96 protein-coding genes, 2 tRNA genes, 2 pseudogenes and 1 riboswitch (2 of these 101 only partly in view) are annotated in these 113229 nt (G+C 67.0%); of the genes and pseudogenes, 40 read left to right on the top strand and 60 right to left on the bottom strand.

Going from position 1 to position 113229, the window contains the following annotated elements; all coding sequences use genetic code 11:
- From CLV77_RS03100 to CLV77_RS03085, 4 genes are all read right to left on the bottom strand, one after another.
- Positions 1-331, bottom strand: partial view of an ABC transporter permease gene (locus CLV77_RS03100; RefSeq protein ID WP_083707707.1) — the start only. 1298 nt of this gene lie to the left of the window's left edge; the window shows 331 of its 1629 coding nt (coding positions 1-331); the start codon lies at positions 329-331; its stop codon lies beyond the left edge, outside the window.
- Between the two features lie 298 nt (positions 332-629).
- On the bottom strand, positions 630-1745 hold the full coding sequence (locus tag CLV77_RS03095) for an extracellular solute-binding protein (protein WP_076979303.1): 1116 nt from the start codon (positions 1743-1745) through the stop codon (positions 630-632).
- Between the two features lie 137 nt (positions 1746-1882).
- Positions 1883-2983: an ABC transporter ATP-binding protein gene (locus tag CLV77_RS03090; protein ID WP_076979304.1), complete on the bottom strand. Its 1101-nt coding sequence runs from the start codon at positions 2981-2983 to the stop codon at positions 1883-1885.
- Between the two features lie 393 nt (positions 2984-3376).
- Positions 3377-3463: transfer RNA gene (locus tag CLV77_RS03085), tRNA-Leu, on the bottom strand.
- Between the two features lie 225 nt (positions 3464-3688).
- On the opposite strand from CLV77_RS03085, the gene lipB reads away from it, so the two are divergent.
- From lipB to CLV77_RS03070, 3 genes are all read left to right on the top strand, one after another.
- On the top strand, positions 3689-4402 hold the full coding sequence (lipB, locus tag CLV77_RS03080; RefSeq protein WP_076979305.1) for a lipoyl(octanoyl) transferase LipB: 714 nt from the start codon (positions 3689-3691) through the stop codon (positions 4400-4402).
- Positions 4403-4657: 255 nt separating this feature from the next.
- Complete coding sequence (locus CLV77_RS03075; RefSeq protein ID WP_076979306.1) at positions 4658-6325, top strand: cytochrome c oxidase subunit I; 1668 nt, start codon at positions 4658-4660, stop codon at positions 6323-6325.
- A 25-nt stretch (positions 6326-6350) separates the two neighbouring features.
- A complete protein-coding gene (locus CLV77_RS03070) occupies positions 6351-6911 on the top strand; it encodes a DUF2244 domain-containing protein (protein WP_076979307.1) in 561 nt (186 codons plus the stop codon).
- 242 nt (positions 6912-7153) lie between these two features.
- Here the strand turns inward: CLV77_RS03070 and CLV77_RS03065 are convergent, their stop codons facing one another.
- Positions 7154-7612: a GatB/YqeY domain-containing protein gene (locus CLV77_RS03065; protein WP_076979308.1), complete on the bottom strand. Its 459-nt coding sequence runs from the start codon at positions 7610-7612 to the stop codon at positions 7154-7156.
- 194 nt (positions 7613-7806) lie between these two features.
- On the opposite strand from CLV77_RS03065, the gene carA reads away from it, so the two are divergent.
- On the top strand, positions 7807-8964 hold the full coding sequence (gene carA / locus CLV77_RS03060; RefSeq protein WP_076979309.1) for a glutamine-hydrolyzing carbamoyl-phosphate synthase small subunit: 1158 nt from the start codon (positions 7807-7809) through the stop codon (positions 8962-8964).
- A gap of 106 nt (positions 8965-9070) precedes the next feature.
- The gene (locus CLV77_RS03055) at positions 9071-10912 is read left to right on the top strand and encodes a glycosyltransferase family 2 protein (protein ID WP_076979310.1); all 1842 of its coding nucleotides are present in this window, start codon (positions 9071-9073) and stop codon (positions 10910-10912) included.
- Between the two features lie 56 nt (positions 10913-10968).
- Here the strand turns inward: CLV77_RS03055 and CLV77_RS03050 are convergent, their stop codons facing one another.
- Positions 10969-11610, bottom strand: a complete 642-nt coding sequence (locus tag CLV77_RS03050; protein ID WP_076979311.1) for a GntR family transcriptional regulator — start codon at positions 11608-11610, stop codon at positions 10969-10971.
- Positions 11611-11708: 98 nt separating this feature from the next.
- Here CLV77_RS03050 and CLV77_RS03045 point away from each other — a divergent pair, with 98 nt between their 5' ends.
- Together CLV77_RS03045 and CLV77_RS03040 are read left to right on the top strand one after the other, a co-directional pair.
- Positions 11709-12365 carry a pyrimidine 5'-nucleotidase gene (locus CLV77_RS03045; protein WP_076979312.1) on the top strand — a complete coding sequence of 219 codons (657 nt, stop codon included), beginning with the start codon at positions 11709-11711 and terminating at the stop codon, positions 12363-12365.
- A gap of 31 nt (positions 12366-12396) precedes the next feature.
- Positions 12397-13716, top strand: coding sequence for a UbiH/UbiF family hydroxylase (locus CLV77_RS03040; protein ID WP_076979313.1), 1320 nt, complete (start codon positions 12397-12399; stop codon positions 13714-13716).
- 16 nt (positions 13717-13732) lie between these two features.
- Here the strand turns inward: CLV77_RS03040 and CLV77_RS03035 are convergent, their stop codons facing one another.
- From CLV77_RS03035 to CLV77_RS03025, 3 genes and pseudogenes are all read right to left on the bottom strand, one after another.
- Positions 13733-14860: an aminotransferase class V-fold PLP-dependent enzyme gene (locus CLV77_RS03035; RefSeq protein WP_076979314.1), complete on the bottom strand. Its 1128-nt coding sequence runs from the start codon at positions 14858-14860 to the stop codon at positions 13733-13735.
- Positions 14861-15026: 166 nt separating this feature from the next.
- A pseudogene (locus tag CLV77_RS03030) lies at positions 15027-15482 on the bottom strand (Lrp/AsnC family transcriptional regulator); the annotation flags it as partial.
- Positions 15479-15934 (bottom strand): Lrp/AsnC family transcriptional regulator, encoded by a 456-nt coding sequence (locus tag CLV77_RS03025; protein ID WP_076979315.1) that lies wholly within the window; start codon positions 15932-15934, stop codon positions 15479-15481. The gene CLV77_RS03025 and the pseudogene CLV77_RS03030, both read right to left, overlap by 4 nt.
- Before the next feature lie 192 nt (positions 15935-16126).
- Here CLV77_RS03025 and ilvC point away from each other — a divergent pair, with 192 nt between their 5' ends.
- Both ilvC and CLV77_RS03015 read left to right on the top strand, forming a co-directional pair.
- Positions 16127-17149 (top strand): ketol-acid reductoisomerase, encoded by a 1023-nt coding sequence (gene ilvC, locus CLV77_RS03020; RefSeq protein ID WP_076979316.1) that lies wholly within the window; start codon positions 16127-16129, stop codon positions 17147-17149.
- A 162-nt stretch (positions 17150-17311) separates the two neighbouring features.
- Positions 17312-18232, top strand: coding sequence for a DMT family transporter (locus CLV77_RS03015; RefSeq protein ID WP_076979317.1), 921 nt, complete (start codon positions 17312-17314; stop codon positions 18230-18232).
- Here CLV77_RS03015 and glmM read toward each other — a convergent pair.
- From glmM to CLV77_RS02975, 8 genes are all read right to left on the bottom strand, one after another.
- Positions 18195-19559, bottom strand: coding sequence for a phosphoglucosamine mutase (glmM, locus tag CLV77_RS03010; RefSeq protein ID WP_076979318.1), 1365 nt, complete (start codon positions 19557-19559; stop codon positions 18195-18197). The two genes, CLV77_RS03015 and glmM, sit on opposite strands and share 38 nt — an antisense overlap.
- Before the next feature lie 13 nt (positions 19560-19572).
- Entirely contained in the window at positions 19573-20586 is a 1014-nt protein-coding gene (gene folP, locus CLV77_RS03005; protein ID WP_076979319.1) for a dihydropteroate synthase, read from the bottom strand.
- 77 nt (positions 20587-20663) lie between these two features.
- Complete coding sequence (locus CLV77_RS03000; RefSeq protein ID WP_076979320.1) at positions 20664-21668, bottom strand: dihydroneopterin aldolase; 1005 nt, start codon at positions 21666-21668, stop codon at positions 20664-20666.
- A 165-nt stretch (positions 21669-21833) separates the two neighbouring features.
- Positions 21834-22544: a cell wall hydrolase gene (locus tag CLV77_RS02995; RefSeq protein ID WP_076979321.1), complete on the bottom strand. Its 711-nt coding sequence runs from the start codon at positions 22542-22544 to the stop codon at positions 21834-21836.
- 129 nt (positions 22545-22673) lie between these two features.
- Positions 22674-25316: a putative PEP-binding protein gene (locus CLV77_RS02990; RefSeq protein ID WP_083707709.1), complete on the bottom strand. Its 2643-nt coding sequence runs from the start codon at positions 25314-25316 to the stop codon at positions 22674-22676.
- Between the two features lie 90 nt (positions 25317-25406).
- A complete protein-coding gene (gene glyS / locus CLV77_RS02985) occupies positions 25407-27461 on the bottom strand; it encodes a glycine--tRNA ligase subunit beta (RefSeq protein WP_425319786.1) in 2055 nt (684 codons plus the stop codon).
- Positions 27462-27612: 151 nt separating this feature from the next.
- The gene (locus CLV77_RS02980; protein WP_076979324.1) at positions 27613-28083 is read right to left on the bottom strand and encodes a DUF6446 family protein; all 471 of its coding nucleotides are present in this window, start codon (positions 28081-28083) and stop codon (positions 27613-27615) included.
- Positions 28080-29009 carry a glycine--tRNA ligase subunit alpha gene (locus CLV77_RS02975; RefSeq protein ID WP_076979325.1) on the bottom strand — a complete coding sequence of 310 codons (930 nt, stop codon included), beginning with the start codon at positions 29007-29009 and terminating at the stop codon, positions 28080-28082. The genes CLV77_RS02980 and CLV77_RS02975 overlap by 4 nt, the downstream gene beginning before the upstream one ends.
- A gap of 151 nt (positions 29010-29160) precedes the next feature.
- Between CLV77_RS02975 and CLV77_RS02970 the strand changes: the two genes are divergently transcribed.
- Positions 29161-30990: a serine protease gene (locus tag CLV77_RS02970; protein ID WP_076979326.1), complete on the top strand. Its 1830-nt coding sequence runs from the start codon at positions 29161-29163 to the stop codon at positions 30988-30990.
- A gap of 72 nt (positions 30991-31062) precedes the next feature.
- Here CLV77_RS02970 and CLV77_RS02965 read toward each other — a convergent pair whose 3' ends face one another.
- From CLV77_RS02965 to CLV77_RS02945, 5 genes are all read right to left on the bottom strand, one after another.
- Complete coding sequence (locus CLV77_RS02965; RefSeq protein ID WP_076979327.1) at positions 31063-32511, bottom strand: TrkH family potassium uptake protein; 1449 nt, start codon at positions 32509-32511, stop codon at positions 31063-31065.
- A 122-nt stretch (positions 32512-32633) separates the two neighbouring features.
- On the bottom strand, positions 32634-33761 hold the full coding sequence (gene folE2, locus CLV77_RS02960; protein WP_076979328.1) for a GTP cyclohydrolase FolE2: 1128 nt from the start codon (positions 33759-33761) through the stop codon (positions 32634-32636).
- 244 nt (positions 33762-34005) lie between these two features.
- Positions 34006-35223 (bottom strand): O-succinylhomoserine sulfhydrylase, encoded by a 1218-nt coding sequence (gene metZ / locus CLV77_RS02955; protein ID WP_076979329.1) that lies wholly within the window; start codon positions 35221-35223, stop codon positions 34006-34008.
- A 79-nt stretch (positions 35224-35302) separates the two neighbouring features.
- Positions 35303-35379: riboswitch (SAM riboswitch) on the bottom strand.
- A gap of 140 nt (positions 35380-35519) precedes the next feature.
- Positions 35520-36122 (bottom strand): inner membrane-spanning protein YciB, encoded by a 603-nt coding sequence (locus tag CLV77_RS02950; protein WP_076979330.1) that lies wholly within the window; start codon positions 36120-36122, stop codon positions 35520-35522.
- A gap of 2 nt (positions 36123-36124) precedes the next feature.
- Positions 36125-37033 (bottom strand): DMT family transporter, encoded by a 909-nt coding sequence (locus CLV77_RS02945; RefSeq protein WP_076981011.1) that lies wholly within the window; start codon positions 37031-37033, stop codon positions 36125-36127.
- Between the two features lie 84 nt (positions 37034-37117).
- On the opposite strand from CLV77_RS02945, the gene CLV77_RS02940 reads away from it, so the two are divergent.
- Positions 37118-37654, top strand: coding sequence for an MgtC/SapB family protein (locus tag CLV77_RS02940; RefSeq protein ID WP_076981012.1), 537 nt, complete (start codon positions 37118-37120; stop codon positions 37652-37654).
- A gap of 85 nt (positions 37655-37739) precedes the next feature.
- Here CLV77_RS02940 and ftsY read toward each other — a convergent pair whose 3' ends face one another.
- Positions 37740-38903, bottom strand: coding sequence for a signal recognition particle-docking protein FtsY (gene ftsY / locus CLV77_RS02935; protein WP_076979331.1), 1164 nt, complete (start codon positions 38901-38903; stop codon positions 37740-37742).
- A gap of 373 nt (positions 38904-39276) precedes the next feature.
- Here ftsY and CLV77_RS02930 point away from each other — a divergent pair, with 373 nt between their 5' ends.
- The gene (locus CLV77_RS02930) at positions 39277-40344 is read left to right on the top strand and encodes an alkane 1-monooxygenase (protein WP_076979332.1); all 1068 of its coding nucleotides are present in this window, start codon (positions 39277-39279) and stop codon (positions 40342-40344) included.
- 18 nt (positions 40345-40362) lie between these two features.
- Here CLV77_RS02930 and xseA read toward each other — a convergent pair whose 3' ends face one another.
- A complete protein-coding gene (xseA, locus tag CLV77_RS02925; RefSeq protein WP_076979333.1) occupies positions 40363-42009 on the bottom strand; it encodes an exodeoxyribonuclease VII large subunit in 1647 nt (548 codons plus the stop codon).
- Between the two features lie 74 nt (positions 42010-42083).
- On the opposite strand from xseA, the gene purD reads away from it, so the two are divergent.
- Positions 42084-43367: a phosphoribosylamine--glycine ligase gene (gene purD, locus CLV77_RS02920; RefSeq protein ID WP_076979334.1), complete on the top strand. Its 1284-nt coding sequence runs from the start codon at positions 42084-42086 to the stop codon at positions 43365-43367.
- 61 nt (positions 43368-43428) lie between these two features.
- On the opposite strand, the gene CLV77_RS02915 is transcribed toward purD, so the two are convergent.
- The 4 genes from CLV77_RS02915 to CLV77_RS02900 all read right to left on the bottom strand — a co-directional run bounded on the left by CLV77_RS02915 (position 43429) and on the right by CLV77_RS02900 (position 46219).
- A complete protein-coding gene (locus CLV77_RS02915; protein WP_076981013.1) occupies positions 43429-44160 on the bottom strand; it encodes an FG-GAP repeat domain-containing protein in 732 nt (243 codons plus the stop codon).
- A gap of 14 nt (positions 44161-44174) precedes the next feature.
- Entirely contained in the window at positions 44175-44498 is a 324-nt protein-coding gene (locus tag CLV77_RS02910) for a 2Fe-2S iron-sulfur cluster-binding protein (protein WP_076979335.1), read from the bottom strand.
- Positions 44499-44670: 172 nt separating this feature from the next.
- Positions 44671-45714, bottom strand: a complete 1044-nt coding sequence (locus tag CLV77_RS02905; RefSeq protein WP_083707904.1) for a cation diffusion facilitator family transporter — start codon at positions 45712-45714, stop codon at positions 44671-44673.
- The gene (locus CLV77_RS02900) at positions 45704-46219 is read right to left on the bottom strand and encodes a hypothetical protein (RefSeq protein ID WP_076979337.1); all 516 of its coding nucleotides are present in this window, start codon (positions 46217-46219) and stop codon (positions 45704-45706) included. The genes CLV77_RS02905 and CLV77_RS02900 overlap by 11 nt, the downstream gene beginning before the upstream one ends.
- 289 nt (positions 46220-46508) lie before the next feature.
- Here CLV77_RS02900 and CLV77_RS02895 point away from each other — a divergent pair, with 289 nt between their 5' ends.
- On the top strand, positions 46509-47087 hold the full coding sequence (locus CLV77_RS02895) for a peptidoglycan-binding domain-containing protein (protein WP_076981014.1): 579 nt from the start codon (positions 46509-46511) through the stop codon (positions 47085-47087).
- 102 nt (positions 47088-47189) lie between these two features.
- On the opposite strand, the gene CLV77_RS02890 is transcribed toward CLV77_RS02895, so the two are convergent.
- From CLV77_RS02890 to rpiA, 6 genes are all read right to left on the bottom strand, one after another.
- Positions 47190-48629, bottom strand: coding sequence for a Do family serine endopeptidase (locus tag CLV77_RS02890; RefSeq protein ID WP_076979338.1), 1440 nt, complete (start codon positions 48627-48629; stop codon positions 47190-47192).
- Positions 48630-48952: 323 nt separating this feature from the next.
- A complete protein-coding gene (locus tag CLV77_RS02885; RefSeq protein ID WP_076979339.1) occupies positions 48953-49144 on the bottom strand; it encodes a DUF2065 domain-containing protein in 192 nt (63 codons plus the stop codon).
- Between the two features lie 15 nt (positions 49145-49159).
- Positions 49160-50317: a protease modulator HflC gene (gene hflC, locus CLV77_RS02880; protein WP_083707710.1), complete on the bottom strand. Its 1158-nt coding sequence runs from the start codon at positions 50315-50317 to the stop codon at positions 49160-49162.
- Entirely contained in the window at positions 50317-51522 is a 1206-nt protein-coding gene (gene hflK / locus CLV77_RS02875) for an FtsH protease activity modulator HflK (RefSeq protein WP_076979340.1), read from the bottom strand. Before hflK ends, hflC begins: the two co-directional genes overlap by 1 nt.
- A gap of 160 nt (positions 51523-51682) precedes the next feature.
- A complete protein-coding gene (gorA, locus tag CLV77_RS02870) occupies positions 51683-53044 on the bottom strand; it encodes a glutathione-disulfide reductase (RefSeq protein WP_076979341.1) in 1362 nt (453 codons plus the stop codon).
- An 11-nt stretch (positions 53045-53055) separates the two neighbouring features.
- On the bottom strand, positions 53056-53844 hold the full coding sequence (gene rpiA, locus CLV77_RS02865; protein ID WP_076979342.1) for a ribose-5-phosphate isomerase RpiA: 789 nt from the start codon (positions 53842-53844) through the stop codon (positions 53056-53058).
- A gap of 283 nt (positions 53845-54127) precedes the next feature.
- On the opposite strand from rpiA, the gene CLV77_RS02860 reads away from it, so the two are divergent.
- Positions 54128-55513, top strand: coding sequence for an L-serine ammonia-lyase (locus CLV77_RS02860; RefSeq protein ID WP_076979343.1), 1386 nt, complete (start codon positions 54128-54130; stop codon positions 55511-55513).
- A gap of 48 nt (positions 55514-55561) precedes the next feature.
- Positions 55562-56632 (top strand): cation diffusion facilitator family transporter, encoded by a 1071-nt coding sequence (locus CLV77_RS02855; protein ID WP_076979344.1) that lies wholly within the window; start codon positions 55562-55564, stop codon positions 56630-56632.
- A gap of 7 nt (positions 56633-56639) precedes the next feature.
- Here the strand turns inward: CLV77_RS02855 and CLV77_RS02850 are convergent, their stop codons facing one another.
- Entirely contained in the window at positions 56640-57308 is a 669-nt protein-coding gene (locus CLV77_RS02850) for a thiamine diphosphokinase (RefSeq protein WP_170043944.1), read from the bottom strand.
- 255 nt (positions 57309-57563) lie between these two features.
- Between CLV77_RS02850 and CLV77_RS02845 the strand changes: the two genes are divergently transcribed.
- Positions 57564-59927 carry a midas domain-containing protein gene (locus tag CLV77_RS02845; protein ID WP_076979345.1) on the top strand — a complete coding sequence of 788 codons (2364 nt, stop codon included), beginning with the start codon at positions 57564-57566 and terminating at the stop codon, positions 59925-59927.
- Positions 59928-60054: 127 nt separating this feature from the next.
- Here the strand turns inward: CLV77_RS02845 and CLV77_RS02840 are convergent, their stop codons facing one another.
- Both CLV77_RS02840 and CLV77_RS02835 read right to left on the bottom strand, forming a co-directional pair.
- The gene (locus CLV77_RS02840) at positions 60055-60270 is read right to left on the bottom strand and encodes a DUF2842 domain-containing protein (protein ID WP_076979346.1); all 216 of its coding nucleotides are present in this window, start codon (positions 60268-60270) and stop codon (positions 60055-60057) included.
- Positions 60270-61562: an adenylosuccinate synthase gene (locus CLV77_RS02835; RefSeq protein WP_076979347.1), complete on the bottom strand. Its 1293-nt coding sequence runs from the start codon at positions 61560-61562 to the stop codon at positions 60270-60272. Before CLV77_RS02835 ends, CLV77_RS02840 begins: the two co-directional genes overlap by 1 nt.
- A 375-nt stretch (positions 61563-61937) precedes the next feature.
- On the opposite strand from CLV77_RS02835, the gene secG reads away from it, so the two are divergent.
- The 5 genes from secG (at position 61938) to CLV77_RS02810 (ending at position 69177) form a co-directional block, all read left to right on the top strand.
- On the top strand, positions 61938-62318 hold the full coding sequence (gene secG / locus CLV77_RS02830) for a preprotein translocase subunit SecG (RefSeq protein ID WP_076979348.1): 381 nt from the start codon (positions 61938-61940) through the stop codon (positions 62316-62318).
- A gap of 175 nt (positions 62319-62493) precedes the next feature.
- Entirely contained in the window at positions 62494-64137 is a 1644-nt protein-coding gene (locus CLV77_RS02825; protein WP_076979349.1) for a CTP synthase, read from the top strand.
- A 119-nt stretch (positions 64138-64256) separates the two neighbouring features.
- Entirely contained in the window at positions 64257-64703 is a 447-nt protein-coding gene (locus CLV77_RS02820) for a tellurite resistance TerB family protein (protein WP_076979350.1), read from the top strand.
- A gap of 176 nt (positions 64704-64879) precedes the next feature.
- The gene (locus CLV77_RS02815) at positions 64880-67978 is read left to right on the top strand and encodes a valine--tRNA ligase (protein WP_076979351.1); all 3099 of its coding nucleotides are present in this window, start codon (positions 64880-64882) and stop codon (positions 67976-67978) included.
- 47 nt (positions 67979-68025) lie between these two features.
- Positions 68026-69177, top strand: coding sequence for a pyridoxal phosphate-dependent aminotransferase (locus CLV77_RS02810; protein ID WP_076979352.1), 1152 nt, complete (start codon positions 68026-68028; stop codon positions 69175-69177).
- Between the two features lie 172 nt (positions 69178-69349).
- Here CLV77_RS02810 and CLV77_RS02805 read toward each other — a convergent pair whose 3' ends face one another.
- Positions 69350-70546, bottom strand: a complete 1197-nt coding sequence (locus CLV77_RS02805; protein ID WP_076979353.1) for a pyridoxal-phosphate-dependent aminotransferase family protein — start codon at positions 70544-70546, stop codon at positions 69350-69352.
- A 183-nt stretch (positions 70547-70729) separates the two neighbouring features.
- On the opposite strand from CLV77_RS02805, the gene CLV77_RS02800 reads away from it, so the two are divergent.
- Positions 70730-71416, top strand: a complete 687-nt coding sequence (locus CLV77_RS02800) for a fused DSP-PTPase phosphatase/NAD kinase-like protein (protein WP_100053112.1) — start codon at positions 70730-70732, stop codon at positions 71414-71416.
- A gap of 65 nt (positions 71417-71481) precedes the next feature.
- A complete protein-coding gene (locus tag CLV77_RS02795; RefSeq protein WP_076981016.1) occupies positions 71482-73221 on the top strand; it encodes an ABC transporter ATP-binding protein in 1740 nt (579 codons plus the stop codon).
- 29 nt (positions 73222-73250) lie between these two features.
- On the opposite strand, the gene CLV77_RS02790 is transcribed toward CLV77_RS02795, so the two are convergent.
- Entirely contained in the window at positions 73251-73946 is a 696-nt protein-coding gene (locus CLV77_RS02790) for a TIGR04283 family arsenosugar biosynthesis glycosyltransferase (protein ID WP_076979355.1), read from the bottom strand.
- A gap of 68 nt (positions 73947-74014) precedes the next feature.
- Between CLV77_RS02790 and ygfZ the strand changes: the two genes are divergently transcribed.
- Positions 74015-74818 (top strand): CAF17-like 4Fe-4S cluster assembly/insertion protein YgfZ, encoded by an 804-nt coding sequence (gene ygfZ / locus CLV77_RS02785; protein ID WP_076979356.1) that lies wholly within the window; start codon positions 74015-74017, stop codon positions 74816-74818.
- A gap of 114 nt (positions 74819-74932) precedes the next feature.
- On the opposite strand, the gene efp is transcribed toward ygfZ, so the two are convergent.
- Positions 74933-75496 carry an elongation factor P gene (gene efp / locus CLV77_RS02780; protein WP_076979357.1) on the bottom strand — a complete coding sequence of 188 codons (564 nt, stop codon included), beginning with the start codon at positions 75494-75496 and terminating at the stop codon, positions 74933-74935.
- 216 nt (positions 75497-75712) lie between these two features.
- Between efp and CLV77_RS02775 the strand changes: the two genes are divergently transcribed.
- Positions 75713-76027 (top strand): DUF6280 family protein, encoded by a 315-nt coding sequence (locus CLV77_RS02775; RefSeq protein ID WP_076979358.1) that lies wholly within the window; start codon positions 75713-75715, stop codon positions 76025-76027.
- 127 nt (positions 76028-76154) lie between these two features.
- Here the strand turns inward: CLV77_RS02775 and CLV77_RS02770 are convergent, their stop codons facing one another.
- From CLV77_RS02770 to CLV77_RS02760, 3 genes are all read right to left on the bottom strand, one after another.
- Positions 76155-77918, bottom strand: a complete 1764-nt coding sequence (locus CLV77_RS02770; protein WP_076979359.1) for a prolipoprotein diacylglyceryl transferase — start codon at positions 77916-77918, stop codon at positions 76155-76157.
- A 75-nt stretch (positions 77919-77993) separates the two neighbouring features.
- Complete coding sequence (locus CLV77_RS02765) at positions 77994-79292, bottom strand: TolC family outer membrane protein (RefSeq protein WP_335625435.1); 1299 nt, start codon at positions 79290-79292, stop codon at positions 77994-77996.
- 127 nt (positions 79293-79419) lie between these two features.
- Positions 79420-80073 carry a protein-L-isoaspartate O-methyltransferase family protein gene (locus tag CLV77_RS02760; protein WP_076979361.1) on the bottom strand — a complete coding sequence of 218 codons (654 nt, stop codon included), beginning with the start codon at positions 80071-80073 and terminating at the stop codon, positions 79420-79422.
- A gap of 401 nt (positions 80074-80474) precedes the next feature.
- Between CLV77_RS02760 and CLV77_RS02755 the strand changes: the two genes are divergently transcribed.
- Positions 80475-80548: transfer RNA gene (locus CLV77_RS02755), tRNA-Cys, on the top strand.
- A gap of 485 nt (positions 80549-81033) precedes the next feature.
- Here CLV77_RS02755 and CLV77_RS02750 read toward each other — a convergent pair.
- A complete protein-coding gene (locus CLV77_RS02750) occupies positions 81034-81576 on the bottom strand; it encodes a very short patch repair endonuclease (protein WP_076979362.1) in 543 nt (180 codons plus the stop codon).
- Between the two features lie 87 nt (positions 81577-81663).
- Here CLV77_RS02750 and CLV77_RS02745 point away from each other — a divergent pair, with 87 nt between their 5' ends.
- Positions 81664-83157, top strand: a complete 1494-nt coding sequence (locus CLV77_RS02745; RefSeq protein ID WP_076979363.1) for a DNA cytosine methyltransferase — start codon at positions 81664-81666, stop codon at positions 83155-83157.
- 1 nt (position 83158) lies between these two features.
- Here CLV77_RS02745 and CLV77_RS02740 read toward each other — a convergent pair whose 3' ends face one another.
- The 4 genes from CLV77_RS02740 to CLV77_RS02725 form a co-directional block, all read right to left on the bottom strand.
- Positions 83159-85264 (bottom strand): AIPR family protein, encoded by a 2106-nt coding sequence (locus CLV77_RS02740; RefSeq protein WP_076979364.1) that lies wholly within the window; start codon positions 85262-85264, stop codon positions 83159-83161.
- Positions 85257-86231: a PD-(D/E)XK motif protein gene (locus CLV77_RS02735; protein WP_197685765.1), complete on the bottom strand. Its 975-nt coding sequence runs from the start codon at positions 86229-86231 to the stop codon at positions 85257-85259. Before CLV77_RS02735 ends, CLV77_RS02740 begins: the two co-directional genes overlap by 8 nt.
- Positions 86206-88872 carry a Z1 domain-containing protein gene (locus CLV77_RS02730; RefSeq protein ID WP_170043943.1) on the bottom strand — a complete coding sequence of 889 codons (2667 nt, stop codon included), beginning with the start codon at positions 88870-88872 and terminating at the stop codon, positions 86206-86208. The genes CLV77_RS02735 and CLV77_RS02730 overlap by 26 nt, the downstream gene beginning before the upstream one ends.
- A gap of 83 nt (positions 88873-88955) precedes the next feature.
- Positions 88956-90467 (bottom strand): ATP-binding protein, encoded by a 1512-nt coding sequence (locus tag CLV77_RS02725; protein WP_197685766.1) that lies wholly within the window; start codon positions 90465-90467, stop codon positions 88956-88958.
- A 459-nt stretch (positions 90468-90926) separates the two neighbouring features.
- Here CLV77_RS02725 and CLV77_RS16930 point away from each other — a divergent pair.
- Positions 90927-91046, top strand: a pseudogene (locus CLV77_RS16930) (protein NO VEIN domain-containing protein); the annotation flags it as partial.
- A 3-nt stretch (positions 91047-91049) separates the two neighbouring features.
- On the opposite strand, the gene CLV77_RS02720 reads toward CLV77_RS16930, so the two are convergent.
- Positions 91050-91817 (bottom strand): IclR family transcriptional regulator, encoded by a 768-nt coding sequence (locus CLV77_RS02720; protein WP_076979367.1) that lies wholly within the window; start codon positions 91815-91817, stop codon positions 91050-91052.
- A 105-nt stretch (positions 91818-91922) separates the two neighbouring features.
- Here CLV77_RS02720 and CLV77_RS02715 point away from each other — a divergent pair, with 105 nt between their 5' ends.
- Genes CLV77_RS02715 through CLV77_RS02700 form a run of 4 tightly spaced genes read left to right on the top strand, consistent with a single transcriptional unit; the run spans position 91923 to position 96640 of the window.
- Complete coding sequence (locus tag CLV77_RS02715; RefSeq protein ID WP_076979368.1) at positions 91923-93527, top strand: GMC family oxidoreductase; 1605 nt, start codon at positions 91923-91925, stop codon at positions 93525-93527.
- A gap of 41 nt (positions 93528-93568) precedes the next feature.
- Positions 93569-94876, top strand: a complete 1308-nt coding sequence (gene hisD / locus CLV77_RS02710) for a histidinol dehydrogenase (RefSeq protein ID WP_076979369.1) — start codon at positions 93569-93571, stop codon at positions 94874-94876.
- Positions 94869-95639 (top strand): SDR family NAD(P)-dependent oxidoreductase, encoded by a 771-nt coding sequence (locus CLV77_RS02705; protein ID WP_076979370.1) that lies wholly within the window; start codon positions 94869-94871, stop codon positions 95637-95639. The genes hisD and CLV77_RS02705 overlap by 8 nt, the downstream gene beginning before the upstream one ends.
- A complete protein-coding gene (locus tag CLV77_RS02700; RefSeq protein ID WP_076979371.1) occupies positions 95636-96640 on the top strand; it encodes a zinc-dependent alcohol dehydrogenase in 1005 nt (334 codons plus the stop codon). The genes CLV77_RS02705 and CLV77_RS02700 overlap by 4 nt, the downstream gene beginning before the upstream one ends.
- A gap of 90 nt (positions 96641-96730) precedes the next feature.
- On the opposite strand, the gene CLV77_RS02695 is transcribed toward CLV77_RS02700, so the two are convergent.
- A complete protein-coding gene (locus tag CLV77_RS02695) occupies positions 96731-97192 on the bottom strand; it encodes a hypothetical protein (RefSeq protein WP_143815116.1) in 462 nt (153 codons plus the stop codon).
- Between the two features lie 327 nt (positions 97193-97519).
- Here CLV77_RS02695 and CLV77_RS02690 point away from each other — a divergent pair, with 327 nt between their 5' ends.
- The 4 genes from CLV77_RS02690 (at position 97520) to ptsP (ending at position 102340) form a co-directional block, all read left to right on the top strand.
- Positions 97520-97993: an NUDIX hydrolase gene (locus CLV77_RS02690; RefSeq protein ID WP_076979373.1), complete on the top strand. Its 474-nt coding sequence runs from the start codon at positions 97520-97522 to the stop codon at positions 97991-97993.
- Between the two features lie 237 nt (positions 97994-98230).
- Positions 98231-98740 (top strand): DUF1178 family protein, encoded by a 510-nt coding sequence (locus tag CLV77_RS02685; protein ID WP_321174950.1) that lies wholly within the window; start codon positions 98231-98233, stop codon positions 98738-98740.
- A gap of 105 nt (positions 98741-98845) precedes the next feature.
- Complete coding sequence (locus CLV77_RS02680; protein ID WP_076979374.1) at positions 98846-100084, top strand: aspartate kinase; 1239 nt, start codon at positions 98846-98848, stop codon at positions 100082-100084.
- A 6-nt stretch (positions 100085-100090) separates the two neighbouring features.
- On the top strand, positions 100091-102340 hold the full coding sequence (gene ptsP / locus CLV77_RS02675) for a phosphoenolpyruvate--protein phosphotransferase (protein WP_076979375.1): 2250 nt from the start codon (positions 100091-100093) through the stop codon (positions 102338-102340).
- A 41-nt stretch (positions 102341-102381) separates the two neighbouring features.
- Here ptsP and CLV77_RS02670 read toward each other — a convergent pair whose 3' ends face one another.
- Positions 102382-102909: a GNAT family N-acetyltransferase gene (locus CLV77_RS02670; protein ID WP_076979376.1), complete on the bottom strand. Its 528-nt coding sequence runs from the start codon at positions 102907-102909 to the stop codon at positions 102382-102384.
- Positions 102910-102995: 86 nt separating this feature from the next.
- On the opposite strand from CLV77_RS02670, the gene CLV77_RS02665 reads away from it, so the two are divergent.
- From CLV77_RS02665 to CLV77_RS02655, 3 genes are read left to right on the top strand one after another with little or no spacing between them, the layout of a single operon-like run.
- A complete protein-coding gene (locus CLV77_RS02665; RefSeq protein WP_076979377.1) occupies positions 102996-103601 on the top strand; it encodes a flavin reductase family protein in 606 nt (201 codons plus the stop codon).
- A complete protein-coding gene (locus CLV77_RS02660; RefSeq protein ID WP_085047188.1) occupies positions 103594-104490 on the top strand; it encodes an S-methyl-5'-thioadenosine phosphorylase in 897 nt (298 codons plus the stop codon). The genes CLV77_RS02665 and CLV77_RS02660 overlap by 8 nt, the downstream gene beginning before the upstream one ends.
- Positions 104491-104495: 5 nt before the next feature.
- Complete coding sequence (locus tag CLV77_RS02655; RefSeq protein ID WP_076979379.1) at positions 104496-105041, top strand: adenine phosphoribosyltransferase; 546 nt, start codon at positions 104496-104498, stop codon at positions 105039-105041.
- 122 nt (positions 105042-105163) lie between these two features.
- Here the strand turns inward: CLV77_RS02655 and CLV77_RS02650 are convergent, their stop codons facing one another.
- The 9 genes from CLV77_RS02650 to CLV77_RS02610 all read right to left on the bottom strand — a co-directional run.
- Positions 105164-106588: an FAD-binding oxidoreductase gene (locus CLV77_RS02650; RefSeq protein WP_076979380.1), complete on the bottom strand. Its 1425-nt coding sequence runs from the start codon at positions 106586-106588 to the stop codon at positions 105164-105166.
- A gap of 97 nt (positions 106589-106685) precedes the next feature.
- Positions 106686-107633 (bottom strand): MBL fold metallo-hydrolase, encoded by a 948-nt coding sequence (locus CLV77_RS02645; RefSeq protein WP_083707713.1) that lies wholly within the window; start codon positions 107631-107633, stop codon positions 106686-106688.
- Positions 107634-107706: 73 nt separating this feature from the next.
- The gene (locus CLV77_RS02640; protein WP_076979381.1) at positions 107707-108294 is read right to left on the bottom strand and encodes a GNAT family N-acetyltransferase; all 588 of its coding nucleotides are present in this window, start codon (positions 108292-108294) and stop codon (positions 107707-107709) included.
- Positions 108294-109562, bottom strand: coding sequence for a M16 family metallopeptidase (locus CLV77_RS02635; RefSeq protein ID WP_076979382.1), 1269 nt, complete (start codon positions 109560-109562; stop codon positions 108294-108296). The genes CLV77_RS02640 and CLV77_RS02635 overlap by 1 nt, the downstream gene beginning before the upstream one ends.
- Positions 109559-110950 (bottom strand): threonine synthase, encoded by a 1392-nt coding sequence (thrC, locus tag CLV77_RS02630; RefSeq protein WP_076979383.1) that lies wholly within the window; start codon positions 110948-110950, stop codon positions 109559-109561. The genes CLV77_RS02635 and thrC overlap by 4 nt, the downstream gene beginning before the upstream one ends.
- 21 nt (positions 110951-110971) lie before the next feature.
- On the bottom strand, positions 110972-111637 hold the full coding sequence (locus CLV77_RS02625; protein WP_076979384.1) for an SURF1 family protein: 666 nt from the start codon (positions 111635-111637) through the stop codon (positions 110972-110974).
- A gap of 107 nt (positions 111638-111744) precedes the next feature.
- Entirely contained in the window at positions 111745-112536 is a 792-nt protein-coding gene (locus tag CLV77_RS02620) for a cytochrome c oxidase subunit 3 (RefSeq protein ID WP_076979385.1), read from the bottom strand.
- Positions 112524-113162 (bottom strand): cytochrome c oxidase assembly protein, encoded by a 639-nt coding sequence (locus CLV77_RS02615; RefSeq protein ID WP_076979386.1) that lies wholly within the window; start codon positions 113160-113162, stop codon positions 112524-112526. Before CLV77_RS02615 ends, CLV77_RS02620 begins: the two co-directional genes overlap by 13 nt.
- On the bottom strand, positions 113159-113229 hold the 3' end of the coding sequence (locus CLV77_RS02610) for a hypothetical protein (protein WP_076979387.1). The gene runs 115 nt beyond the window's last position; only the last 71 of its 186 coding nucleotides appear in the window; the start codon falls outside the window, past its right edge; it ends in the stop codon at positions 113159-113161. The genes CLV77_RS02615 and CLV77_RS02610 overlap by 4 nt, the downstream gene beginning before the upstream one ends.

Genomic DNA, 113229 nt, shown 5'->3' with positions numbered 1-113229 from the left:
GAATCTCGGCATCGTGCTCGTCCCAGTCCTCGAGGGCCATCACGGTCTCGGGCAGGGTCTCGGAGACGATCTGGTTCTCGACCGAGCGGAACAGCATGTCCGCGATCGGCGCGATGAAGGTCACGAGAACAAAAATCAGCAGGGGCGCAATCAGCATCAGGGCGCGCATCTTCTGCATGCGCAGGGCGCGGCTGAGGCTGCGTTTCAGCGGGGTGCCGTCGGCGGCCAGCACCGGACCGGCGTCGGCGCGGGCCTCGGCGTCGGCGATACGCAGGCCGTCATCGGGCGTCGGTGCTTGGCTGGCGGTGGTGGCGTCGGTCGCGTCGCTCATGGAAGCCCTCGTCGGCAGTGTCGTTTTCAATATGTCCGGACCGATCGGTCACGGCTGGCGGGGTTCGTGTCGGTTCGCATCGGGTCGCGCTGGCGGGTCCCCTGGCCGATCCGCTTGCGGATGGCGCCGGTTTCCGGGTGGCGTCGCATCGCCCTGCGCCTGCCCTGCGGTGACGTTCCGCCTGCCGGGGGGCGGGCCTTCGGCCGCGTGCCCCGTCGGAACGGTGGCGGCCGCCCCGGCGGACCGGGATGGCCTGGGATCGTGCCCGCCCCGGCGAACCGGGGCGGGAAGCGATCGATTACTGGGCCAGCCAGGCCTGGAACTTCGCGTCGATGTCGTCGCGATAGTCAGCCCAGAACTCGTAGTTGTAGAGGAACGTGTTCTTGGCGTTGGCCGGGTCGGTCGGCATGTGCGGCGCCATGTCGATGCCCAGGTCGGCGTGCTGACCAACCAGCGGTGCCGAGGAGGCACGGGCCGGACCGTAGGAGATGTACTTGGCCTGGTCCGCAAGACGCTGGGTGTCGGTGGCGAACTTGATGAAGTGCATCGCACGGGCCTTGCGCTCGTCGGTCAGGCCGGTCGGAACGATCCAACCGTCAAGGTCGAACACCTGCGCGTCCCACAGCATGCCGACGGGCTGCTTCTGCTCCTCGATGACCGAGAAGAGACGACCGTTGTAGGTCGAGCCCATGACGATCTCGCCATCGGCGAGCAGCTGGGGCGTGTCGGCGCCTGCCGACCACCAGATCACGTCATCCTTGATGGTGCCGAGCTTGGCGAGGGCCTTTTCCTGGCCTTCCTCGGTCGCCAGCACGTCATAGACCTCGTCCTTGGCGACGCCGTCGCAGAGCAGGGCCCATTCCATGTTGTTGATCGGGCGCTTTTCAAGCGCGCGTTTGCCGGGATAGGTCTCGGTATCGAAGATCGCGCAGATGTCGGCGGGCGGCGTGTCGCCGACCTTGTCGGTGCGATAGCCGAAGGTGGTCGAGTAGACGATCTGGGGAATGAAGCACTCGGAGACCAGCAGGTCGCCGAAGTCATCCTCTGCCGAGGAGCCGTCATCGCCCTTGGCCAGGTCCACCTCGGGGTCGATCTCGGCCGCGAGGCCCTCGTCGCACAGGCGGATGCCGTCCGATGCCACCACGTCGACCACGTCCCAGGTCACGTTGCCGGCCTCGTTCATGGCACGCAGCTTCGCGACGGCCTCGGCCGAGCTCTCGTCCCAGATGACCTTCACGTCGGGGTTGGCTTCCAGGTAAGGCTCCACATAGGCCTTCAGCTGGCTTTTCTGATAAGCGCCACCCCAGGAGACGATGGTCATCTCGTTGGCCATCTTCATGTGGGCTTCGGCAAAGGCTGCGGCCGTGGAAACGGCAAGCGCCCCCGAGGCCAGCAGAGCAGTTGTCAGTTTCATCTCTAACTCCCAATCTTACCCGTGATTTACAAGGGCTCCGGACACGGGATTCTCTCCCAGAGCCCCTTACTCTCGCGCGCTGCGCGAAACTGGTGCCGCGGCCTGGCGGACAGGGGTCCGCGGCCGCCGCTCTGGCGTCAGGCGTCCAGGGCCCGGCAGTCCGAAGGCTCCCAGCCGATCTTGATCCGCTCGCCGGGCTTCAGGCGCACCTGGTCGGGTGCGTTGCGGCTCTTCATGATGAAGTCGTCGCGGCCGGCAACCCGTAGGCGGGTGCGGAAGATGTCGCCCATGTAGATGAATTCCAGCACCTCGGCGTCGAGGGTATGGGCATCGGGCGACAGCCGGTCGGGCAGGAACTCCACCCGTTCGGGCCGGATCGAGACGCGGGTGCGCTCGCCCGGTTCACTAACGTTGACAGGAACCGCGTCGACCAGCTCGCCGCCATCGAGGCGCACGAGGGCCACGCCATTGTTGATCTCCTGGACCGTGCCCTCCAGCGTGTTGTTCTCGCCGATGAACTGGGCCACGAAGCTATTCTGCGGGCTTTCGTAAAGCTCGTCGGGCGGCGCCAGCTGCTGGATGCGGCCGTCGTCGAACACGGCGACCCGGTCGGACATGGTCAGCGCCTCGGTCTGGTCGTGGGTCACGTAGACCACGGTAATCCCGAGATTGTCCGAGATGTGCTTGATCTCGAACTGCATATGCTCGCGCAGCTGCTTGTCGAGGGCGCCCAGCGGCTCGTCCATCAGGACCAGCTCGGGCTCGAACACCAGGGCGCGCGCCAGGGCGATCCGCTGCTGCTGACCGCCCGAAAGCTGAGCCGGGCGGCGATTGCCGAACTCGCCCATCTGCACCATGTCGAGGGCGCGCCGCACCTTGGCCTCGCGCTCGGACTTGCCCATCTTGCGCACCTCAAGCGGGAAGGCCAGGTTCTCGGCCACGCTCATGTGCGGGAAAAGTGCATAGTTCTGGAACACCATGCCGATCCCACGCTTGTGCGGCGGGATGTTGTTGATCGGCTGACCGTCCAGGCGGATCTCGCCATGGGTGGCGGTCTCGAAGCCGGCCAGCATCATCAGGCAGGTGGTCTTGCCGGACCCCGAGGGGCCGAGCATGGTGAGGAATTCACCCTTGGGGATCGACAGGTTCAGGTCCTTCACGACGAGGGTCTCGCCGTCGTAGCTTTTCTGAACGTGATCGAACTCTACAAACGCGTCGCTTCTGTCGGCTGAGGTCAACCTCGGCTCCTGTTGTTTGGCAAACTTTTTACATCCCTTGATCAACAACTAGAACAAGGCGGCCGCTTTTTTACAACCAGAAACCTGCATCTAGCGCCGAATCCTCATTTCGCCAGATAACACGTGCCGAAATATTGAACGTTTAGGCACGGATGGAATTCTTTTGATTTTTAATGACATCGCGCCGCGATCGGGCCAGGGACATTTTCCAACGTGATCGCGCGTTAAGCGGGGCCGCGAAAACCTGCGTCAAGCCCTATCAACCCAAGGTTGCGCCGCCATTTCCGCGATCTCCGCGCCGACGGGGATGTCCCCCATTGGCCCGAAACGGCAACAGGCACCGCACTCCCGGCGACGGGAGATCAAATTGTGCCTGCTGAAGGGGAAAAGATCTGGTGCGGTCGAGAAGACTCGAACTTCCACGGGTGTTACCCCACAGCGACCTCAACGCTGCGCGTCTACCAATTCCGCCACGACCGCACTGTCCTGACTTGGTGGCGGGGTTCTAACGGCAGGCCGAACGGTTGTGAAGCGGTTTTTTCGCCCTCGGACGGATTTCCCTCCCGCCCCTCGCCGCACCCCGATCTGGCGCATACTTCCCGGCCTTTCCCTTCCCCTGCCCGACTTGGCTGCGCCCCCGCGATACCGTATCACGGGGGCCATAACCCACGCCTTGCCCCCGCCCCGCACCCGAAAGGCCCGCCCATGGTCGAATGGATCACCAGCCCCCGGCCCGTGGATTACGAAGAGGCCCTGCGCGTGATGGAAGACCGCGTCGACCGAATCGCACAAGGCACCGCGGACGAGGCGATCTGGCTGCTTGAGCACCCGCCGCTCTACACCGCAGGCTCCAGCGCCCGGCCCGCCGACCTGGTCGACCCCGACCGCTTCCCGGTGTTCGAGGCTCGGCGCGGCGGACAATACACCTACCACGGGCCTGGGCAGCGGGTCGTCTACGTGATGCTCGATGTCGGATCCCGGGGCCGCGACGTGCGCCGCTTCGTCCGCCAGCTCGAGGCCTGGGTGATCGAGACCCTGGCCCGCTTCGGCGTCACGGGCCACCTGCATCCCGGCCGCGTCGGTGTCTGGGTCAACCGCCCCGAGCGTCCCGCCGCGCCCGACGGCAGCCCGGCCGAGGAAAAGATCGCCGCCATCGGCATCCGCCTGCGCCGCTGGATCAGCTTCCACGGCATCTCCATCAACGTCGAACCGGATCTCGAGCATTTTTCCGGCATCGTCCCCTGCGGCATCGCCGACCGGGGCGTGACCAGTCTCGTCGATCTCGGCCTGCCGGTGACGATGGAGGACCTGGACCTCGCCCTGCGCGCCAACTTCGACAGAACGATGGGACCGCGCGCCGCCCCGGCCCCGGCCGCCGCCAGCGGCACCGCCCCGCCCCCCGACCCCGCCCCGCGCTGATCCGCAGGGATCGCCGCCCTGCCTTCGTTGTCGCCAAAATATCCCCGCCGGAGGCTCCCGCCCGGGGGCACGGGCACAGGCCCCGGGGGCGCGCCGCACGGCCCGGGCGATCACTGCGTCATTTTTTCACCTGCGACCGTCTTGATCATTGCCGTAGGCGGAGTGTCGCACTAAAACGGCCAAAACCTCCGGCCCCCCCTTATACAGCATGTATGTCCGGGGGTCCGGGGATCCCACCAAACCAGGAGGCACCGCATGGCTGATTCCGCCATTCACGGTCATGAACATGAGGACAACCGGGGGTTCTTCACCCGCTGGTTCATGTCAACCAATCACAAGGACATCGGCGTCCTCTACCTCGTGGTAGGCGGGCTTGCCGGTTTCATCTCGGTCACGTTCACCGTCTACATGCGCCTCGAGCTCATGGAGCCGGGCGTGCAGTACATGTGCCTTGAAGGTGCGCGCCTGCTTGCATCCGCCGAGGAATGCACCCCCAACGGACATCTCTGGAACGTGCTGATCACCGGCCACGGCATCCTGATGATGTTCTTCGTCGTGATCCCGGCCCTCTTCGGTGGCTTCGGCAACTACTTCATGCCGCTGCACATCGGTGCGCCGGACATGGCCTTCCCGCGGTTGAACAACCTCAGCTTCTGGCTCTACGTCGCAGGCACCTCGCTGGCCGTCGCATCGGTCATGGCGCCGGGCGGTAACGACCAGCTGGGTTCGGGCGTGGGCTGGGTGCTCTACCCGCCGCTGTCGACCACCGAGGGCGGCATGTCGATGGACCTGGCCATCTTCGCGGTGCACGTCTCGGGCGCCTCGTCGATCCTGGGCGCGATCAACATCATCACGACCTTCCTGAACATGCGCGCGCCGGGGATGACCCTGCACAAGGTGCCGCTCTTCGCCTGGTCGATCTTCGTGACCGCATGGCTGATCCTCCTGGCCCTGCCGGTCCTGGCCGGCGCCATCACCATGCTGCTGACCGACCGTAACTTCGGCACCACCTTCTTCGACCCCTCGGGCGGCGGTGACCCGATCCTCTACCAGCACATCCTGTGGTTCTTCGGCCACCCGGAAGTGTACATCGTGATCGTGCCCGCCTTCGGCATCATCAGCCACGTGATCTCGACCTTCTCGCGCAAGCCCATCTTCGGCTACCTGCCGATGGTCTACGCGATGGTGGCGATCGGTGGTCTGGGCTTCGTCGTCTGGGCGCACCACATGTACACCGTCGGCATGTCCCTGACCCAGCAGTCCTACTTCATGCTGGCCACCATGGTCATCGCGGTGCCCACGGGCGTGAAGATCTTCAGCTGGATCGCAACCATGTGGGGCGGCTCGGTCACCTTCGAGACCCCGATGCTCTGGGCCTTCGGCTTCCTGTTCCTGTTCACTGTCGGTGGCGTCACCGGCATCGTGCTCAGCCAGGCCGGCGTCGACCGTGTCTACCACGACACCTACTACGTCGTTGCGCACTTCCACTACGTGATGAGCCTGGGCGCCGTCTTCGGCATCTTCGCGGGGATCTACTACTGGTTCACCAAGATGACCGGGCGCGCCTACCCCGAGTGGGCCGGCAAGCTGCACTTCTGGACCTTCTTCATCGGTGCCAACATCACCTTCTTCCCGCAGCACTTCCTGGGCCGCCAGGGCATGCCGCGCCGCTACATCGACTACCCGGAGGCCTTCGCCACCTGGAACTACGTCTCGTCGATCGGCGCGTTCATCTCCTTCGCCTCGTTCCTGTTCTTCATCGGCATGATCGCCTACTCGCTGAAGTTCGGGCGCAAGGTCACCACCCCGGCCTACTGGGGCGACGAGCAGACCCTCGAGTGGACCCTGCCCAACCCGCCGCCCGAGCACACGTTCGAGATCCTGCCGACGCAGGACCAGTGGGACAAGCAGCCCCACCACTAGGCTGCCCTCTGCGAGGAACACCACCATGCCCGTCGAACGGGACATCGACAGAACAGGGGCCCCGGGTAAAACCGGGGCCCTTTCGCGGTCGGCGGGGGACGGCGGTCCCGACGCCCCGCTCTACCAGGTGCGGCTGCGGCCGCACCGGTCCCTGTCGCGCCGCGGCTTTGCCACCTTCATCGTCATCACCTGTCTGCTGCTGACCCTGCCGCTCATGGCGCTGCTGGGCAGTGCGGCCCTGTGGGTGCTGCTGCCCTTCCTGTGGATCGCCGTGGCGGGTGTCTGGTTCGCGATCCACCGCAGCTGGGACGACGGGCGGCTGACCGAGGTGCTGACCCTGTGGCCCGACCGCATCCGCCTGCACCGCGAAAACCCCCGCGGCGCCCCGCAGGAATGGGAGGCCAACCCCTACTGGACCCGCCTCGAGCTGCATGCCGAGGGCGGGCCGGTGGAGAATTACATCACCCTCAACGGCGGCGGACGCTGCGTCGAGCTGGGCGCCTTTCTCAGTCCCGAGGAGCGGCTGGACCTGCACGGGGAACTGGCCCGGATCCTGGCGGGGCTGGACATCAACGCGCGCCGCTGAGGCAGGCGGAGGGTTGGCCGGGCCTGGTGGCGGCCGCGCGCCTTGCCGGGATGCCTGGCCCTGTTGGGCGTGAAGGAGCCTCCGGCGGGGATATTTCGGCGACAATGAAGGCGGGGGGCGCGTGCCCGGGTGACGTGAATCTTGCGCGGGCGGTCACGCAAGGGCGCACTCGCCCAAGGCGCGGGCCCCGGCGTAGGTGTTCATGATCGGTGAAAAGAGGGCGGCGCCGGGGCGCGAGGGTCTTAGCCCAGGCGGTCGCGGACCCGGGGGCCGACGGCGCCGAAATCCATCTGGCCGGTGTAGCGCGACTTCAACTCGCCCATCACCTTGCCCATGTCGCGGATCGAGTCGGCGCCGGTCTCGGAAATGGCGGCGGCGATGGCGGCGTCGATCTCGCTGTCGCTCAGTTGTCGGGGAAGGAATTCGCCGATGATCTCGATCTCGGCGCGCTCGCGCTCGGCCAGGTCGACGCGGCCGGCCTCCTCATAGGAGCGGGCGCTTTCCTGGCGCTGCTTGACCATCTTGCCCAGGATTGCCAGCACCTCGGCCTCGTCGACGCCCTCGGGGCGGCCCTCGCCGCGCAGGGCGATGTCACGGTCCTTGATCGCCGCGTTGATCAGGCGCAAGGTCGACAGGCGGTCCGTCTCGCGGTTTTTCATCGCCGATTTCAAGGCATCGGTGATGCGTGTCCTCAGGTCCATGCTGCATATCCTGTCGCAAGTTGCATATCGGTCGCCCACAATAGCCTGCCCCTGCGGTCGGAGCAACCTTGCCGGTAATTGGCAAGATACTGATAATATTGAGTTTTCTATTTGGCCGCCCCCCTTGACCGTGACTGGCCCAGTCAATAGGTTCCGGCCAGTTTGAGCATTGGAGCTGCCCCATGCCTGCCGGAATGTCCGACAAGTCGACCAATCACCCCACCGCCTGCCTGGCCCTGGCCGATGGCACCCTGTTCTTTGGCAAGGGTTTCGGCGCCACTGGCGAAACCACGGCCGAGCTGTGTTTCAACACCGCAATGACCGGCTACCAAGAGATCATGACCGATCCGTCCTATGCCGGCCAGGTCGTCACCTTCACCTTCCCCCATGTGGGCAACGTCGGGGTCAATCCCGACGATGACGAGAGCGGCGAGCCGGTCGCGGCCGGCATCGTCGTGAAATGGGATCCGACCGAACCCTCAAGCTGGCGCGCCGCCGAGGATCTCTCGGACTGGATGGCCAAGCGCGGTCGTATCGGCATCGGCGGCATCGACACCCGGCGCCTGACCCGCGCCATCCGCCAGCAGGGCGCGCCCCATGTGGCGCTGATCCATGCGCCCGACGGCAATTTCGACATCGAGGCGCTGGTCGCCGCCGCCCGCGGCTTTCCCGGGTTGGTGGGGCTGGATCTGGCCAAAGAGGTCACCTGCGCCCAGACCTACCAGTGGAACGAGATGCGTTGGGCCTGGCCCGACGGGTTCCAGCCGCGCACAGAGCCGGGCCACCGGGTCGTGGCGATCGACTACGGCGCCAAACGCAACATCCTGCGCAGCCTGGCCTCGGCCGGTTGCGATGTGACCGTGCTGCCCGCCACCGCCACCGCCGAGGAGATCCTGGCCCATGATCCGCAGGGCCTGTTCCTGTCGAACGGCCCGGGCGATCCGGCGGCGACCGGCGAATACGCCGTGCCGACGGTGCAGGAAGTGCTGGCCAAGTCGCAGATCCCCGTCTTCGGCATCTGCCTCGGCCACCAGATCCTGGCCCGCGCCCTGGGCGCCCGCACGGTCAAGATGAACCACGGCCATCACGGCGCAAACCACCCGGTCAAGAACGTCGAGACCGGCAAGGTCGAGATCACGTCGATGAACCACGGCTTCACCGTCGACAGCCAGTCGCTGCCCGAGGGTGTGATGGAGACGCATGTGTCGCTTTTCGACGGTTCGAACTGCGGCATCCGCATGACCGACCGGCCCGTCTACTCGGTCCAGTACCACCCCGAGGCCAGCCCCGGGCCGCAGGACAGCCTTTACCTGTTCGAGCGTTTCAGCGACGCGATCCGCGAACAGGCCTGATCCATCGGGCGGGGGCGGCACCATGCGCCGCCCCGCCTGAGCACTTCCGTTAATCGCAGCTTAACCTAGGGGCGGTTTCATCAAGAGACTCTTGAGGAGTTTCGCGATGGGATCGCTCTTGTCGGATATGGGTGCTGCCGCACCGCCGCTTGCGGCTGCGCCGCATCCGGTTACCGCCGCGCCGGCGGCCAAGGCGCCGGCGCCCGGTTCCGTTCATCCCCTTCCCCCAGCCGATCCCCGATTGCTGGACCGCGCCGGCGCGCGGCTTTGCCTGCGGCTGTCGGTGCTGCCCCTGCGCGACGTGGGCGGCGCGGTGCTGCTGGCCTCGGCCGCCCCTCTTTCACCCACCGCGCGGCGCAGGCTGGTCCAGCGTCTGGGGCCGGTCGTGACCTGCACCGCCCCGCGCCGAGAGATCCAGGATGAGATCCTGCGCCTGCGCCGGGGCGATCTGGTGCGCGAGGCCGAGCGGGGGTTGCCGGCGGCCCATAGCTGTCGCGACCTGGCCGGGCCGGGGCGGGGGCAATTGATGTCGGGCGGGTTGCTGGCGCTGACCGGGTTGTCGCTGGGCAGCCCGTCACAGGTTTTCACGCTGGTCTTCATCCTGGCCGCTTGCGTGCTGGCGCTGAACACCTTCCTGAAGGTCGCGGCCGCGCTGCGGGCCTGGCGACGCCCGCAACCTGTCCCGGAGGCGGTGGTGGTGCCCTTGACGACGGCTGTCGCGCCGGCCCGACGGCCCGTCTTGGCGGAGACGGAGGCAAGCGCCGGGAGCGGCAACGCGGGGGCCGATGTCGCCCAGGCGCGGTTGCCGATGGTTTCGGTCCTCGTGCCCCTGCTGCGCGAGGAGCGGATCACCGAGCGGTTGATGCAACGGCTGGGGCGGCTGGACTATCCCTCCGACCGGCTGGAAATCTGCCTGATCGTCGAGGAGCGGGACCGCCCCACCCGCGCCGGGTTGAGCTGCGCCAGCCTGCCCGACCACGTCCGGGTGATCGTCGTGCCCCACGGTCCGCTGCGCACCAAGCCACGGGCGCTGAACTTCGCCCTGCCATTCTGTCGCGGCAGCATCATCGGCATCTATGACGCCGAGGACGCGCCCGAACCCGACCAGATCCGCAAGGTGGTGCAGCACCTGTTCCAGGCCGGATCGCGCGTGGCCTGTGTGCAATGCGTGCTGGATTACTACAACACCGACACCAACTGGCTGTCGCGCTGTTTCACCATCGAATACGCGACCTGGTTCCGGGTCGTCCTGCCGGGGTTCGAGGGGCTGGGCCTGCCGATCCCGCTGGGCGGCACCTCGCTTTTCATCCGCCGGGCCGTGCTGGAGGAGCTGGGCGGTTGGGACGCCCACAACGTCACCGAGGATGCAGATCTGGGCATCCGGCTTGCGCGGTTCGGCTACCGGACCGAGCTTGCCGCCTCGGTCACGCGCGAGGAGGCGACCTGCCGGATCATGCCGTGGGTGCGTCAGCGATCGCGTTGGCTGAAGGGCTATGCCATGACCTACATGGTCCACATGCACAGACCAGGGGCCCTTTTGCGTGACCTGGGGTTGCGGCGCTTCTTGGCCTTGCAGGTCCTGTTTCTGGGCACGTTGATCGGCTTTGCCCTGGCCCCGGTGCTGCTGTCCTTCTGGCTTTTGAGTTTCGGGCTCCTGCACCCGGCCGCGCTGCACCTGTCGCCCGAGGCGGTGCGCGCCTTCCAGGTCGGGTTCCTGCTGGCCGAGATCGCGGCGATGGCAGTGGCGCTGCTGGCGGTGGCGCGGCGGGGAACGCCCCCGCTGATGCCGTGGATCCTGTCGATGCACCTTTATTTTCCCCTGGCCTCGCTGGCGATGACCAAGGCGGCGGGGGAATTGCTGTTCCTGCCCTTCTACTGGGACAAGACCCCCCACGGGGTCGATCCGGCCGCGCGCGAGGCCGGCGGCGCGGGGCGTCCCCCGGCCTAAGGCAGGGGCGGCCACCGGCGCGGCGGATCAGGGGGGACGCGACGCGACCGGGGGCGTCAGAACTCGCTGGCGTCGTTCTTCAACCGGGTCTCGAAGGCCATCGAGATATGTTCGCGCAGCGCCGCATAGGCGGCGTCCCCGTCGCGCGACCGGATGGCGTCGACGATGCTCTGATGCTCGGCCAGGGCGATGTGGCCCCGCCCCTCGACGGCCAGCGAGGTCGTCGCCATCAGCGTCATCGAGCGGTAGACCAGGTCCAGCTGCTGCACCAGGAAACGGTTGTGCGAGGCCAGGTGGATCTGACGGTGGAACCGGCGGTTGGCCCGCGCCAGCGCCGAGGGGTCGCCCAGCAGCTCCCGGTCCTCGTCGATGAAGGATTGCAGAACGCGGCCCTCGGCCTCGGTGGCGTGGCGGGCGGCCAGCCGCGCGGCCAGGCCCTCAAGCTCGATGCGCACCTCGTAAAGCTCGGCCATCTGGTTGTGATCCAGCGAGGCGACCATCAGGCTGCGCCCGTCCCGGGACAGCAGCGACTGGGTCTCAAGCCGCTGCAGCGCCTCGCGGATCGGGGTCCGCGACACGCCGAACCGCTCGGCCAGCTCGCTTTCGACCAGCCGGTCGCCAGGGCGATAGATCCCCACGTCGATCGCATCGAGAATCAGGGAATACGCGTCTTTCTGCTGGGGTCTGTCTTCGCTCATGTTTCCTTGCCTTTGGTCGGACGCGGCACGCTATCCGAAACATGCAAAACAACGCAAGTGACGTTGAAGCCGCACGCGCGCCGCGCTAGCTTCGGCCCATGGCGCACCCGCAGATCACCGACCAGTTTTCCCATGTCTCGACCTGGGTCTTCGACTTGGACAATACGCTATACCCGCCCTCGGTGCGCCTATTCGACCAGATCGAGCGGCGGATGACCGATTGGGTGGCCCGCAGCCTGAGCGTTTCGGAGGCCGAGGCCAGCCGCCTGCGCGCCCTTTACTGGCGCGATTACGGCACGACGCTGGCCGGGCTGATGGAGGTTCACGGCGCCGATCCGCACGAATATCTGGTCGAGGTGCACGAGATCGATTTCTCGGCGCTGGAGCCCGATCCGGCGCTGGCCGCCGCAATCTCGGCGCTGCCGGGGCGGCGGATCGTCTACACCAACGGCTCTGCCCCCTATGCGCGGCGGGTGCTGGAAGGGCGCGGCCTGGCCGGCTGTTTCGACGCGGTCTACGGGGTGGAGGATGCGGGGTTTCACCCCAAGCCTCGCCGCCAGGCCTTCGAGGCGATCTTTGCCCGCGACGGCTGCCGACCCGAGGTGGCCTCGATGTTCGAGGATGACGCCCGCAATCTGCTGGCCCCCCACGAGATGGGAATGCGCACGGTCCACGTCGCCCCCGACGCAAGCCCCGCGCCCCATATCCATCATCACACCGACGACCTGTGTGCCTTTCTCGGACGTTGCACATGAAGGCCGCCCCCGCCGCGAAGGATCCGCACCGATGACCGACAGCCAGTATCAGGGCCGATCAGCCCGCCGGGACGGAAGGCCGGAGCGGCCGCGCCAGACCGATGTGCTGATCTCGGGCGGCGGCATCGCGGGGCTGACGGCGGCCGCGGCCTTCGGCAGCGCGGGCTACGCGGTCATCTGTGTCGACCCCGCCCCCCAGGTGACCGAGGCCGAGGCCCCCGGCGCCGACCTGCGCACCACCGCCCTGCTGCAACCGGCGCGCGCGCTGCTGCGGCGTGCGGGCGTCTGGGACAGGCTGCTGCCCCACGCCTCGGCGCTGCGGGTGATGCGGATCGTCGATGCCGGCGGCGAGGAGGCTGCGCCCCGCGCCACCTGCGATTTCGAAAGCCGGGATCTGTCCGAGGACACACCCTTCGGCTGGAACTTTCCCAACTGGCTGTTGCGGCGCGAGCTGCTGGCACGGCTGAACGAGCTGCCGCACGTCACCCTGCTGCCGGGCACTGCCACCCGCGACGTGCTGACCCGCGAGGCCCATGCCCATGTCACCCTGAGCCAGGGCGCGCCGGTCCGCGCGCGGCTTCTGATCGCGGCCGACGGGCGCGAATCCCGCGTGCGCGAGGCGCTTGGCATTACGGCCCGTGTCACCCGCTACGGGCAGAAGGCGCTGACCTTCGCGGTGGGCCACGACCGGCCCCATGACAATGTCTCGACCGAGGTTCACCGCACCGGCGGCCCCTTCACCCTCGTCCCCCTGCCCGATCACGAGGGGCGGCCGCGCTCGGCCGTGGTGTGGATGGAAAGCGGCCCCGAGGCGCAGCGACTGGCCAGCCTGGATGTGGCCGAGTTCGAGGCGCTGATGACCGAACGGTCGGCGGGCGTGCTGGGTCCGCTGCGGCTGATCGGACCCCGGGGCCTCTGGCCAATCGTCAGCCAGATCGCCGAGCGGCTGACCGCCCAGCGCAGCGCCCTCATCGCAGAGGCCGCCCATGTGGTGCCCCCGATCGGCGCACAAGGCCTGAACATGAGCATCGGGGACATCGCGCTGTTGCTGGACCTGGCGCTTGAGTCGGGGGGCGATCCGGGGTCCGACGACGTGCTGGATGCCTACCAGCGCCGCCGCTGGCCCGAACTGCGGGCGCGGGTCGCGGGTGTGGACCTGTTGAACCGGGCGTCGATGGCCGGGGCCCCGATCCTGCGCGACGGGCGGCTGAAGGGGCTGGAGCTGATCCACGGCCTGGCGCCGGTGCGCACGGGCCTGATGCGGCTGGGCCTGGGCGCCGGGGCCGAAGCGCCCGGCGGCGAGGCGACCGACAGCTCCGCGAAGAAGGAAGGGGGCGCGCCGGTCGGCTGACCCGCGCGCCCCGGGATCAGAGCACCGCGTCCAGCACCTTGGTCAGGCGCGCGACGGTGGCGTCGACATCGTAAAGCTTGTCCAGCCCGAAGAGGCCCAGGCGGAAGGTGCGAAAATCCTCGGGCTCGTCGCATTGCAGCGGCACGCCGGCCGCGATCTGCATGCCCCGCGCGGCGAAGGCGCTGCCGTTCTGCACGTCCGGGTCGTCGGTGTAGCTGACGACCACGCCCGGCGCGCCAAACCCTTCGGCCGCGACCGACTGCACCCCACGCTCCTGCAGCAGGGCACGCACGCGGCGGCCCAGCTCCCACTGGCGCTCGCACAGCTTGTCGAAACCGTATTCGCGGGTCTCCAGCATTGTGTCGCGGAAATCGTGCAGCGCGTCGGTGGGCATGGTCGCGTGATAGGCGTGACCGCCCTGTTCATAGGCGACCATGATCGAGCGCCACTTGGCCAGGTCCATCGCGAAGCTGTCAGATTTCGTCTCCTCCAGCCGGGCCAGAGCCCGCTCGCTCATCATCACCAGCCCGGCCGAGGGCGAGGCCGACCAGCCCTTCTGCGGCGCCGAGATCAGCACATCGACGCCGGTGGCCTTCATGTCGATCCAGGCACACCCGCTGGCGATGCAGTCCAGCACCAGCAGCGCGCCCACCTCGTGGGCAGCGGAGGCCAGGGCGGTGACATAGGCCTCGGGCAGGATAAGCCCGGCCGAGGTTTCCACGTGGGGGGCGAAGACCACGTCGGGACGGGCCTCGCGGATGGCGCGGGTCACCTCTTCGATCGGAGCGGGGGCATAGGGGGCGCGGCTGTCGTTGCCGATCTGGCGCGCCTTGAAGACAGTGGTTTCCCGGGCCATGCCGCCGGCTTCGAAGATCTGGCTCCAGCGATAGGAGAACCAGCCGTTGCGCACGATCATCGCGTGGGCACCGGCGCCGAACTGGCGGGCGACCGCCTCCATCGCGTAGGTGCCGCCGCCGGGCACAAGCGCCACGCCGTCGGAGTTGTAGACCTCGCCCAGCATGCCCGAGATGTCGCGCATCACCTGCTGAAACGCCTTGCTCATGTGGTTGAGCGAGCGGTCGGTGAATACCACCGAAAATTCGAGCAATCCGTCGGGATCGACTGTATCGAGCAGCGCGGCCATCGTAGGTCTCCTTCAAAGCTGGGCGAGTCCTAGGGCGGCAACATGGCGCAGGGCAAGGCGTTTCTGCCCATAGCTGCTATTCGCCGGGTGAATTGCCCGTCGTTTCGGGCCCGCCTTCCCCGTCTCCATCGCCTCCGTCGCGTCCGCCCCGGGCGGCTGCGCGCACGCCCAGCGGCCCCGGCAGACGCTCTTCCGACAGCAGCACGTTCGCCTCGACCTCGCCCACGCCGGGCAGGGTCATCAGGCGGCGGCGGAGGACACGCTCAAAATCGCTGAGGTCGCGGGCGACGATGCGCAGCCGGTAATCATAAAGACCCAGCACATGCTGGACGGTCTGCACCTCGGGGATGGCCGAGACCGCGCGCTCGAAATCCTCGAGGCTGACGCGCCCCTTGGTGGCCAGCTTCACGCCCAGGAACACGGTCACGCCGAAGCCCAGCCGCTCGGTATCCAGATCCAGGCGGCGCCCGGCGATGATACCGGCCTCCTCCAACCTGCGCACCCGGCGCCAGGCGGCGGGCTGCGAAAGGCCAAGTCGGCGACCGAGCGCCCCCGACGACAGGGTCGCATCCTCTGCCAGGGCCAGCAGCAGCCGGCGGTCGATGTCATCCAGCGCGATCATAGCGGCAGCGCCAGGTCGGATTTGACGGTGGCCACCAGCATCAGCGCCTCGATATCGGCGATATGGGGCAGCGCCAGAATGCGTCGGCGGTAGATCTCCTGGTAGTGGGGCATGTCGCGGGCCAGGATGTTCAGGCGCACGTCGACCTTGCCAAGGAACGTTTGGATCTCGTGGACCTCGGGGACCTCACGGGCGGCGGCCATGAACTCGTCGAAGGCGCCGCGCTGTGTCTTGTCCAGGGTGAAGCGCAGCGAAACTTCCACCCCGTAGCCCAGCGCGCGCCAGTCGATGATCGCGCGCTGGCCACGGATCACCCCCTCCTCGGTCAGGCGGGTGACGCGTCGCCAGCAGGTGGCTGCGGTCAGGCCGACCTCGCGGGCAAGCTCTGCCGTGGGCAGGTCGGGGCGGGCCTGAAGGATCCGCAAGAGGCGGCGGTCTGTGTCGTCCAGCACTGGTTGCCTGTCCTCTCCGGGCCTCGGAATGTTGCGATGCGGCATGGATGCACATCGTTATTTCATCCATGTGGAATACCGCGAATTGAAATTCACGAAAACCCGCAAATGAATTGAATTTCGACTTCCGCATGCCGTGGCTTGGGCCTAGGTTGCCGCCAGAATGACAACCAGTAAGGAAGGAACGCCGTCATGCGCGTTTATTATGATCGCGATTGCGACATCAACCTGATCAAGGACAAGAAGGTCGCGATCCTGGGCTACGGCAGCCAGGGCCACGCCCACGCGCTGAACCTGCGCGATTCCGGTGCCAAGAACCTCGTCGTCGCCCTGCGCGAAGGCTCGCCCAGCGCCAAGAAGGCCGAAGGCGAGGGCCTGAAGGTCATGGGCATCGCCGAGGCCGCCGCCTGGTGCGACCTGATGATGTTCACCATGCCCGACGAACTGCAGGCCGAGACCTACAAGAAATACGTCCACGACAACCTGCGCGAAGGTTCGGCCATCGCGTTCGCCCACGGCCTGAACGTGCATTTCGGCCTGATCGAGCCCAAGCCCGGCGTCGACGTGATCATGATGGCCCCCAAGGGCCCCGGCCACACCGTGCGCAGCGAATACACCAAAGGCGGCGGCGTGCCCTGCCTGGTGGCTGTTGACCAGGACGCTTCGGGCAAGGCGCTGGAAACCGCGCTCAGCTATTGCTCGGCCATTGGTGGCGGCCGCTCGGGCATCATCGAGACCAACTTCAAGGAAGAGTGCGAGACCGACCTCTTCGGCGAGCAGGCGGTTCTGTGTGGCGGCCTGGTCGAGCTGATCCGCATGGGCTTCGAGACGCTGGTCGAGGCGGGCTATGCCCCCGAGATGGCCTATTTCGAGTGTCTGCATGAGGTGAAGCTGATCGTGGACCTGATCTACGAAGGCGGCATCGCCAACATGAACTACTCGATCTCGAACACCGCCGAGTATGGCGAGTATGTCTCGGGCCCGCGGGTTCTGCCCTACGACGAGACCAAGGCCCGGATGAAAGGCATTCTGCGCGACATCCAGACCGGCGCATTCGTGCGTGACTTCATGCAGGAAAACCAGGCAGGTCAGCCCTTCTTCAAGGGCACCCGCCGCATGAACGACGCCCACCAGATCGAAGAGGTTGGCGAGAAGCTTCGCGGCATGATGCCTTGGATCTCGGCCGGCAAGATGGTCGACAAGGCAAAGAACTGAGGAAACGCGGTCCCGCCGCGGCCCTTAGAACGAAGAAAACGGAAAAGGCAGCCCCCGGGGTTGCCTTTTTCTTGTTGGGCCGCAGGTCTTCGGGCTTGTGGCCCTGTCCCTGCCCACCGCTGCCTGCCCGACCGATACCGATGACCTGCGAACGGAACGCCCATGCCCGCCCTGCCGACGCTGCCGCCCACCCGCGCCAACTGGCTAGCCATCATCAGTCTGGGCGTGATCTGGGGGGCGGCCTTCATGGGCATGAACCTGGCGCTGCGCGGCTTTGGCCCGGTAACGGTGGCCGCCGGGCGGCTGGGGGTGGCGGCGCTGACGCTGCTGCTGATCCTTTGGCTGCGCGGCGGCCTTGGCACTGCCCTGCCCCGTGATGGGCAGCGGCGGCTGCCCTACCTAGTGGCGATCGCCATCCTGGGCGCGGCGCTGCCCTTCTTCCTGCTGAGCTGGGGACAGCAATACGTGACCTCCGGCTTTGCCGGGATCACCATGGCGGCGATCGCGCTGTTTGTTCTGCCGCTGGCCCATGTCTTCATCCCCGGCGACCGGCTGAACGGGCGCAAGCTGTTGGGCTTTGCGCTGGGATTTGCGGGGGTGGTGGTTCTTATCGGCCCTGCGGCCCTGTTTGCCGGCGGCGGGATGGAGAAATGGGGCGCGCTGGCCTGCCTGGGCGCCGCCTTCTGCTATGCCTCGTCGTCGATCGTGACCCGGCTTTGCCCGCCCATGGACAGCCTGGCCCTGGCAACGGCACAGACGGTGCTGGCCGCCTGCCTGATGGGGCCGCTGGCCTGGGCGACCGAGGGGGCGCCCGCCACCCTGGCAACGCCCGCCGGGCTGGCCCTGTTGCTGCTGGGCATCGGCCCCACGGCGCTCGCCAACCTGCTGCGGGTCAGCGTGGTACGCAGTGCGGGCCCCAGTTTCCTGGCGCTGACCAACTACCAGGTGCCGATCTGGTCGGTGATCTTCTCGGCGCTATTCCTGGCCGAACCGCTGCCGCTGCGCCTTCTGGGGGCGCTGGCGCTGATCCTGGCCGGGATGGCGATCAGCCAGCGGCTGTGGCGGCTGTGGTCGCCTCGGTGACCGTGCCGGCGACGCTGTCGACCACCTCGCGCAGGATCTGCTGATCCTCGCACTCGGCCATCACGCGGATCAGCGGCTCTGTCCCCGACTTGCGGATCAGCAACCGGCCGCGCCCTTCCAGCCGAGCCTCGGCATCAGCGATGGCGCGGACCACCGAGGGATCCGACAGCGGATCCTGCCCGGCGGCGTAGCGGACATTTTCCAGAATCTGCGGGCAGCGCTCGAACTGGCGGGCCAGGGCGCTGGCAGGCTGGCCGGTCTCGACCATGGCGGCCAGGAACTGCAGCGCGGCCATCAGACCGTCGCCGGTGGTGGCATGGTCGGTCATCACGATGTGGCCCGACTGTTCGCCGCCCAGGTTGAACCCCTTCTCGCGCATGGCCTCGACCACGTAGCGGTCGCCGACGGGGGTGCGGTGCAGGGCAATCCCCTCCTCGGCCAGCATCCGCTCCAGCCCCAGGTTCGACATGACAGTCGCCACCAGCGTGTTGCCCGCCAGCCGCCCCTCGGCGGCGAAACGGCGGGCGAACAGCCCCATGATCTGGTCGCCGTCGGCAACGGCGCCGGTCTCGTCGATGATGATCAGGCGGTCGGCGTCGCCATCAAGGCAGATGCCCAGGTCGGCGCCGCTTTCGCGCACCAGCCGGGCCGCCGCCTCGGGCGCGGTCGAGCCGCAGCCGTCGTTGATGTTGAACCCGTTGGGCGAGACGCCCAGCGGCACCACCTCGGCGCCCAGTTCCCACAGCACCTCGGGTGCTGCGCGGTAGGCGGCACCGTTGGCACAGTCGACAACCACCTTCAGCCCGTCGAGGCGGCGCTTGGCCGGAAACGAGGATTTCACCCGCTCCACATACCGGAACCGGCCGTCGTCGATGCGCTTCGCGCGGCCGATGTTGCCGGCCTCGGCGGGGCGGATCTCGTTGGCGGCCAGGGCCTCGATCTCGGCCTCGTCGTCATCCGACAGCTTGAAGCCGTCGGGGCCGAAGAACTTGATGCCGTTGTCATGGGCGGGATTGTGGCTGGCCGAGATCATGACGCCCACGTCGGCGCGCATGGAATGGGTCAGAAGCCCCACCGCCGGCGTCGGCACAGGCCCCAGCAGCAGCACGTTGAGCCCGGTGGAGGTGAAGCCCGCCGTCAGCGCACTTTCGAACATGTAGCCCGACAGGCGCGTGTCCTTGCCGATCACCACCCGGTGCGCGGCCGAGCCGTCGCGGCGGAAATACCGCCCCGCCGCCGCGCCGATGCGCAGGGCCATCTCGGCGGTCATGGGATGGACATTCGCGCGTCCCCGCACCCCGTCCGTTCCGAAAAGCTTGCGTGTCATGTGTCGCTCCCGCTCAATCAATCGTTGCGCCGAGCGCCTGCCAGAGGCGGATGGCCTGTATGGTCTGGGGGGTATCATGGACCCGGACGATCTGCACGCCCTGCATGATCCCGTGCAATGCCACGGCCAACGAGCCGGGCAGCCTGTCCCGGGCCTCGGGGGCCCGGCCGATGGTTCCGATGAATCGCTTGCGCGACACCCCCAGCAGAACGGGGCAGCCCAGCCCGTGGAACAGGCTCAGGTGGGTCAGCAGACGCAGGTTGTGTTCCTTGGTCTTGCCGAAGCCGATGCCGGGATCGACGATGATCCGCTCGCGGCGGATGCCAGCGGCCACCGCCGCGTCGACCCGCGCGGACAGGTGGTCATAAACGTCGAACAGCACGTCGTCATACCGGGGATCGTCCTGCATGACCGCCGGGTCACCCTGGGCGTGCATCAGGCAGACCGGTGCGCCCTCCCGCGCGGCCAGGGTGGCAAGGGCCGGGTCATGGCTCAGGGCCGAGACGTCGTTGATGAGGTCCGCCCCGGCCTCCAGCGCGGCCTCGGCCACGGGCGCCTTGCGCGTGTCGATCGAAATGGGCAGCGTCACGCCGCCCCCGCGCAGGGCGCGGATCAGCGGGGCCGTGCGGGCGATTTCGGTCTTGTCGGGGACGGTCTCGGCGCCGGGGCGGGTGCTTTCGCCGCCGATGTCCAGGATATCGGCCCCCGCCTCGGCAATGGCGCGGGCCTGGGCCAGCGCCGCGTCGGGCGCGTCGAAATCGCCGCCGTCCGAAAAGCTGTCGGGCGTGACATTGAGGATCCCCATCACGTGGGGCTGGCCCCATTGCATACCCGCGATCGGCGGGCGCGCACCGGTCAGCCGGTCCAGGATGTCCGACGGCACCTCGCCCACTGGCAGGCGATGGCCCCTGCGCCCGCGCTCCATGACCTCGACGGTCTTGAACCAGCTCCAGCCGCCGGCCACCGGCAGGGCCGACGAGGGGCGGCAGGGATCAGTCTGGGCGAGGGGTCGGTAGTATGTGCTCATTGCGGTCTTTCGCGGTTCCGGCTTTGCGGGACGGGGCGGCGGATCGGGCCAGTCACCCCGGGCAGCGCCAAGGTAGATCAGCCCCTTTCGGAGTCCAGTTCGCGCAAGCTGCGGTATTCGAACCTCGGGTCTGCATTTTCGCCCCCGGCCGATGGGTGCCCGTCGGCGGTCAGCCACAGCAGACGCCGGGCGCCCAACTGCTCGGCCAGCCAGGCCGCCAGGTCCGCCGGACCCGCGCCGGGCGCGGGCGGGCTGGCGCTGTCGAGGACCAGCCGCGGCGGCGCCCAGACGGTCAGGGGCGCGTTCTTGATGGCCCAGTCCAGCTCGGTCCGACTGTCGGCGACGGCGGCGTCGGGGTAGCGGGCGCTGAGGGCCCAGGCGTTCTGTTCAATCGCCAGCAGCTCGATCCGGCGGGCGGCGCGGGCGTCGGCCACAGCCGGAGCGCCTGCGGCAGGCCCGAGGGTCAGCACCACGGGCGCATCCATGCGCACCAGCCTGTCGAGGGCGGCGGGAAGCGCCGGGTCGTCAAGCGCCCCCTCGTCCAGGTGGACGATGAGAGGGGCGATATCCTGCGCGGCCGGGGTCGCAGCGGCCTCGGGCGTGCCCCCGGCACGCATGATCTCGACCCCCAGGGCGCCGGGCACGCGGTCAAGCTTCTCGATGCGCACGAAGACCCGCGCGGCCAGCGGGTGGCGCAGGATCGCGGCGGCAATACGCTCGGCCAGGGTTTCAAGAAGGTTCAGCCGCTCGGCCGCCAGCTCGGCGTGGATCGCCTCGATCAACGTGTCATAGCTGAGGATGCGGTCGACATCGTCCGAAAGGGGGGCGTCGGGGTCGCGGACCTCGACGACGACATTGAAACGGACGCGCTGGGTGGTGTCACGCTCGGCCTGGAAGGCGCCGATCTCGACCTCGACCACGTAGTCGCGCAGCGAGATGCGGTCGGCAACGGGCGTGGGGTCCCCGGCACTGGCGGCGGCGCGGGCCTCGGGATGGGCAAAGGCCAGGCCCGTCTCGTCGCCGGGATCGGCGGCACCGGGCCCTTCAGGCAGGATTTGTTCGGGGTGGCGGCGGTCGGACATCTGGGGTTCCCCGGCGGCGATGGAGGTATTCGGGCCAAGGGATAGACGATCGCGCGGGAATTTCCCAGCCGCCAGACGGCCCCCCGGAAACGGGGGCCGGAATTTGCCGGGATCCACCTCCGGCGGGGACGTTCGCCGGCGCGATGGCACCGGCCTCAGGGATCTTCAGCGCTTTGCGAAGCGCTGCGGCACGGCCTGACGGTAGAAGATGTGGCTGCCGATCTTGGCCGTCTTGGGGAAGGCCTTGTTCCACTTCGGGTTCACAGCGGTGGTGTGGTAGTGGGTGGCGCCCTTGGTCAGGCGACGCTCGGATCCGTCGATCATCAGCTTGGCGATCTTGGCACCGCGGTCATAGGCGCGACGTTCACGGATCACCTCGGCCAGGCCGTCGCAGGTGTAGGTGAACTGGCACTGCCACTTGCGGCCGGTGCCCTGGTTGACCACACCGCAGACGCTGTCGGGGTAAAGCGGGTGATCGACGCGGTTCAGGATAACCTCGGCCACCGCGAACTGGCCCTTCACGCTTTCGCCGCGCGCCTCGAAGTAAAGCGCCTCGGCCAGGCAGCGCAGGTCGGCACCGCCGGTTGCCTTGGGCAACTTGGACAAGAACTTGCGGCTGTAGGTGACGGGGCGCGGCTCGGGACGGATGCGGGCGATGGCGCCGCTCTTGTCGATGAAGGGCTCGGCCACCTTGCCCAGGTGCTCGGCACCGACGCTGCCGACGAATTTCCGCTCAGCCCCGAGGAGCGAGGAAACCCGTGGTGCGATACGCGCGTTCGGATCGGTAGCCGTGCTGGCAGTCACATCGGCCATGGCGACACCACAGGTCGCCGCGATTGCGGAAAAGCTCGTAAAGAGAACCACTCGAAGATTCATCGATTACCCCGTCTGACACACTGGCGGACCGCAGCTTGGCGGCCCGAAACTCGACGAAGGGGTAAAGGAGAATGCAAAAAGGGTCCAGCCCGCCGGAAGCACCGGCGGTTTCTTGCGCGTGCGATGGGATCAAACCTCGTTGGGTCGATCCCCCTGCCTCAGTCTCAGGCGACGTGCAATCCATTGGGAAAGCGTCGCTTTTTGCCGCTCGGGCGCTTCTGATATCACCAGCTGCGCCGCCGCGAGGCGGGCGCCGGGAACCCGGAACGGAGAGCAGGACACATAGTCCATTCCCGCCGTCCTGCAGAACGCAATCGATTCGGCATTCCCTCCATGCTCCCCACAGATGGATAGGGTCAAGCCGCGCTTGGAACCCCGCGCACGTTCTGCCGCGATCAGTAGCAATTCGCCCACACCCTCGATGTCGAGGATGTGGAACGGGTCCTCTGGATAGACCCCGCTTTGCACGTACGTGCCCATGAAGCGGCCCGCGTCGTCGCGCGACAGCCCATAGGTCATCTGGGTCAGATCGTTGGTGCCAAAGCTCATGAAGTCGACGTGATCGGCGATCTCGCCGGCCCGCAGGGCGGCGCGCGGGGTCTCGACGATGACGCCGATCTGATAGCCGAAATCGACGCCGGATTCGGCCCGGACCGCGGCCGCGACACTGTCGATACGGCCTTTCACCAGCTCGACCTCGCGCTTGGCCGAAACGAGCGGGATCATGATCTCGGGCTCGATCGGGGCGCCCCGACGGCCGGCCTCGACCGTGGCCTCGAAGATGGCGCGGGCCTGCATGTCGTAGATCTCGGGGACCGTAATGCCCAAGCGCACGCCGCGCATGCCCAGCATCGGGTTGAATTCGCGCAGGGCCTCGATGCGCTGGTTCACGCGGCTGACCGACAGGTCCATCGCCTCGGCCAGCTGGCGCACGCCTTCACGGTTCTGGGGCAGGAACTCATGCAGGGGCGGGTCGAACAGACGGATGCAGACCGGCTTGCCTTCCATGATCTCGAAAAGCGCCAGCAGATCCTCGCGCTGCATGGGCAGCAGCCGTTCCAGCGCGGCGCGGCGATCCTCGGCGTCGTCGGCGAAGATCATCTCGCGCATGACCGTCAGGCGGTCATCCTCGAAGAACATGTGTTCGGTCCGGCACAGGCCGATGCCGTCGGCATGAAAGCGCAGCGAGGTTTCGGCGTCCTGGGGCGTGTCGGCATTGGCGCGAACGCCCAGGTCGCTGAACTCCTCGGCCCAGGTCATGAAGGTTGCGAAGCCGTCGTCGAGGGTGGCGGGCAGCATCGCGGCCGCACCGGCCAGCGCCTCCCCGCGCGAGCCATCAATGGAGATGATGTCGCCTTCGCGGAAGACCCGGCCGTCGGCGGTGGTCATGGTGCGTTCCCGGGACGAAATCGCCAGCCCCGAAGCACCCACCACACACGGCACGCCCAGCCCGCGTGCGATCACGGCCGCATGGCTGGTGACGCCCCCCCGCTCGGTCAGCACGCCGCGGGCGGCATGCATGCCGCGGATATCCTCGGGCGAGGTTTCGTGGCGCACCAGCACGCAGGCTTCTCCCTGGGCGGCGCAGGCCTGGGCGGCATGGGCGGAAAAGACGATCCGGCCCATGGCGGCGCCGGGGCTGGCGGCGATGCCGGTTGCGAAGACGTCGCGCTCCCCCTCGGGGTCGACCTGGGGGTGCAGAAGCTCGCCCAGCGCCTGCGGCTCGACCCGCATCAGCGCCTCTTCGCGGGGGATCACCCCGTCGTTGGCCAGATCGACGGCGACCCGGACCCCGGCCCGCGCGCTGCGCGGCACGCGCACCGCGTCCAGGATGCGCAGGGCGCCATCCTCGACCGTGAATTCGATCTGCATCTCCTCGCGCAGGCCGATCCGGCCGCGCGCGCCATGGGCCAGAAGCTCGGCGAAAAGCTCGGGACAGCGTTCCTCAAGGGATTCGCCGCGCGGATCGCGGGTCAGGTAAAGCGCGCCCGCGTCGGCGGTCAGCGCCTCGCGGCCCTGGGCCTGGCTCTTGTATCGGCCCTTGATCTGCTGGGCGCCGGTGGCCTGGTCGATGAACTGGATCACACCCGATCCGCATTCCCCCTGCCCCAGTCCCAGCGCCATGCGCTGGACGACAAGGCCCAGGCCGGCCTCGGCCGGGGCGCCCTTGGCCTGGCGCAGAAGCCGCGCGGTCGTGCCCTCCCATGCCCGCGCCATCGAGCGCAGCACCTCGAGAAGCTGGATCGCCGGATCGTCGGGAAAGGGCTCGTCCATCTCGGCCTCGTAGGCGGCAAGCGCGCCTTCCAGGCTCTGCCCGGGGGGGAAGGCCTCGGCGTCCAGCCGCGCGACCTCGACCGAGAAGGATTGGACGAAGCGCCGGTAAAGTTTCTCGGCCGGCTCCTTGCCGATGGTGGCGGCCAGGTGGGCGGTCGTGGCCGCGTTCATCCCGATGTTCAGGATCGTGCCCGGCCCGCCCCAGTCGGCGGTCTCGGCACTGGGCCGAACCGAGATCAGGGGGTATTTGCCGAAGGCCTCCAGCAGGGCGCGGGTATCGGGCCGGTGGCCGGAGGCGATGGCGCGCACCTCGATGAAGGGCAGTGCCACGCTGAGGGGCACGGGCATGTCCAGCCGGATCAGCCTCTGCAGGCATTTGGACCGCGCGCCATAGGCGCCCGACGAGATGTCGGCGGTCGGGGTGATCTCGGTGAATTCGGGTAAATTCTGCACTGCGGCATCCCTTGTTGGAAACGCAGAATAGCGGCTTGGCGCCATCTGGCAACCCGTGCCGTCGCCCGGGATGCCAAGGATTTCGCGGGGTTCGCCCCCGTTTGGGCGCAGATGGCGCGCGGAGCGCCGCGCGCCCTAGCCTTCCAGCCGCGTCAGGTCGGCCACGCCCGAGCAGACGGCGCGGATGCGGTGCAGCAGGTTCAGCCGGTTGCGCCGGATGATGGCGCTGTCGGCGTTGACCTGAACGGCCTCGAAGAAGGCATCGACCGGGGCGCGCAGGGCGGCCATGGCGCCCATCGCGGCGGCGAAATCCTCGGCCTGCATGGCGTCGCGGATCTGCGGCTCGGCTTGGTCCAGCGCGACGAACAGCGCCTTTTCCTCGGGCCCTTCGGCCAGCTTGAGATCGGCGCCGTAGCTGTATTCGACGCCGTCCTTCTCCTCGGCCTGGGTCAGGATGTTGTTGGCCCGCTTGAAGCCCTGCAAGAGGTTGGTGCCATCCTCGGTGCCCAGGAAATCCGACAGGGCCTGGGCGCGCTTGACCAGCAGCGTCAGGTCGTCCGAGCCGGGCATCGCCAGGCTGGCATCGATCACGTCGTGGCGGATGCCCCGGTCGCGCAGATAGACCTTCAGCCGGTCGTGGATGAAGGACAGCAAGTCATTGATGTCAGCCGATTGCTCGCCGTTGTCGGTCTTGCGGGCGCCAACCCCGTCCGCCGCCAGACGCAGCAGTCCGTCGTTTCCGGTCAGGGACACCCGCAGGTCGTTCTCCAGCACCAGCCGGATCACCCCCAGCGCCGCGCGGCGCAGGGCGAAGGGGTCTTTCGACCCGGTGGGCTTTTCGTCGATGGCCCAGAAGCCGGCCAGCGTGTCCAGCTTGTCGGCCAGCGCCACAGCGACCGAGACGGGGGCCGAGGGCACGTCGTCCGAGGGGCCCAGCGGCGCGTAATGTTCCTGCGTGGCGGCGGCCACTTCGGGCGCAAGCCCGGCCTGAGCGGCGTAGTAGCGGGCCATGACGCCCTGCAGCTCGGGGAATTCATAGACCATCTCGCTGGCCAGATCCGCCTTGGCGACCTGCGCCGCGCGTTCAGCGAGATCAGGCTCGGCCCCCACCAGCGGCGCGATCTCACGGGCAAGGGCCGCGATGCGCGAAATCCGCTGGGCCTGGCTTCCCAGCTTGTTGTGGAAGGTGACGTTGGCAAGGCTTTCCAGCCAGTCGCCCATGCCCGCGCGGGCCACGCGCAGGTCGTTTTCCCAGAAGAACTTGGCGTCCGACAGGCGGGCCGCCAGCACCTTCTGGTTGCCGGCAAGGATGGTGGCCCCCTGATCGGCGGTCTCGCGGTTGGCGACGGTCACGAATTTCTCGATCCGGCCGCTGGACGGATTGCGCACCGAGAAGAATTTCTGATGCTCTTTCATCGAGGTCTGCAGAACCTCGGGCGGCAGGTCCAAAAAGTCGGCGCCGATGTCGCCCATCAGAACCACGGGCCATTCGACAAGGCCCGCGACCTCGGCCAGAAGGCCCTTGTCCTCGACCAATTCCAACCCTTGGGCAAAGGCCGCGTTCTCGGCATCGGCGCGGATATGGTCGGCCCGTTCCGCCGGGTCCAGCACCACGTGCGCCTTCTTCAGCTTGACGGCATAATCCTCGAACGAGGACACGGTGAAGCGGGCCGGCGCCATGAAGCGGTGCCCGGCGGTGCTGTCACCCGCCGGAACGTCGGCGATCTGCGGGTCGACCACCCGCGCGCCGCCCTCGTCATGCAGGATGCACAGGATCGAATGCAGCGGCCGCACCCAGCGCAGGCTGCCGCTACCCCAGCGCATGGACTTGGGCCAGGGGAAGTTGTGGATGGCGGCGGCCACGACCTCGGCCACGATCTCCTCGGCGGGGCGGCCGGGCTTTTCGATCACGGCAAAGAACACCTCGCCCTTCTTGTCGGCGCGGGTCTCCAGATCCTCGCGCGACAGCCCGGTCGACCGCAGGAACCCCTCCAGCGCCTTTTCGGGGGCGTCGGTGCGCGGGCCCTTGCGCTCTTCGCGCAAGGTGGGGCTCTTGTCGGTCAGGCCCTCGATCGTCAGCGCCAGCCGCCGGGGGGTGGAGAAGGACGCGGCCGAGCCATAGGTCAGCCCCGCCTCGACCAGGCCGTCGGCCACCAGCTTCCGAAGATCCTCGGAGGCGCGCTGCTGCATGCGGGCGGGGATTTCCTCGGAAAAGAGTTCGAGCAGAAGATCGGGCATCGGGGTCTTGTCCTAGTCGCTTGTCCGGGGCGGCGGCTGTGCCTGCCGGGTCCGGGAAGGGGCGGGTCGGGGCCGAGGGCCGGCCCGTCGCGTTATCGTCGTATCAGTCCTGGTACTTGTCGTTGAGCTGGTGCCAGACATATCCGCGGCCGTCGGGATAGATGGCGATCACCCGGTCAACTCCGTCGGCGATGGCCTTCTCGCCCAGGAAGGCGACGGCGGCGCCACTTTCCAGATCGTCGCCCACCGTGTTGGCGTCGTAGCACTCGAACCAGCCGGGGCCGACCAGGGGCGTGGGATCCGGCATCACCGTGTATTCGCGGCGCAGGGTCTCAAGGCTTTCGCGAACCCGGAAGCAACCGCGCATCCGCAGGGGTGAGCTGGTGGCGTCGATCCCCTCGAACTCCGAGATCTCAAGCGGGCGCGGCGCGCCGCCGTCGGATGGGGTCAGCCGGATCTCGACCTGCTCAGGGTCGATGGTGTCGTAGTAGTAGTAAAGCTGCAGGTACCACACGGAGATACCCGTGAGGAAAGCGGCGATCACGATGCTGGCGGCAGCGGTTTTTCCGGTCATGCCGCGACCCCGCCGGCGGGCGTCTGCACGAAGGCGTCGGCACAGGCCTTGGCCAGCGCACGCACCCGGCCGATATAGGCCTGGCGCTCGGTCACCGAGATGACGCCGCGCGCATCCAGCAGGTTGAAGAGATGGCTGGCCTTGATCGCCTGGTCATAGGCGGGATGGGCCATGATGATGGTGCGGCCCGTCTTGGGATCCTCGGCGGGGCTGGCCAGGATGCGCTGGCACTCGGCCTCGGCATCCTCGAAATGGCGGCGCAGGGTCTCGGTGTCGGCTACATCGAAATTCCAGCGCGAATACTCGGCCTCGGTCTGGCGGAAGACGTCGCCATAGCTCAGCGGGATCGGCGCGTCGGGGTCGTTGTAGGGCATGTCCATCACGTGATCGACGCCCAGCACGTACATCGCCAGCCGCTCCAGCCCGTAGGTGAGCTCGCCCGAGACGGGCTTGCAGTCATGGCCGCCGACCTGCTGGAAATAGGTGAACTGCGACACTTCCATACCGTCGCACCAGACTTCCCAGCCCAGGCCCCAGGCGCCCAGGGTCGGGCTTTCCCAGTCATCCTCGACAAAGCGGATGTCGTGCATGGCCATGTCGATGCCGATGGCGGCAAGGGAGCCGAGATAGAGCTCCTGCAGATCGGGCGGGCTGGGTTTGATCAGCACCTGGTACTGGTAGTAATGCTGCAACCGGTTGGGGTTCTCGCCATAGCGCCCGTCGGTGGGCCGGCGCGAGGGCTGCACATAGGCCGCGGCCCAGGGCCGGTCGCCCAAAGCGCGCAGGGTCGTCGCGGGGTGAAAGGTGCCGGCGCCCACCTCCATGTCATAGGGTTGCAGCATGGCGCAGCCCTTCGACGCCCAGTAGGCCTGCAGCCGCAGAATGATTTCCTGGAAGCTGCGGGGCGTGCTCTGGCTGGCGGACATTGAAACCTCTCGTGGGAAAGCGCGTTCTCCATAGGCAAAGGCACAGCCACGGTCAATTGATAGCGGCAAGAATTGACCTCCCGTGCCGCTTGCGGTTGAGTACCGGCGCGAAGTGGCGCGACCACTGATAGAGATTTGCAGGGATACGAGTATGACGCGATGGATAGCGGCCTATTTTTTCGTAATGATGGCCTGGACCGGCGCCGCGCTGGCGCAGACGGGGTCCTGGATCCAGATCGAGGCCCGTCCGACCCTGCGCCAGGCCGAGGACCGTGCCCGCGCCTTCTCGTCGCGGTTGCAGGATGTCACCGGCCACGCCCTCAGCACCGGCTGGTACGCAATCGCGCTTGGACCCTACACCGCCGCCGAGGCCCGCGTTCGCCTGCGCACCCTGCGCAACCAGGGCGCCGTGCCCCGTGACGCCTTCATCGCCGATGGCGGCAATTTCCGGCAACAGTTCTGGCCCGCCGGTCGTGATGCCACCACCACCGCCGAGGCCAGCACCGGTGCCAGCACCGAAGGCCAGGTCGTGATCGAGCCCGCCATCCCCGAGGCGACGGAGACCCCGGGCGTCACACCCGAGGCGACGACCGAGGCGGCCCCTGGCACCGCCACCGCCGAAGTCACCCCCGAGGCCACCCCCGACCCCGAGCCGGTCGAAGAGACCCCCGCCCAGGCCCGCGCCTCCGAGCGTCTGCTGACCGAGGCGGAGCGCAAGGACCTTCAGCGCGCGCTGGAATGGGAGGGCCATTACAGCGCCGCCATCGATGGCGATTTCGGCGCCGGCACCCGCGCCGCCATGTCCTCATACCAGCAAGCCCAGGGCGACGAGGTCACGGGCATTCTGACCATCCGCCAGCGCACGCGCCTGATGGATGGCTACACCTCGGTTCTGGCCGAGCTGGACCTGGCCACCGTGGTTGACGAACGTGCGGGCGTCGAGGTGATGATGCCCACCGCCCTGGTCAAGTTCGACCGGGTCGAGCCGCCCTTCGTTCATTACAGCGCCGCCACCGACCGCGACGTGCGCGTCCTGCTCATCAGCCAGCCCGGCACGCGCCAGACGCTCTACGGGCTTTTCGACATCATGCAGACCCTCGCCATCGTCCCGATCGAGGGGGAGCGCTCCAAGAGCGGCGACAGCTTCGTGCTGACCGGTCAGGGAACGAACCTGCATTCCTATACCTGGGCCCGTCATGACAACGGCCAGATCAAGGGCTTCGCCCTGGTCTTCCCGCCCGAGGATGCCCGCGTGATGAACCGCGTGGCGTCGATGATGCGCGACAGCTTCGCCTCGACCGGAGAGACGGTGCTGGCCCCCGCCGCCGCTGCCGACGCGCCGTCCCAGATCGACCTGGTCTCGGGCCTCGAGGTGCGCCGGCCCACGGTCTCGCGCTCGGGCTTCTATGTGGACGGCAAGGGCACGGTCGTGACCACCGCCGACGCGGTTGCACAATGTTCGCGCGTGACCATCGACGACAGCTTCGAGGCCGATGTGACCCGCCGCGACGAGACCTCGGGCCTGGCGGTGCTGAAGCCCCGTCAAAGCCTGGCCCCCCTGGCCCACGCCACTTTCACCGCCGGCACCCCGGTCGTGGATTCCCAAGTCGCGGTCTCGGGCTTTTCCTACGAGGGCGCGCTTGGCGCCCCCACCCTGACCTACGGACAGCTTTCGGAGCTGCGCGGTCTGGCCGGGGAGGAGAATATCCAGCGCCTCGAGGTTGCCGCACGCTCTGGCGACGCGGGCGGGCCGGTGTTCGACCGTTCGGGCACCGTTCTGGGCATGCTTCTGGCCCGCGGCGAGGCCGAGCGTCAGCTTCCCGAAGACGTGCATTTCGCGGTCAAGCCCGCGGCGCTTGGCAAGGTGCTGACCGACCTGGGCATCACCACCAGCAGCGACAGCACCAACGGCGTCATGGCGCCCGAGGATCTGGCGCTCCTGGCCTCGGACATGACCGTCCTGGTCAGCTGCTGGGAATAAGCACGGCAGAAGAAAAGGGTTCGCGGGGCGGCACCGGTTGCGGGGGCCGCCCCGCCCCCACGATGCGGCGCCTCAGCCGCGCCAGAACTTGACTGTCAGCAGCACATAAACCGCCATCAGCTCCAGCCGGCCCACCAGCATGCCAGCGGTCAGCAACCACTTCGCCGTGTCGCTGAGCCCGCCGAAATTGCCCGCCGGTCCGATCTTGTCGCCCAGACCCGGCCCGACATTGGCCAGCGCCGTCGCCGCCCCCGACAGGGCGGTGGTCGAATCCAGCCCCGTCATCGCCAGCAGCACGGTCAGGATCCCCAGCGTCACCACGAACAGCACGAAGAAGGCCATCACCGAGGACAGGACATCCTCGGCCACGGGTCGGCCGTTGTATCGGGGCTGGAAAATGCCGTGGGGCGAGTGGATCTTGCGGATCTGCGCCCGGACCGAGGCGAAAAGAAGCTGGTAGCGGAAGACCTTGATCGAACAGCTGGTCGAGCCGGCGCAGCCGCCGATCAGCCCGGCAAAGAACAGCACCGCCACCGGGAACGCCCCCCAAAGCATGTAATCCGCGCTGGCGTATCCTGTCCCTGTCAGGATCGACACCCCGTTGAACAGCGCATAGCGCAACGCATCCCCCGGCGGCAGGTTCGATGTCACCGCCAGCCACAGGATCAGCACCGCGCTGACCGCCAGCGTCAGGATCAGGAAGACGCGGATCTGGGAATCCAGCACCAGCGGCTGCGCCAACCCGTTCAGCAGCTGCACGTAGCGCACGAAGGGCAGCGCCGCGAGGATCATGAACAGCACGGCCGTGAACTGGATCGCGGCCCCGTAGCCGCCGAAGGAAGCGTCGGAATTGGCAAAGCCCCCGGTCGCCACGGTCGTCATTGCATGGACCACCGAATCAAATGGCTCCATGCCCAGCGAGAGGTAGGTCAGCGCGCAGACCCCCGTCAGGGCCACGTAGATCACCGAGATCCGCGAGGCGATCTGACCGGCGCGGGGAAGGATCTTGCCGAAGGTATCGAACCCTTCCGAGCGGAAGATCTGCATGCCCCCGACCCGAAGCTCGGGCAGGAAGGCCATGGCGACGACAATGATCCCGATGCCGCCGAACCACTGCATCAACCCGCGCCACAGCAACAGCCCCCGGGGCAGGTCCTGAAGGCCGGAAAACACCGTCGAGCCGGTGGTCGTCAGCCCCGACATCGCCTCGAAGAAGCCGTCGACGAAACGCGCCTCGGTCGCGCCCAGCAGGAAGGGCAGCGCCCCGAAGACCGGCAGCGCGAACCACACCCCGGTGGTGATGAGGAATGTCTGCTGGATGTTCAGCCGTTCGCGCACGCCATTGGCACAGGACAGCGACAAGAGCCCCCCCACCAGGCTGGTCAGTAGGGCCGAGGTCAGGAACACGGTCCAGTGCTCATCCTCCTGCAGAAGGTCGATGAACATGGGCATCAGCATCGACGCGCCAAGCGCGGCGATCAGCAGACCGATCACATATCCCACGGGGCGAAGATCAAACATGACGGACAGGCTTGGCGTCGGCGCGGCAAACTGTCAAGCGGTCGCGCATCTGCACCCGCCGGGCGCGGTCCGCCCCGGCGCCACGACGGCGCGCCGGACCGGCAGGCCCCGCCGGGGCGGGATCAGCCGTGGCGGCCTAGCGTGTGGAACAGGCGCGGATCCAGGCTCTCGGTCTCGAAGGTCGCGCCCTCGACCAGGACGCTGACGGCATCGTGGCTGTGCAGGCTTTCCTGATGGCTCGCGATGATCCGGAAATCGCCAATCCGGGGATCCGAACGCAGCCGCTCGCAAAAGAGCCGTGCCGCATCCTCGACGAAGATCGGGTTGGCGGCGTTCAACTCTGCAAAGGCCTGTTCGTCCTCGCGCTTGACCATGACCTGGGTCTCGGTCGGCACGGCTTCGCGGCACATCTCGATCAGGTCCTCGAACCACAGGCAGGGCATGTGGGGCAAGAGTTCGACCGAGACCCGGGCGATGGATCGCTGGGAATGGGGCGTGGCCAGCTGACCGCGGAACTGACGCGCATGCTCCGACAGCTCCAGCGAGCAGGGACAGGTGGAGGAGTAGACATAATCCAGGTGCAGCATCTTCTTGCGCACACCGTTGCTCTCGTTCAGCTCCAGCGCGATGTCATAATACTGATACCCCTGAAGGCCCGAGCGCAGGCTGTCGACCTTCATCGGGAAGGAAAAGCGCATCTGAATACGCGCATCCAAGCTTTCCAGATCGGCCTTGTAATCGTCCAGCGCCGCCTCGATCACCTCGAAGCTGAAGGTCTCCTCGGCGCGGCGGTAGAAGGTCCGCATCAGCCGGGACATGTTGATGCCCTTCTTGCCCGCCTCAAGGCTGACCGTGCCGGTGACCGAGGTCTCCAGATGCAGGTCGCTGCCCGGCCCCTCGCCCCGCTCGTGCCCCTCGCGGGTATGGTACCGGATGGGCAGGCGGAAATCCGAAATGCCCACATGCTGGATTTGCCGCTGCGCGCCGCGGATCAGCGATGCCGGACCGTTCTGAAGGTCGGGCAGCGTGCGGCGGTAATCGGCATCGGCCTGGAACGCGTCGGGGTAGTGGCGCGACAGCGGTGGGTAATTCGACAGCGAATCACTCGGCAACAGCCGTGAAACCCGGGGATCAAGCTGCGCCACCTCTTCGGGCGCCGCGCTTGCGGCCCAGTTCCTGAGAGTTTCAAGGGCGCGTTCGGCCTCCTCGCGGTCCGGGGCCAGCGCGACCTTGGGCGTATGGACATTCATCTTGTCACCTCGCGCATCGACGCCGCCTATATGTGGGCAAACTCGGGCAAATGTCCAACCCCCGAGGGTCGCCAACCCGCAATCCCACACAAAATCAGGGCCGCGTTTCATCTGCCGGAACGGGTTTCCCGCCTATTCGGGCATGAAATTCCGGCCCGCGGGGCCGAAACGGCCCGCTGAAACGACACGGGCGGCGCCATCCCCGGCGCCGCCCGTCCCCGAACCCTGTGGCGTATTGCACGCCTCAGACGGCCGCCAACGCCGCCTGGATATCCTCCAGCAGATCGTCCGTGTCCTCCAGCCCGATGCTCACCCGCACCAGCCCGTCGGTGATACCGAGGGTCGCGCGCTGCTCTTCGCTCAGCCGCTGGTGGGTGGTGGTGGCCGGATGGGTCACCAGCGACTTCGCGTCACCCAGATTGTTGGAGATGATGATGATCTCCAGCGCGTCGAGGAACCGGAACGCCGCCTCCTTGCCGCCCTTCAGATCCAGCGCAAGAACCGTGCCCCCGCGGCTCATCTGCTGCCGGGCAAGGTCGAACTGGGGGTGGGACTCCACCAGCGGGTAAAGCGCCTTGTTCAGCTTCTCGTGCCCCTGCAGCGCCGTCGCGATGGTCAGGGCGCTGTCGGCCTGGGCGTTGCAGCGCAGGTGCAGCGTCTCCAGCCCCTTCAGCATCACCCAGGCGTTGAACGGGCTCATCGCCCCGCCGGTATGCTTGAGATAGGGCTCGGCCGTCTTGCGGATGAACTCCTCGGTGCCCAGGATCACCCCTCCCAGACAGCGGCCCTGCCCGTCGATATGCTTGGTGGCCGAGTAGATCACCACATCGGCCCCCATCTCGATCACCGGCTGGAAGATCGGGGTGGCAAAGACATTGTCCACCACGACCGTCGCGCCCACGGCATGGGCCATGTCGCAGACCGCGCGCAGATCGACCACCTCAAGCGTCGGGTTGGAGACCGTCTCAAGGAAGACTGCCCGCGTGTCGGGGCGCAGCGCCGCGCGCCACTGCTCGTTGTCGGCGCCGTCGACGAATGTCACCTCGACCCCGTAGCGGGTCAGGATCTCTTCCAGGATGTAAAGACACGAGCCGAAAAGCGCCCGGGATGAAACCACATGATCGCCCGCCTTCAGCATCGAACACAGCGCGCCATTCACGGCCGCCATGCCCGAGGCGGTGGCAAAGGCGGCCTCCGCCCCCTCGATGGCGGCGATCCGGTCCTCGAACATGCGGGTCGTCGGGTTGCCGTAGCGGGCATAGATGAACTCGTCATCGCCCAGCTCGACAAAGCGCTGTTCGGCCTGCGAGGCGCTGTCGTAGACGAAGCCCTGGGTCAGGAAGATCGCCTCCGAGGTCTCGCCATAGCCGCTGCGGCGGCTGCCGGAATGGACGGCACGGGTGCGCGGGCGCCAGGCAGAGCCCGCCCCTGCCGCGGGTTTGCTGGATTCGGTATCGGACATTTCAATCCCTCCTTGATCGGTTCCGCCTGCCCCGCCTCGGGCGCAAACAAAAACCCCCACACCGGAAAAGGCGTCGGGGGTCTGGGGAACCTCGACCTCTTTAGCGGGATGTTTAACGTGGCCCGCAATCCGGTACAAATCGCCACGCCCCGCTGCTAGCCAAAACCCCCTCGCAGGTCAAGCGGCAGCCGCATCCGCAAAGGGCCCGACCTGCGCTTCATTGTCGTCCAAATATCCCCGCCGGAGGCAACCCGCCCCCTCGGGGCGGGTTTTCCCTGCGCGCAGGCTTCAGCCTGTCACTCGTCGTCGCGCGGCACTGCGTAGCGCGCGAAAAGCCCGCTCTGGGTCAGGAAGAAGGCAAAGACCGCCAGCGACAGGCCGAAGGTCTTGAAATTGACCCAGGCGTCGGTGCTCATGGTGCGCCAGATCACCTCGTTCAGCACGGCAAGCCCCGCGAAGAACAGCGTCAGCCGCTTGGTCAGGATCATCCAGCCCTCGTCGCGCAGGGGCATCATCTCGTCCATCAGATCCTTGAGGTAGCTGCGCCCGCGCAGCAGGCCAAAGCCAAGCACCGCGGCGAACAGCAGGTAGATCATCGTCGGCTTCATCTTGAAGAACCGGTCATCGTTCAGCCAGACGCTCAGCCCGCCGAAGACCACCACCAGGACCGCCGTCACCAGCTGCATCCGCGACAGCTTGCCGGTCAGCGCCCACAGCAGCCCGGTCGAGACCAGGATCAGCGGGATGAACATCGCCGTGGCCAGGATGAAGCCGTCGTATTCGGTCCCGCCGATCAGGTAGGTTTCATCCTTCAGCTTGACGTAGCCGATGAAGAAGATTGCCACCGGCCCGATCTCGAGCGCCAGTTTCACCAGCGGGTTCAGTTTGCGTTCGGCCAAGGTCAGCCCCCCATTTCGACGATCACGGCACCCGCCGCGATCAGTGCCATCAGGCCCAACCTGCGTGGTCCGACCGTTTCTTTCAATACAAGCCAGCCGATCAGCGCGGCAAAGACCGTCGAGGTCTCGCGCAGTACCGCCGCCTCGCCCACCTTGTCCAGCCGCGTCGCCATCATTACCGAGCCGAAGCTGAAGAAGGCCACGATCGCCCCCACCAGCCCGCGTTGCATCAGCGGGGCGGGCTCGGGGCGGTCGATCGGCGCCATCGCCCGCCAGCGCCGCCAGGCGATCACCGGCATCACGAAGCTGTCGACCAGGAAGAACCACGCCAAAAAGGTCATCGGATTGGCCGTGGCGCGGATCCCGTAGGCGTCGAAGGTGGTATAGGCCGCAACGAACAGCCCCGTTGCCACCGCCAGCCACAGGGCCGGCACCAGCGTGTCGCGGGCGACGCTGACGTGGCGCAGGTTATACGCCGCCAGACCGAAGATCCCCGACAGCAGCACCGCCACCCCCATCCACTGGGTCAGGGTGAAGGTCTCGTTGAACAGCAGGTAGGCCCCGAACACCGTGAAAAGCGGCCCCGTGCCGCGCACCACCGGGTAGACCACCGTGTAGGCGCCCTTGGTATAGGCCCAGCCCATCAGCAGCTTGTAAAGCGTGTGGATCACCCAGGCGATGGCGAAGATGCGCCACATGTGCGGCTCGGGAAAAGGGACCATCCACAGGGCCACCGGCGCCGCGATCGCCCCGTAGCAAATGTCGATCGCGCCCCGGGTCAGCCAGGGATCGTGCCGCCCCTTCTGAAGCGCCCCGAAGATCGCATGCAGCAAGGCTGCCGACAGGGCCAGGACCATGGCCAGGTGCCGCCCGTCGGGCGTGCCCTCCAGCGAAAGAAGCCATTCCATCAGACGGCGCACCCCGCCGGGCGGCGCCGGGGAACCCGCGCCGGCACACGGGTGTTTTGCCCCGAAAGACAGCGAGCGCCCATGAAGATTTTCGACGCCATCCTAGACGATATGACCGGGTCCTTCGCTGCGGTGGAGCCCGAGGTCGCCGGCGCGCGGCTGCTGGTCGCCCTGGTCCTCGGCGGCGCCATCGGCTGGGAGCGCGAGCAGCGGGTCAAGCCCGCCGGGCTGCGCACCCACATGCTGATCGCCATGGCCGCGGCCCTGTTCATCCTGATCTCGCAGGAGCTGGTGACGATGGATTTCGGCGGCGCGGGCGAGATGCGCCCTGACCCGCTGCGGCTGATCGAGGCGGTCACCGCCGGCGTCGCCTTCCTGGCGGCGGGGGCCATCTTCACCGCCGGGGGCAAGGTGCGCAACCTGACCACCGGGGCCGGGATGTGGATGGCGGGCGCCATCGGCGTCGCCTGCGGCGCGGGCCGCCTGCCATTGGCAATCATGGCCACGGTCATCGTCGTGGCGGTGATGACGATCATCGGCTGGCTGGAACGGCGCATGGGCACCAAGGAGCGCCCGGCGCAACACACAGGCGACAGGCCAGACGCGGCCGACGCGCCCGAATAGTCTTCCGGATCTGACATCGCCGGGCCATGGGGCGACCATGGCCAAGGGCGCGCCCGCCGGGCGCCGGCCTGGGCGGGAGGCAGGATCAAACCTCCAGGCCCGTCAGGGCACAGGCGTAATCCTCGGGATCGAAGGGCGCCAGGTCGTCGATCTGCTCGCCCACGCCGATGGCGTGGATTGGCAGGCCGAAGCGGTCGGCCAGCGCCACCAGCACGCCGCCCCGGGCGGTGCCGTCCAGCTTGGTCATCACCAGACCCGAGACATCCGCCAGCTTGCGGAAGGTCTCGACCTGGCTCAGGGCGTTCTGGCCGGTGGTGGCGTCCAGCACCAGCAGGGTGTTGTGAGGGGCCTCGGGATCGCGCTTGCGGATGACGCGGACGATCTTGGCCAGTTCTTCCATCAGGTCGGCGCGGTTCTGCAACCGTCCCGCGGTGTCGATCAGCAGCAGGTCGGCGCCCTCGGCCTCGGCCTTAAGCATCGCGTCGAAGGCCAGGCTGGCGGGGTCGCTGCCCTCGGGGGCGGTCAGCACCGGCACGCCGGCCCGTTCGCCCCAGACCTGAAGCTGCTCGACCGCGGCGGCGCGAAACGTGTCGCCCGCCGCGATGATGACCGACTTGCCGACGGCGCGGAACTGGCTGGCCAGCTTGCCGATAGTCGTGGTCTTGCCCGAGCCGTTGACCCCGACCACCAGCACGACCTGGGGCTTTTTGGAGTAGATCGGCATCGGCTGGGCCACCGGCTCCATGATGCGGGCGATCTCCTCGGCCATCAGCCGCTTGACCTCTTCGGCCGAGACACGCTTGCCGAAATGGCTCTCGGCGATGTTGGCGGTGACGCGCAGGGCGGTATCGACGCCCATGTCGGCGGTGATCAGCAGTTCCTCAAGCTGTTCCAGCATGGGATCGTCCAGGGTGCGCCGGGCAACCTCCTGGCCGCCGCGCCCCATCAGCCGGTCGATCAGGCCGCCCTTGCTTTCGGGCTCTGGGGAGACGGGAGTTTGGGCCTCGGGGGTTTGGGGGGCCGCAGGGACGGGCGCCCCGGACGGCGCCGTCGCGGGGCTTTCCGCCGGATCAGCCGGAGGCACCGGGGCCGGCGCCGGTGCGGCGTCCGAGGGCGGCGCGGCATCCGGGGCCTGTGGCACCTCTGCGCCCGAAGGCTCCTGCCCCTCCTCGACGATCGCGTCCAGCCCCGCCTCGAGCCGCGAGGAGGATTTCAGCATCCGGTCTTTGAGTTTCTTGAAGAAAGACATGATGACTGCCCATTGCTCCGTTTCCTTGTGACCTATTCGCAAATGGGCTGCATGAAAAGGGGCATGGGCCCCGCACGCGCCTGCCGCATGCCGCCCGCACATGTTGCCGCGCACCACAGGCGGGTGCAGAGGGCCCCGGCAGGCAAGGACAGGGACCGCCGATCCCACCCGCCGGGCCGGATTTTCCTTGCCCGTGCCCTCCGGGCGTCGGAAACTCGACACCAGGCACCGGCCATGCATCTACGGGGCGTTCGCGGGCCATCGGCGGCCCGGCAACCGAAGGTCGCGCCACCGGTTGCGGCCGGAAGATTTCACATTCCCGTCTCAATCCGATGGTAATTTCGGAGGGCGGCACGGAAGGACCTGGGTGACCATGCAACGGACCATCGCGAATTTCGCCATCGCCACGCTGGCGCCCGGCTTCCTGCTGGCGCTTGCGGCGTTGTGGGGCGGGGCCTGGCCCTGGCTTGCGCTGTTCTCGGTCACACTGATGGGGCTGACGCTGGACGCCTTCGCGCGGGTGGACGACCCGGTTCAGACCCCCTCGCCCAAGGCGGCGGCAACCCTGCCGGTGGTCCTGGCGCTGGCGCATTTCGTGCTGTTGTTCCTGACCGTCGCCGCCCTTTCCGACGTGGTCCCCCCGGCCAAGGAGTTTGGCACCGGCGCCAATGTCGCCCTGTTCCTGGCGGCGGGGATCTACATGGGCCAGGTCTCGAACGCCAATGCACATGAGCTGATCCACCGCCCCGGCTTCCTGTCGCGCAAGCTGGGCACGCTGCTCTATATCTCGCTGCTGTTCGGGCATCACGCCTCGGCCCACCCGGCGGTGCATCATCGCCACGTGGCCACCCGGCGCGATCCCAACACTTCGCGCCTGAACGAAAGTTTCTATCGCTTCCTGCCGCGTGCCTGGATCGGGTCGTTCCGGGCAGGCCTCGCGGTCGAGAAGAAGCGCCTGCTGCGCCGTCAGCGTCGGGCCTGGAGTGCGGCCAACCCCTATTGGAGTTACAGCCTGGGCGCGCTGGCCTTCACCCTGCTTTTCGCGGGCATCGGCGGCTGGCGCGGGGCGCTGATCTATGTCGGCCTTGCCGCCTACGCCACGACCCAGCTTTTGCTGAGCGATTATGTCCAGCATTACGGCCTGCGCCGCCGGCGCATGGCCAACGGCCGGTGGGAGCCGGTGGGCCCGCAGCATTCGTGGAACGCGCCGCACTGGTTCTCGTCGATGATGATGATGAACGCGCCGCGCCATTCCGACCACCACGCCCACCCCGGCAAGGCGTTCCAGCACCTGTCGATGCCCGACGAGGGCGAGGCACCGCAGCTTCCCTTCAGCCTGCCGGTGATGGGGGCCTTGGCTCTGCTGCCGCGAAAATGGCGGCAGGTGATGAACCCGCGCGTCAAGGTCTGGCACGACCGGGCACAGCTTCAGCGGGCATAGGCCCCCCGACATCCGAATTCAGTCGAAAAGGCTGCCCTGCCCCGGCGGCGGGGCCTTGGGTTTGCGCGCGGGCGCGGGCGCGGGTTTCGCGGCCCGCTCCGCCTGCGCCGGGGCGGGTTCGGGCCGGGACGGGCCCTTGCCCCCCTGGCCGCTTCCGGTCCCGGGGGCGCCGGAGGTGACCGCCACGTCCAGGCGACCGTCGCGGAACTCGACCTCGAACCGGCCTGCGGCGGCGGCGGCGGCGCGGTCGGTCAGCACATGCTCGCCGCTGCGGATCACGGCATAGCCCCGACCCAGCGTCTCGACATAACCCAGGGTCTGGCGCAGGCGCTCGGTCGCCTCCAGCCGGTCCCGGCGGCGCCCCTGCGCCTGCTCAAAGGCCGCCCGCATGCGGTCATCCAGCCGGGCCAGCGCCTCGGCACGGTTGGCGATGTCGCGCCGCAGCTCGCGCGGGCGCAGCCCCGCCGACAGCTTGGCCAGGGCCGAGCGACGTTCGCGCAAGCCGGTGTCCAGGCACGGTCTCAGCCGCTCGGCAGCCTTGGAAAGCCGCTCTCCCTCTGCCCGCATCGCCCGGCGCAGGAGGCCAGGGCGCAGCGGCCCCGCGATCCCCTCCAGCCGGGTGCGCTTGTGCTGGGTGGCATGGCGCAGGGCGGATTTCAGGCGTTCCTCGGCCCCGTCGTTGCGTTGCCGGGCGCTGTCCAGCAGGCTTTCCAGCCGGGGCATGGCGCGGGCCAGATCGCCGGCCCGCTGGCGCCGCGTCGCGACCGCCTGGGCGACACAGCGCGACAGCCGCGCGCCCATCTGGTCCAGCCCGGCCATCAGCTCCAGCCGCACCGGGACGGCCAGTTCGGCCGCCGCCGTCGGCGTCGGCGCCCGGCGGTCGGCCACGTGGTCGATCAGCGTGGTGTCGGTCTCGTGCCCCACGGCCGAGATCACGGGGATCCGGCTGGCCGCGACGGCGCGCACGACCTCTTCTTCGTTGAACCCCCACAGATCCTCGATCGAGCCGCCGCCACGCGCCACGATCAAGAGGTCCGGCCGGGGCAGCGCGCCGCCCGGGGTCAGCGCGTTGAACCCTGCCAGGGCGCGGGCCACCTCGGGGGCGCAGCTTTTGCCCTGCACGGCCACGGGCCAGATCAGAACCTTGCGCGGGAAGCGGTCGCGCAGACGATGCAGGATGTCGCGGATCACCGCCCCCGAGGGCGAGGTCACGACGCCGATCACCTCGGGCAGGAAGGGCAATGCCCGCTTGCGCCCGGCATCGAACAGCCCCTCGGCCTGGAACATCTGGCGGCGCTTTTCCAGCAATGCCATCAGCGCGCCGACCCCGGCGGGGGCGATCTCTTCGATGACCATCTGGTATTTGGATTGGCCGGGGAAGGTGGTCAGCCGGCCGGTGGCGACGACCTCCATCCCCTCTTCGGGCTGGGTGGCCAGGCGGGAACAGACCCCTTTCCAGATGACCCCGGCAAGAACCGAACGGTCATCCTTCAGATCCAGATAGACATGCCCCGACCGGGGCCGCGAGACGCGCCCCACCTCGCCGCGCACGCGGACGCGGGCAAACTCCCCCTCGATCGAGCGTTTGACCGCGCCCGACAGTTCCGAGACGGTGAATTCCGGCGCGTTCTGCCCCGGTTCGGGATCGTCGATCAGATCGGACATCCGCCCTCGCTTGCTCTTGGCTCGGGGGCACCTTAGAACGCGGCAGATCCAAGGCCAAGACGAAGGGGCACGCCATGAACATCCTTATCCTCGGAGGCGGAGGGCGTGAGCACAGCCTTGCCTGGGCGATCCAGCAGAACCCGAAATGCGACCGGCTGATCGTGGCCCCCGGCAACGCCGGCATCGCCGAGATCGCGGAATGCGCCCGGCTGGACATCGAGGACGGCGGCGCGGTCTGCACCTTCGCCGAGGAGAACGCGGTCGATTTCGTCGTCATCGGCCCCGAGGCGCCGCTGGTTTCGGGCGTGGCCGATGCACTGCGCGCGGCAGGCATCCTGTGCTTCGGCCCCGACCGCGAGGCCGCGCGGCTTGAAGGCTCGAAGAGCTTCATGAAAGAGGTCTGCACCGCCGCCGGCGCCCCCACCGCCGATTACGCCCGCTTCACCGAGGCCGAGCCCGCACGCGCCCACATCCGCGAACAGGGCGCCCCGATCGTCATCAAGGCCGACGGGCTTGCCGCCGGCAAGGGCGTCATCGTCGCCATGACCGAGGACGAGGCGCTGGCAGCCGTCGACGAGATCTTCGGCGGTGCCTTCGGTTCTGCCGGCGCCGTCGTCGTGATCGAGGAGTTCATGGAGGGCGAGGAAGCGTCGTTCTTCGTGCTGTGCGACGGCACCGACGTGCTGCCCATCGGCACCGCCCAGGACCACAAGCGCGTCCACGAGGGCGACGAGGGCCCCAACACCGGCGGCATGGGCGCCTATTCCCCCGCGCCGGTCCTGTCTCCCGAGGTCGAGCAGCGCGCCCTTGACGAGATCATCCGCCCCACCGTGGCCGAGATGGCGCGGCGTGGCACCCCCTACTCGGGCGTGCTTTACGCCGGGTTGATGATCAAGGACGGCGCCCCCCGTCTGGTGGAATACAACGCCCGTTTCGGCGACCCCGAGTGCCAGGTGCTGATGATGCGCCTGGGCGCGCAGGTGCTGGACCTGCTGCTGGCCTGCGCCAGGGAGAAACTGTCGGATGCCCGGGTCAACTGGGCCGAGGATCACGCGATCACCGTCGTCATGGCGGCCCGGGGCTATCCCGGAAGCTATGCCAAGGGCGAGGTGATCGGCGGGCTGGAAGACCTGCCCGAGGACAGCATGCGCATGGTCTTTCACGCCGGAACCGTTCGCGAGGATGCCGCCAACGGGCGCGGCGCGCTGCTGTCCAACGGCGGGCGGGTCCTGAACGTCACCGCCCGGGGCGCCAGCCTGAAAGAAGCGCAGGCGCGGGCCTACGAGACCGTCGCGGGTATCGACTGGCCCGGCGGTTTCTATCGTCGTGACATCGGCTGGCGTGCGCTGACAGACTGAGGCGAAGGGCGGGGCCGCCGTTGCCCTGCCCGAACAGGCCCCCGCGGCACCTGGCGCCCCCTCAGGGGCAAGTCATCGCGGCCTTGAAATCGCCTGTCTGCTTGAGCGGACCAAGCCGGCGGTCCGTCACCTTCTGCCCGTCAAAGCGCAGGGCATGCAGGTTGCGCCACCCGGCGTCGGCGACGATCATCTCGGGCGGCTGGTCACCACACTGACGGATACCGCCCCAGATCTCGGCATCCCCGATGCGGTGGTTGGTGAAATCCTCGCGGATCGCGACCCGGGTCAATGCCTGGTGCTGGTAACGCCAGATCATCACGATCTTGGCTAGGTGGGGCCGGTCGACATAGGCAATCTCGACATGACCGTCGCCATCCAGATCCGCCGCCCCGATCGGCGACAGCCAACGGTTTGAGCGACCGATATGCGGGGTCGCGGCAATCTTGCCCTCGGCCCCGTAAACGGCAAGCTGTGCGCCCAGCGTGACCTCGGTCTCGACGACGATCACCTCGGGGGCGCCGTCGCCGTCCAGATCGGCCAGGCGGGGGGCGACATCCTCGAACACGCGCTCTTGCGGCAGGCGGATGCGGCGGGCGGTGCCGTCCGACATCTCCAGCACCAGCGCGCCCCACTCCTCGTCATCGCCCAGGATGCCGTGGGTGTAGCGCGTGGTCGGCTCTTCGTACCGGGCGGCGGTGACGGTGGGTTCGACCGGGTTCGAGATGACGCGGGGGGCGCTTTCGCCAGCGCCGGGCGCGCCCAGCAGCACAGCCCCCAGCAGGGCGGGGAGCATGTGCCGCATCCCCATCAGATCTGCTTCTCGGGCAGTTGCACGACAAGGCCGTCCAGCGCGTCGGTCACCTTGAGTTGGCAGGTCAGGCGCGATCGCTGGGTGTCGGGCTCGTAGGCGAAGTCCAGCATGTCCTCTTCCATCGAATCCTTGCCGGGCAGCCGGTCGACCCAGTCGGGGTGGACGTAGACGTGGCAGGTCGAACAGGCGCAGGCACCGCCGCAATCGGCCTCGATCCCCGGGATGGAATTGTCGCGCGCGCCTTCCATCACGGTCATGCCGTTGGCGACCTCAACCACGTGTTCGGTGCCGTTGTGTTCGATATAGGTGATTTTGGCCATCCAGTCCTCCGGGCGCGTCTTTCTTGGGGTTCGGTCTGATGTAGCGAGTGGGGGGGCCACCTTCCAGTGCGATTTGTGCACGATTCCGCAGTAAACGGTCACGAAATGGACCTGAGCGGTGCGGCGGATGGCGTGGACGGGTGTCGCGAGGCCCCGGGCGCGGGCCCAGGGGTCATCCGTCCCGGTCGCTGTCGGCCTGCCGTGCGTCCCCGCCCTGCGCCACTCCGCGCAGCGGGTCGCGGTCGGGATCCAGCACACCTGGGATGGCGCGGCACAGGTCCTCGGCCCCCGGGGCGGTAACGGCGACCAGTCGCCAATGCTCTTCATCCAGCAGGGCGCGCGACAGCTCTTCGCCGGGATCGACGCTTTGGTCTTGCGTCACCTCGATGCGGATGTAGCGGCCGGTTTCGCGGGCACGCAGGTGATACCCCTCGGGCAGGGCCGCGCGGATCCGCTCCACGTCGGGGTGGATATCGGCGCTGTCGAGGCAGCGCGGCGCCCCGTCCAGCAGCGTCGCGGTCGAGATGCGCAGGTTGCGCAGACCGTCGCGCAGCACGTCCGCCCCGATGATGCCGGCGGCCACCGCGTCGGCCCACCAGAACCCCAGCGCGATCCCGGCAAGCCCGGCCATCCCCGCCAGACCGGTCATCCAGTCGGCGGCGTTCATGTTTGCATCGGTATGCAGGACCTTGTCCTGAAGCTTGGCCGCAAGCTTCTTTTTCTTGTGGCCCAGGATCACCGGCGGGATCACCGAGTAGAGCAGCGCCGCCATCATGATCCAGCCCATCCAGACCTCCTGCCCCATCAGCGGGATGGAGGAGATTGTGGGATGCTCCTGCTTGATGAGGGTCAGGATGGCGTCATAGACCAGATAGCCGCCCATCGCGGCCAATGCCGCCGCCGACAGGAAGAACGCCAGCGATCCGGCCCGCTGGAACCCGTAGGGAAAGCGCCTTGTCGGCGCCCGCCGTTCCCAGCGCTGGGCCAGCAGGAACATGGCCGGGGGCGCCATGGACAGAAGATCCTCGATCCAGGCGGCCTTCATGGCCTGGCTGGAGCCCATCACCAGCCCCATGACGATCACGATGGTGCCCAGCCAGAACAGCGTCCACCATTCCAGCCGGCTGGCGCGGTCGAGATCGGCGCGCACCTCGTCAGGAAGGGGCGGGTTGTGCGAGGTGTCGCGGCCGTTGCCGCCCTGGTCATCACCGTGCATCTGCTGCCCCCCCGGCCGGTTGCGCCGCATCCTGCCGATCCGTCCGATCCAGCGTCTGCTGACCGGCGGTGGCCGCCCTGGTGCGGATGGCGGGGGTGCCCAGGGCGATATTCACCCGCTTGAGAAAACCGTTCTCGCCCGTGCGCACCAGGGCGATGCGCTTGTGGGAGTCCTCGCCGATGCGGACCGAGCCGAAGTCGCGGGTCGCGGCGGCATGGGTGGCAAGGGCGGTGTTGGAGGGCACGTCGCCGATCAGCAGGTGGACCGAGCCGCTTTCCAGCTCGGCCATCAGCACGTCTGGGGCGGCGTTCATCAGGCGGGGGGAGGCATCGAATTCCTGCGCGACGGCGGCAACGGCGGCGCGGTCGGTCTCGCCCAGGCGCGCGGTCAGCAGGCCGACGACCAGCTCGGCGCCCTGCACCCGGTCGGTGGTGCCTTCGGGGTCCAGAGGAAGCTGGCAGGCCGCAAGCAGGCCGAAGACCAGGAGTGCCACGACCTTCCGCATTCTCGTTCCACTCCACCCGTTGCTGATCGTGGCCTCAACGCCGCCAGTTGCACCCGGTTCCGCCCCTCCCGTCATGTCGCACGGGCCACAGCGGCGGACCGCCGGGCGATGCCCCTGCGCCCGGCCTATCGCGGCAAGGGTAAAGCGGGTATCATCGGCCCGCCCCGCCGTGGCCCCTGTCGCGGCATGGGCCAACAAGACGGCGACACCGGCGCGCCCCGCCCGCACTAGCGGCACGCGGGCAAGGCCGTGGGCGACCGGTAACGGGACGGCAGGCAAGACGCAGATGATGACGCATGCAAGCAAGACGGGGCTGTTTCTGGCCCTTGGCCTGGCGGCCGGCTGCGACGGGCCGGGCCGAACCACTGCCTTTGTCGAGGGGATCGCCCCCATTGTCAGCCGGTCGCGCGACAGCGTCGGCGAGGCGGGCCTGATCCTGCGCCCCGAGGGGGCCGCGCCCGACAGCTGCTGGACCCGCGACGTCGAACCCGCGATCATCGAGTCGGTGACCGAGCAGGTCGTCGTGCAGCCGCCCGAGATCGGCAGCGATGGCGGCGTCCGCGCCCCCGGCATCTACCACACAGAAACCCACCAGCGGATCGTGCGCCCGCGCCGCGAAAGCTGGTTCCAGATCCCCTGCCCCGACCAGATGACGCCGGCCTTCGTCGCCTCGCTTCAGCGGGCCTTGCAGGCGCGCGGCCTCTATACCGGGGCGGTCACGGGCCAGATGGACGTCGAGACGAGGCGCGCCGTGCGCCGCTTCCAGACCCAGCGCGGGGCCGAGACGGCCGAGATTACCCTGGACGGCGCCCGCGCCCTGGGCCTGTCGCCCGATGATTTCGGACCGCGCCCGGGCGCCGAGGGCTGACCCCCAAATTCCTGCCGGTCACCATGAAAAGACCCGCCGCGCGACATCTCGCACGGCGGGTCATGTTCGTTGGTCGTGGCGGCCGGGGATCCCGGCCCCCGGTCACTCGCCCAGGGCAAGCGCCACGAAGCGCGGCTCACCATCGCGGCGGACCAGAAGCAGGATCGTCTTGCGGCCAGCCTCGCGGGCGGCGTCGATCTGATCTTCAAGATCAGCGACCTCGGACACCTTCTGCTGGCCGGCCTCGGAGATCAGGTCACCCGCGCGCAGGCCCTTCTCGTAGGCTTCGCTTTCCGGGTCGACATCGCGCACGACCAGGCCCTGGGCCGATTTCGGCAGCTCCAGGTCGGCACGCAGCGGGTCCGTCAGGGGCGAAAGGCTGAGTCCCAGCACCTCGGCGACCTCGGGCTCGGCGGGCGTGTCGGCGTCGGGGCCGTCACCGGCCACCGGGATCGCCTCGGCATCCTCGCGGCGGCCCAGCGTGACCTTCAGGGTCTGGGTCTTGCCACCCCGGAAGACAACAACGCGGACGGCCTTGCCGACCTCGGTATTGCCGACGACGCGCACCAGTTCGCGGGTGTCCGCGACATCCTTGCCGTCGAAGGACTGGATGACGTCACCGGCGGCCATGCCTGCATCCTTGGCCGGGCCGTCGGGCACATCCGTCACCAGCGCACCGGCGGCCTTGGCGAGGCCCATCGCCTCGGCCACGTCGTCGGTCACGTCCTGGATGCGCACGCCCAGCCAGCCGCGCCGGGTCTCGCCAAACTCCTTGAGCTGGTTGACCACTTTGGTCACCACCGCCGAGGACATGGCAAAGCCGATCCCGATCGAGCCGCCGTTGGGCGACAGGATCGCGGTGTTCACGCCGATCACCTCGCCGTTCATGTCGAACAGCGGCCCGCCCGAGTTGCCCCGGTTGATCGCGGCGTCGGTCTGGATGAAATCGTCATAGGTGCCCGAAAGCGCCCGGTTACGGGCCGAGACGATGCCCGCCGAAACCGAGAAGCCCTGGCCCAGCGGGTTCCCCACGGCCATCACCCAGTCGCCCACGCGGGCCACATCCGAGTCGCCGAAGCTGACGAAGGGCAGAGGCGCGTCGGCCTCGACCTTCAGCAGAGCGATATCGGTTTTGGGGTCGGTGCCGATCACCTTGGCCTCAAGCTCACGACCGTTGAAGAACTCGATCGTGATCTGGTCGGCCTTGTCGATGACGTGGTTGTTGGTGACGATGAAGCCGTCCTCGGAAATGACAAAGCCCGAGCCCAGCGCCTGACTGCGGCGGGGCCGCTGGCCGTCACCGCGATTCTGGCGGTCCATGAAGTCGCGGAAGAAATCCTCAAGCGGGGAGCCTTCGGGAACCATCGGCGCGGGGCCGGGGCCGGTGGTGGCCACCGTGGTCGAGGTGGTGATGTTGACCACCGCCGCGCTGACCTTCTCGGCCAGGTCGGCGAAGCTTTCGGGCGCGGCGCGGGCCTTTGCCTCCATCACCTGGAACAGGGCCAGCGCCAGTCCCAGAACCAGTGCCAGAAACAGCCGCATGGGCTGGGTTGTGGGTCGTGTCCGGGTGATGACTTTTGCTTCCACGCCTTGATCCTCCTCATTCAAGTCTGTGCCGGCAGATCGCGGGCGCCTGCCTGCCGGCCAATAATTCCACTTGCTGCCGAAAGGGCAAGCAAAGACCGGGGCGCCGGGGACGCCGCGGGATGAATTCCCCGTGAGAGGAACGTCGTGCGGCGGCCCGCGTGGGGTCCAGGTGGCGCGCCCCGCCCCTCCTGGCGCGGCGATGTCCCTCTCCGCTTTCGCGGCGCGGCCCGGTGGGAGCCCCGTGCGCCGCGTTCCGCGCGGCAGCCGTTGTCCGTTATCTAGGCACCCATTCCGATCCAGACAATGACCAGCCCCGTCAGCATCGCCGAAATCCCCAGCAGGCGCCGGGTCTCGCGCGGCATTTGCGCGATGAGGCGCACCAGCTCCTCCATACGCGAAGGGGCCAGTGCGAACACCAGCCCCTCGAAGAAGATCGCGATGCCCAGGGCGGTGACGAAGGTCTCGGCCATCCGTCGCCCCCCGGCCTATTGTGCCGGTGTGCCGGGCACCAGCGGCCGGGTCTCGGTCCCGCCCGTGGTGTTTCCGGTGTCCCCGGCCGGATCACCGGCCTGGGTGCCCGTATCAGTGCCCGTGCCCGTATCAGCGCCCGTGCCCGTATCAGCGCCCGTATCGGTGCCGGCATCAGCGGCAGGCGCCGCGTCCTGGTTGGCCGGCTCTTCGCCCGCCGCCTCTTCCGAGGGGGCGGCATCCTGCGCCGCAGGCTCAACCACCGCCGCCCGACCCGAGGCCGAGGGGCGTTCGCTGCCGGTCGCCGACCGGCCGCTGTCCGAGCGCAGGTAGTCGAAGAACTCGCTGTCGGGCGACAGGACCATGGTCGAGTTCTGCCCCTGAAGCGCCTTCTTGTAGGCGTTCAGCGAACGATAGAACTCGAAGAACTCGGGATCGCTGCCGAAGGCCTCGCCGAAGATCGCGTTGCGGCGGCCGTCAGCCTCACCACGGGCGATCTCGGCCTCGCGCCGGGCGTCCGAGACCAGCTCGACCACGGTGCGGTCGGCCTGGGCGCGGACCCGCTGGGCGGCTTCTTCGCCGCGGGCGATCTCGTCGGCGGCCTCGCGCTCGCGCTCGGCGCGCATCCGGGCGAAGGTGGCCTCGAGGTTCTGCTCGGGCAGGTCGGTGCGCTTGAGGCGGACGTCGATGATGTCGATACCCAGCGCGCGCGCTTCGGCGATGGCCGCGTTGCGGATGCGCAGCATCAGCGCCGCCCGGTCCGAGGACAGGATGTCGTTGGACGAAACCGAACCCAGAACTTCGCGGGTTTCGGCCCGCAGGATCCGGTCCAGACGGTCTTCGGCCGCACGGATGCCGCCGCCGCCGACAGCCTGACGGAACTGTTCGACATCGACGATGCGGAAGCGTGCGAAGGCGTCGACCACCAGGCGGCGGTCGTCCAGCGGCGTCACTTCCAGCGGGTCGATGTCGCGGCTGAGGATCCGGTCGTCATAGCGCACGACTTCCTGGATGAGGGGGATCTTGAACGCCAGGCCCGGCTCGGCCTTGACGTCGACCACCCGCCCGAACTGGAGCACCAGCGCGCGCTCGCGCTCGTCCACGATGAAGACCGATGACAGCAGCGCGATCAGCGCAACCACCGCGACGGGCAGAATGAAGGCAGTGCGGCGCATCAGTTGGCCCCTTCCGTGTTACGCGGCGTGCGCGGGGTTGCGGACTCGGTGTTGGCACCGGTGCGGCCGCGGCCAAGCTCGTTCAGCGGCAGGTAGGGCACGACGCCCGATCCCTTGCCGGCCCCGGTGTCGTCGAGGATGATCTTGTCCACGTCGCCCAGCACCTCTTCCATCGTCTCCAGGTAGAGACGCTTGCGCGTGACCTCGGGGGCGCGGCGATACTCGGTCAGGACCGCGCTGAAGCGCGACGCCTCACCCTCGGCCTCGTTGACGACGCGGGCGCGATAGGCCTCGGCCTCTTCGAGAACCTGCGCGGCCTCACCCCGTGCGCCGGCGAGGACGCGGTTGGCATAGGCATCGGCCTGCTTCTCAAGACGGTCGCGGACCTGCTCGGCGGCCTGGACCTCGCGGAAGCTGTCGATGACCTCGCGCGGGGGGTCGGCCTTGTCGAAGTTGACGCGGACGACATTGATGCCGCTGTCATAGCTTTCCAGCGTCGCCTGGATCAGGTCCTGCAGCCGGTTGGCGATAGCACCACGGTCACGGTTCAGGATCGGCGCCAGTTCGGACTGGGCGATGATCTCGCGCATGGCCGATTCGGAGACCGCACGGATCGTCTGCTGCGGGTCGCGCAGGTTGAACAGGTACTTGGCCGGGTCGTTGATGTTCCAGACGACCTGGAAGTCGATGTCGACGATATTCTCGTCGCCGGTCAGCATCAGGCCCTGGTCCAGACGGTTGCCGCGGCCGACACCGATATCCTCGGTCTGTTCGCGGGTGACCGAAACCACCTCGTAGGTGACCACGGGCCAGGGGGCGAAGTTCAGACCCGGCGTGCCGGTGGAGCTGTATTCACCAAGGAAAAGTTCGACCGACTGCTCTTCGGGGCGCACCGTGTAGAACGAGGCGAACAACCAGGCGGCCACTGCCGCCAGCGCGATCATCCCGATGGTGCCGCGACCCATGGTCGGGCCGCCGCCGCCCTGGGGGGTGCCGCCATTGCCGCCGCCCTTGCCGCCCATGAGGACGCGCAGCTGTTCCTGTCCCTTTTTCATGATCTGGTCGATCTCGGGGATCTGGGGGCCCTCGCCGCGCGGCGGGCGTCCGCCGCCGCGATTGCCGCCACCCTGTCCGCCGCGGTTACCGCCCGAGCCACCGCTGCCCGATCCGCCGCCGCCCCAGGGGCCGCCGTTATTGCTAGCCATACGGGTTGGTCCTCTCTTCACTCGAAGCGTTCATCTTCTTTTCAATCGTCGTCACTTGCAACCTATGCGGCTTCTGCCGGTGGCCGCAACAGCCCGACGGTGCGGAACCCGCTGACATTTCGGTCAGCGACCCGCCCCGCCGGGGAAATTCGCCCACCCGTCAGATCGTGCGGGTCGGGGCCTTCATCGTGACCAGCTCCTCGGCCATTGTGGGGTGGACGGCACAGGTGCGGTCGAACTCCTCCTTGGTGGCCCCCATCTTCACCGCGATGCCGACAAGCTGGATCATCTCGCCGGCCTGATCGGCCACGATGTGACAGCCCAGCACCTTGCGCGTGTCCTTCTGCACCAGAAGCTTCATCAGCACCCGGTCGGAACGCCCGGCGAAGGCGCGGTGCATCGGCTTGAAGCGGGTGGTGTAGACCTCGACGGGGCCATGCTCGGCGGCCTCTTCCTCGGTCAGGCCCACGGTGCCCATCTCGGGCTGGGTGAAGACGGCGCTGGGAACCAGCGCGTGATCCACCGGGGTCGGGCGGCCGTGGAAGACCGTCTCGACGAAGGCCGCGCCCTCGCGGATCGCGACCGGGGTCAGGTCGATCCGGCCGGTGACATCGCCCACCGCGTAGACCGAGGGCACCCCGGTCTGCGAAAACTCGTCAACCAGGATCTCGCCGCGCTTGCCCAGCGCGACGCCCAGTTCCTCCAGTCCCATGTTCTCGGTATTGGGGTGACGCCCGGTGGCGAAGAAAACCTGATCGTATTCCTCGGCGGTGCCGTCGGTGGCATGGGCGCGCACGCGACCGTCGTCCAGCTTTTCCAGCCGGGTGACATTGGTGTTGAGCCGCAGGTTCACGCCCCGCTCGACGATCTGTTCCTGCACGAAGAGGGCGGTTTCGGTGTCGAAGCCGCGCAGGATCTGCTCGCCGCGGTAGAACTGGGTCACCTCGGTGCCAAGCCCGTTCATGATGCAGGCGAACTCGCTGGCGATGTAGCCGCCGCCCACGATCAGCATCCGTTTGGGCATGTGCGGCATCAGGAAGATGTCGTTCGAGGTGATGCCATATTCGGCCCCCTCGATCGGCGGCAGCACGGGGCGACCACCGGTACAGACCAGGATGTGCCGGGCACTGAAACGCTCGCCCGTGGACAGGCGCACGGTATGGGCGTCCTCCAGCACGGCGCGGGCGTCGAAGACCTCGACCCCGGCCTTGGCCAGCGTGTTGCGATAGGCCGCCTCGAGGCGGTCGAGCTCGCGGTTCATGTGGCCGGCGAAGGTCTCCCACTGGAAAGGTCCGGTGCTGAGTTCCCAGCCGAAGTTGCGCGCATCATCCACCACGCTCGAATAGCCCGACGCGAAGACCATCAGCTTCTTGGGCACGCAGCCGCGGATGACGCAGGTCCCGCCCATGCGGTATTCCTCGGCCAGCCCGACCCGCGCGCCGGCTTCGGAGGAGGCCAGGCGTGCGGCACGGACGCCACCGGAGCCGCCGCCGATGACAAACAGATCGTAGTCGAAAGTCATGGAAGTCCTTCTCAGTCAGATAGGTCCTGGAACAGGTTGTCCTCTTCCAGGATGTCGATGCGTTCGTTCTCGACCGTCCCGTTGTTGATGTCCCGCACCTCGACACGGCCGTCCTGATGGCCGATCACCAGCACGTCGCAGATGTCGATGAACAGGCCGTTCTCCACCACCCCGGGGATCTGGTTCAGCACCAGGCTCAGCTGGCTGGGCTTGGCGATCCGGCGCAGGTGTAGATCCAGGATATAGTTGCCCTCGTCCGTGATGTAAGGCTCGTCGACATTCATGCGCAGGGAGCATTCGCGCCCCATCACGTCCATGTTGATCAGCGTCTCCTCGATCAACAGCTTGGTGGTCTGCCAGCCGAACTTGATGACCTCGACCGGCAGGGGGAAGGCGCCCAGCGTCTCGACCTGCTTGGTGATGTCGGCGATCACGATCATCTGGTCCGAGGCGGTGGCGACGATCTTCTCCTGCAACAGCGCGCCGCCGCCGCCCTTGATCAGGTTGAGCTGCGAATCATACTCGTCGGCGCCGTCGATGGTCAGGTCCAGCCAGCGCGTCTCTTCCAGGGTCGCGACGGGCACGCCCACCTGCTGGGCCAGGTCGTAGGTCCGGCGCGAGGTCGGAACCCCGGTGATCTTCAGCCCCTCCTCGCGGATACGCTCCCCCAGGCAACGCACCATCCACGCCGCGGTGGAGCCGGTGCCAAGCCCGACCCGCATCCCGTCCTTGACGTAGTCGACGGCGCGCTTCGCGGCCAGGAACTTGGCCTTGTCGGAAGGGGAAAGATCTGCGGGCATGGAACACCTCCGGATTTGTTTGGCGCACTATAGGCCCAAGCCGCCGGGGCTGCGAGGTCGGATTTCGCGTCAGAACGCCCCGGCCGTTCCGCGCCCTCACATCCGTCCGACAGGGGCCTGCGGCATTTGCGGGCACTCCCCCTGCCGCCCCGCCCCGAAAAGGGTCGCTTTCGGACAAGCCCGCGCCGTCGCGCCCCGCCATTTGGTAACGAACACCGCCGCCCCTCTAGTGGTGCGAACGCATCCCCGGGCCCCCCGGCCCCGCAAGTCCGAAAGCCCGTCCATGTTCCTGAGCGTCTTCGACATCTTCAAACGCGGCATCGGCCCCTCGTCCTCGCACACGATGGGTCCGATGGTGGCGGCGGCGCGTTTCTTGGCGGACCTGCGCGACTGTCCCTTCACCATCGCGGGGGTGGGTGCGTCGCTGCATGGCTCGCTGGCCTTCACCGGGCGCGGTCATGCCACCGACAGGGCGGTAATCCTGGGCCTTTCGGGCCTGACCCCCGTCACTTGCGATCCCGAGACCGCCGAACCGCTTCTGGCCGAGGTCACGGCCCGGCGTCAGGTCACCCCCGAAGGACTGCCGCCGCTGGCCTTCGACCCTGCAAACGATCTGGTCTTCGACTACGGCCCGCCCCTGCCCGGCCATTCCAACGGCCTGCGTTTCTGGGCGCTGGACGGCCAGGGCGACCGGGTGTTGCAACGGACCTACTACAGCATCGGCGGCGGTTTCGTGCTGTCGGAAGACGAGCTGGAGGGCGCCCGCGCCGACGAGGACGCAGCCACAAGCCCCGCCGCCGTGCCCCACCCCTTCACCTCGGCCGAAGAGATGCTGAGCATGGCCGCAAGTTCCGGCCTGACCATCGCGCAGATGAAGCGCGCCAACGAGCTGGCGTCGATGTCCGCCGGCGAGCTGGATCGCGGCCTTGAGGAGCTTGCCCGTTCCATGCACGACTGCATCGACCGCGGGCTTGCGGCCGAGGGCATCCTGCCCGGCGGGCTGGGGGTGCGGCGCCGGGCCGGCACCATCCACCGCGCCCTGCTGGCCGAGCAGGGGCGCAACCTGACCGCGCCGCACACGGTCAACGACTGGATCGCCACCTACGCCATGGCGGTGAACGAGGAAAACGCAGCCGGCGGTCAGGTTGTCACCGCCCCCACCAACGGGGCGGCGGGCGTGCTGCCGGCGGTGCTGCGCTACTGGCTGGATTTCGTGCCCCAGGCGACGCCTGCGCGCAGCGCGGAATTCCTGCTGACGGCGGCGGCCATCGGCGGGATCATCAAGACCAACGCCTCGATCTCGGGGGCCGAATGCGGCTGCCAGGCCGAGGTGGGATCGGCCGCGGCCATGGCGGCGGCGGGGCTTTGCGCCGTCCTGGGAGGCAGCGCGGCCCAGGTCGAGAACGCCGCCGAGATCGCGCTGGAGCATCACCTGGGCATGACCTGTGACCCGGTGCGCGGCCTGGTGCAGGTCCCCTGCATCGAGCGCAACGGCCTGGGCGCGATCAAGGCCGTCTCGGCGGCCTCGCTGTCCCTGCGGGGCGACGGGGCGCATCTGGTGCCCCTGGATGCGGCGATCGAGACCATGCGCCAGACTGGCCGGGACATGAGCGAAAAATACAAGGAAACCTCTTTGGGGGGGTTGGCCGTTAACGTACCGAACTGCTGATCCCGATCCGATGACGGAGCGCCGGACAGCACCCATGCCGGAGGCCCCATGACGGATCACCCCACCCCCCGGGCGCAGGCCCCGGACACGCCCGCCGCTGGCAAAGACGCGCACCGGCATGACGACGACCGGGGGCACGGCAAAGGCAAGGGGCACGACCACGCGCCGGGCCATTCCCATGACCACGCCAAGATCGACAGCCCCGCCCGCGAACGCGCCGTGGCGTGGGCAGCACTTCTGACAGGCGGCTTCATGCTGGCCGAGGTGGCCGGGGGACTTGTCTCGGGCTCGCTGGCGCTTCTGGCCGATGCCGGGCACATGCTGACCGACTTTGCCTCGCTCATCCTTGCGTGGCTGGCCTTCCGTATCGCCCGCCGCCCGGCCGACTGGAAACGCACCTTCGGGTTTGATCGCTTCTCGGTGCTGGCGGCCTTCGTCAACGGCATATCGCTCTTCGCCATCGCCCTGTGGATCCTGATCGAGGCGATCCGCCGCTTCCGCGATCCCGTCGAGGTGATGGGCGGTCTGATGCTTTGGGTCGCGCTGGGCGGGCTGGTGGTCAACCTGCTGGCCTTCTGGGTGCTGACCCGCAGCGACGACAGCGACAACCTCAACGTCCGGGCGGCGGCGCTGCATGTGGCGGGGGACCTTCTGGGCTCTGTCGGGGCGCTGGTGGCCTCGATCGTCATCATCTTCACCGGCTGGACCCCGATCGACCCGATCCTTTCGGTGCTGGTGGCGGCGATCATCCTGCGCTCGGCCTGGCGGGTGGTGCGCGAAAGCGGTCACATCCTGCTGGAGGGCACCCCCAACGGCACAGACCCCCGCGCCATCGCCCGCACCGTCCAGGAGGCCATCCCCGAGCTGGTCCGCCTGCACCATATGCACGCCTGGTCGATCACCCAGGAACGGCCCATGTTCACCGCCCAGGCCCAGATCGACCCCGGGGCACACCCCGAGGAGGTCCGCGACCGCATCCGCGCGATCCTCAAAGAGAAATTCGGCTTCGACCACGTGACGATCGAGGTGGAGCGGCTGGCGCCCGGAACCGGCGCCGGCGCGCCGCAGGGCGAACCGGGGGCGCCGACCACCGGCACACCCCCTGGCCACGCCGCCTGAGGGGCGTTCACCAGCCCGTGGGCGCGGCCATGACCGCCATCGCCTGGCGCAGGGCGTTCTCCCCCCGCCAGGCGCCGTCCCCCGCCCCGCGCTCCAGCAGCACGACCAATCCGGGGTCCGAGACGCTCAGGCTGACGGGCCCGGTGACCCTGTTCGAGGTGCCGATACGCCCGTTGGGCGACAGGTCCAGCCCGTCCAGCGGCCATTCCAGTCCCCGGCTTTCGGCCCGAAGCGGCACCATCGGGAAAAGCGACAGGCGGCTGCCGGGCGCAAGCTCCATCCGCATCTGCCGGGGCGCGAGGAAGACGATATCATCCTCGGCGATCACCACGATGCGGCGGGCCGGGTTCCGCACCAGCGTGCTGATCGTTGCGAGCGTGTGGTCCAGCCGCGCGCCGCTGACGCCCAGGCAAAGCAGAAGCGCGTCGGGCAGAACCTCAAGCGCCTTGTCCAGGTCGGTGCTGTCCTGATCGGGCGTGCACAGGATCCTCCCTTCGCCCAAATGCGCGCGCGCCTCGGCACCCAGGCTGTCGAGGTCGCCGGTGACCAGCGCAGGGGTATGTCCCAGTTTAATCGCCTGGTCCCCGCCCCCGTCCAAACCGACCAGAATCGGAGCTTCCAGTAGGGCGCGGTTAAGGTCGGCCGGACTAGCCTTCCCTGCGCCCAATAGTGTCATCTGTGTGACGTCGCGAACAATTCGGGGTATCATGCCGGAATTGATGACAAGCCCCGCAACAAAGCACAATCAAACCGTGCCGAATCGAGTCGAATTTTCGCAAAACCTTTGGGTCGCCCCCGACAAAAGGACTAAACTGACCATGCTGGGTAGCGAGGAAGCGAGCAAACGATGGTTAGTGTGAGTAAAATTCTAACGGTTTCCTACGGAACATTCTCCTGCACACTGGAGGGTTTCGACGAACCGTTCACGACAATGAAGGCGATTGCCGAATATTTCAGGGATCTGGCCGCGGAGGACCGTTATTTCGGTGCCGAACCGCCCGTGCCGGATGCCGACATGCTGCACCGGATCGCCGAGAACGCGATCCAGAAGCGGGTCAGCGCCCAGCTTGGCGACAATTCCGTCACCCTCCGCCCCAGCCAGGAGGATGATGGAGAGGGTGCCCAGGCCGCGCCCGCCGCGCAAGCCGCCAGCGACACCCCCGCCACCGCAGAGGCACCTGCCAAGACGGCAGAGGCCACCGTCGCCAAGGCGTCCGACGCCGACAACCTGAACACCGCCGCCGCGGTCGACCCGTCCATCACCGCCCGCGAGGCGCTGGCCGACGATGCGTCCGATGGCGAAAGCGACAGCATCAGCGGCGACGAGATCGAGGATGCGCTGGCCGCACGCCGCGCCGACCGGACGACGCCCGAGGCCGAAACCGCCGCCACCCCCGCCACCGACATCCCCGCCGAAGCCAGCGATGAAGGCTACGAGGAGGAAGAAGTGGACGCCGCCGATCCGGTCAATGCGCCGATCGTCGAAAGCGTGGCCGAAAAGCTGGCGCGCATCCGCGCCTCCGTCGCGTCAGACCGCGCCGCGCGCAGCCGCCCCGCCGAAGAACCCCAGCCGACCGAAACCCCGGCCTCTGACGCGACGCCCGAGCAGGCCGCCGCCGAGGACACGCCCGAGGAGGTCGTCACCGAGTCGGTGATCGAAGAGACCGAGATCACCGTTTCCGAGACGGTCGAGACCTTCCATATCGACGCTGACGCCCAGGACGAGGACGAAGGCGAAGACGAGATTGCCGCCTGGGCCGATGCCGAAGAGACGGCCTCCGAAGAGGACGTTGCGGCTCAGGACGATGTGCAGGACGAGGCGGAGGGCGGCGATGCCGACGACGCGGCCATCCTGGCGGCGCTGGGCTCGCTGGAAAGCGACGCGGCGCCCGAAGTCGAGGCCGAAGCAGAGGCCGAGGAAGTGGTCGCTGAGGACACAGCCGAGGAGCTGCCCGCCGAAGAAATCGCCGAGGAGACTGCCCCCGAGGTTGCTCTGACCGATGGGCAGACCAGCGACGAGGCCGATCTATCGGACGTGATCGGCGCCGCCATGGGCGACACCACCGAGGTCGAGGAAACCGAGGAAGTCGCCGCGTCTGACGCCGAAGAAGAGGTTGCGGCCGAGGACGACACCCCCGCCACGGCCGGGCACGAGTTCGAAGATGCTCTGGCCGCCGCGCTGGACGACGAGATCGCCGGCGCCGAGCAGCCCGAGATCGTTGCGCAGGATGACACCGCCACCGAAGCAGAGGTGACCGAGGTTGCGGCCAAGACCACGGCCGAGGCAGCGGATGAGGCATCGGACGAGGGCACCGAAGACGCCGCCGAGAAAGGTACCGAAGTGTCCGAGGCCGCGATCACGCCCAGCGCCTCGGACCTGGTGCAGATGCGCCGGGTGCGGGTTCTGAAGGTGCGCCGCTCGGTTGTCGAAGGTGCCGAGGCCAAGGCCGAGGCACGCGCGCTGACCGGCGAGGAGGATGACCGCGAAGGCGACCGCGTCGCCCTGCCCCTGCGCGAACAGTCGGGCCGCGCCCGCCTGGCCCAGATCGGCATCGCCCATGACGGCCCCGCGGTGGAGCGTATCATCGCCGCCACCAACGACCGCCTGCAGGAGGATGACAACCGCCGCCGCGTGAACGCGATCTCGCATCTCAAGGCCGCCGTCGCCGCCACCAATGCCGAGCGCAAGGCGCGCGGCGGTGCCGCCGTCGCCGCCGACGAGGCCGCCGACTACCGTCAGGACCTCCAGCAGGTCGTGCGCCCCGACCGCGCCGCCCGCGCCGCGATCCGCGCCATGGCACCGGCCGAGAAACAGGCCGTCGCATCGACCGCCGAAGAGATGCAGGCCGAGCCCGAGGCGCCGCGCGAACGTCCCGCACCCCTGGTGCTGGTGTCCGAGCAGCGTATCGACCAGCCCAGCAACCACGCGCTGGAGTTGCTTCAGAAGCGCCGGATCATGACCGGCGGCGCTGAGCGCGCGACCCACGAAGAGCTGGCCAATGCGCAAAGCTTCACCGAGTTCGCCGAGGAACTGGGCGCCTCCGAGCTGACCGACCTGCTGGAAGCCGCCGCCGCCTACGTCTCCTTCGTCGAGGGGCGGCCGCATTTCACGCGCCCCCACATCATGGGCCACGTGGCACAGGTTCAGGCCGATCGCGGATATTCGCGCGAAGATGGGCTGCGGTCCTTCGGCACCCTTCTGCGCAATGGCGCGATCCGCAAGCTCAAGCGCGGTCAGTTCGTCATCGCGGAAGACAGCAAGTTTGCTCCCGAGGCCCGCTACGCCGGGGAGTGACGGGGAACCCGGGGACCGTTGTGGGTTGCTCGCACATGGCAGGCCCCGGGAACGGGAAAGGCGACCGGGGATCCGGTCGCCTTTTTCATTTCCAGCAGGGTGTGTTGCGGTCGGTCCCGGCCCGCGCTCAGGCGTCGGGGGGCGGTTTTCCGATCCCCCGGAACACCGCCCGGAAGGGCAGCGCCCAGACGATTCCCAGCACCACGTAGACCAGAAGCTCCAGCCACAGCGGCGGGCGGTCCAGCAGCGACAGCACGGTGACGGCCACCACCACATAGGCCGGTAGGCCCAGCAACAGTATAAGCAGCGCCAGGCGCCGCCGTGCCTTGTATCCCAGCGCCATCAGTCGGCGAAGGGGTCGGTGACCAGAATCGTATCCTCGCGCTCGGGCGAGGTCGACAGCAGCGCCACCGGGCAATCGATCAGCTCTTCGACGCGACGCACGTATTTGATCGCGTTGGCGGGCAGATCGGCCCACGACCGCGCACCTTCGGTGCTTTCGCTCCAGCCGGGCATGGTTTCGTAGACCGGGGTGCAGCGGGCCTGCTGATCGGCGGCGATGGGCAGGTGGTCCAGCCGCTCTCCGTCCAGCTCGTAGGCGACGCAGATCTTCAGCTCGTCGAAGCCGTCCAGCACGTCGAGCTTGGTGAAGGCAATGCCGTTGACGCCGCTGGTGGCGCAGGTCTGGCGCACCAGCACCGCGTCGAACCAGCCACAGCGGCGCTGGCGGCCGGTGACGGTGCCGAACTCGTGGCCCCGCTCGCCCAGACGCTGGCCGTTGGCGTCGTTCAGCTCGGCCGGGAAAGGACCCTCGCCGACGCGGGTGGTGTAGGCCTTGACGATGCCAAGCACGAAATCGATCGAGCCGGGGCCGATGCCGGTGCCGGTGGCCGCCTGTCCCGCGATCACGTTCGACGAGGTGACGAAGGGATAGGTGCCGAAATCGATGTCCAGAAGCGCGCCCTGCGCACCTTCGAACAGGATCCGCTTGCCGGCCTTGCGCTTCTCATTAAGCACCTTCCACACCGGGGCGGCATAGCGCAGCACTTCGGGCGCGATCTCGCGCAGGGAGGCCAGCAGCGCATCGCGGTCCACCGGCTCAAGGCCCAGACCGCGGCGCAGGGCGTCGTGATGCACCAGCGCGCGGTCGACGCGCAACTCCAGCGTGGCGGCGTCGGCCAGATCGGCGACCCGGACCGAGCGGCGCCCGACCTTGTCTTCGTAGGCCGGGCCGATGCCGCGGCCGGTGGTGCCGATCTTGGCGACCGAGGCCTGGGATTCGCGGGCGCGGTCCAGCTCTCCGTGGATGGGCAGGATCAGCGGCGCGTTCTCGGCCACCATCAGCGTCTCGGGGCTGATCTCGACGCCCTGCTCGCGCAGCTTGGCGATCTCGGACACCAGATGCCAGGGATCCAGCACCACGCCGTTGCCGATGACGCTCAGCTTGCCCTGGCGCACGATGCCCGAGGGAAGCAGGCTCAGCTTGTAGACCTCGCCGTCGATGACCAGCGTATGGCCGGCGTTGTGCCCACCCTGGAACCGCGCGATCACGTCGGCCCGCTCGCTGAGCCAGTCCACGATCTTACCCTTGCCCTCGTCGCCCCATTGCGCGCCGACAACCACCACGTTGGCCATATCTCAATCTCCTGGGGGATGAAAAACCCGCGCCCGTATAACGCCCCCCGCAGCGGGGGGAAACAGCGAATCCGTCCGATTCCGGCGCGCGCGGGCCGCAATATGCCGCGCCCCGCCCCTCCACGCCCCCGCGCCGGCCAAGATTGGCGATGTCCGGGGCGGCGCAGGCACCGGCGTATTCCTTGCCCATACGCGCGGCGCGCGCCCATGCACGGGCGAGGAGTTGGGCGCGGGCACAGGTCGCCGCCCGTTCAGGGGCGCGCGCCGGGACGCCCCACCGCCGCCGATCACCGCCGATCAACGGCCCGATCGGGGGTTGCGATATGGGCCGCAAGCTTCTAGACACCGCCTGTTGCAACGCAAAGGGTTCGCCCCATGGAAAACGTGGTTCTCGTCATTCATCTGCTTCTGGCCATGGCCCTGATCGGGGTCGTGCTGCTGCAACGGTCCGAGGGCGGCGGCCTGGGGATCGGCGGCGGGGGCGGCGGTGTCGTGTCGGGCCGCTCGGCTGCGACGGCGCTGGGCAAGATCACCTGGTTCCTGGCGGCGGGCTTCATCGCGACATCCATCACGCTGACAATCTTTGCGGCACAGAATTCGGCAGGTCAGTCGGTCATCGACCGGCTGGGCGCCCCGGCCCCCGCGGCCGAGTCGGGCGCCACCGACGGCGCGCTGCCGCCGGCATCGGATCTGCTTCCGCCCTCCAGCGGCAGCTCGGGCTCGGCCACGCCGCTGACGCCGCCGCGCGCCGAGTAGGTAGGGCGAAATCACCACTATGGTTTGTTGGCCGGGACCTTGGTCCCGCCAACATGTTGCGGTTCGCTTGCGGGGGCGCCGCGAATCCCATATGATTCAAATCCCGTGATACTGTCGTTTCCGCCCTGGCGGTTCGGCCGGTCGGAAATCTGGATTCACGGGGGTAACCGAGCATATGGCACGGTTCGTTTTCATCACGGGTGGGGTTGTTTCGTCGTTGGGCAAAGGCCTGGCATCGGCGGCGCTTGGATCGCTTCTGCAGGCGCGCGGCTTCTCGGTCCGTCTGCGCAAGCTTGACCCCTATCTCAACGTGGACCCGGGCACGATGTCGCCCTTCGAGCATGGCGAGGTCTTCGTCACCGACGATGGTGCCGAGACCGACCTCGACCTTGGCCATTACGAGCGTTTCACCGGCGTCGCCGCCCGCAAGACCGACAGCGTCTCCTCGGGCCGGATCTATTCCAACGTGCTGGAGAAGGAGCGTCGCGGCGACTACCTGGGCAAGACGATCCAGGTCATTCCCCACGTCACCAACGAGATCAAGGACTTCATCTCCATCGGGGAGGACGAGGTCGATTTCATGCTGTGCGAGATCGGCGGCACCGTCGGCGACATCGAAGGCCTGCCCTTCTTCGAGGCGATCCGTCAGTTCGCCCAGGACAAGCCGCGCGGGCAATGCATCTTCATGCATCTCACGCTGCTGCCCTGGATCGGTGCCTCGGGCGAGCTGAAGACAAAGCCCACCCAGCACTCGGTCAAGGAGCTGCGTTCGATCGGGATCGCGCCGGACATCCTGGTCTGTCGCTCGGACAAGCCCATCCCCGAGAAGGAGCGCGAGAAGATCGCCCTCTTCTGCAACGTCCGCAAGGAGGACGTGATCGCCGCGCCCGACCTGCGCTCGATCTACGAGGCGCCTCTGGCCTATCACCGCGAGGGGCTGGACCAGGCGGTTCTGGACGCCTTCGGCATCCACCCCGCGCCAGCGCCCAACTTGTCGATCTGGGAAGACGTGGCCGACCGGGTCTTCAACCCCGAGGGCGAGGTCCGCGTCGCCATCGTCGGCAAGTACACCCAGCTTGAGGATGCCTATAAATCCATCGCCGAGGCGCTGACCCACGGCGGCATGGCCAACCGGGTCCGCGTCAAGATCGAGTGGATCGACGCCGAGATCTTCGAGCGCGAGGATCCCGCCCCCCACCTGGAACGGTTCCACGCCATCCTGGTGCCCGGCGGCTTTGGCGAACGGGGCACCGAGGGCAAGATCAAGGCCGTAGAGTTCGCCCGCACCCGCAAGGTCCCCTACCTGGGGATCTGCCTGGGCATGCAGATGGCCGTGATCGAGGCCGCCCGCAACGTCGCCGGCATGACCACCGCCGGGTCCGAGGAGTTCGACCACGAGGCGGGCGAGAAGCGGTTCGAGCCGGTGATCTTCCACCTCAAGGAATGGATCAAGGACAACGAGACGATTGCCCGCACCGTGCTGGACGACAAGGGCGGCACCATGCGCCTGGGCGAATACGACGCCACGCTGACCGAAGGCTCGAACGTGGCCTCGGTTTACGGCACCCGCCACATCAAGGAACGCCACCGCCACCGCTACGAGGTCGACATCAAGTACCGCGAAGCGCTGGAGAAGGTCGGGCTGTGCTTCTCGGGCCTGTCGCCCGACGGCCGCCTGCCCGAAATCGTCGAGTGGAAGGACCATCCGTGGTTCATCGGCGTGCAGTTCCACCCCGAGCTGAAGTCCAAGCCCTTCGCGCCCCATCCCCTGTTCCGCGACTTCATCCGCGCGGCCAAGGATACCTCGCGCCTGGTCTGACTTGCGAATGGGCGCGAAATTGCGCGCCTGTTCCTCCCTTCTGTTCCGCCGCGAAAATGGGGCGGGCCAAGGTGGGATCGCCCCCTTTCCCTTGGCTCGGGCCGCGCTATAGTCCCGCCATGTTCGCAGATCTTCTCAGCCGCCTGGCAGGCTCCGGCGACCGCCCCCTGCCCCGCCCAGACGCCCGGCTTGCGCTCGCCGCGCTGCTGGTCCGCATCGCCCGTTCGGACGGCCAATACGACACCGCCGAGGTCGAGCGTATCGGTCGCATCCTGGCCGAACGCTATGGCCTGTCGGATGCCGAGGCCGCCGAGCTTCGCACCCAGGCCGAATGCCTCGAAGCCGAGGCCCCTGACACCGTCCGCTTCACCCGCGAGATCAAGGATCACGTCCAGCTTGAGGACCGCGCCGCCGTGATCGAGGCGCTGTGGGACGTGGTGCTGGCCGATGGCACCCGCGACCATGAGGAGGACGCGCTTCTGCGGCTGGTGGTGAACCTGCTGGGCATCTCGGACCGCGACAGCGCCATCGCCCGCCAGAAGGTGCAATCGCGCCTCGACGGCTGACCACCGCCCCCGGGGCTGCCACCCCCCCCCCGCGGGACGGCCCCCTTGGGGACAGTGGCGCCTGCGCCGCGACCATCGCCCGCGCCCCCTGTCTTTCCCCAGCCGCGCCCTTCCCCTTGCCCCCGGGGTTCGCTAAGGAACGGCAAACCGTCCACCCCAGTTCACGAGGCCCGCCGATGCCAATGGAAAAGACCTTCGACTCTGCCGAGGCCGAGGCCCGCCTTTACGACAAATGGGAAAGCGGCGGGGCTTTCGCCGCCGGTGCCAACGCCAAGCCCGGCGCCGAGGCCTTCTCGATCGTCATTCCGCCCCCCAACGTGACCGGCAGCCTGCACATGGGTCACGCCTTCAACAACACGTTGCAGGATATTCTGGTGCGCTGGCACCGGATGCGGGGGTTCGACACCCTCTGGCAGCCCGGACAGGACCACGCCGGCATCGCCACCCAGATGGTGGTCGAGCGCAAGCTGGCCGCCGAAGGCCAGCCCCCCCGCCGGGAGCTGGGCCGCGAGGCGTTTCTGGACAAGGTCTGGGAATGGAAGGACGAATCCGGCGGCACCATCATCAACCAGCTGAAGCGTCTGGGGGCCTCCTGCGACTGGTCGCGCAACGCCTTCACGATGGACGAGCATTTCCAGAAGGCCGTGATCAAGGTCTTCGTCGACATGTACGACAAGGGACTGATCTATCGCGGCAAGCGGCTGGTGAACTGGGACCCGCACTTTGAAACCGCGATCTCGGATCTGGAGGTCGAGAACATCGAGACCCCCGGCCACATGTGGCATTTCAAGTATCCGCTGGCCAGTGGCGAGACCTATGAATATGTCGAGCGGGACGAGGACGGCAACGTCACCCTGCGCGAGACGCGGGACTACATCTCGATCGCCACGACCCGCCCCGAGACCATGCTGGGCGACGGCGCGGTCGCAGTGCATCCCAGCGACGAGCGTTACGCGGCAATCGTCGGCAAGCTATGCGAGATCCCCGTCGGCCCCAAAGAATACCGCCGCCTGATCCCGATCATCACCGACGAATATCCCGACAAGAATTTCGGCTCGGGCGCGGTCAAGATCACCGGCGCCCATGATTTCAACGACTATCAGGTCGCCCGGCGCAACAATATTCCCATGTACGCGCTGATGGATACCAAGGGGGCCATGCGCGCCGACGGCCGCCCCTATTCCGACGAGGCCGAGACCGCCCAGCGCATCGCCCGCGGCGAGGAAGAGTTCGACGAGAACAAGATCGCCGCCATGAACCTTGTCCCCGACGAGCTGCGCGGGCTGGACCGGTTCGAAGCCCGTGAAAAGGTGATCGAGGCGATCACCGCCGAGGGGCTGGCCGTGATGGTCCCCCTCAACGATCCGCGCCTTGGCAAGGCCGCCAAGAAACCCGTCGCACCCGAAGAGGGCGGCGAGGCCCGCGAGGATCAGCTTGTTCCCTTCGTCGAGGCCAAGGCGATCATGCAGCCCTTCGGCGACCGCTCGAAAGTGGTGATCGAGCCGATGCTGACCGACCAGTGGTTCGTGGACACCGACAAGATCGTCGGCCCCGCGCTGGACGCGGTGCGCACCGGCATGGACCGCCCCGCCGGATCGACCGAGGGCACCAAGATCCTGCCCGAGCGCGACGCCAAGACCTATTTCCACTGGCTCGAGAACATCGAGCCGTGGTGCATCAGCCGCCAGCTTTGGTGGGGGCACCAGATCCCGGTGTGGTATGGGCCGCAACTGATCGACGGCCATGTCGATGCCGAGGCCGAGTGGCGCCCCTTCTGTGCCGCCACCCCCGAAGAGGCGCTGTCGCAGATGGCCGCCTATTACGGCCATGACGACGTCCGCCTGGTCGAGGATCGCACCGAGGCGCTGTCGCTGCTGGCGGGCCTTGCCCCCGACACCCGCAACGAAGGCGTGATCCGCAGCCCTCAGGGCCCCGTCGCCATCCCGGCCTACCGCGACCCCGACGTGCTGGACACCTGGTTCTCCTCGGGCCTCTGGCCCATCGGCACACTGGGCTGGCCCGAGCAGACGCCCGAGCTTGCGAAATACTTCCCCACCTCGGTTCTGGTCACGGGCTTTGACATCATCTTCTTCTGGGTCGCCCGGATGATGATGATGCAATACGCTGTGGTCGACGAAAAACCCTTCCACACCGTCTATGTCCACGCGCTGGTCCGCGACGAGAAGGGCAAGAAGATGTCCAAGTCGTTGGGCAACGTGCTGGACCCGCTGGAACTGATCGACGAATACGGCGCCGACGCGGTTCGCTTCACCCTGACGGCGATGGCCGCGATGGGCCGCGACCTGAAGCTTTCGACCCAGCGCATCGCGGGCTACCGCAACTTCGGCACCAAGCTGTGGAACGCCGCCCGCTATGCCGAGATGAACGGCGTCTTCGGCGATGACGTGCCGGCACCGGGGGCCATGCCGCCCGCCGCCAGCCAGACCCTCAACCGCTGGATCATCGGCGAGACCGCCCGCGTCCGCGAAGAGGTCGACGCCGCCTTGGGCAACTATCGCTTCAACGATGCGGCGACCGCGCTTTACGCCTTTGTCTGGGGCAAGGTCTGCGACTGGTATGTGGAATTCTCCAAGCCCCTGCTGCTGGGCGAGGATGCCGCCGCCGCCGCAGAGACCCGGGCCACCATGCGCTGGGTCATCGACCAGTGCCTTGTGTTGCTGCACCCGATCATGCCCTTCATCACCGAAGAGCTGTGGGACACGCTGGCCAGCCGCGACACCATGCTGGTCCACGCCGACTGGCCGACCTATGGCACCGAGGCGCTGCTGGACCCCGAGGCCGACCGCGAGATGAACTGGGTGATCTCGCTGATCGAGGCCATCCGCTCGATCCGTGGCGAGATGCACGTGCCCGTGGGCGCCAAGCTCGAGATGATCCAGCTTGATCTGGACGCCGCCGGCCAGGCCGCATGGGACCGCAACGCGGGGCTGATCCAGCGTCTGGCGCGGATCGAAAGCCTCAGCAAGGCCGAGGCCGCCCCCAAGGGGGCCGTCACCGTCGCGGTCGAGGGCGGAACCTTCTGCCTGCCGCTGGCCGATGTCATCGACATCGCCGCCGAGCGTGAGCGGCTGGAAAAGACCCTGGGCAAGCTGGCCAAGGAAAAGGGCGGCCTTGCCGGCCGTCTGAAGAACCCCAAGTTCGTGGACAGCGCCCCCGCCGAGGTGGTCGCCGAAACCCGCGAGCTTCTGGCCCAGAAGGACGAAGAGGAAAGCCGCCTGCGCGCCGCCCTGGACCGGCTGGCAGCCCTGGGCTGACCGCCGGCCCGGCCCGGCCCAGCCGCACCACCGCAAAGGAGAGACCCATGCCGGACAAGCGCCCCACCCCCGGACCCCGCTTCACCGCGCTGGTGCAGGCCCTTCCCGCGGCGGTCCCCTTCGTCGGGCCCGACACGATGGAGCGTCAGGCGGGCAAGCCCTTCCGGGTGAGACTTGGGGCCAACGAGAACTCCTTCGGCCCCTCGCCGCTGGCGGTGCGGGCCATGCAGGACGCGGTGTCCGGGGTCTGGAAATACGGTGACGGCGAAAGCCACGACCTGCGCGCGGCCCTGTCGGACCATCTGGACGTGCCGATGGAGAACCTGCTGGTCGGCGAAGGGATCGACGGGTTGCTGGGCGTTTTGGTACGCATGATGATCGAGCCGGGCGACCGGGTGGTGACCTCGGCCGGGGCCTACCCCACCTTCAACTACCACGTCACCGGCCACGGCGGAGAGCTTGTCACCTGCGCTTACGTCGAGGATCGCGAAGACCCCGCCGCGCTCTTTGCCGCCGCCCGCGAAAGCGGCGCCAAGCTGGTCTATCTGGCCAATCCCGACAACCCGATGGGCACATGGCACGACGGCCCCGCGCTGGAAGCGGCATTGAACGACCTGCCTGCGGGCGCGACCCTGGTGCTGGACGAGGCCTATATCGAATTCGCGCCCAAGGGCACCGCCCCCCGGATCGACCCCGAGGACGGCCGCGTCATCCGCATGCGCACCTTCTCGAAGACCTACGGGCTTGCGGGCGCGCGCATCGGCTATGCCATCGCGCCGGCCCATGTCATCGCGGCCTTCCACAAGCTACGCAACCATTTCGGCGTCAACCGTCTGGCGCAGGCCGGGGCGCTGGCGGCGCTGAAGGATCAGGCGCATCTGGACTGGGTCGTGGATCAGGTCGCCCGCGCCCGCGACCGGCTGGCCGCCATCGCCGCCGACGAGGGGCTGCGCGCCCTGCCCTCGGCGGCCAATTTCGTCGCCATCGACTGCGGTGGCGAGCGCGGCTCCGACGGCAAGATGCTGGCCCACCGGGTGCTGGCGGCGCTGAACCGGCGCGGGGTCTTCGTGCGGATGCCCTTCGTCGCCCCCCAGGACCGGTGCATCCGCGTCACCTGCGGCGCGCCCGAGGACCTGGACCTTTTCGCGCGCGAACTGACCCCGGCCCTGGCCGAGGCGCGGGCCGAGCACGGGGCCTAGGCCCGGCGTCCTGCCCGCAGGGCGGGTTGGCGGGTCGGGTACGGCCTGGATATTTTCACGACAATGAAGCCGTGGCGGGCGCCTGCCTGCCGACGGGGGTGCCCAGGGGTGGCCGGCGTCGGCTGGGCACCCCTGCTGCGGGATGGTGCGACGCGTGGGGATGGCTTGCCGGTCAGACCTGGGCCACGACGCGGGCCGCGGCTTCGAGCGCGCCAGGGCCGTGGGGCAGGCTCAGGGCCTTCAGGCCCGCGTCGATGGAGGCCAGCGTGCCCAGCACCATGTGGGCATTGACGTGGCCCATATGGCCGATGCGGAAGAAACGGTGCCACTCGGGATCCTCGGGGGCGACCATGCCGATGCCGATGCCCAGGGTAACGCCCGCGTTGGCGGTCAGCCATTCGCGCAGCTCGGTGCCATGGGGGGCGGTCAGGCGCATGCTGGTCACGGCGTGGCTGCGCCGGGCGCGGTCGGCGATGTTGAATTCCATCGGGCCCTCGCTGCCCCAGGCCTCGCAGGCCTCCCAGACCGCGTGGGCGAGGATCTGGTGACGAGTCCAGACGTTCTGAAGCCCCTCCTCGGCGATCATGTCCAGCGACTCGCGCAGGCCGAAAAGCATGTGGGTGGGGGGCGTGCCGCAGAAATACTGGTAGTAGATCTCGGGGTTGGTACGCGCCCGCCAGTCCCAGTAGGCGGTGACACAATTGGCCCGGTCTCGGGCGCGATCCGCGCGCTCGTTGTAGAAGACAAAGCCCAGCCCCGGGGGCAGCATCAGGCCCTTCTGGCTGCCGGTGACGGCGACATCGACGCCCCAGGCGTCCATCTCGAAGCGTTCGACCCCCATCGAGGCGATGCAGTCGACCATCAGGAGGGCCGGATGTTCGGCCTCGTCCATGGCGCGGCGCAGGGCGCGGATGTCGTTGCGCACGCCGCTGGCGGTGTCGACCTGGACCACCAGCACGGCCCGGATCGCGTGGTCGCGGTCGGCGGCCAGCGCCTCGGTCAGGGCCTGGGGGTCGGCGGCGGCGCGCAGGCCGAATTCGAGGGTTTCGACCTCGACGCCCATGCCGGTGGCGATCTGGCCCCAGCCGGCGGCGAAGCGCCCTGTTCCCACGACCAGCACCCGGTCGCCCCGGCTGAGGGTGTTTGCCAGCGCGGCCTCCCACGCGCCGTGGCCGTTGGCGATGTAGATCACCGGCTCATGGCGGGTGCCGGCAAGCTGCCGCAGGTCGGGAAAGAGGCTGTGGGTCAGTTCCAGAAGCTCGCCGGTATAGATGTTCGGCGCCGGGCGATGCATGGCGGCGAGCACCCGGTCCGGCACCACCGAGGGGCCCGGAATTGCAAGATAATGACGACCCTGAGCCAGCGACATCCCGTGCCCCCCTTGGAGATTTTCCCCTCAACGATTAGGTGCCACCACGAACGGCGTCAATCACGGCGCCCGCCTTTGCGCCCCATGCCCCGACGGCGGCACCATACGGGGGACCGGCCCCGATCTTGCCTCGGGGGACGGTTTGCGACTAAACCCCCGGGAACCGGACAGATGGACAAGACAATGACCTTCAGCCCTGCGGCCACCCTGAAGAATATCGAACGGCGGCTGCGCACCTCGTTCGGCGACGATATCTCGACGCCGCGGGCCCGCTTTCAGGCGAAGCTGCATTACCACCTGTTCGACCACGCCTTCCTGCGCGTGCCCTGGAGCAATTTCGACAAGGTCTCCGAAGGGGTCTACCGCTCCAACCAGCCCGACCACAAGCGGCTGGAACGCTACCGGGACATGGGGATCCGCACGGTTCTGAACCTGCGCGGTTCCAACCCCTACAGCCCCTACCTGTTCGAGGCCGAAAGCTGCGAGAAGCTGGGGCTGGAGCTGGTTTCGACCCAACTGCACGCGCGCCAGTCGGCCAGCCCCGAGGAACTTTTGCACCTGATCGGGCTGTTTCGCAGCCTCGACAAGCCGTTCGTGATGCATTGCAAGTCGGGGGCGGACCGGGCCGGGCTGGCCTCGGCGCTTTACCAGATGGTTATCGACGGCAAGAGCGTCGAGGAGGCGCGCAAGCAACTCAGCCTGCGCTACATCCATCTGAAGTGGACCCGCACAGGCATCTGCGACCATCTTTTCGACGTCTACGAGAAGCGCAACGCGGAAAGCCCCATCGGCATCGAGGAATGGATCGCCACCGAGTATGACCACGAGGCGCTGACACGCAGCTTCCTTGACCGCAAGGCGCGGACGTGAGCGAGGCCGCCGGCGCGCCCCCCGCCTCGCGGGTCTCGACCGGCGAGCGCCGGGACCGCGAGCTGATGAGCTGGCTGTGGCACGGCTACCTCAAGCGGCACAGCGGCTGGATGTTCGTGGCGCTGGTGCTGATGGCGATCGAGGGCTCGATGCTGGGTGCGCTCAGCTACATGCTCAAGCCCATGTTCGACACCGTCTTCATCGGCGGCAACGGCGATGCGATCTGGTGGGTCGGCATGGCGATCTTCTCGATCTTCATGCTTCGCGCCGCCACCTCGGTCGGCCAGCGGGTCCTGATGACCCGGATCAGCCAGGAAACGATGGAGGATATCCAGAACGACCTGCTGCGCCACCTGATGACGCTGGACACGCTTTTCCACCAGAAAAACCCGCCGGGCTACCTGATCTCGCGGGTGCAGACGGATGTGATGTCCGTGGCCGGGGTGTGGAACGCACTGATCACCGGGGCGGGGCGCGACGTGATCTCGCTGATCTCGCTCTTCGGGGTGGCCCTCTGGATCGACTGGCGCTGGACGCTGATCGCCCTGGTGGGGGCACCCTTGATCATGGCGCCGGCCCTGCTGGCGCAACGTTTCGTGCGCGGCAACGCCCGAAACGTGCAGGAGTTGGGCGCGCGCATGTCGACCCGCCTGGACGAGGTGTTCCACGGCATCAACCCGATCAAGCTGAACCTGCTGGAATCCTACCAGGCCGAGCGGTTTGCCCTGCTCAACCGCGACCGGGTCCGCAACGAGGTCCGCGCGAGTTTCTGGCGCGCCATGGTGCCGGGGCTGATCGACGTGGCGACCGCCGTCGGTTTCCTGGGTGTGCTGATCTATGGCGGCGCCGAGATCGTGGCGGGCGAGAAGACGGTGGGTGAGTTCATGTCCTTCTTCACGGCCATGGCCCTGACCTTCGAGCCGCTGCGCCGGTTGGGTAATGTCAGCGGCCTGTGGCAGGCCGCCGCCGCCGGGATCGAGCGGATTGTCGCGATCTTCGACACCCACCCGACCCTGAAAGGCCCGGGCGCGACGCCAGCCGTGGCGGCCGCACCTATGGAGGACGGGCCGGCCGTGCCTGCCCCGCCCCGGATCGAGGCCTCGGATCTGCGCATGGCCTATGGCGACCTGCCGGTGCTGAACGGCGCCAGCTTCGTTGCCGAGGCCGGGCGCACCACCGCCTTGGTGGGCCCCTCGGGCGCGGGCAAAAGTTCGGTCTTCAACCTGCTGACGCGCCTGGTCGATGCCGATGGCGGCAGCCTGACCATCGACGGCAGGTCGGTGAAGGATTTCGATCTTGGCCGCCTGCGCGGGCTGTTCTCGGTCGTCAGCCAGGATGCGCTGCTGTTCGACGAGACGATCCGCGACAACATCTTGCTGGGCCGCGAGGACGTGGACGAGGCGCGCCTTGCCGAAGTGCTGGAGGCCGCCCATGTCAGCGATTTCCTGTCCAAGATGCCCGACGGGCTGGACAGCCTGGCGGGGCCGCGCGGCTCGAACCTGTCGGGCGGGCAGCGCCAGCGCGTCGCCATTGCCCGCGCGCTGCTGCGCGACACGCCGATCCTGCTGCTGGACGAGGCGACATCGGCCCTCGACGCCCGGTCAGAGGCCGTGGTGCAGGAGGCGCTGGACCGGCTGAGCGCCGGGCGCACGACGCTGGTGATCGCCCACCGGCTGTCGACCGTGCGCAACGCCGACCGCATCGTGGTGATGGACCGCGGCCGGGTCATGGACCAGGGCCGGCACGAGGAGCTTCTGGAACGGGGCGGCATCTATGCCGACCTGCACAAGCTACAGATCGACTGAGATCTTCTGAATGTGTCCGGTCTGGCCCCTCAGCGCGACTTGGGGGCGCGGTAGGCCCGGGCCAGCCGCGCCGGATCGGCCCCCGCCAGGTAACGGGCCTGCAGCGCCAGGTTGCGCCCGCCACGGCGCATCCAGCCCTCTTCCCGGTAGCGGGCCGCCGAGGTGACGATCATGGCCTCCAGCGGCCGCAGGTGGCCGCGCAGGGCGCGCGCGATGGACACGTCCTCCATCAACGGAATCTCGGGGTAGCCACCCACACGGTCCAGGAGCGCGCGGGGCAGCAACAGCCCCTGGTCACCAAAGGGCAGGCCCAGCGCCCGGGCCCGCAGGTTGGCCCAGCCGGCGACCAGCCGGGGCGCGGCCCCGTCGGCGTCGAATGACAGGCGGAAATGGCCCGCGCAGTCGGGCGCGGTGCCCAGGTGATCCAGCACGGCCCGGGACCAGCCTGGTTGCAGGAGGCTGTCGGCATGCAGCACCAGGAACCAGTCGCCCCCGGCCGCCGCGACCCCCCGTGCAATCTGTCCGCCCCGCCCGGCGGGGCCCTTGATGAACGTGGCGCCCGCCTGCTCGGCGATGGTGCCCGTTGCATCGCCCGATCCGCCATCGCTCAGGATCACCTCGCGGATCAGGCCGGCCGACAGCCCTTCGCCCAAGGCACCGAGCGTCGCGGGCAAGGTCGGGGCGGCGTTCAGGGTGGGCAGGATCACGGAAACGGGGGCGCGCATGGGGCTCCGGGCTGTTGCAAAGGGCGATGCTCCCTATATGACGGAGAGGAACCGGAAGGACAGGAAAAATGCCCCAAAGCCTCGACGCCCCCCGCACGATCCTGGCAATCACCGGCGGCGACCGGATCGATTTCCTTCAGAACCTGGTCACCAACAACGTCACCGGCGCGCCCGGGCTGGTCTATGCCGCGCTGCTGTCGCCCCAGGGAAAATACCTGTGCGAATTCTTCCTGAAGACCGAGGAGGATCGCGTGCTGCTGGACGCCCCGGCCCTGGCCGCGCCCGATCTTTTCAGGCGGCTGTCGCTCTACAAGCTGCGGGCGGACGTGCAGATCTCTGAAAGCGAATTGCATCTGCATCGGGGCACCGGCCCCGCCCCCGACGACGCCCAGCCCGACCCTCGTCACCCCGCGATGGGATGGCGCGCCTATCGTGAGGCGGCGCCCGAAGCCCCCGGCTTCGTGGACTGGGACGCGCTGCGCGTTGAGCATGGCATTCCCGCCCATGGGGCGGAGTTGCTGCCCGACGAAAGCTTCATCCTCGAGATGGGGTTCGAGCGGCTGAACGGGGTCGATTTCCGCAAGGGCTGCTATGTCGGCCAGGAGGTCACCGCGCGGATGAAGCACAAGACCGAGCTTCGCAAGGGACTGGTGCGCGTCGCCGTCGAACCCGGAGCCGAGAATGGGCCCGAAAGCGGGATCGAGACGGGTGCCGAGATCCTGGCCCTGACCGATGCTGGCACAAGGCCCGCCGGCCACCTTGGGACCGTGGCGGGGGACCGGGCGCTGGCCTACCTGCGCCACGACCGGGCGGGCGGCGAGATGCGCGCCGGCGAGGCGAAGGTGTCGATGCTGGAACGCCTGGGCGGCTGACCCCCGGACCACCCGCTCCCCGCCTAGGCCCAGAAATGCAAAAGGGCCCCCGCGGCGGGAGGCCCTTTCGAAAGATCCTGGCGGCCCGTTCCGGGGCGGCCAGCCGATGCGGCGTCAGGCGCGCTCGGCGTATTCCATGGTCTCGGTGTTGACGACGATCTCCTCGTCCTGCCCGACGAAGGGCGGCACCATGACCTTGATCCCGTTGTCCAGGATCGCCGGCTTGAACGAGTTGGCGGCGGTCTGACCCTTCACCACAGGCTCGGTCTCGACGATCTTGCAGGTGACTTTCTGGGGCAGGGTCGCGCTCAGCGCCTCGTTCTCGTGGTATTCGATGTGGATCGTCATGCCGTCCTGAAGAAAGGGGCGACGCTCGCCCAGGATCTCGGCCGGCAGCTCGATCTGCTCGAAGGTCTCGGAATCCATGAACACGAGCATACCGTCGGTTTCATAGAGGAATTGCTGGTCCTTCTGCTCAAGGCGGACGCGCTCGACCTTGTCGGCCGACCGAAAACGTTCGTTGAGCTTGGACCCGTTCCGCAGGTTGCGCAGTTCTACCTGTGCAAAGGCCCCGCCTTTGCCCGGTTTCACGTGATCGACCTTCACCGCGGCCCAGAGGCCGCCGTTATGCTCCAGCACGTTGCCGGGGCGAATTTCGTTTCCGTTGATTTTGGGCATAGGTTCAAACCATGGCAAAAGGTTGATTGAAGTCGGGGGGCACCTATATATGGCCTCGACCAACGTGACAAGACGACTAGATAGAGTAAGACGAAAGGCTCCGATATGCGCGGGGCGCATGGCAGCCATTCCCAAAGAGCGGAGCCGAATCGCCGCGATTAGGGTCATAAGGGGCGCCACGCCCGGATCGCAAGAGCAAAAATAAAGGACGTCCACATGAGAGACTTCGTTGACGGCACCGCGTTCAACTACGAGCAAGGCCAGCGCTCGCGCAAACTTTTTGCCGCGGTCGTGCTTGCTGCTCTGGACGACGCTATTGCCGATGACAAGAAATATGGCAACGGCCCTGACCAGATTGCCCGCTGGGCCCGTTCGCGCGATGGCCGCGAAGTGCTGTCCTGTGCCGGCATCGACCCGAACGAGCGTGTCGTGATCGGCCTGATGGAATTCGTGCGCAACGGCGTGCGCACCTCGGTCGCCCTTTCCCGCGAGGAAAGCGAGCGCCGCAATCAGCAGGCCGAAGCCGCCTGATCCAACCAACCGGGGCGCCCTTCCAAGGTGCCGCGATCAAAAAAACGCGCCGCTAGCCGGCGCGTTTTTTTGTGTTCTGAAGATGGGTGGTTTGCTCCTGCCGGGGCCTGCCCGGCAGGACGACGTCTCAGTCGAAGTCCTGGGCCGCCAGCATCTGGTGGATCTCGCGGCGTACCAGCTTGCGCACGTTGCGCGTGATCCGTTCCCCCAACGCGCCCTGAAGCTCGGCCCGGACCATCTCGGCCACCAGCTCGCGCAGGGCCTCCTCATCCATCACCGGCTCGGACGCGGCGCCAAAACGTTCGGAGGGGGCAACCTCGTCCAGCTCCTCGGCCTCTGAGGGGGCGGGGCCGGTCGTGGCCAGCGGCGCCTCCTTTTCGGCCCAGACGACGCGGCGCAGGCGATTGGGGGCCAGCGGTTCGACCTCGGGCTCGTCGGATTGGAAATCGGCGACCTCGTCCAGCTTGGCGGCACGGTGGCTTTCGAAAAGATCGGCATCGGCAGGCGGGGCCTGGGGGCCGTCATCGGGCCGCGCGGCGCGGGCCTCGGCAAACATGCGGTCGATATTCTCGGACGTGTCCTTGAGGGGCTTGGCCTTCTTGGCGACCGGTTCCTCAGGGGCTTTGTCGCTCTCCTTGGCATGGGCCTCCGAGAGGGGAGCCTCCACCTTCCGGGCGGCTTCTTCCCAGGCCTGGGCGTTGCGGGCATCGCTGTCCTGCTCATCCGCCTTGGCCTCAGTGGCGCCTGCGTCGATTTCCTCGCCTTCGTCTGACGCCTCCGCCTCGGTCGCGGCGCGCTCGAGCGCCTCTCGGGCGGCCTCCTGGCTCATGGCCTTGACGACATCGGCCAGGGCATCCCGGGTCGCCTCATGGGCGGTCCGGCGATCCAGCCCGCGCAGGGCCTCGAACGAGGGGATACGCGGCGGGCTGTCTTCTTGGGCGTGCTCGTCCTCGTAGAACGTGTCGACCGGTGGCGTGGCCTCGGCCTGCTCGGCGGGCTCTGTGGTCCCGGCGGCGGGGGCATCATCGGCGCGGCGGCTGTGGCGGAACCACGGCAGGCCCTTTTCCTCGGCGGCAGGCTTGGGCGCGGCGGGGGCGGCGTCGTCGTCTGCGACCTCGGGGGCGCCTTTCTTGCTGTCGTGAACCCGGCCGCGACGGTTGGCCAGGAACTCGGGGATCGAGATGGCGCTGAGGGGCGGGCCGCGCCGGGCCGCAGCCTTCGCATCGTCATCGGCGGACCTTTCGCGGCCGCTGCCGGCGGTATCCTCAGTCTTTGCCTCGACCTTGGACGCGGGGGCGGATCCCTCGTCAGCGCGCGCCTCTGCCGAACGGTCCTCGCCTTTGCCTTCCGCGCCGTCTTCCGCGCCATCTTCCTGCGCGGCGGCCTCCGGGCGGATCCGGAATGCCGGGGTCAGGACAAGCGCCTCGGGGCGATCCCGGGCCGGGTCCATCACGCGCGACGCCGTGGCATCTGTGGATGCTCCGGTGGCGTCTTCGCGGGCGGCATCGCGCCTGCGTGAGCCTGTGAACGTGGGCTCACGGCGGACGGGCTCGGCCCCCTTGCGCCCCATCAACATGTCGAGGGAATCCAGCAGGCCCTGCTTGGCCTCTTCGGAATAGGGGTCAGAGGCGGCGACCTTGTCGGCCCTGTCGGCCTTGTCCGCATCAGCCGCGGCAACGCGATCAGCCTCTGCATCAGAAGCATCGACCACCGCGTCCACGGGGGCATCGGCGGGCTTCTCCTGCGGGGCGTGCGCGGCCTCGGCGGCCTCTTCGGCGCGGACATCCACACGGGGCCGGCGGCGCGACGGATCACCCGTCTCTTCGCGGACGAGGCGGCGGATGGAGGACAGCACATCCTCGAAAGGTGCCTGCTTTACCGGATCTGACATTTGCGGAACCCTCTTTCACGGGATTCGGAATATTATTGGCTCGATCTTAGCACACCACAAGTAGTGTGTGCCGCCTTACTTTTGACCAATTGCACGCAAGACCTTGTCCAGACGATCCCCGCGTCCGGTCTGGAGCGGGGCGGTCTTGACCGCATTGTAATAGGCAGCCGGATCATAGGTCTTAACGCCCAGGCGCAGATGCTCCACGGTCAGAAGCCCCATGGCCGACAAAAGCTCGTAAACGGCGACATATTCCTGGCTTTCGGCGGTCACGCGACTGGTGCGGGCGTCAAGCAGCTCCTGCTCGGCATCCAGCACATCAAGGGTCGTGCGCGCGCCGAGGGCGGCCTCCTCGCGGATGCCGCGATAGGCGACCTGAGCGGCGCGGATCCGCTGATCCGACGCCTCGATGCTGGCGCGGGCGACCTGCACGGCCGTCCAGGCCTCGGCAACACCCTGGCGCACGGTGCGCGTGGCCTGGCGGAGTTCGGCCCTGGCGGCCTCGGCATTGGCGAAGGCCGCACGGTAGAGCGAGCTTTGCGCGCCCCCCTGATAGAGGGTCGCCGACATCTCGACCCCAGCGGATTTCGACAGCCCGCCGGTCACGTTGTTGCGCGAGACGGTGCCCGACAAGTTCACCTTGGGCTTGCGGTTGGCCTCGGCCTCGGCGACCGACAGCTCGGCGGCGGAAACCTGGTGCTGGGCCTGGAGGATGGAGGGATGCCGGCGCAGGCCGACGGCGACAGCCGCGTCCAGCGACCCGGCAGTCTTGGGTGCACGCGGCGGCGCGGCCAGGCTGCCCGGCAGTCGGCCGACGGCAAAACGATAGAACTCGCGCGCGTCGGCGACCTGGCCCTGGGCCTCGACCAGGGCCGAGCGGGCGGTCGCAAGCCGCGACTGGGCCAGGGCGACGTCGGTGCGGGTGATCTCGCCCACCTCGAACCGGTCGTTGGCGGCGCGCAGCTCGCGGGTGATGAGCGTCACGTTGTTGGAGCTGAGCGAAGCGGTCTCGATCGCCCGGCGCAGGTTCATGTAGGCCGACACCGCATTCAGAAGCACGTTCTGCTCGATATCGCGCAGGGCCTCGCGGGTACCAAGGACCGTCTCCTTCAACGCCTCGGTGCGATAGGCGGTGGCGCCGAAATCATAGACCAGCCATTGGGCCGTCAGCCCCTGGGTCAGCACGATCGTCTTCGAGGAGGTCTTGGGAAACTGGGTCTTGGCCGAGGCGACATAGCGTAGCACCGGCCGCAGGCTGGCGACCGCCTGTGCCACCCGCTCGTCGGCGGCACGCAGCAGGGCACGGTTCTGCTCTAGAAGTTGGGAGTTGCTGTAGGCGCCGGCAAGCGCATCGGCCAGGGTATCGGCCCGCACCGGGAGGGAGGACAGGCCAAGGCCAATTCCCATAACTGCCGCAACAAGGGTTGCGACCCCGCGTCCTGATCGAATCATGCCCGTGCCTTTCGTGCCCCGCCTTGGCGGCGTCTTGGCCTTTGGCCGATCATAGCACGAAATCGTGCTGCTTTTCGAATCCATTCATTACGGGTGCGGTGGCATTGAAGACCGCCCGCCACGAAATCCGGCCATCCAGCCGGTAGCCGACCCGGGCGGTGCCGACGGCGCCTTCCATGAAGATGCAGCCGATGCGCCCGCCCTCGCGAAGCTGGTCGAGCAGCGGCGCGGGGACATCCTCCACCGCGCCCTGGACCATGATGACATCATAGGGACCGTGGCGTGCGGCGCCCTCGGCAGGTGCACCCTCGATCACGGCGGCGTTGTCGACGCCGGTCTCCGACAATGTGCGCTGAGCGTCGGCGGCCATCTGCGGATCGGATTCCACCGCCACCACCGATTCGGCCAGCCGCGCCAGAATCGCGGTCGAGTAGCCATAGCCACAGCCCAGGTCCAGGACGACCTCGTGGGGCTGAATGTCCAGCGCGTCCAGCATCTTGCCCATGGTCCGCGGCTCCAGCATGACGCGGTCGCCCCCCAGCTCAAGGTTGCCGCCCATATAGGCAACCTCCCGCTGGGCGTCGGGCACGAAAACTTCGCGCGGGACAGAAAGCATGGCATCGATGATCGGAAACTTGGTCACGTCCGAGGGGCGGACCTGGGTGTCCACCATCATGGTGCGGCGAGCGGTGTAATCGGTCATCGAGGCGGGTCACCATGTCTGTTGATGTTGCCCAATCACATGCCACAGACGGCCGTGCGGGGCAACGGCCAAGGCCCTTGGCAGAGCGGCGTGCGGCGCGGCAAGGCGCCCCAAGCCCGCCGCCCGGCCCGGCTTCCCCGCGCCTCCTTGGCCCCAGCGGTGCGCGGCCCGGTCCAAGTCAGGCGCCTGCCCGACCCGCCAGCCAGCCCCGCCAAACCTCCGGCCCGGCCCCCGTCCCTGCACCCGCGCCCAGGCCACGAACCCGCCGCCGGCTGCCCCTCCCGCCCGCGCGGCAAGGCCAAAAAATCCGCACCCTCCCCCTTGCGGCGGGGCCGAAAACCAAGCAAGAAAGCGCGGCAGACTGCGCGGCGGACCACCCACCGGGCCCGCAGTCCCCGGTTGGCGAGTTGGCGGAGTGGTTACGCAGCGGATTGCAAATCCGTGTACACCGGTTCGATTCCGGTACTCGCCTCCATCATTTCAATGACTTAGCGGATTTTTGACCAACGGTGAATCGCGCGCCTAAACATTTGTCTAAACATTCTGATTTTGTTCCGTTCTGTTTTGCGCCGCTCGACCCGACTCTGGCAGGTAGGAACGGCGCACCCCTTCGGGCGCCTACAGCCACCAAAATTGAAGGGAAATATACGGTTAGTGTATCGAGCGGGCGGCGCAGCGCACGCCGTACCGAAGTCAAGACAGCGGCTTGAGACTGGTGCGCTTTTGCTGCGCTTAAATGGCCCTGATCTTCTGCCGAACCTTTGGGCCGAGCGCAAGCGGATTGCCATCCTCGTGCACGGCCGACTCAAGCCCCGCGAGCGCTACGCGCTCCCGCTTCGGGAAATGCTTCGTCGAATTGGGAAAACCGCGGCCGAGCGACACTCTCAAAGGGAAGGGAATGCCTTGGCAGGGTCCCTGCCATTTCACTCGGGCAATTCACGACCTGCAAATGCTGGCAAGTCAGGGTGATCGACGCGGAATATCGGCAAGGCCATTACTCCCCACATAAAATGAACCCGGCGCCGTGTCCCGACTGATTATTTCACCGTGCAGGACCGATTTATCATTGCATGACCCCGCTGGATCCCGAGCATATAAAAATGCGGCGATCTCCTCTATCAAGTTGCGTTGAACCACTCTTCCGATCGCGCACTCCCAGATCGTCAAGGTTCGCCAGCCACGCTCATCGAGCTTCAGGAGCGCCCGTCCGTCTCGCTCGACGTTGGCGGCGAACTTGTTTTGCCAGAACAAGGTATTCGACGAGGGCGTGGTTGCCTTTGAGCAATCAGGATGCCTGTGCCAGAAGCAGCCATGGACCAGAATGGCCGTATTCCATTTCGGCAAGACGATATCTGGTGTTCCGGGAAGGCGCCTTACATTTATGCGGAACCGAAATCCCTCTGCATGAAGCGCCTTCCGAAGAAGAATCTCCGGCTTGGTGTTGGACCCGCGGATCCCTGACATCATTCGCGAACGCGTCTTGTGATCGACAATATCGGCCATGGACTGAATGTAGTCATTCTCGGATGCATTTTCGACCTGGCGGGATTACGCAGACCTGGTAGAAGACACATATCCCGGAGGTGTCCTTTGCCAAGAAACTTCGCCATCATCGATCTGTTCGCCGGCCCTGGAGGGCTTGGCGAAGGATTTTCCCGAGCCGGCCGAAACCCGGCAACACCCATGGATATCCATCTGTCCGTGGAGATGGATGATTATGCAGTGCAGACGCTTAGGCTGCGATCGTTTCTACGCAGCTTCGACAGCTTCCCGCCGGAGTACTACGAGGCGCTGAATACAGGAACGGTGCTGCCCTCGTGGTCCGAGCTCTATCCGTCGAACTGGAAGCTGGCGCAGGGCGAAGTGCGCCGCAGAGTTCTTGGTGCACACGGCGTGTTCGAGGAGATCGCGGTCGAACTGGACAAGGCGCGCGAGGCGAACCACGGAGATACGATCCTGATCGGCGGCCCCCCCTGTCAGGCATACTCGCTGGCTGGTCGATCCCGGAATAAGGGGAAAACGGGGTATGTGGCTGAGGAGGATGACCGGCACTACCTCTATCGCGAATACGTGCGCATCCTTGATAGGCTTCGTCCGGCCGCCTTCGTTATGGAGAATGTGAAGGGCATGCTCTCCTCAAGGGTGGATGGTGGAGGGATATTCAGTCGGGTTCTCGACGATCTGGAGGGCGCTGGCGGCACCGGCTACCGACTGCTGCCATTGGCCGCCGTTCCGCCTGCAGACGGGCAACGTGCGGACGGCAGAGACTTCCTGATCAGGGCCGAACAACACGGGGTCCCTCAAGCACGGCACCGGGTAATAGTCCTCGGCATTCGCAAGGACATGGCGGTTCCTGACGTCAATTCTCCCCTGCTGGGTGACCCCGCAGACCCTGTTACCGTGGCCGAGGTGATCGAAGACCTCTGGAAGCTGCGAAGCGGGCTCAGCAGGCAAGACGAAACGAGCGCGTGGCAGAGTACGGTCAAGGCACAAGCGGAGGCGATCGCGAGTCATGGAAGTATTGACCCCGGGGTCCGAGATATCGCCCTGCATCTGGCTCGCGACGAAGCATTGCCGAGCAAGCGCCTATCACGAAGGGTTCTCGACGCGGATCGCCTACCTGATCACCTCAAGGACTGGATCAGAGACGATCGCCTCTCAGCCGCTCTTCAGCACGAAACCCGTGGCCACATCCCCGACGATCTCGGTCGTTACCTGTTCTCCGCTGCCTACGCCCGGGTTCACGACCGTGCGCCGAAGCTCTCGGAATTCCCCGACTTTCTGCAACCCCGGCATCGCAACCGCGCTTCAGGAGACTTTGCCGACCGTTTCCGAACGCAGGTCGCGACCAGACCGTCCACGACCGTTACGAGCCACATCTCGAAGGATGGTCACTACTTTATCCATCCCGATCCGGCGCAATGCCGTTCTCTTACCGTTCGCGAGGCCGCCCGGCTTCAGACATTCCCTGACGACTACTTCTTCTGCGGTCCGCGCACGCAGCAGTATCATCAGGTCGGCAACGCCGTGCCGCCGTATCTGGCCTTCCAGATCGCGAAGGCAGTGCGACGCCTGATAGACTGAACTACTCGGCTACCTCAGCAGCCCCGAAGCCCTCGGCCTCAAGTCTTGCAAGGATCTCCAAAGCAAATTCGGTCTGCCGCTCAGTCGGCAGGCGAGTAGGTATCTTCGCACAGATTTCGAGGGTGTTATATTCGGCCGGTGAAAGCAGCCGATGACTCCGGCCCCACATCTTGGCTTCGGCCCAGAATGCCGCCCCCAGTTCGAAGACGCGCGTCTGGGCTTCGACACTCTTTGTCAGGTTTTCGTCGTCCGTGACCTCGTCCTCCTCGGACTTCGCATCATCCTCGTCCACGAGAACCTGCTGAAATGCGTTGTCATAGCAGAGCTTTCGTTCAGAGAAAGCTTTCCAGCAGGCCTGCGTCTTCGCCCACTCGGACATGTTGCGGACGCCATCCGGCGGATTGGTTATGATGTCCTGGGCTTCCGCAGCTGCTACAAGCAACGCCTCCTCCAAGGAGCTCGGCACCGCCTGTGCCCGCCAGATCCGGGAGAGATCAATGACCTTCTCCATCTCCCGAGCATCGTGGGCGACCTTCGCGATGGCATATGTGACAATGTTGGCCCGGTATCCGCCCTCATACCACTCCTGAGCCGACACGAGCTTCTCCAAGCGCCGGAAGATGATCGCCTTTGTGACTAAGTTGCGGTACCAGACCTCATTGATCTTCGCTCCACTGCGTCCCCAGACCCTCTCGATCGTTTTCGCGAATTCGGCAAAGTTCTTCTGGGCGCCTTTCGACACCCATTCCGGACGCCCTGACCATGAATTCTCGAACTTGGCCAGATCTGTCTTGGTGAAGAACTGGTTCTTCGGGAACTCCGCATCCCATTTCTTCTTCTCGGCATCAGTCTTGCGGCTCCGTTCGTCCGCATACTGCCCACGCGCCCGTTCGTAGAACCACTTGGTCTCGCGATAGCCAGCCTCCCCGGCGGGCGCGAGGATCTTTCGGGAAAGCTCCTCAATCCGGATATGAAAGGGATGGTTGGCAAAGAAGTCGGCTGCGGCGACCTTGTTCTGACTGTTGGCAAATTCAGATATCCTCGGCACCACGGAATCCGCGGAGATGGTCGGAATGACGTTTAGCTTCATCTGGACATAGATGTCCTTCATTCCGTCGCCAGCCTTCTTCCTTGCGGCGTGAAGTGATGCAGTGGTCTGCCCGCCGTTGACGATCTGGAGGTTTTCGGCAGTCACCATCAGCAGGCCGTCCGCGGTCTGCTCGAGTTCCACCCCTTCAGCCGTGGCAGCGAGACCGTTATTGTAGGCTAGGAACATCTGGGGCTCTTCCATGATGGTCTTCCGGATCCCCTTGTTCACATTGCCCCGCGCCTGGAGAAAGGATCGCACGTTCGATTCGAGAAGCCGCGCGCCCCAGCGATCGTAGATCTCCGCCAGTTGCGCCCCTGGTATGACAGCAATGTAGCTTTCGAAAGCGGTGTCGGAACCCGATGCCTTCAGGACCGGAACTCCACCGCCGAAGTCCTCGGCAAATCGCACGGTCATGTCTGCTCTCGCCCTCCCCTGCTCGACGAAGGCCTGTAGGCGTTTCAGATCCCAGACGCTGTAGGTAACCGGCTTTTCGCCGATACTGCCTGCGGGGCGCGCATCGACGACGGCGCGGTTGTCCGAGTTCGTGACATAGATCAGCTTGATCTTTTCGATGCTCTTCCAGCGGGTTTGAATCAGGTCCGACAACTGGGCCGCGTGGCTCGTCTCCTCGAGTTCGTCCGAAAAATCGGAAGTCCTGGCATGGCGCAGGAATTCCACAAGCCGATTGAACTGGGCTTTCAGAAATTTTCCATCGGTCCTGCGTACTTCGGCGTTTACCTGAAAGTCGCACAGGATTAGCGAAAGCACGTCTCCGGCGTCGGCCGGATCGCCGCCATGTCCCGAAACAGCAAGAGACAATCGACGCCTCTTGCCCTCCCGGACAGACTGCCGCTGTCCTTCGAAGTGGCAATAGTCAGATTGATCGATCTCACCGGCCTCGGTCAGGATTTCGCCGATCTTCTCGAAGAAGGCTTCCTGCGTGTAGAGGCCTAACGCATCGGCATCACCCTGAATATCGGCGATCAGGCTGTGATGGAATTCTTCCAGATCAGACATTGCACTTACTCTCGAAAAATAGCTGCTTTAGATTGCCGCTGGCCTGAAAGTCGGCGCAATCGGACAGGCGAATGCCGTACTCGACGGCTTCGACGCCCGCTGGTAGAGGCGGCACAATTCGAGGAAACCCGTCGCGCACCTCGAACATCCGCACGGCTCCGAGATGCCAGGTCCTGTTTTCCTCCACCAATTCCGGATCGTAGCCGGTTCCAATGAGGCGCTGTTCCCAAACATCATACGCAACGAAGTCATTTTCGAACAACGTGCCAGTCCGCTCGACGTGCTGGACCAGGTTTCCACCGTCGCCATCAAGCGCCGTGTCCACATCCTGGACGCGCAGAAATAGTCTGGCGCCGGGTATGTCCATCAGCTGTGCTTCTGACGATATCCGGACTTTAGGATGCGCGGCGCTTCTCCGTGCCTTGCACTCTATGTAGAGGCCCGGCAGTTCGAAGTCCTTGGCGCTCTCCTCGGGTCCGCGCCAGGCCTCTGCAGCGGCCATCGGACCGATCTCGGCAACAAGTTCCCGCAGTAGGGTCAGCTCTCCGACCAAGCCGCGTTGTTCCTCGATGCTCAACCCTAGCCCACCACCACGAAGCAAATGGTGCCAACGCATCGTACGGCGCACGGCCCGTTGCAGCGCAGATTGCAAATCCTCGGCCGCCTCGGCTGCCCCCACGACATCTCGGCAAAGTGTCTCGAACAGATCCAGATGACTGCGCTCATTCAGCGTGAGGCAATAGCAGTTCCGCCCCTCGACGACCCGGTAGAAAGCCCCGACGTGGCGCAACTTGGGGAGAGGTTGAATAGGCTTTATGACGTTGTCCAGGCGCAGAACAAGTGCCGGGGACCGGTCGGGCATCCTGCTCCAGAAGAAGTCGTGCCGTCCGTTCTTGTCGACGCGGTGAGCGACTCCAGGCTCGATAGGCTCCCATGGGCTTTCAGGCGTCATCTTCGAGCGCTCCATCGTCCGGCTCCTCATCTTCGGCGCCATACAGCTCGCGGAACTTGACCGTGTTGATCACGTATTCCACCCGCTGATTCGGACGAGCCGACTGAGGGAAACTGATGGACCAGCCGATGATCGGCTGATCGGGGATCCGATCAAGATGTGGCCGATTCGCGTCCTCGCCTTCCGGAGGACGCACCCGGACCACATGAAGCACGAAGAGCGGCCTGTCCCGAACTGCCCGGTAGATGCGGTCCGGATAGGAGATACGAGTATCTACGGCAATCCTCTCGACACTTCTGTAGAGCGCTTCCGCCTCTGACGCTTTCTCCGGATCCACTCCGATCCTCTCGACACCACGCGAAGCGATGCGCGCCCTCTTGCCACTGATCGACAGAAGATCATCGGCGAGGTCTGCATAACCGATCCGGCGCAATTGCGGCCCAACGGTCCAGTTGGCAATTTCCGCCTCGGGACCCTCGCTGTTCACACTGGTGACGAGCACATCCCAGTTCTTGAGTTCGTCCCGCCTGCGATCACGAATGTAGCTCCGGATGGGTCCGGTCTGGGTGAGAAACGCCTGATCATGGCTCCTCCATGCAAGAAGGAAGTTATCGATGTTTTCCACATCGACACCACGTAACAGATAGCCTCCAGGGACTTTCTCGGCCTTCTCCTGCCGATGCCCAGCCTCCTCGACCGCCTCGAGGAAACGGACCGCCGCTTCCTCGTTTCTGGTCAGATCATCGACACGCGCGCTGATCTTCGCCGTCTCGACCCATGCGTTGGAAAGGCCGATCATGACGTGCTTCTGGCCCGACCCCATCTTGTTCCGCGCAGTGACCATCAGCGAGGTTGGGTGGCTCCGCACGGCGAGGCCGAAGTCGGCCGGTGTGGCCTTGGCTTTCTGCATTTTCTTCAGCTCCTGATGGAGCTCGTCGGTGGCTTCGGCGATGTGTGTGTACCAGTCGATCGCATCGACGGGCATCCAGATGCGGCAGACATCCTCGTAGCCGCCTCGGTAGCCGAACCAGCGCCCCATCTGCATAAGGGTGTCGTACATCATGGTATTGCGCAGAAACCATGTCACGGTGAGCCCCTCAAGCGTCAGTCCTCGGGATAACGAGAAGCCGCCGACCGCGATGAGTGTCTGCCCGATGCTGCCATCGTTCGAATAATCGAGGCCGTTAGCCCGGCTATTCACCTCGACGACCTTGGCTGCGGCGACAGCTTCGAGCATGGCGCCCTGAATTTGATGCCAATCGAACTCGAGGTCCGAATATTCTTCTGCCCATACCTGCCGAAGTGCAGAAATCTCGGGATCGCTCAACCCATCCGCACCACGAGCGCCGTTGACGCGAAGCGAGTCCAGCATCACGTCCAGACGCTCATGAATACGGTTGCGGATCTTTCCCTGCATATCGGTGAAGCGGCTGGCATTTACCAGCATCGAGCAATGTGAACGGGCTTGGCCACGCAAATTCCGTATCGTTCGTGCAATTAGGAATGTGCGCAGGGCCGTGAGAAGACTGTCAGGAAGCTCGTCGAAGCTCTGATCAATCTTGTGCTTGATCGGAAGGATGTCTTCATTGTCCGAAATGTAGCGCAGCCAGGTGGGTTCACCTTCCTCTGGCAGCCCATCCACGAATATCTTCTTCGGCCCAAAATAGTTGGTCGGCGCATCGAGGCCTACGATGAAATGCCTTGGGAAGAGGTCCTCTTTCTTTGCTTCATCATAAGAGTCCGGGTCCACGAAGATGTTTGCGAAGGGAGTGGCCGTGTATCCGACGTAGCAGCTGCGGTGGAACATCCCCAGCAGGTCGCGGATTTGTCCGTTAATCCTGGTGATCTCCTCCTTCGAATATTTGGTATTGATGGAGGCATTATCTGCCTCGTCATCGATCAGCAGCATCGGCTGGCTGATCATCTGGGCATCTCCTTTGGCGCTATTCTCACGCAGCCAGTCGAGCAGATTCTTGAGGGTCGAATGGTTCTTCTTGATGACTAGGACGACCGGAACCTTGTAGGAGTCGATCTCGCTTGTATTGCTGGTGGCGGTATTCTTTCGGAAATCGGTGAGCGTATTGGTCAGACTGACTGGTGTCCGCCGATCATCGAAAAGTCCAACGCCGATCGCCTTGTTGCCCACCTTCCGGCCTTTCATGGCGAGCCTGCCCGTATCTCGGCCGATGAAGCCCTCGTCAATCCGTTCCTGGGTCTGGTTGCGCAGGTTGTTGTGAATGCCCGCGATAACCACGATCAGACGGTATCCGGCATCCGCCGCCTTGCAGATGAGACCGGTGTAATTGCCGGTTTTTCCGCTTTGGACGTGCCCAACTACCATGCCCCGGCGATCCCATTCCTCTTGGAGGTTCGGGTTTCCCAATCGCCCGAGGATCTCGTCGGTGACGGTATCAGTAGCTGTAACGACGTCTTGGGGAAGGCCGTTCTTCAGCATGAGCTTCCGGTATCGCCCCCAATAGAACGGTTCGATCGATGCCTTGGCCTCCGGCAGCCAAGGTCGGAAGTCCTCATCATCAACCATCGCCCCGAGGCCCATGCTGATGCCGAACCTCTCCTCGATGTCGCGTGCAAGCTGCTCCTGATCGACCGAACCAACCCCGAGCTTGAGCGCCCCGTTCAACGTCGTGATGAGCATCCTCAGCTCATCTCCCGTCCTCCGCTCATTCGCGAGAGATTGCGACACGATACCGTCAAGGTGTTCGATTTGGGCGTTCAATTTTATTCCCCCTGTTCAATGGCTTCCGCCAATCTGCGCACCTCGTCCTTGTGGCTGCGCAGCGGCTCGTTCGTGCATAGGTTCGCAACAATGTCAGAAACTGCCATGCCCATCCCCCGAAGCGCCCGGATTGCGGTTTCCGCGCCCTCCGACAGCGAAACGAAATCCGCCTCTTCCGCAAATACATCCTCGGCCCCGCCCAGCATGTCGGCGTGCAACGACTCAATGGGAAGGCCGGAGCCAATCAGTTTCAGGCAGGTGCGAAACCCGTTCCGGAATTCCTCAGGAAGGCTCTCCTCGAATCCACTGATTGACGGGTGGTCAACATTTGGTCTGTAGATGATCTTCCCATCCTGCAGTACGCGATTCCAGAATGGCAGCTTCCTGTCGTCGACGAGCTTCTGTCCTCGCCGCTTGTAGGTGCGCTTGGAGGTCCCCTGAAGGCGTTCGACAATCTTCCGCAGCCGCTCCCGGACGATCGGTGGCATCTGCGCATTCGCCTTCCGGACGTCGATTTTCCAATCGGCGTCCATGGTATTTGGAATGTCCACTCGCACACGCGAGAGCTTGGTCAATTCAGTCTGGCGCGCCAAACCGAGCCAGCTTCCGGCAATGATCAGGCGCCTTTCGCGGTAGATGTAGAATCCCTGAGATCGAAGATGCCCTTCTGGCCCGCCGAGGTCGTCCCATGCGGAGCGCGACATCATCTTGTGGTGTGGAAGGGTGAAGCACTGGGTCTCCACGGTTCCCGTGGTTAATGGCAGGACCTCGACCGGATCCACCTGCGTAGCCTTGTGATCCTGCGCAAAGGGATCGACCGGCAACAATCTCCGGCCATTCAGGAAAAGTCGGACTTCGGGACGGGTGCCTTCCATGTATCGGTGGAAGCAGAGTCTGAGATGCCTTTCTGCTCCGGTAAGAGCCTTGTTGATCTCTGCAGCCCGCTTTGTAGCGTCGTGCCGGTAACCAGCAGAAAGCCGATCGAGCTTGCGCCACAGGACAATTGTACCGGTCTCCGGCAAGTGGTCCGCTGCAGGAATGCTCGACAGGTCATCTTCAAGCTCGACGGCCCAGACGTTCGTCTCTGCCACCCTGTCGAGATCCCACGTTGCCGCCGACGTCAGGCCGACCTTCCTGGAGATAACTGACAGCTGACGGCACTGTGAGAAACTGGCGCTCTTCAAGCCCAGACCAAATCGCCCAAGGTCGTGACCTTCGCGCTCTTCCAGCGGATTTCGGGACCCCGGGCGCATCGCCTCGATAAGTTCTGCCTCATCCATGCCGGAACCGTCATCCACCACGGCAATCCAAGGGGCGTCGCCTGTGGTCTCAGCCAGAATCTCCACCTTCGACGCACCTGCAGTGATAGAATTATCGATTATGTCGGCCATCGCTGTCTCCAGCGTATACCCGAAATCCCTCATACCTTCGATCAGCGACGCCGCATGAGGTGTCGCATCGGCCTGTCTTTTTCCGCGCATTTCTCCATTTCTATCGAATTTATCATCTTTCATTTTTCAGAACACATTTCAACTCTTCCGACAATCTTTCAATGGCCGTTGCCACCCTGTTCGAAACCGATGCAAGCACACAATGGCATCGATTTGAAGCATTTATCGAAGGGAATGATGTTTCAGTTCGCAAGCTACGGCAGCGTCGCGTCCCAGCGCTTCACTCTTGAAATTGGGGTAGGACTGACGAAGGAAAAGATCTGATCGTGGCCGACCTCTTCGCCGTGTTCCATATGGATGTTGCCGGAACCGCCTCAAATAAATTCCAGAACAGACGCGCGCTCCTATCGAAGATCAGATAGTGCAACGATCGCAATGAGAATTCGATTGAGAGGAAGCAGATGAATTTCAGTTGCGTGTTGAAGGGCGCCGGAGAGACTTGGCTCCCCGGCAACGCTACCAATCAAACCATCAGAAGTCTGGACCACGGCGTCGCGTGGTGGCTCGCTGCAAAATCGTGACATCTGGCACCTGTTCAGGATTTACAACAATGCGCGCGGCCCCCGAGCGTTCGAACTGCGCCCGCCGTTGAGTCAGCACGTTACACTTACTCCAACAAGTTTCGAGGCTCGCTTCGGATAGCTGCTAATCCCCCGGAAACAGCGCCGTGCTCAGGCGTCGGGCGGCGGCGTGCAGCAGGTCCTTGCGGGCGACCGCCTGGGGGATGGCGATGCGCTGGGTCGGGCCGTGGAAGGCCAGGGCGGCGACGAAGCGTCCCTGGGGATCGGTGACGGGGACGGCCAGGGCGACCATGCCGTCCAGGAACTCCTCGCGGTCGACGGCGTAGCGGTCGCGGGCGATCTGCTCCAGCTCGGCCAGCAGGGTATCGGGGGCGGTGTGGGTCGCGGCGGTGCGTGGGGACAGGTCCAGCGTGCCGACCAGCCGCCGCCGCGCCGCAGGGCCGAGGCTGGCCAGGAAACACTTGCCGCTGGCGGTGCAATGGAAGGGCACGCCGGTCCCGACGGGCAGCTGGATGCGGAAAGCCCAATCGGTCTCGACCCGGTCGAGATAGCTCATCCCCCGGTCGCCGGGCACGACGTAGTTCACCGTCTCTCCCAGTTCATCAGCCAACTCGCGCAGGATCTGGTGGCGCATGATGTGGTCGCGGGCGTTGTGCAGAAGCCCCGCCCCCATTTCGCGCAAACGACGGGCCACCTGGTAGCGTTTGCCGTCGCCCGCCCGGGAGAGGAACCCGTTCTCCTCCAGCGTGGCGCAAAGACGGTGGACAGTCTGCTTGGGCAGGCCGAGGGAGCGGTTGATCTCGGTCGCGGTCATGGCGCGGTCGCTGCGGCCCAGGACCTCGAGGATCAGGAGGGTGCGCAGGTTGGTGGGAATGCGGGTGTCGTCTGACATTCGGGGCCCCGGAAATTTCATGATCGCTTTTCCTGCGAATCACGGTAGCGTCCATTTCACGGCAAAACGATACCAAAAGTCCCATTTTTTGATATTTGAGGAAAGATGGAGTTCGATTACGTCATCGTAGGCGCGGGATCCGCGGGATGTGCCCTGGCCAACCGGCTGTCGGAGGATGGCCGCACCTCCGTTGCGTTGCTGGAAGCGGGGCCGCGCGACCTCAACCCGTGGATCCACGTGCCCGTGGGCTATTTCCGCACCATGGGCAGCCCCGGAACCGACTGGTGCTACCGGACCCAGCCCGATCCCGGCATCGCCGGACGCGCGATCCCCTGGCCCCGGGGACGGGTGCTGGGGGGATCAAGCTCGATCAACGGGCTGCTTTACGTGCGCGGCCAGCCCCAGGATTACGACGGCTGGGCGCAGGCGGGCTGCACTGGCTGGTCCTGGGCCGACGTGCTGCCGCTTTTCCGCCGCTCGGAAACCTGGGAGGGGGAGGACGACACGGGCCTGCGTGGCACCAATGGCCCCCTTTCGGTGCAGAACTCGCGCCTGCGCCGCGAAGTGGTGGACCGCTGGATCGAGGCGGCCGGAAACGCGGGCTATCGCCGCAACCCCGATTACAACGGCGCCGACCAGGAAGGCGTGGGGCTTTTCCAGTTGACCATGCGGGGCGGGCGGCGCTGCTCTTCTGCCGCGGCCTATCTGCGGCCGGCCCGCAACCGGAGCAACCTCACGGTGCTGACGGGGATCCAGACCGAGAGGGTGCTGATCGAGGACGGGCGTGCCGTCGGCGTGCGCTGCCGCCTCAAGGGGGCCGCGCGCGACATCCGCGCCCGGCGCGAGGTGGTGCTGAGCGCGGGTGCCATCGGCTCCCCGCAGATCCTGATGCTGTCGGGGATCGGCGACCCCTGCGAGCTTGGCCGGCATGGCATCGCGGTGCGCGCTGCCCTGAAAGGGGTGGGGCGGAACCTTCAGGATCATCTTCAGGCCCGGCCGGTCTTCCGTACCAGCCTGCCCACGATCAACATTGAGACCGACAACCTGTTCAAGCAGGCGATGATCGCCGTGCAATACCTGCTGACCGGGCGGGGGCCGATGACGATGGCGGCCAGCCTCGGCACCGGGTTTCTCAAGACTGCGCCCCATCTCGACACCCCCGACATACAGTTCCACATTCAGCCGTTCAGCGCCGACAGCCCCGCCGAGGGGCCGCACCCTTTCTCGGCCTTCACGGCCTCGGTCCTCCAGCTTCGTCCCGAAAGCGCGGGGCATCTTGCCCTGCGCTCGGCCCGGATCGAGGATCACCCCGAGATCCATCCCAACTACCTGGCGACCGAAACCGACCGGCGCACCCTTGTCGAAGGCATCCGCATCGCCCGCCGCATCGCCCGGACCGAGCCGCTGAAAGGCGTGGTGCTGGGCGAACATGCGCCGGGCGAGGATCTGCACGACGAGGATTATGACGGGCTGCTCGACTGGACCCGGCGCACGGCGGTGACGATCTACCATCCCACCGGCACCTGCCGGATGGGGGTCAATGACATGGCCGTGGTCGATCCGCGCCTGCGGGTCCGGGGGGTGGGCAACCTGCGCGTCGCCGATGCCTCGATCATGCCGCGCATCGTCAGCGGCAACACCAACGCCCCGGCCATCATGATCGGCGAGAAGGCCGCCGACCTGATCCGCGAGGATGCCGCCGCCCCCTGAACACCCCCTGCTCTGCTCGCCCCCAACGGAAGGATCGCCCGATGCCCCGCCAATATCTCAAGAAGGCCCCGCTCAGCGCCGCGTCGGACGCCTCGGAAACCCACGCGACGGTCAGGACCATCCTCGAGGAGATCGAGGCCGGGGGCGACGCCAAGGCGCTGGAATACGCCCGCCGCTTCGACCGCTACGAAGGCAGCGTCCTGATGTCCGAGCAGGAGATCGAGGCCGCCTGCGCCCAGGTCCCCGCGAAGCTTCGACGCGACATTGACCTAGCCCATGACAACGTGCGCCGCTTTGCCGAGTTGCAGAAATCCACCCTGACCGAGGCCGAGATCGAGCTTTCGCCCGGTTATGTCACCGGGCAGAAGGTGATCCCGGTCGCGACCGCCGGCTGCTACGTGCCGGGCGGGCGTTACAGCCACGTGGCCAGCGCCATCATGACCGTGACCACCGCCCGGGTGGCCGGGTGCAGCCATGTGACCGCCTGCTCGCCTCCCCGGCCCGGCCAGGGCATTGCCCCCGCCATCGTCTATGCCGCCCAGCTTTGCGGGGCCGATCGCATCCTGGCCATGGGCGGGGTGCAGGGGGTGGCGGCGATGACCTTCGGCCTCTTCGGCCTGCCGCCGGCCCACATACTGGCCGGCCCCGGCAACCAGTTCGTGGCCGAGGCCAAGCGGATCCTTTTCGGGCGGGTCGGGATCGACATGATCGCGGGACCCACGGACAGCCTGGTGCTGGCAGACACCGGCGCCGATGCCGAGGTAGTGGCCACCGACCTCGTCAGCCAGGCCGAGCATGGTTACAACTCCCCCGTCTGGCTTGTCACCGACGACCGCGCCCTGGCCGAACGGGTCATCGCCCGCGTTCCCGAACTGATCGAGGACCTGCCCCAGCCCAACCGCGACAACGCCGCCGCGGCCTGGCGCGACTATGCCGAGGTGGTGCTGTGCGACACCCGCGAGGAGATGGCCGCCTGTTCCGACGAATACGCGCCCGAGCACCTGACCGTGCAGGCCGCCGATCCCGACTGGTGGCTGGGGCGGCTGCGCTGCTACGGCTCCCTTTTCCTGGGCGAGGAGACGACCGTCACCTATGGCGACAAGGCCTCGGGGCCGAACCACGTGCTGCCGACCTCGGGGGCGGCGCGCTATACCGGCGGGCTTTCGGTGCACAAGTTCATGAAGGTCGTCACCTGGCAGCGCGCCAGCCGGGAGGCCTCTCGCGCCGTGGCGGAGGCGAGCGCCCGCATCTCACGGCTGGAAGGGATGGAAGGGCACGCCCGCGCCGCCGACATCCGTCTGGCCAAGTATTTCCCCGGCCGCAATTTCGACCTGTCCTGCGATGAATGATCCGCGCGAACTTTTCGACCTGACGGGGCGCGTGGCCTGCGTCACGGGCGCAAGCTCGGGGTTGGGGCGGCGCGCGGCGCTTTGCCTGGCCGCCGCCGGGGCACGGGTGGTGGCGGTCGCGCGGCGGCAGGCCCCCCTGGAGGCGCTGCGCGACGAGATCGGGGCGGGTGCGGCCTGCCTGCCGGTCGATTTGGCCGACGGGATCACGACCGGGCGCATGGCGACGCTGGCCGATGACATCGCGGCCCCCTTCGGGCCGCCCGGCATCGTGGTCCATGCGGCGGGCATCAACACCCGCCAGACCGCCGACGAAGTCACGCCGGACGCCTGGGACAGGACCCTTGCGCTCAATCTTTCGACGCCCTTCTTTCTCAGTCAGGCCCTGGTGCCGGCAATGCGGGCGCGCGGCTGGGGACGGATCGTCACCTTTGCCTCGCTTCAGACCACCCGGGCCTTTCCGGGCGGCATCGCCTATGGCGCCAGCAAGGGCGGGATCGGCCAGCTGACCCGCGCCATGGCCGAGGCATGGTCGCCCCACGGGATCACCGCCAACGCCCTCGGCCCCGGCTTTTTCCCGACCGAGCTGACCCGCGCGGTCTTCGATGCCCCCGACCGCGCCGCGCGCAATGCGGCGCAGACCTGCATCGGGCGCAACGGCCAACCCGAGGACATGGACGGGCCGCTTCTGTTTCTCTGTTCTCCGGCGTCGGATTACGTCACCGGTCAGGTCCTGATGGTGGACGGGGGGTTCTCGGCAAAATGAAAGCACTGGTCTACGAGGGCGAATGCAATCTTGCGCTGCGAGAGGTGCCCCGGCCCCTGCCCGGCGCGGGTGAGGTGCTGATCCGCGTGGGCGCGGTGGGCATCTGCGGCTCGGACATGCATGCCTATCTGGGCCACGACGCACGCCGGCCCGCGCCGCTGATCCTGGGGCACGAAGCCGCCGGCACCGTCGAGGCGGGGGCCGATGTCCCGGGCGCCCCGTCAGCGGGAACGGCGGTCACCATCAACCCGCTTGTCACCTGTGGGACCTGCCCGGCCTGCGTCGCGGGGCGGGAAAACATCTGCCCCGACCGGCAGATCATCTCGATGCCCCCGCGCGAAGGGGCCTTCGCGCAGTACCTCGCCATGCCCCCCGCCAACCTGGTGCCCGTGCCCGAGGGTATCCCCCTGGCACGCGCGGCCCTGGCCGAGCCGCTGGCTGTGGGCTGGCACGCGGCGCGGATCGGGCTGGCGGTCCTGTCCCCGCATGGCGATCCGGTGCCGGACCGCGCATTGGTCATCGGCGGCGGGGCGATCGGGCTGGCCTCGGCGCTGGCGCTGGCGGCGATGGGCCTGCGCGACATCACCATCCACGAACCCCATCCGGCACGGCGGCATTTCCTGGCCGATCGCTGCGCCCAGCGGGTCAGCGAGAGCCAGGTCGCGGCGCCCCTGGTGGTGGACGCGGTCGGTCTGGCCGCCACACGCGCCGCGGCCTCTGCCAGCGTGCTTCCGGGCGGGGTGATCGTGCACGTGGGCCTTGCCGAGGATCTGGGCGGGCTGGATGTCCGTCGCATGACCCTGCAGGAGGTCACCTTCATCGGCAGCTACACCTATACGGCCCAGGATTTCCGCGATACGGCCCAAGCGTTATTCGACGGCCGGCTGGGCCCGCTTGAGTGGTTCGAGACGCGCCCGCTGGAGAAGGGCGCCGAGGCCTTCGCGGATCTGCGGGCGGGCGCGGTGGCCGCCCCCAAGATCGTGCTGGATCCCTGGGCCTGACCCGCCACCCCTTTCAGAAACGATAAGGGCCGCCCAAAGGGGCGGCCCGCATGACCCCCCCGACGGGGGGGGGGGCGTGGCGATGTTCGCTCAGGCGCTCATGTCGAGGGCGCGGGGGCGGGCGGTCGATTGCTCGGACTGGCCCTGCCCGTAAAGCGTGGCAACACGGTCGCCGGCCGGCGACTGTGCCAGCGGGGTCAGCGCGCCGCTGCCGCCATCGGCGGCCTTGGAGATCTGGCTGAGCAGCATGCCGCGAACCGCGCTGTCGCGGGCTTCGATCGCGGCCTCTCGGGCAAATCGCGACTCGTCCTCTTCCGAGGCGACGAGCGCCCGGGCGTCGTCGGCGGAGGCGCTTGCCGTGGCCTTGCCGGCCTGGCTCGTGCTCGGTGCCTGCGCGGTGCTGGCGGACACGTTGGTGCCCGATCCGCTCGCGGAGGTTTCTTTGACGGGTGCGTCGGTAGCGGTCTGGCTTTCTGCCGGCGCGCTGTCCGAAGTGCTCGTCTGCTTTGCTGTCGGGTAGGACAGCAGCGGGTTACTTGTAATCGATACCATTATTCTTCCTCACTTAATGGGTGCTGAACATCTAGGCTTGCCAATCGGCGCGAAAGCGGAAGCCGAATGACGATTTCGGGGCATTTTCGGGGCCTGCCCACGCATGACGTGTGGTTATTTCCGCCTCTGCGGCGTCCCCGCGTCCCCGTTCCATGCCGTCGCACCCTGTGGATCCCGGGCGACAGACCGCCTGCGAGAGGGGTGCGCGACACCCGGCGGATTTGACACCCGGTCCCCTTTTCCTAGATAATGAGGGCAGTTGAGCTACCCGAAATTACATAACAAGAAACAAAAAAGAGCAGCGGACCAGTCGTCCGCCAGGACCCGATGAGCCTTCTCAAGACGACGCAGGCCCCCCTTTCGATCGGAAAGGCCAGCAAGCGCGATGTGCGCACGCAATTCGCGGCGCTCTGCTATCGCAAGCGCAAGGACGAGACCCAGATCCTTCTGGTCACCAGCCGGGGCACCGGTCGATGGATCTTGCCCAAGGGCTGGCCGATGGACGGAATGACCCCCGCCGGCGCCGCCGAGCAGGAAGCCTGGGAAGAGGCCGGCGTGAGCGGCAAGCTCAAGAACATCTGCGTCGGGCTCTATTCCAGCGTCAAGTTGCTGGACGACGGGCTGGAAGCGCCCTGCGTCGTGGCCGTCTTCCCGCTGAAGGTCACGTCGCTTGCCGACGATTTCCCCGAGGCCGGTGAACGGCGGCGCAAGTGGTTCAGCCCCAAGAAGGCCGCCTCGCTGGTGCTGGAGCCCGAGTTGCAGCACCTCCTGCGCAGTTTCGATCCGCGCCTGCTGAGCTGACCGACCCGTTTGCCGGCGCCTTGGCCCCGGCCCGGGTCACGCCCGCTGCCAATCGCGTCAAAATGCGCCGCGCGCTCTTTGCAACCCTGCGCCCCGGCCTTAAATCATAAGCATGCCAGCCCGATGGCGCGCCCCTTCCGAAGCGCCTGTCGGTCGTGGCGCCGACGATCCCACTGCGTCCCCGTCCGGGGGCGCCCCCCTGCCCGTCGCGATCCGATCGCGCAAGAACCGGGCCTGATGACGATGATCCGATACGCACTCAAATGCGGCAACACCCATGATTTCGACAGCTGGTTCGCCTCTGCCGAAGGGTTCGACATGCAGCAGGCCGCGGGGCTTGTCGCCTGCCCGGTCTGCAATTCGACCGACGTGGAGAAAAGCGTGATGGCGCCCAACGTGGCGCCGGGGCTGGCCTCGCGCACGGGGGCCGAGCGCACAGCGGCCGCGCCCGAAGCATCGTCACCGCCCGACCGGCCCGAGCCTGCCCGCAAGGGCGGCAGCGCGGGCCCGCTTTCGGAACCCGCCTCGGGGGCCGAGCGTGCGATGGCCGAGCTGCGCCGCAAGATCGAAGCCACGACCGAAGACGTGGGCGACAGCTTTGCCCGCGTGGCCCGCCAGATGCACGAGGGGGAGGTCGACCCCCGCGCCATACGTGGCCGCACCAGCTTCGAGGAGGCCCGCAAGCTGCATGAGGATGGCGTGCCCGTCCTGCCCCTTCCCTTCGGAACGCGCCGCCGCTCCAACTGACGCGACTGCGCCCGTTGCGACCGGGCGGCGCCCCGGCTGCCACGCGGCCCTTGCCCTTGCCCCCGCCGCGCCCTAAGAAGCCCCGGGTTCAGGAAGAAGGGCGCCATGCCACGTCTGGTAATGAAATTCGGCGGCACGTCCGTCGGGACGCTTGACCGCATTCGCCGCGCGGCGAAGCGTGTCGGGGTCGAGGTGGCCAAGGGCTACGAGGTGATCGTGATCGTGTCGGCCATGTCCGGCAAGACCAACGAGCTTGTCGGCTGGGTCGAAGAGACCGCCCCCCTGTTCGACGCGCGCGAATACGACGCCGTCGTCAGCTCGGGCGAGAACGTGACCGCGGGGCTCATGGCCCTGACCTTGCAGGAAATGGACGTCCCCGCCCGAAGCTGGCAGGGCTGGCAGGTGCCGCTGCGCACCACCTCTGCCCATTCCTCGGCGCGGATCGTCGATATCCCGACCGACAACCTTGATGCCAAGTTCGCCGAGGGCATGAAGGTCGCCGTCGTCGCCGGTTTCCAGGGCATCAGCGACGAGGGTCGGATCACCACGCTGGGACGTGGCGGATCGGATACCACCGCGGTTGCCTTCGCCGCCGCCTTCAATGCCGAGCGTTGCGACATCTACACCGATGTCGACGGGGTCTATACCACCGACCCGCGCATCAGTTCGAAGGCGCGCAAGCTTGACCGCATCGCCTTCGAGGAGATGCTGGAACTGGCCTCGCTGGGCGCCAAGGTGCTTCAGACCCGTTCCGTCGAGCTTGCGATGCGCTACAATGTGAAGCTGCGGGTTCTGTCCAGCTTCGGTGAACAGTCCGACGATGCCGGAACGCTCGTCTGTGATGAGGAGGATATCGTGGAATCCAACGTAGTATCTGGCGTCGCCTATTCGCGCGACGAAGCCAAGATGACCCTGATCTCGGTCGCCGACCAGCCGGGCATCGCCGCCGCCATCTTCGGCCCGCTCTCCGAAGCCGGGGTCAACGTGGACATGATCGTCCAGAACATCTCGGAAGAGGGTCGCACCGACATGACCTTCTCCTGCCCCGTCTCCGAGGTGAAGCGCGCAGAGAAGGCGATGATGGAGGCCAAGGAGGCCGGCGCCATCGACTTCCAGGAGCTGGTTGCCGACACGGATGTCTGCAAGATCTCGGTCGTGGGCATCGGCATGCGCAGCCACGCGGGCGTCGCCAGCAAGATGTTCAAGGCCCTCTCTTCCGAGGGGATCAACATCAAGGTCATCACCACTTCGGAAATCAAGATTTCTGTGCTTATCGACCGGAAATACATGGAACTTGCGGTTCAGGCGCTGCATGATGCTTTCGAATTGGAGAAAGCGGCTTAAGGGTTCATGACCCAGCAAACTGAATCGGAATCGCGCAAGCTTCTCGGGCGCCTGCGCGAAGCGCTGGCCGAACAGAGCGATGGGCAGGAACGTCTGGACCGGATTACCCGGCTGATCGCGACCTCGATGGGGGCGCAGGTCTGCTCGATCTATCTTTTCCGCGATGCCGACACGCTGGAACTTTGCGCGACCGAGGGTCTGAACGCCGCCGCCGTCCACAAGACGCGGATGCGTCTGGGTGAGGGTCTGGTCGGCCGTGTCGCCAAGACCGGCCGCGCCATCAACAGCGCCAACGCCCCCCAGGAACGCGCCTTCCGCTACATGCCCGAGACCGGCGAGGAGATCTATTCCTCGTTCCTGGGCGTGCCGATCCAGCGGCTGGGCGAGAACCTGGGCGTGCTGGTTGTCCAGTCCAAGGAGGCGCGGCAATTCTCGGATGACGAGGTCTACGCGCTGGACGTGGTGGCCATGGTCCTGGCCGAGATGGCCGAGCTGGGCGCCTTCATCGGCGAGGGGGCGGCGCTGTCGGCCCGCCACCAGCAACAGGTCCTGTTCCGCGGTGTCTCGGGGCAGGAAGGGGCCGCCGTCGGCCGGGTGCTGCTGCACGAGCCGCGCGTCGTCGTCACCAATCCCATCGCCGACGATCCCCACGAGGAATCCCGCCGCCTGCATGCCGCCGTCGATACCCTGCGCCTGTCGGTCGACGACATGGTCAGCTTTGCCGGCAATGGCGACCAGGAACAGCGCGAGGTCCTCGAGGCCTATCGCATGTTCGCCAATTCCAAGGGCTGGCTGCGCAAGATGGAAGAGAACATCGCCCGGGGCCTGTCGGCCGAGGCGGCGGTGGAAAAGGAACAATCGGCCACCCGCGCCCGGCTGAGCCAGGTGCCCGACGCCTACCTGCGCGACCGGCTGCACGATCTGGATGACCTGTCCAACCGGCTGCTGCGCATCCTGACGGGTCAGGGCCGCGACGGCTCGGACCCGATGCCGGACGATCCGATCCTCGTGGCCCGCCACATCGGCCCCGGCGATCTTCTGGAATACGGCCGCCAGCTGCGCGGCGTGGTGCTGGAAGAGGGATCCGTCGGCTCGCACGCGGCGATCGTGGCGCGGGCACTGGCGATCCCGCTGGTCATCAACGCGGCCAACATCACCACCGAGGCGCTGAACGGCGACCCCATACTCGTCGATGGCGACCAGGGCATCGTGCACCTGCGCCCCGAGGAAACCGTCGCCGCCGCCTTCCGCGACAAGATGGCGATGCAGGCCGAGGCGCTGCAACGCTATGCCTCGATCCGCGACCGGCCGGCGGTAACGCTGGACGGGCACCGGGTCGTGCTGCGGATGAACGCGGGGCTTATGGCGGACCTGCCGTCGCTGGAAAGCTCGGGCGCCGAGGGGGTCGGGCTGTTCCGCACCGAGCTGCAATTCCTGGTTCGCAACAAGATGCCGAAGCGGGCGGAGCTCGCGTCGATCTATGCCCGCGTGCTGGACGCGGCCAAGGGCCGGCCCGTCACCTTCCGCACCCTCGACATCGGGTCGGACAAGGTGCTGCCCTACATGAAGCGCACCGAAGAGCCGAACCCCGCCCTTGGCTGGCGCGCGATCCGCGTCGCCCTGGACAAGCCCGGCATCATGCGGATGCAGCTTCAGGCCCTGATCCGGGCCGCCAACGGGCGCGCCCTGACGGTGATGTTCCCCTTCATCGCCCAGCTCGAGGAGTTCGAGGAAGGGCGCGACATCCTGATGCGCGAGCTGGAGCGCGAGGAGCGACTGGGCCATCCGCTGCCCGAGACGGTGCGCGTCGGCGCCATGCTGGAAACCCCCTCCATGGCCTTCGCACCCAACCGCTTTTACGAGCGGGCCGATTTCATCTCGATCGGGGGCAACGACCTCAAGCAGTTCTTCTTCGCCGCAGACCGCGAGAACGAGCGGGTGCGCCGCCGCTACGATTCACTCAACGTCAGCTTTTTGGGGCTGATCGAGCATATCGTCGCCCGCTGCAACGAGACCGGCACCGAGCTGAGCTTCTGCGGCGAGGATGCGGGCCGCCCCGCCGAGGCCCTGTGCCTTGCCGCCAGCGGCCTCAGGATGCTGTCCATGCGCCCGGCCTCCATCGGGCCGATCAAGCATTTCCTGCTGCGCTCTCGCCTGGACGAGATCAAGGACGTGATCGACACCGCCCGCGCCGAGGGCGCCCAGTCTGTGCGCCCGGCGGTAATGGCCTACCTGGCCGAACGCGCGGGTCGCTAGACCGTCCTTCCCCAACGAACGAACATTCCTGACGGCGGCTTTCAGCCGCGACCGGCCGGGGCCTGCTGCCCCTCGGTTGCCATCTCGGCAAAGCTGGTGACGGGGCCTGCAACCCCCTCCCACGCGCCGGGATGCAGGGCCTGACCCAGCACCCGGTCGGGGTTGGTGGGCGGCGGAAACTCCACCCCCTCCATGCGGGCAAACCCGAAGCGCCGATAATAGGGAAGGTCCCCGATCAGCAGCACCCGCTCCCAGCCCTCGGCCTCGGCGCGGGCCAGGCTGTCGCGGATCAGCAACCCGCCCAGCCCTTCGCCCTGGTGGGTCGGATGGACGGCGACGGGCCCCAGCAGAAGGGTCGGCGCGCCTCCCACCCGGACGGGCCAGAAGCGGATCGCGCCGGCCACGCCCCCGTCGCGGTCGCGGGCAACGGCGCTCAGCGCGCGCAGCGGCGCCACACCCTCGCGCAGGCGGTAGGAGGACAGCGCCTCGCGCCCCGGAGCGAAGCACAGATCGAAGAGCGCCTCGACCTCCCACCAATCATTGTCCGTTTCCGGGCCGAGTTGAAACACGCCGTCATTTCCTGATCTGGGCCCGATTTGGGCTGGAATCGCTGCTATCACGGCGTTACCCCTTGGGCAAACAAGGAGTCCGCCGCGTGTTCTACCGCCCCGAAGACGGTCACGGCTTGCCGCACAACCCGTTCAACGCCCTCGTCACGCCCCGTCCCATCGGCTGGATCTCCAGCCGTTCGGCCGACGGGCGGGACAACCTGGCGCCCTATTCCTTCTTCAACGCCGTGGCCTACGTGCCGCCGCAGGTCATGTTCTCCTCGACCGGGTCCAAGCCTGACCGGCAGCACGGCAAGGACAGCCTGTCCAATATCGAGGCGACCGGATCCTTCTGCGTCAACATCGTGTCCTACGCCCTCCGGGATGCCATGAACGCGACCTCGGGCCCCTACGCCGCCGGCGTCGACGAGTTCGAGTTGGCGGGCCTGGAAAAGGCCCCGTGCGAGACGATCCCCTGCCACCGGGTGGCGGCGGCGCCGGCCGCGCTGGAATGCCGGCTGACCCAGATCGTCCGGCTGGAGGGGGCCGCCAACTACCTTGTGCTGGGTGAGGTCACGGGCGTGCATATCGACGACGCGGTCCTGCGCGACGGGATGGTCGACGTGCTGCGCTTCAACCCGCTGACCCGGCTGGGCTACCAGGATTATTCGCACATCAGCGAGGTGTTCAGCATGGTTCGTCCCAATGGGTGAGGCAAAGACCGTGATCGGCGTCATCGGCGGATCCGGCGTCTACGAGATCGACGGGCTGGAAGACGCCCGCTGGCAGGACGTGCAGACGCCCTGGGGCGCCCCCTCGGACCAGATCCTGACCGGGCGCATTGGCGAGGTGGCGATGGCCTTCTTGCCGCGCCACGGGCGCGGGCATGTCCACAGCCCCAGCTCGGTCCCCTACCGCGCCAACATCGACGCGCTGAAGCGGCTGGGCGTGACGGACGTGATCTCGGTCTCGGCCTGCGGCTCGTTCCAGGAGGCGATGGCACCGGGCGATTTCGTCATCGTGGACCAATTCGTCGACCGCACCTTCGCGCGTGAGAAAAGCTTCTTCGGCCCCGGCTGCGTGGCCCATGTCTCGGTCGCGCACCCCACTTGCGCGCGCCTTGGCGACGCCTGCGAGGCCGCCGCCGCCGCAACCGGCGTGCGCACCCATCGCGGCGGCACCTATCTGGCGATGGAAGGACCACAGTTCTCGACCCTTGCCGAGTCCCGGCTCTACCGCGAGGTCTGGGGCTGCGATGTGGTCGGCATGACCAACATGCCCGAGGCCAAGCTCGCCCGCGAGGCCGAGCTTTGCTATGCCTCGCTGGCCATGATCACCGATTACGACAGCTGGCATCCCGACCACGGAGAGGTCGACGTGACCGAGATCATCGCGACGCTGACCGGCAACGCCAGCAATGCCCGCGATCTGGTCGCCCGACTGCCCGCCGGTCTGGGCCCGGACCGCGCCCCCTGCCCCTGTGGCTGTGACCGGGCGCTGGAATTTGCCCTGATGACCGCCCCCGACAAACGCGACCCCGAGGTCCTGGCACGGCTGGATGCCGTCGCCGGACGGGTTCTGGGTGCCCCCGACAAAGGATGACGACAATGGCTGCCGCCAAGCGCAAGACTGTGCGGGACTATATCCGCACGATCCCCGATTTCCCCCACAAGGGGATCATGTTCCGTGACGTGACCACCCTTTTCGCCGACGCGCGCGGATTCCGCATCGCCATCGATCAGCTGCTGGATCCCTATGCCGGCACCCGCATCGACAAGGTCGTGGGCCTCGAGGCGCGCGGCTTCATCCTGGGCGGCGCGATCGCGCATCAGCTGGGCGTGGGCTTCGTGCCGATCCGCAAGAAGGGCAAGCTGCCCGGCGCAGTTCATTCGCAGGACTACAAGCTGGAGTACGGCGAGGCCACGGTCGAGATCCACACCGACGCCCTGCAACCCGGTGAGCGGGTGCTGGTGGTCGATGACCTGCTGGCCACCGGCGGCACCGCTGAGGCCGGGATCCGCCTGCTTGAAAAGCTGGGCGCCGAGATCGCGGGCTGTGCCTTCATCATCGACCTGCCCGATCTGGGCGGTCGCGCCCGGCTTGAGGCGATGGGCATCGAACTGCACGCGCTTTGCGATTTTCCGGGCGCGTAAATTATTTGGTAAGACCGCGTCTCTAGATCGGGAAGTGCCTGCATTTACGGGCATAACTGCTTGCAAACGCGCCCCGCCACTTACGGCGGGGCGTAAACGCGGCAAGGCTGCGGGCGCGTCCCTTAACCGCGATTTTCGGTCGGCACCACAGCCCCGGGGTTCATGATCCCCGTCGGGTCCAGAGCATTCTTGATCGCCCGCATCGCCGCCAGTTTCACCGGATCGCCATAGCGTTGTAGGTCCGACAGTTTCAGCCGCCCCACCCCGTGCTCGGCACTGATTGATCCGCCCAGCTCATGGGTCAGGTCATGCACCAGCCTGTTGAGGCGGGGGCGGTCGGTCTCGAACTCCTGCCGGGATTTTCCGGCCGGCGGGAAGATGTTGTAATGCAGATTGCCGTCGCCCATGTGGCCAAAGCAATTGACGCGCAGCGGCCCCACCCCGGCGACCGCACGTCCGGCGCGATGAATGAACTCGGGGATTGCGCCGAGCGGCACCGAGATGTCGTGGGACGAGATCGAGCCGATGCGCCGGTTGGCCTCGGGCAGCATCTCGCGCAGATCCCAGAATTCGTTCCGCTGGGCCTCGGACCGGGCGATCAGGCCATCTTCGACCAGCCCCCGCTCCATCGCCGCAACGAAAAGCTTCTCCAGCGGGGCCGAGGGGTCGTCGGATTCGGTCAGGTCCAGCTCGATCAGGACGCACCAGGGCGTCGGCGCGTCGAAAAGCGGACGCTCGCGCAGCCCGGTTTCGGCCAGGAAGGCCAGGCCCTGCCCGCCGATCAACTCGAAGGCCGAGACGCTGGGCCCCAGTAGGTCGCCCGCCAGCGCCAGCAGCGACAGCGCCGCCTGGGGGTCGGGCACCGCCAGCAGCGCGGTGGCCCGAGCCGCCGGCAGCGGAAAGAGCTTGAGCGCGGCCGCCGTAATGACCCCCAGCGCCCCCTCCGACCCGATCAACAGGTTGCGCAGGTCAAAGCCGGTGTTGTCCTTGCGCAGGCGGCTCAGGCCGCGCCAGATCGTGCCATCGGGCATCACAGCCTCAAGCCCAAGACACAGGTCTCTTGCGTTGCCATAGCGCAGGACATTCACACCGCCCGCGTTGGTGGCCAGGTTGCCCCCGATCCGGGCCGACCCCTTTGAGGCCAGCGTCAGCGGGAAAAGCCTGCCTGCCGCCTCGGCGGCTGTATGGATGTTTTCGAGGATGGCGCCCGCCTCGGCGATCAGCACGTTTTCCTCGGGCAGCACCTCGCGGATGGCGTTCATTCGCTCCAGCGACAGGATGACGGGCGCGGGCCCCTCGGGCATGACCTGGCCCGCGACAAGACCTGTTCCGCCGCCATAGGGCACGACCCCGACCGATGCATCGCGGCAGACCCGCACCACCAGCGCCACCTCGGCAGTATTGGCAGGGGCGACCAGCAGCCCGCCCTGGCCCTGGAACCGACCGCGCGGCTCTTCCAGGTAACGCGGCTCCAGCGGGCGGAAGGCGCCCTCGGGCAGCCGGTTGCGCAGGATCTCGGCAAAGCTGTCATCGGCGGGCTTGAGCATGGATCTTCCTTTCGCTGCCAATGTTTAATCAGCGTGGCGCGAAAGGGGCAAGCACCTGCCTCCGCGAAGGAATGTCGCTGGCCTCAAAAGGGCCGGATCAATCGGGCTGGGGGGCGCGCAAGTAGTTGGGGCGCAGCACGATCACCGTGGGGCGCCTCGGCAGGCTGCGCAGGGACAGGGTGACCGAGTTCTCGCCCTCCTGACGGATGTCGAATTCGGCCGAGGCGGCGGCGACGAACCGCTCCAACGAGCCGCCCCGGAACCAGTGCATCGGCAGCACCACCGAGGAGCGCAGCCGCCGCAGCACCCGCATCATGCGCGGCAGATCAAGGGTGGTGCCCCCGTCGACGGCAGCCATGACCACGTCGAGCCGCCCCAGGGCCGCGTATTGGGCCGCGTCAGGTTCGTGGTGCAGGTGCCCCAGGTGGCCGATGCACAGGCCCGCGACCTCGAAGACGAAGATCGAATTGCCGTTGCGATCCACCGTCTCGTCAAAGGCCGAGCGGATGTCGGTGTTGACGTTGCGCACCAGCATCTCGCCCAGGTCCAGCCGATGCTCCACCCCCTCGGCGGTGGGGCCCCACCCCTTCAGGACATGGGGGATGCGCGGATCCGGCATGGCGGTCCAATGGGTCTCGTGGGCGCGGTTCATGGTGGCCACGTCGGGAAAGAAGTCGGTGGCGCCGATGAAGCCCGTGTAATCGGTCACCGCGCTGAGCCCGCCGGGCGTCTCGATCAGGAAGGAGGCATGCGCCAGGTAGCTCAGCCGCACCATCTCCTCGGGCAGGGGATCGCGGGCGCGGGCGCGGCGGCTGGCCGTCCGGGGCCCCGCGCCTGCCGGCAGGGCGGCAAAGCGCGCGCCGGGGATATCGCCGGCCAGCGCGATGCAGTGGCTGGGCACGCGGGGCGTGCGGGCATTCCCCTCGGGCGCAGCACCCTGCCCCGTGGCCTGGGCGTGCAGGGTGGCGGGCGGCGTCGCCAAGGCAAAGCCCGCGGCCAGAAGCAGGACCCGGCCGGCCCGCACTGTTGGGAAATAGATCCGCATGGGATCAAGGATAGCCCATCGGGCGATTCTCTCACAGGGCGACGGTCAGGGGCCCGCCCGGGCGCCCTGTCCCCTACTCCAGCCCCACGACGGTCTTGCCGCGCCGGTCGGTCCGCAGGCAGGCGTAAAGCACGTGGTTGCGCCAGCGCCCGTTGATCTGAAGATAGCTCTGCGCCACGCCTTCGTATTTGAAGCCCGAGCGTTCCAGCACCCCGCGAGAGGCCACGTTCTCGGGCAGGCAGGCGGCCTCCAGCCGGCTGACCTCGAGGTTGGTGAAGGCGTAATGCACCACCGCCTCGATCGCCTCGCGCATCAGACCTTGGCGGTGGTGCCTCTCGCCGATCCAATATCCCAGCGTGCCCGCCTGCGCCGGCCCCCGGCGGATGTTGTCGAGGGTCAGCGCGCCGTAGAAGGTCTCGTCCCGGCCGATCAGAAACAGCGGCATGGCGCTGCCGTCCAGCGCCGCGCGATGGGCCCAGTGGACCCGGTGCACGAAGGCCTTGCGCGACAGGTGGTCGGTCGACCAGGCGGGCTCCCACGGCTGGAGGAACGAGGCGCTTTCGCGCCGCAGGTTGGCCCAGGCCGCGAAATCCCCGTGCTGGGGCAAGCGCAGGATCATGCGCTCGGTCTCGATCCGCAGCTTGGAACGGCGCCTCAGCATCAGGCGGCCAGCCTCTCCCGCAAGCCTGCAAGCGTGGGCGCGCGCGCCACGTCTGCCGGCCCGTAAAGGGCAAGCGCCGCCTCGCCCTTGCCGGCCATGGCCGCGCCGAATTCCTTGACGTCGCCGGTGGTGACGGAATCGATCCGCGCCACGATCTCCGACAACTCGGGCACCCGGCCCCAGACCGCAACCATGCGCGCCATGCGCTCGGCCCGGTTCGAGGGGCTTTCCAGCCCCATCACCATCCCGGCCTTCATCTGGGCCCGGGCGCGGGCCACCTCGGCGGGGGTCATGTCGCTGGCGGCGCGGCGCATCTCGTCGATGGTCAGGTCGGCCAGCTCGCCGATCTGCTCGCCGCTGGTGCCAGCATAGATGGTCATCAGCCCCGTCTCGGCATAGCTGCCGGCCTGGGCGAAGATGGTGTAGCACAGGCCACGCTTCTCGCGGATCTCCTGGAACAGGCGCGAGGACATGCCGCCCCCCAGCGCCGTGGCGTAGATCTGGGCGGTGTAGACATCGGGGTCCCGGTAGCCGGGCGATTGCAGGGCCAGGGCGAAATGGACCTGCTCCAGCTCCTTGATCTCGCGCCGCTCGCCGCCCCGGAAGGCGGCCATGTCGGGCTCCAGCACGGGGCGGGCGGGCATGTCGCCGAAATATTTCTCGGCCGCGCGCACCAGCGAGTCGTGATCGACCGCGCCGGCGGCCGACAGGATCATCTGGCCGGGGTTGTAATGCTCCCCCACGAAGCTTGCCAGATCCGCCCGCGAGAAGGCCGAGACACGCTCGGCCGGGCCCAGGATCGTCCGCCCCAGGGCCTGGCCGGGATATGCGGCCTCCTGCAGCCAGTCGAAGATTACGTCGTCGGGCGTGTCCAGCGCCTGGCCGATCTCCTGCAGGATCACCCCACGCTCGACCTCGATCTCGGCGGGGTCGAAAAGCGGGTTGCGCAGGATGTCGGCGATCACGTCCAGCGCCACCGGCACATCGGCCTTCAGCACACGGGCGTAATAGGCCGTCACCTCCCGCGAGGTATAGGCATTGAGGTAGCCGCCCACGTCCTCGATCTCCTCGGCGATGCGCAGCGCGCTGCGCCGGGCGGTGCCTTTGAAGGCCATATGCTCCAGGAAGTGGGCAATACCGTTCTGCTCGGGCCGCTCGTTGCGCCCGCCCGCCGTCACCCAGACCCCGATCGAGGCCGAGCCCAGCCCGGGCATGGCCTCGGTCACGATGCGGAACCCGTTGGGCAGGGTGTGAAGTTCGACTGTCACGCGCGGATATTCCCCCGGATATGGGCCTTGATGGCCTCCAGATCATTGGCAAGTCGCGTCACCCTTTCGGGGCGCTCGAAGATATCGGCCATGCGCGGCGGCAGGGCCGGTCGCTGCCCGGTCGCCTGTTCCACGGCATCGGGGAACTTGGCGGGGTGTGCGGTTGCCAATGTAATCATCGGAACGCCATCCGCCAGATGCTCCTCGCCGACTTTGACGCCGACGGCGCTGTGGGGGCACAAAAGCTCGGTCGCGGTCTCGAGGGTGCGGGCGATGCTGGCCAGCGTCTCCTCCTCCGAGGCCCGCCCCGAGGCAAAGACCTCCTGCAGACGCGACAGCGCGCCCTGGCTCAAATCGAACCCGCCCTCGTCGCGCAGCTCGTCCATCAGCCGGGCCACGGCGGCGCCGTCCCGGTCGTAGACGTCAAACAGCACCCGCTCGAAGTTCGAGCTGACCTGAATGTCCATCGACGGGCTGATGGTGGGGCTGACGCCGGTCTTGCGATGGCTGCCGTCCTGCAGGGTGCGGTGGATGATGTCGTTCTGATTGGTCGCCGCGACCAGCCGCTCGATCGGCAGGCCCATGGCGCGGGCGACGTAGCCGGCGAAGATGTCGCCGAAATTGCCGGTGGGGACGGTGAAGCTGACGGGCCGGTGGGGCGCGCCCAGGCTGGTCGCCGCCGAGAAGTAATAGACCACCTGCGCCAGCACCCGGCCCCAGTTGATCGAGTTGACCCCCGCCAGCGAGACCGCATCGCGGAAGTCCATGTCGTTGAACATGGCCTTCACCGCCGACTGGCAATCGTCGAAATCCCCGTCCACCGCGATGGCGTGGACATTGTCCTCGGTCGGGGTGGTCATCTGGCGCCGTTGCACCTCCGAGACCCGGCCATGGGGATAAAGGATGAAGACATCGACATTGCCCAGGCCCCGGAAGGCCTCGATCGCGGCCGAGCCGGTGTCGCCGCTGGTGGCGCCGACGATGGTCACCCGGCGGCCGTTGCGGTCCAGCAGCGTCTGGAATAGCTGCCCGATCAGCTGCATGGCGAAATCCTTGAACGCCAGGGTCGGCCCGTGGAACAGCTCAAGCAGGAAGTGATCGGGGCCCAGCTGCACCAGCGGCGCCCGCGCCGCGTGGCCGAAGGGCGCGTAGGCCCGCGCGATGATGCCGCGGAAGGTCTCGTCGTCCAGCGCGTCGCCAAGGAAGGGGCGCATCACGCGAAACGCCACCTCCTCATAGGAAAGCCCCGCCAGCGCCGCGATCTCGTCCGGCGACATGCGCGGGATCTCGGCCGGCACGTAAAGCCCGCCGTCGCGCGCAAGCCCGGTCAGCACGGCCTCCTCGAAATCAAGTTCGGGTGCGGTTCCGCGGGTGGAGATATAGCGCATGTCGGTCCTGCCTTGGGTCGGTCACCGCCTGATACGCCACAGAAGCAGCCCTGTCATCCCCAGCCAGATCGCCGCCAGCGAAAACCACGTCAGCGCGTATTGCAGGTGATCATTGGGGATGCCGGTCGAGCTGATCGGCTGGACCAGCACCTGGGGCGCCTTCTCGTCGCTTGTCCGCTCGACGATGAACAGCGGATCGGTGTCGAGGGCGGCGGCCATCTTGTCCACGTCGCGCGCGAACCAGATGTTGCGGCCCAGGTCGGCCTCGGGGGTGAAGCCGTCGGTCTCCCGCGGCCAGTCGAGATTGCCGGTGATCGTGGCCTCCACCGGCGGACGTGCCGCGTCCTTGTCCTCCTCGCGCACGAAGCCCCGGTCCAGCAGAACCCGGCGCCCGCCGGTCTCGAAGGCCGCCACAACCCGGTAGCCCGCGCCCTGCCCCTTGACCGAGCTCAGAACATGCAGCTCCTCGTCGGTGATCCGCCCCGTCGCCGTCACCGGCAGGTAGCGGTCGCGCTCTGGATCTGCCGCGCTTGGCAGGGCGACCGGCGCGCCGTGGATGCGGGCCTCGATCTCGGCGATCCAGCCCTGCTTCCACTCAAGCCGGTCCAGCTGCCACAGGCCCAGCCACACCAGAACGGCCGCGCCGCCAAGGCCGAAGGCCAGGGGAAGAAGGGTGCGTCGGAACAAGGGGTATTCCTTCCTGTCGGAAATGCGAAAGGGCGACCCGCCGCCGCCCTTTCATTGTCGTTCAAATATCCCCGCCGGAGGCGTCCCCGGCCGGGGATCCGCGGGCGTCAGCCGCCCCAGATGTAGACCGCGGCGAAGAGGAACAGCCACACCACGTCCACGAAGTGCCAGTACCAGGCCGCCGCCTCGAAGCCGATGTGCTTCTCGGGGGTGAAATGGCCGCGGTAGACGCGCAGCAGGCAGATGAACAGGAAGATCGTCCCGATGATCACATGCGCGCCGTGGAAACCCGTCGCCATGAAGAAGTTGGCGCCGTAGATGTTGCCGGCAAAGCCGAACGAGGCGTGCATGTATTCATAGGCCTGGAAGACCGTAAACACGAGGCCCAGCACGATGGCGATGATCAGGCCCATCTTCAGGTCGCGACGGTTGTTGTCGTGAACCAGCGCGTGGTGCGCCCAGGTCGCCGCCGCGCCCGAGCACAGCAGGATCAGCGTGTTGATCAGCGGCAGGTGCCAGGGATCGAAGGTCTCGATCGAGGGGGGCGGCCACTGGCCTTCCGAGAAGGTCGCCATCGGATACATCGCGTGCTTGAAGAAGCTCCAGAACCAGGCCGCGAAGAACATGACTTCCGACATGATGAAGAAGATGAAGCCATAGCGAAGGCCGATCCGCACCACGGGGGTGTGGTCGCCGACCATGCTTTCCTCGACGACGTCCGACCACCACGAGAACATGGTGTAGAGGACGCCGGCCAGGCCGATAAAGAACAGCCAGGGCCCGTTGTCATGCATCCAGAGGACAGCCCCGAACAGCATGGCAAAGCCGCTGACAGCGCCGATGAAGGGCCAGACGCTGGGATTTAGAATGTGGTAGTCGTGGTTTTTTACGTGGGCCATTTGATCCCTCGATACAGGCTCTTGTTGGTCGGTTCTTGCGGGCGAAGAGCAAGGCTGGCCTGCTCTTCGGGGAGTTCGGTCTCATAGAAGGTGTAGCTGAGCGTGATCACCTTCACAAACTTGGCGTCGGCATCCTCGACGATTTCGGGATCGACGTAGAAGGTCAGCGGCATCTGCACCCGCTCGCCCGGCTGCAACACCTGCTGGGTGAAGCAGAAACAGTCGATCTTGGTGAAATAGCCGCCCGCCGCATAAGGGGTGACGTTGTAGGTCGCGGTGCCCGCGACCACACGGTCGGTGGGGTTGTAGGCCTCGTAGAAGGCCATCGCCGTCTCGCCGATCTTCAGCTCGATCTCGCGCTGGACGGGCTTGAAGGTCCAGGGCATGCCCCGGTCCAGCGAGCCGTCGAAACGCACCTTGATGGTCTGGTCCAGCACCCGGTCGGCCCCGGCCTCGGCGACCGAGGTCGTCCCACCGAAGCCGGTGACGCGGCAGAACCAGTCGTAGAAGGGCACCGCCGCCCAGGCCAGCGCGCCCATGGTGACGACGACGCCGACCAGCATCAGGGCGGTCCGCCCCGCCGCGCGGTTGCGCGGATCCGGCTTGCGGGGATCGGGCGTGCTCATTTCGCACCTTCGGTCATCTGCGGGCGCACCGTGTGGTCGAAGCCCTCGATCGGGCCGTCACGGGTCA

The sequence above is a fragment of the Brevirhabdus pacifica genome (assembly GCF_002797755.1).
In the GTDB taxonomy this organism is placed as follows: Bacteria; Pseudomonadota; Alphaproteobacteria; order Rhodobacterales; family Rhodobacteraceae; genus Brevirhabdus; species Brevirhabdus pacifica.
This window is presented reverse-complemented; position numbering and strand designations above follow the sequence as displayed.

What these genes read in the sequence shown, in the direction of transcription:
- CLV77_RS03040 (WP_076979313.1), top strand. Translation starts at nt 12,397, where the DNA reads ATGACCGACAGCCAGTATCAGGGCCGATCAGCCCGCCGGGACGGAAGG.
- CLV77_RS02620 (WP_076979385.1), bottom strand. Translation starts at nt 112,536, where the DNA reads ATGGCCCACGTAAAAAACCACGACTACCACATTCTAAATCCCAGCGTC.
- CLV77_RS02915 (WP_076981013.1), bottom strand. Translation starts at nt 44,160, where the DNA reads ATGCTCCCCGCCCTGCTGGGGGCTGTGCTGCTGGGCGCGCCCGGCGCT.
- CLV77_RS02730 (WP_170043943.1), bottom strand. Translation starts at nt 88,872, where the DNA reads ATGCTCATCACGACGTTGAACGGGGCGCTCAAGCTCGGGGTTGGTTCG.
- CLV77_RS02855 (WP_076979344.1), top strand. Translation starts at nt 55,562, where the DNA reads ATGACGGATCACCCCACCCCCCGGGCGCAGGCCCCGGACACGCCCGCC.
- CLV77_RS02845 (WP_076979345.1), top strand. Translation starts at nt 57,564, where the DNA reads ATGAAGGCGATTGCCGAATATTTCAGGGATCTGGCCGCGGAGGACCGT.
- CLV77_RS02760 (WP_076979361.1), bottom strand. Translation starts at nt 80,073, where the DNA reads ATGACCGATTACACCGCTCGCCGCACCATGATGGTGGACACCCAGGTC.
- CLV77_RS03065 (WP_076979308.1), bottom strand. Translation starts at nt 7,612, where the DNA reads ATGGACCTGAGGACACGCATCACCGATGCCTTGAAATCGGCGATGAAA.
- CLV77_RS02650 (WP_076979380.1), bottom strand. Translation starts at nt 106,588, where the DNA reads ATGCTCAAGCCCGCCGATGACAGCTTTGCCGAGATCCTGCGCAACCGG.
- CLV77_RS02800 (WP_100053112.1), top strand. Translation starts at nt 70,730, where the DNA reads ATGACCTTCAGCCCTGCGGCCACCCTGAAGAATATCGAACGGCGGCTG.
- CLV77_RS03095 (WP_076979303.1), bottom strand. Translation starts at nt 1,745, where the DNA reads ATGAAACTGACAACTGCTCTGCTGGCCTCGGGGGCGCTTGCCGTTTCC.
- CLV77_RS02930 (WP_076979332.1), top strand. Translation starts at nt 39,277, where the DNA reads ATGCAACGGACCATCGCGAATTTCGCCATCGCCACGCTGGCGCCCGGC.
- CLV77_RS02750 (WP_076979362.1), bottom strand. Translation starts at nt 81,576, where the DNA reads ATGGCCGATATTGTCGATCACAAGACGCGTTCGCGAATGATGTCAGGG.
- ftsY (WP_076979331.1), bottom strand. Translation starts at nt 38,903, where the DNA reads ATGTCTTTCTTCAAGAAACTCAAAGACCGGATGCTGAAATCCTCCTCG.
- CLV77_RS03035 (WP_076979314.1), bottom strand. Translation starts at nt 14,860, where the DNA reads ATGGCCGCGCTGCTCGATACAGTCGATCCCGACGGATTGCTCGAATTT.
- ilvC (WP_076979316.1), top strand. Translation starts at nt 16,127, where the DNA reads ATGCGCGTTTATTATGATCGCGATTGCGACATCAACCTGATCAAGGAC.
- CLV77_RS02810 (WP_076979352.1), top strand. Translation starts at nt 68,026, where the DNA reads ATGCCGGACAAGCGCCCCACCCCCGGACCCCGCTTCACCGCGCTGGTG.
- CLV77_RS02975 (WP_076979325.1), bottom strand. Translation starts at nt 29,009, where the DNA reads ATGTCCGCCAGCCAGAGCACGCCCCGCAGCTTCCAGGAAATCATTCTG.
- purD (WP_076979334.1), top strand. Translation starts at nt 42,084, where the DNA reads ATGAACATCCTTATCCTCGGAGGCGGAGGGCGTGAGCACAGCCTTGCC.
- CLV77_RS03075 (WP_076979306.1), top strand. Translation starts at nt 4,658, where the DNA reads ATGGCTGATTCCGCCATTCACGGTCATGAACATGAGGACAACCGGGGG.
- CLV77_RS03015 (WP_076979317.1), top strand. Translation starts at nt 17,312, where the DNA reads ATGCCCGCCCTGCCGACGCTGCCGCCCACCCGCGCCAACTGGCTAGCC.
- CLV77_RS02720 (WP_076979367.1), bottom strand. Translation starts at nt 91,817, where the DNA reads ATGTCAGACGACACCCGCATTCCCACCAACCTGCGCACCCTCCTGATC.
- lipB (WP_076979305.1), top strand. Translation starts at nt 3,689, where the DNA reads ATGGTCGAATGGATCACCAGCCCCCGGCCCGTGGATTACGAAGAGGCC.
- CLV77_RS03070 (WP_076979307.1), top strand. Translation starts at nt 6,351, where the DNA reads ATGCCCGTCGAACGGGACATCGACAGAACAGGGGCCCCGGGTAAAACC.
- glyS (WP_425319786.1), bottom strand. Translation starts at nt 27,461, where the DNA reads ATGCAGCAGCGCGCCTCCGAGGATCTTCGGAAGCTGGTGGCCGACGGC.
- CLV77_RS02995 (WP_076979321.1), bottom strand. Translation starts at nt 22,544, where the DNA reads ATGAATCTTCGAGTGGTTCTCTTTACGAGCTTTTCCGCAATCGCGGCG.
- CLV77_RS02680 (WP_076979374.1), top strand. Translation starts at nt 98,846, where the DNA reads ATGCCACGTCTGGTAATGAAATTCGGCGGCACGTCCGTCGGGACGCTT.
- folP (WP_076979319.1), bottom strand. Translation starts at nt 20,586, where the DNA reads ATGAGCACATACTACCGACCCCTCGCCCAGACTGATCCCTGCCGCCCC.
- efp (WP_076979357.1), bottom strand. Translation starts at nt 75,496, where the DNA reads ATGCCCAAAATCAACGGAAACGAAATTCGCCCCGGCAACGTGCTGGAG.
- CLV77_RS02840 (WP_076979346.1), bottom strand. Translation starts at nt 60,270, where the DNA reads ATGGCGCTGGGATACAAGGCACGGCGGCGCCTGGCGCTGCTTATACTG.
- CLV77_RS02980 (WP_076979324.1), bottom strand. Translation starts at nt 28,083, where the DNA reads ATGACCGGAAAAACCGCTGCCGCCAGCATCGTGATCGCCGCTTTCCTC.
- CLV77_RS03000 (WP_076979320.1), bottom strand. Translation starts at nt 21,668, where the DNA reads ATGTCCGACCGCCGCCACCCCGAACAAATCCTGCCTGAAGGGCCCGGT.
- glmM (WP_076979318.1), bottom strand. Translation starts at nt 19,559, where the DNA reads ATGACACGCAAGCTTTTCGGAACGGACGGGGTGCGGGGACGCGCGAAT.
- CLV77_RS02885 (WP_076979339.1), bottom strand. Translation starts at nt 49,144, where the DNA reads ATGGCCGAGACCTTCGTCACCGCCCTGGGCATCGCGATCTTCTTCGAG.
- CLV77_RS02685 (WP_321174950.1), top strand. Translation starts at nt 98,231, where the DNA reads ATGACGATGATCCGATACGCACTCAAATGCGGCAACACCCATGATTTC.
- CLV77_RS02615 (WP_076979386.1), bottom strand. Translation starts at nt 113,162, where the DNA reads ATGAGCACGCCCGATCCCCGCAAGCCGGATCCGCGCAACCGCGCGGCG.
- CLV77_RS02660 (WP_085047188.1), top strand. Translation starts at nt 103,594, where the DNA reads ATGGGTGAGGCAAAGACCGTGATCGGCGTCATCGGCGGATCCGGCGTC.
- CLV77_RS02910 (WP_076979335.1), bottom strand. Translation starts at nt 44,498, where the DNA reads ATGGCCAAAATCACCTATATCGAACACAACGGCACCGAACACGTGGTT.
- CLV77_RS02740 (WP_076979364.1), bottom strand. Translation starts at nt 85,264, where the DNA reads ATGTCTGATCTGGAAGAATTCCATCACAGCCTGATCGCCGATATTCAG.
- CLV77_RS02640 (WP_076979381.1), bottom strand. Translation starts at nt 108,294, where the DNA reads ATGCTGAGGCGCCGTTCCAAGCTGCGGATCGAGACCGAGCGCATGATC.
- CLV77_RS02860 (WP_076979343.1), top strand. Translation starts at nt 54,128, where the DNA reads ATGTTCCTGAGCGTCTTCGACATCTTCAAACGCGGCATCGGCCCCTCG.
- metZ (WP_076979329.1), bottom strand. Translation starts at nt 35,223, where the DNA reads ATGTCCGATACCGAATCCAGCAAACCCGCGGCAGGGGCGGGCTCTGCC.
- CLV77_RS02905 (WP_083707904.1), bottom strand. Translation starts at nt 45,714, where the DNA reads ATGCACGGTGATGACCAGGGCGGCAACGGCCGCGACACCTCGCACAAC.
- CLV77_RS02735 (WP_197685765.1), bottom strand. Translation starts at nt 86,231, where the DNA reads ATGGAGCGCTCGAAGATGACGCCTGAAAGCCCATGGGAGCCTATCGAG.
- CLV77_RS03055 (WP_076979310.1), top strand. Translation starts at nt 9,071, where the DNA reads ATGGGATCGCTCTTGTCGGATATGGGTGCTGCCGCACCGCCGCTTGCG.
- CLV77_RS02790 (WP_076979355.1), bottom strand. Translation starts at nt 73,946, where the DNA reads ATGCGCGCCCCCGTTTCCGTGATCCTGCCCACCCTGAACGCCGCCCCG.
- CLV77_RS02770 (WP_076979359.1), bottom strand. Translation starts at nt 77,918, where the DNA reads ATGTCAGATCCGGTAAAGCAGGCACCTTTCGAGGATGTGCTGTCCTCC.
- ygfZ (WP_076979356.1), top strand. Translation starts at nt 74,015, where the DNA reads ATGCCCCAAAGCCTCGACGCCCCCCGCACGATCCTGGCAATCACCGGC.
- CLV77_RS02645 (WP_083707713.1), bottom strand. Translation starts at nt 107,633, where the DNA reads ATGCGGATCTATTTCCCAACAGTGCGGGCCGGCCGGGTCCTGCTTCTG.
- hflK (WP_076979340.1), bottom strand. Translation starts at nt 51,522, where the DNA reads ATGGCTAGCAATAACGGCGGCCCCTGGGGCGGCGGCGGATCGGGCAGC.
- CLV77_RS02825 (WP_076979349.1), top strand. Translation starts at nt 62,494, where the DNA reads ATGGCACGGTTCGTTTTCATCACGGGTGGGGTTGTTTCGTCGTTGGGC.
- CLV77_RS03045 (WP_076979312.1), top strand. Translation starts at nt 11,709, where the DNA reads ATGGCGCACCCGCAGATCACCGACCAGTTTTCCCATGTCTCGACCTGG.
- secG (WP_076979348.1), top strand. Translation starts at nt 61,938, where the DNA reads ATGGAAAACGTGGTTCTCGTCATTCATCTGCTTCTGGCCATGGCCCTG.
- CLV77_RS02895 (WP_076981014.1), top strand. Translation starts at nt 46,509, where the DNA reads ATGACGCATGCAAGCAAGACGGGGCTGTTTCTGGCCCTTGGCCTGGCG.
- CLV77_RS02805 (WP_076979353.1), bottom strand. Translation starts at nt 70,546, where the DNA reads ATGTCGCTGGCTCAGGGTCGTCATTATCTTGCAATTCCGGGCCCCTCG.
- CLV77_RS02775 (WP_076979358.1), top strand. Translation starts at nt 75,713, where the DNA reads ATGAGAGACTTCGTTGACGGCACCGCGTTCAACTACGAGCAAGGCCAG.
- folE2 (WP_076979328.1), bottom strand. Translation starts at nt 33,761, where the DNA reads ATGAATGTCCATACGCCCAAGGTCGCGCTGGCCCCGGACCGCGAGGAG.
- carA (WP_076979309.1), top strand. Translation starts at nt 7,807, where the DNA reads ATGTCCGACAAGTCGACCAATCACCCCACCGCCTGCCTGGCCCTGGCC.
- CLV77_RS02690 (WP_076979373.1), top strand. Translation starts at nt 97,520, where the DNA reads ATGAGCCTTCTCAAGACGACGCAGGCCCCCCTTTCGATCGGAAAGGCC.
- CLV77_RS02715 (WP_076979368.1), top strand. Translation starts at nt 91,923, where the DNA reads ATGGAGTTCGATTACGTCATCGTAGGCGCGGGATCCGCGGGATGTGCC.
- CLV77_RS03050 (WP_076979311.1), bottom strand. Translation starts at nt 11,610, where the DNA reads ATGAGCGAAGACAGACCCCAGCAGAAAGACGCGTATTCCCTGATTCTC.
- gorA (WP_076979341.1), bottom strand. Translation starts at nt 53,044, where the DNA reads ATGACTTTCGACTACGATCTGTTTGTCATCGGCGGCGGCTCCGGTGGC.
- CLV77_RS02655 (WP_076979379.1), top strand. Translation starts at nt 104,496, where the DNA reads ATGGCTGCCGCCAAGCGCAAGACTGTGCGGGACTATATCCGCACGATC.
- hisD (WP_076979369.1), top strand. Translation starts at nt 93,569, where the DNA reads ATGCCCCGCCAATATCTCAAGAAGGCCCCGCTCAGCGCCGCGTCGGAC.
- CLV77_RS02850 (WP_170043944.1), bottom strand. Translation starts at nt 57,308, where the DNA reads ATGACACTATTGGGCGCAGGGAAGGCTAGTCCGGCCGACCTTAACCGC.
- CLV77_RS02890 (WP_076979338.1), bottom strand. Translation starts at nt 48,629, where the DNA reads ATGCGGCTGTTTCTGGCACTGGTTCTGGGACTGGCGCTGGCCCTGTTC.
- CLV77_RS02815 (WP_076979351.1), top strand. Translation starts at nt 64,880, where the DNA reads ATGCCAATGGAAAAGACCTTCGACTCTGCCGAGGCCGAGGCCCGCCTT.
- rpiA (WP_076979342.1), bottom strand. Translation starts at nt 53,844, where the DNA reads ATGCCCGCAGATCTTTCCCCTTCCGACAAGGCCAAGTTCCTGGCCGCG.
- CLV77_RS02900 (WP_076979337.1), bottom strand. Translation starts at nt 46,219, where the DNA reads ATGCGGAAGGTCGTGGCACTCCTGGTCTTCGGCCTGCTTGCGGCCTGC.
- CLV77_RS02990 (WP_083707709.1), bottom strand. Translation starts at nt 25,316, where the DNA reads ATGGCGCCAAGCCGCTATTCTGCGTTTCCAACAAGGGATGCCGCAGTG.
- thrC (WP_076979383.1), bottom strand. Translation starts at nt 110,950, where the DNA reads ATGCGCTATATCTCCACCCGCGGAACCGCACCCGAACTTGATTTCGAG.
- xseA (WP_076979333.1), bottom strand. Translation starts at nt 42,009, where the DNA reads ATGTCCGATCTGATCGACGATCCCGAACCGGGGCAGAACGCGCCGGAA.
- CLV77_RS02820 (WP_076979350.1), top strand. Translation starts at nt 64,257, where the DNA reads ATGTTCGCAGATCTTCTCAGCCGCCTGGCAGGCTCCGGCGACCGCCCC.
- CLV77_RS02965 (WP_076979327.1), bottom strand. Translation starts at nt 32,511, where the DNA reads ATGTTTGATCTTCGCCCCGTGGGATATGTGATCGGTCTGCTGATCGCC.
- hflC (WP_083707710.1), bottom strand. Translation starts at nt 50,317, where the DNA reads ATGCGCCGCACTGCCTTCATTCTGCCCGTCGCGGTGGTTGCGCTGATC.
- CLV77_RS02970 (WP_076979326.1), top strand. Translation starts at nt 29,161, where the DNA reads ATGACGCGATGGATAGCGGCCTATTTTTTCGTAATGATGGCCTGGACC.
- ptsP (WP_076979375.1), top strand. Translation starts at nt 100,091, where the DNA reads ATGACCCAGCAAACTGAATCGGAATCGCGCAAGCTTCTCGGGCGCCTG.
- CLV77_RS02705 (WP_076979370.1), top strand. Translation starts at nt 94,869, where the DNA reads ATGAATGATCCGCGCGAACTTTTCGACCTGACGGGGCGCGTGGCCTGC.
- CLV77_RS02725 (WP_197685766.1), bottom strand. Translation starts at nt 90,467, where the DNA reads ATGAAAGATGATAAATTCGATAGAAATGGAGAAATGCGCGGAAAAAGA.
- CLV77_RS02695 (WP_143815116.1), bottom strand. Translation starts at nt 97,192, where the DNA reads ATGGTATCGATTACAAGTAACCCGCTGCTGTCCTACCCGACAGCAAAG.
- CLV77_RS02835 (WP_076979347.1), bottom strand. Translation starts at nt 61,562, where the DNA reads ATGGCCAACGTGGTGGTTGTCGGCGCGCAATGGGGCGACGAGGGCAAG.
- CLV77_RS02795 (WP_076981016.1), top strand. Translation starts at nt 71,482, where the DNA reads ATGAGCTGGCTGTGGCACGGCTACCTCAAGCGGCACAGCGGCTGGATG.
- CLV77_RS02700 (WP_076979371.1), top strand. Translation starts at nt 95,636, where the DNA reads ATGAAAGCACTGGTCTACGAGGGCGAATGCAATCTTGCGCTGCGAGAG.